A 115343-nucleotide genomic window follows, 5' to 3' on the forward strand; every position below is an offset into this window, starting at 1 on the left:
CCTGATGATAAAGTGATTCTTTATTTTCATGGTGGTGGTTTTGTTTCAGGAACCTGTGAGTTTTATCGGGATCTAGCAGCACGAATTGCAAAGGCGAGTGGCATGAAAGTGCTAATTATTGAGTATCGCCTTGCACCCGAGTATATCTATCCCGCCGCTAATGAAGATTGTATAGGGGCTTACCGGTGGTTGCTTGCGAACGGATATTCTGCCAGTGATATCGTGTTTGGAGGAGACTCTGTTGGAGCCAGCCTTGCGCTGATGACACTGATTAGTTTGAGAGATGAGGGGAGCGAGTTACCAGCAGGTGCTTTTTTAATCTCGCCGCATACAGATCTTGTTCATTTGGATGGTGAATCGTATCATAGTCGTGCGGAGCTTGATCCGACAGGTAGCTTGGAAGGGAATAAACGGATACTTGAATCATATGTAGGTACTCGAACCGAGTGGGCTTCAATATTATCGCCGTTAAGAATGAGTTTGCAGGGATTGCCTGATTTACTTGTTCAAGTAGGCGACCATGAGGTGCTATTAAGCGATTCAACGAGGTTGGCTGAACGGGCGAGAGGAGCGGGTGTTCATGTGGAACTGGAAATATGGGATAATATGTGGAGTGTTTTTCATTTCTTAGCGTACATGCTCCCAGAAGCAGAGCAGGCGATTACGAAGATTGGTAAGTTTGTTAGGGCGAAGCTGGACGAGTGAGTAAGTAGATGAAAGAAATGAACCTTCTTGAGAAATCAAGGAGGTTTTTTGTTGTTGGGGTATGGTAAGTACTCAGCGGCTGATGAGAATTGGATACTGAAATGTGGATCTTAGTTTGATAAGTTTGTGCACGTATATACTGATAATGATTTTACAAATGACAAAGTAATATTATTGTCAGTTCGTTTTTGAATATTATATGCTATGATAAGTACCATCAGAAATAGAGTGAGGGGAAATATCGATGTCGAATGATCTTCCATTATCTAAAGAAAACATTTTGGATGCGGCTGAACAAGTACTCCGGCGTTTTGGCCCGGATAAGACTTCAGTTGTTGATGTAGCGAGGGTACTGAAGGTTAGTCATGGTACGCTATATAGACATTTTTCCAGTAAAGCAGCTTTGCGCGAATCGGTAACCGAAAGATGGTTGCATCAAAATATTTTAGCCCCATTAAAGGACGTTACTGAGCAATTTGATGGGAATGCCAAAGAGCAGCTACATCTGTGGTTAGATACTCTAATTCACAGTAAACGGAGCTATGCTGTAGATGATTCCGAAATGTTTGCTATGTACGCCTCCGTAACTTTAGAAGCCGTAGATATGATTACCCAACACATAGATCAATTAATTGGGCAACTCGCACGCATTCTTGAAAAAGGTATACAAACCGGGGAGTTTAAAGCATTGGAATCAGAGGTTACGGCAAGAGCTATTTTTAATGCAACATCACGATTTCATCATCCTGCTCATGCGAAAGAGTGGCAGTCGGGTTCGATTGATCAGGAGTTTGCCTCTGTTTGGGATTTGATGCTTTCCGGAATTTCGTCATAAATTGTTATAGCATATTTCATAATAGAAAAATGATGGACTAAACCTTTTGATGAAGATCGGAAGGTTTTTTTGCGTCTGGAGAACAATTATATTGAATGACAAAAAATAATAATTGTCACTTGTTATTTGCGAGTGTTAGATTTATAATCAGACCAACAAGAAAGGTAAACGAATAGGAGGAATAAAAGATGGATCAGAATTTGGATGGAAAAGTTGCATTAGTGACTGGAGCTTCAAGAGGTATGGGACGGGAAATTGCGGAGAACTTGGCGTTACATGGTGCGAAGGTTGTTGTTAATTATGCAAGCAGTTCAAGCAAGGCAGAGGAAGTTGTGAACGAAATTAAGCAAAAGGGTGGAGAAGCTATCGCTATCCGAGCGGATATCAGCCAAGTGGCAGAGCTAGAACAATTATTCCAAGCCACATTGGAAGCTTATGGACAAATCGATATTCTCGTTAACAACGCAGGCATTATGATCACAAAGCCGATTGCAAGTATGACGGAAGAAGACTTCGACAAACAGTTCGCTATCAATGTGAAGGGTACCTTTTTTGCTTGCCAGCAAGCGGCAAAACATATGAGTGAGAACGGACGGATCATTAATTTCTCGACATCGGTTACAGGCCAGATGTTCCCAACCTACAGCGTTTATGCGGGAACAAAGGGAGCAGTGGAACAATTCACTCGTCAGCTAGCTAAAGAATTTGGACGAAAGGGAATCACCATTAATGCGGTTTCGCCAGGTCCTGTTAATACGGAGCTTTTCACAGTTGGGAAGTCAGCTGAAGAGATTACGAATGTTGGGAGTATGAATTCTTTTGGACGCTTAGGTGAGCCTGAGGATATCTCGAGTGTAGTACTGTTTCTAGCCAGTAAGGAATCACAGTGGGTTACGGGCCAGACGATTCGTGTGAACGGCGGATTTATTTAAGACAAAAGTCTATAGCATCTTTTTTTATAGCCAGTCTGAAGCAACACTCCTTAGAATAAAAGAATATACAAAAAGAGGAGTGAAACCATGACGCAGATCATATGTTCACCGACTAAATATATTCAGGGGTATGGCGAGATTCGTAAGCTGGGAGATTATTGTTTGCAGCTAGGATCGAACAGAGCTTTTGCGATTGTAGATCCTTATATTTTTTCCATGTACAAGGAGGATATCTTACACAGCTTTGAAGTGAACGATATTCCCCTTATGATGCGCGAATTCAAGGGTGAGTGCAGCCGTAATCAGGTGGTTGAGATAGTGCTAGAACTTGGCCTGAAGGATGCTGAAGTTATCTTAGGAATCGGTGGCGGTAAGACCCTAGATACGGCAAAAGCAGTAAGCCACATGGCGGATCTCCCGGTAGTTATTGTACCCACAGTGGCCTCGACGGATGCACCTTGCAGCGCAATATCAGTGTTGTATACGGACGAAGGTGACTTCGACTGTTATCTTCCATTAAAAAGAAATCCTGATATGGTGATCGCAGATATAGATATCATCGCTAAAGCCCCTGCAAGATTGCTGGCGGCTGGAATGGGTGATGCTTTGTCCACCTATTACGAAGCAAGAGCTTGCCGTGAATCTGGAGCGGTTACTCATGCAGGCGGGACTAGCACAATCGCAGCATTCTCTTTAGCACGTGCTTGTCTGGACACACTTCTTGCTGAAGGTGAATCCGCACTCCTGGATGTTAAACAGGGGAGCACCTCTTCTGCAGTGGAACATATTGTTGAAGCTAATATTTACTTGAGCGGCGTTGGGTTTGAGAGCGGTGGGCTTGCTGCAGCCCATGCTATTCATAACGGACTGACCCTGCATGAGGAATGCAGGAATGTGTTATATGGTGAGAAGGTTGCCTTTGCTACGATCGTGCAGTTGGTCTTGGAGAAGGCTTCAGAAGATGAGATCGCTCAGGTCATTGCTTTCTGCAAAAAAGTCAGCCTTCCCGTTACACTTAAGGAGCTTGGGATCACCAGTAGCGATATGGATAAATTAATGGTGGTTGCAGAAGCTAGCTGCTCCCAGGATAGCCCAATGAAGAATATGCCATTTGAAGTTCAATCTGTGGATGTGCTGGAAGCAATCCTTGCCACAGACAAGCGCGGGTATTAGCAACAGCTCTATTGTAAATTATTGCGAACCCTCCCCGTACATATTTAACCTTCTTGAACCAAACAATGAGAACAATTGTTTAAGACGAAGGAGGAGTTCCTCTTGATGAAGGACAGTCGAAAGGTTAAACGTTACTTACTGAATTGGTTTGCTGTTGCTGCAGTATTGATTACCACAATTGTTCCGGCTACGCCGGCTGTCTCTGCTGCCACGTCTAAAGACAACGCTACAAATACGCAGCTTGAAGAGAGTGCACCCAAACGTGATAAGGTCGCTATCATTATTGACGATTTCGGCAATGGCATGAAGGGGACAGACGAAATGTTCTCGTTACCGATAAAGCTTACTGTAGCCGTCATGCCTTTTTTACCTACATCCGTAAAGGATGCCACCCGCGCCCATGAACGCGGAGATGATGTTCTGGTTCATTTGCCGATGGAGCCGCGCCAAGGTAATCCTAAATGGCTTGGACCAGGAGCCATATTGGCCAAAATGTCCGATGAGGAAGTACGACAAAAGGTTGAGGCAGCACTCGATAATGTTCCTTATGCGATCGGGATAAATAACCATATGGGTTCGAAAATTACCGGAGATGAGCGGATTATGGCAGTAATCTTATCTGTATGCAAAGAACGAGGATTATTTTTTGTAGACAGCAAGACCAACTACCGTTCCGTTGCTGGCAATATGGCTTATCGTATGGGGTTGCCACGCGTAGAGAACCATATCTTTTTAGATGACACACATACAGCAAGTCATGTTCTGAAACAAATGGGTCTCGTCAAAGACATGGCGAAGGATCAACGATTTTGTGTAACGATTGGTCATGTTGGTGTATTTGGGAAAGAGACCGCCGCAGGAATCCGCAGCGGTATTGAACAGATGAAAGACAATGTTGAGTTTATAGGGATTTCTGATCTGGTTAAAAACGAGATGAAATGGAGCTCCCAACTTAAACTTCCATAAGATAAGCTACAATACCATCAGCGATGGCTTCAGCGATTTGTTGCTGCCCTTTAGGGGTGCATAACTTTGCGCGGTCAGTCGGACTGCTTACAAAACCCGCCTCAACGATAACAGTTGTGGCGGTTATTTTGTTGAGTAAATAAAAGGGCTTGCCTGGTCTTGGATGAGCCTCGACATCGTAAAGATTGTTTAGCTGATGCTGAATGGACTTAGCAAGCATGAAGCTACGGCCCTCTTGACGGTACAATACAAGTGGACCATGTTTGGAAGGGGAAGGCGCCCAGTTAATATGGATGCTTACCACTACAGTAGCAGGTAATGTCTCAGCGAGCTCTTTACGCTGTGCAAGATCCCGAAGATGTCGAGATTTACTACGCAGCCAGCGGTTCTCATCACTTGGGGCATAATCTCCATTGCGATTTAAAGCAACGTCAAAGCCATCGCTACCCAGAAGTAGAAATAATCGACGTGAGATATCTAAGGTGATATCTTTTTCAAGAATATTACCGTAGGAAGTTCCACCGTCGATGCCTCCGTGTCCCGCATCAATTAGGATCATACGATGTCCGTGACCTAATAAATGCTGACGGTCATCCTTCATCACAGGTTTCTCTGGTGTCGCAGAGGCTAAGGAGCTGCCCATAAACAACATTAGTAGTCCTAGGGTAGTTAGAGTGATTCGAAAGCCACATAGAGCAGCTGCTGTTCTGGAAAAGGATTGTTTTCTCCAGTTGTTCAAGTGAAACGCCTCCTTGCAAGTGAATAACGTCTTCTGGATTCTTTGTTAGATTGTGCTTTAATAGGTAAACCTATTCGACAAATCAGAAGTCTGTAGTTTAGATCCAAGTGGAGTGGTGCACACTAAGACCATGGAACGGATGCTGATAATCTGAATTCACTTACATTTTAGGAGGTGTTAAAATGGCTTCCGGTGGCGATGAGCTTGTAAAGTATATAACGGAGAAGGTAGTCGTATATATCGAGGATCCGCGTGCCATTCATGCTCGTAGAGCGGCTACGAAGCAGCCGTGGTCACAGAAATGGTTTGGCATGCTCCCGCTTGGGTGGTCTATCTGGCGAAGCAAGTGGAGTCATGATAAAAAAGACTAAAGGTTAAATAGCAAATAACCTTCCAGTGCCATTATTCATGGGTGCAGTGGAAGGTTATTTGCATTTGTTTAAATATAAGAATTTATATGCTTACGTTATAAATTATCCTTCTATTTCTCGCATAAACACTTACCGTCCTCATAAGGACGCCGAAGGCGTTTATGCTTGTGTTAACGATTATATCCGAGTGCTTTGGTCGTTCTGTCTGGCAGCTTATGCAGTGTTCCATTATTTTGTAGTGCAGTGAGTGGTAAGTATCGTTTTCCTTCAGGGCCTGAGGCCGCGTATACGGTAGTTTTATTGTTCTCAGCTTGACCTTGAGAAGACTGCCAGCTCTGATAGCCTGTAATCATAAACGGTGCCCCGACAAGGTCGTTTCGCCCAGCAGCTTGATAAGCGATGCTTTCCTTAGGTCTGATCAGAAGTGCGATATTGTCGCCGCTCACTGTAGTTAGTTTAGGAGCAGTCAGCCATAGGATATCTTCGTAAGGATCATCTGACCCTCCACTATTGAAGGCCGATAACGGTGATACGTCAGGATTAAGATTAGTAATTACATCTGTTGCTGGAGGCTGCTCTTTAAGGACTTCTTCCGCCTTGCTCAGTGTCCAAGGTAAAATTTGCGGTACGGAAGCATTGATGTAAACCGTCTTTTCGTCAATGGTTATTTTCCAGACCGGTAGAAGTGGTGCATATAAAGCAGTAAGGTTTATTGTTCCTGAAAAAGATGATGTAATGAGACCTTTCTGCACCAAAAACTGGCGCAGATCATTTAAACTGTATGGGAGTCCGTAAGTGCCGGCTCCATATTCACTTAGCATATATCCGCCTGTATCGGTGGCGGAAATGATCATGTATCCGATCCGCTCTTCGCCTTTCATTACATTTACAAGCCAGCCATGTGTACCTGGACCAAGGGGATAATATTCTATCCTTGCATCCTTCCAGGCTGTAAATGGAGCTTCTGCAGCGAGCTTGTTCAGTGTAGCCTTAGCGAATTCTTGGACCGTACTGGGTGAAGGTAAGGTACTCATCTTCAATACAGGAATTGCATCCTGCGTGACTGACTGGATCACACTTACTCTGGCCAGCGCCAGCGCTGAAGGAGAACCAGAACTGGATACAAACAGTCCAAAGCTTAGAAGCAGGAGGAGGCATCCTTGACCCGCAAGTTTCAGCCTCCGCCGCAAACTTATTTTCATGGCGTCGATCACCTTTCTTTGTTAAGAAATGTCAGGAAAGTTAAGCTTTACTCTATTGTAGTGGACAGGCTATAAAAAGGCTGTTGCTTGCTGTCGCGCTTGAAGGCGGAAGTTCTCTTGTTTTTTTGCCTGCTTTTAGCGAGTAGGGTCGCATTCTATAGGCTTCGCAGATGAAACAGTCCGTAGGTTATCGCAGAAACTGCAATTTGCGGCTCATATTGCCAAATGGTCTCCTGTCGACGACGGTTATACTGCTCTTGAGTGCCTAAACGTTTTTCTTCATCAGGCTCTTTCAGCAGCTCTCCGTAATAAATATCAATGATAGCCAGCTCGATTCTAAGACGCTCACGGGCCTGTTCTGCCCAAGTGTAATCGAGTTCGGCAAGATGAGAGGTAAGATGAGCCTCTAATAAATCTGTAGCGGCAGTCACTGTTAATTCATAAGGCTGAATATGGACGTTTTCTGGTAAACGGGGGATCATCTCCCGCGAGGCTATCTTAGTGTTAAAGTCATCAATGATGGTCCCTTTTGTCAGCGATATTCCAAGATAATGCAGTTCTTCCCGTTTCAAATCGCAGCTCATCTCCACTTTATAGCAGACGCCGAGCCACGGTTCATAAGCTGCAGAGAAGAGTGTATTCCGCTGCCTGCTACCGGGATCTTCAAATAAGTAAAGGCATTTCCCTTCATCTTGCGCCGCACTCCAAATTTGCTGCAGGCGCTTGCTACCATAGATGATATCTTCACGTCTTATCATACCGGGCCCAATTCGGGGCAATGCAGGTACAATACCGAAGTAGCGGGCTAGGATGCTATCTTCTGGATTTGAGGAGGGGACATGAACCACATTAGATTCAGGTGATGTTGGATTCAATAGATCTGCGCTAGCCTCAGCATCTGTTGTGGCGCCCATCGCTGGGTTTCCGGTAATTGGCGGATTCAATGCTCCGATGCTGCGATTTACCGTTGGCGGAACTTCTATAGCTGCCTGGCTATCGTATTTTTCCGGATCAAATACAAAAGTGAAGGAGAGTGTCTCCGGATCAACACCAGTACGCTCCACGAATCCCCAATAATAAGGTCGATCTGTAAGCATTCTGTCAGCTCTTGGCGATAGCTTTACAGTTACGTGAATGGGCGATACTTCAATAATGGAGCATTCTGTCGCCTCCAGATAATCCATAACATGTTTGCGTACTTCCTGTGAGTTGAGGGTCATGTCGAAGTCTCACTTTCCTTTTTAATACCCTGAGTCAACTCACTTAGGGATTCACCGATATGATCAAGCTCATTTCGCAACTCTTCATCGGAGCGGGATTCGAGCATGATTTTGTATAAACTTTTCTCCAGCGATTCTTTCTTCTCAAAGCGCTCCAGAATCACATCCAGCCCGCCAATGACCATTTCGAACATATTGATCTTCTCGTGTAGCAGATGCAGAATATGTTCTTCAATCGTGCCCTGCGTGGACAAATTATAGATAACCACGTCATTTTCCTGACCTAACCGGTGCACCCGCCCAATCCGTTGTTCTACTCTCATGGGATTCCAAGGCAGATCGAAGTTGATCATGTGGTGACAGAACTGCAGGTTAATGCCCTCACCACCCGCCTCAGTAGCGATCATGACTTGAGCACGACCGCGGAAGAGGTCCATCATCCAGTCCTTTTTACCACGATTCATCCCGCCGGAATAAGAAACACACATTAGCCCATGTTCGCGGAAATACTGAAGCAAATATTCTTGAGTCGCGCGATACTCCGTAAAAACGATGACCTTTTCATTCATTTCTTGAATGAGAGATAGTGTTGTTTCGGCTTTGGTATTGGTCTTGACCGTACGAAGTGTCTGCAATAGCTCCATCATCCGATCGCGTTTCGGCGAATCAGCAGGCAGCTTCTTGATCAGATTAACTAAAGTGATGAAGACGGCATCCCTACTGCTGCACACCTCACGCTGAAGCGTTACCAAGGAAAGCATGCTGCTAAGATTGCCGCCTGATTCCTGATACTGATCTTTAACAAAAGAAGTGACAGCGTCATATAATACTCTCTCTTCCTGTGAAAGAACTAGCGGAATATTACGGACTTTTCGTTTCGTAAAGTTAACTGGACCTTCGCCACGCCGATTGCGGATCATCACCTTCGATAGCTCGTCCCTTAGCTGACCTTCATTCTTAGGTTGGCGTTTATCAACGACGAAATTCGAAGCAAAATCACCCTGATTTCCTAGTTGCCCCGGTTTCAGTAAAGTGATCAAATTAAATAGTTCGCCCAGATCATTCTGAACGGGAGTAGCGGTTAGGAGCAGGCAATATTTTTTGCGTAATTGCTGTACAAATAGATAATTGGTCGATTTCTTGTTCTTTAGCTTATGCGCTTCATCAATAATCAACATGTCATATTCATTTTCCAGCAGCATCTCTTTATGAGGATCGCGCTTCGCGGTATCCATAGATGCGACGACAATCGCATTCCCCCAGGAATATGCTTTTTTCTGTGCAACAGCAGAGATGCCAAACTTGGCATTCAGCTCGCGGACCCACTGCAATACGAGGGAAGCGGGTACCAGAATAAGCACTTTAGAGACTAGACCGCGGACAAGATATTCCTTGAGTACAAGTCCTGCTTCAATCGTCTTTCCTAGTCCAACCTCATCTGCAAGAATCGCGCGGCCCGACATCTCAAACAAAACCTTATGCGCGGTATCGAGCTGATGAGGAAGCGGGGATAATCCGGATAAATGCTTCATGCATTGCAGCTCATCGAAGCTGGTTACTAGACCCGTTTGTTCACCTTGCACAGCAAGCTTGGACAGACGGTAGTCTCCCCATGGACCACCTTTATCTAGTTTGAGTTCTAGATCCTGCAGCCAATTCCGGTCAAAAGAAAGAGGAACAGGCAGTATAGGCGCTGACTTTCCACCTTTGTGAGGTAGAGAATTACGGAATAATTGCGTCATGGTACAGCCTCCTCAGGTGCTATTTCATATCATCATTCGTAGGAGTAGTATGCTCTTAAACAAGAGAATTCATAACCTTCTATTTTTCTTGATAGCCTTTAAAAAAGAGAGTAAAAGCGAGAAAACGCGGCAAGGTTTGCGATATTTCGGCTGCTTAACTCTATTTTCGAAAAAGACCTTCGATACAATATGTGGTATAGTTTAAAAGCTGACGCACACAATATATTGTGACAAAAGCATGAAAATGTTATTTTTTTAAAGTGCGTAGCTGCTATTTGTTATTGACAAGATGAACTTCCTACATACACCCGTAAGACGGAAGATAAGTGTAAGGAAGTTTTTGTTGTGGGTCACAAAATGTACGCCCACACCTGAACTGGAACTAATATTTACTACATTGCGGGAGGTTTTTCTATTGGGTAAAGTGGAACGTAAGCAACGCCTTGAAGGGCTAAGTGAAAAAATATTTTTGGATCGTTATGCTTGGAAGGATGCCGACAGCAATAATGCTAAAGTGGGCGATGTTGTACTCGTTCTAACAAAAGATGATCCGAAGTTTCCCACGAAGGAAGTCGGAGAGATCGTAGAACGTAACGGCAGAATCGTAACCGTGAAGACGCGCAGCGGCGAACTTGTGAAATCAGATGTTGAAAAGCTGACGCTTAATATTGAAAAAACACCAGAGGAAATGTGGGATCGTCTGTCTACAGCTATGGCTTCTGTGGAGAAGACGCCTGAGCTTCAAGAAGAATGGGCGGGTAAATTCCGTTCGATTCTGGATGATTGGAAGCTCGTACCGGGTGGTCGAATTGCTGCTGGTGCAGGCGCTAGTGAAGAACTAACCCTGTTCAACTGTTATGTAATTCCTTCTCCAAAAGATAGCCGTGGCGGCATTATGCAGACGTTGGCTGAAATGACAGAAATTATGGCTCGTGGTGGCGGTGTAGGGATTAACCTATCCTCTCTACGTCCACGCCGGGCAATTGTGAGAGGTGTTAATGGTTCTTCCAGTGGTTCTGTATCTTGGGGCGGTCTGTTTAGCTATACCACTGGATTAATTGAACAAGGCGGTAGCCGACGTGGTGCACTTATGCTCATGATTAATGACTGGCATCCAGATGTGGAGGACTTCATTACCGTAAAGCAAACGATGGGTCAAGTTACGAATGCGAACCTTTCGGTATGTGTGAGCAATAGCTTTATGAAGGCTGTAAAAGAAAATCTGGATTGGGATCTCGTATTTCCGGATACTACAGATCCAGAGTACAACGATGTGTGGGATGGCGATCTAGACAAGTGGAAGGCTGCAGGCAAAAACGTTATTCATTATCGCACCGTTAAAGCGCGTGATGTGTGGCGCACCATTATTGAATCCGCTTGGAAATCCGCTGAGCCAGGCGTTGTGTTCATGGAATACTACAATCAGATGTCCAACAGCTGGTATTTTAATCCGATCATTTGTACGAACCCATGTGGGGAGCAAGGACTGCCAGGCTGGGGAGTCTGCAATTTGTCCGCTGTGAACCTGTCCAAATTCTACGATGAGAAGAATCATGATGTAGACTGGGAAGATCTCGCGACTACGACGCGTTATTCCGTACGTTTCTTGGACAATGTCATTGATAAGACGCCTTATCATTTCCCGGAAAATGAAGCGAATCAGAAAAACGAACGCCGTGTGGGTCTCGGAACGATGGGTCTTGCTGAGCTGATGATCAAATTGAACATCCGTTACGGTAGCCCGGAATCTTTGGCGTTTCTGGACAAGCTTTACGGCTTTATGGCTCGTGAAGCATACCTTGCTTCTGCAGAGATTGCTGGGGAGAAGGGATCTTTCCTAGCTTTTGACACAGAGAAATATTTAATGAGCGGTTTTATGAAAAATATGCTCGAAACGTATCCAGAGGTTGGTGAAGCGATTCGTAAACATGGCATGCGTAACGTTACAGTGATAACACAAGCACCTACAGGTAGCACAGGTACAATGGTAGGCACCTCGACAGGTATTGAGCCTTATTTCGCCTTTAAATATTTCCGTCAAAGTCGCCTTGGCTACGATGAGCAGTTCGTTCCAATCGCCCAAGAATGGCTTGAAGCTCATCCAGGTGAAGAGCTGCCAGATTATTTCGTGACTTCGATGGATTTATCAGCTAAGGATCATATTCGTGCGCAAGCAGCGATTCAACGCTGGGTAGATAGCTCGATTTCCAAGACAGCCAACTGCCCGTCTGACTTCACAGTAGAAGAGACGGCTGAGCTATATGAAATGGCTTTCGATTTGGGCTGTAAAGGCGTTACGATCTACCGTGATGGTAGCCGTGATGTACAAGTTCTGCAAACCTCGAAGAAGGAAGATGCAGCAGAAGAGGTAGCTCCAGCAGTTGAAGTTGCAACGACTCCTGAAGCAAATGTTGTAACGGCAAGCCCAGCACCTCAAGCTCCTACTAAAGAGCTGGATAAACAATACAAAAAACGTCCGCAGGTTCTGCGCGGCGCAACCTATAAAATCAACACACCTTTTGGCATGGCATATATTACGATCAATGATCTTGATGGCACACCGGCAGAAATCTTCCTGAATGTAGGTAAAGCAGGTTCTGATGTCTTTGCGATGGCAGAAGCACTCGGTCGTGTCTGCTCCTTGTTCCTCCGTTATGGAGATCATGGTGAGAAGGTAGAATTATTGATCAAACATCTGAAAGGTATCGGCGGATCAGGTGCAATCGGCTTCGGTGCGAATCGAGTAGAATCCATTGCAGATGCTGTAGCTAAGGCATTGGAGACTCATGTACTGAATAACGCTCATGATGATCATTTGCCTGCACCAATTGCAGCAACTTTGGAGCTAGAAGATTTCAATGAAGCTTTAAATGCGGAGTTGAAAGCGAGTGTTGCTGCGGCAACGTCTACCGATGATAGTCATGGTGCGCATAACCACGCTACGGCTTCCCGTGACCTTTGCCCCTCCTGCGGCGGCGCTTCGCTGATTAATATTGAGGGTTGTAAGACTTGCGGGAACTGTGGGTATAGTCGTTGCGGGTAAACGGTAGAGCCAATAAATGTTTTATGGGAAAACTAGAAATGTGACTATGCATAGCTACTAAAAGCAAGCGATCATCGAGAGGAAGTGTTAACCTTTTATCTCAATGGATCGCTTGTTTTTTTTCAAAATTATAGATAATCATTGAGAGGTTTTTAACTATATGAGTTTGATAATTAGTGTAATTCAAAAGGGAAGTATAATTGTAGATACTAATTTTTTGGAGGAGCAGGTACCCGCGCCACATAATAATTTGTTTGGTTTCGAATCATGCAGAAAAACTCTCTGGGGAAATGATTTAATTAGTGAACTCGGATGTGAGTTAATATATTCTTTAAAGAATACGAATATTTTTGCATTTGATGAAGGAATAGAAAAACTGGAAAGTGAATTCCTTATTTTGCTTGATAATTTAGATACTATAGAACTACATACAGACTATGATAAAGAATTTATTGAATTTAGGGTAAGAAATGCTTTGGAAATGATAAAGGTAAATAAGCTTTTAAACACAAAAACACGCGTACTTGTCTAACACAGGTACGCGTGTTTTTGATATTCCACTATGGTAGGTATTATTTTTACATATCTAAATTTTTGAATGCGTAAGGCGATAAATCCCTTAAACTCAGCTCTAAGATTTCTTTTTTCTCATTGGTTAAATAGACAGGCATGTCGGGCAAACAGAATTCCGATAATACTTGTCTGCAGATACTGCATGGCGGCAGAAAATCCATTGTGTCACCTGCTACAGCTATAGCCTGAAAATCACCTTTAGTATAGCCCTTTGTAATAGCTGTGAAGATTGCTGTTCTCTCTGCACAGTTAGTAGCACCAAAAGATACATTTTCTACATTTACTCCATTAATAACATTTCCATCTTTAAGTAATAAGGCTGCTCCAACTGGAAATTTAGAATAAGGGGCATAAGCAGCTTTCTTTGTGTTACGTGCGCTTTCCATTAATTCTTCTTTATTCATAATACTCACCCTTTTTAAATAAGAATGAACCTTTCGGTCCCCTTATCGCCAACTTTAAGGTTGGCAGGACTTCTAATATTATAGTCAGACCAAATGGTTGTCAACATTAAAATCTAGAAGTTCCGCTTCCATGATGTACTACTCGATAAGTACCAATAGGGAATCATAGCTTTAAAATATAACTAGATATAGTAAATATAAGTTATACATATTAAGCCTGCCATGGTAGCCTTAACTTAAAAGAGACGTGTAGAGGAGTTTTTTATTTTGGGAGCGGCAGAGAGTACATTTAAACAAAAAATATTGAGCAAGAAACCTGGTATTTTAACATATGGGATGACACCACCGAAGGCAAGCCATTCACCAGAAAAGATATCAGAAATTGCACAGAAACAGGTTGAAAGACTTAAAAACGTTGATTTAGATGCTTTAATTCTTTACGACGTCCAGGAGGAAGCAGAAAGAGTTGATCATGAAAGACCTTACCCATATTTACCAACGATTGATCCGGCTGTCTATGGTGATAAATATTTAAGACAAGTGGAGGTCCCGAAAATAATTTATCGGTGCGTCGGTAATGATACAAGAGCTTCGTTCGCGGATTGGATTAAGACTGACGAAAGTGAAGACAGATTTTCCGTGTATGTGGGCGCTTCGTCAAGTAAGCAAGAGGTGAAATTGAATTTACCAGATGCTTATAAGCTAAGCAAACAGTTAAATAGTAATTTGAATTTTGGAGGAGTTGTCATTCCTGAAAGACATATAAAAAAGAATGATGAGCATACACGGATTGTCGAAAAGATTAACAATGGGTGCAGCTTTTTTATCACTCAGGCAACTTATAATGTAGAGGCATCAAAGAATTTATTGTCTGATTTATATTATTACAATACAAATAAGGGTTTTGAAATGGTTCCTATTTTATTTAATCTTGCACCATGTGGCACAGCGAAAACACTACAATTTATGAAATGGTTGGGGATCAGTATCCCGGGATGGTTAGAAAACGAGTTGAAATACTCGAACGATATTTTGGATAAATCCATTCAGCTATCTCAAAAAATATTTGAAGAACTATTTGAGTTCGGGATGGAGAAGGGAATTCCAATTGGATGCAGCATTGAAAGTGTTTCAACAACTAAGTTGGAAATTGAAGCATCCATTCAGCTTGCTAAAGATGTAAAGGCATTTCTAGATAAAAAGCTGTTGAGTCTAGAGAGTAGATGATTAATTGTTTTAAGGAGATTAGAAATATTAACGTTATCGCATTGAATTTTCTAACAGTGAATTCTCGTTTAAAATGAAAAACCACAAAACTAACTATTCATTGAGCCGGTAATCCTTTCTGTTAAGGGTTACCGGTTTTTTATAAGTTAATAGGGACATGATCATCATCTCAATAGCTTGTCTAGTGTCTTTCTTGCATATTATTCTAGCTAAATCCTTCATCGAGGATGGTTATGTCATTGGATAATATGGATCTTCGGGCGTTACCGCATGCTGTCGGTGGTGAGAGATTCTGTACAAGCTACTAGATTTCGGCTACGATTCTTATATAACAGATTGACTGAATGGATGGTAGAAATATGTATTGTAAACTGTCAGAAGCATCACCAATCACCATCGGACTGCTAGCACATGTTGATGCAGGCAAAACCACCTTCGCAGAGCAGCTCCTATACCATGCTTCCGGAATTAAGACTCGGGGGAGAGTCGATCATCAGGATGCCTTTTTGGATAGTCATGAGATGGAGCGGGCACGGGGGATAACGATTTTTGCTGACCAGGCGGTGATGAAATATAACGAACAATCGTATCAGCTCATTGACACACCGGGGCATGTCGATTTTTCAGCTGAGATGGAGCGCGCTTTACAGGTCATGGATTATGCGGTAGTCATCTTAAGTGCTGTGGAGGGCATTGAAGGGCATACTGAGACGGTCTGGCAATTGCTACAGGAATATGGCATACCCACTTTTATATTTATTAACAAAATAGATCGTACCGGTGCTGACGTCCAGCGTGTGCTAAAAGCGTTAAGACAGCAATTTTCGCCGGATATGTTGTATTTGGCAAAAGGTCTAGATCAGAGCATGCTGCCTGAAGAGGTCATTACCGCCGTTGCTGAGCGAGATGAAGCCTTGATGGAGGCATATTTCGAAGACAACATTGATCCTGGGCAGGTATTGGCTACGCTGAAACAAATGGTTAAAGAACGGGTGGTTTTTCCCGTTATGAGTGGAGCAGCTCTATTGGATCAGGGGATTGCGGAATGGATGCAGACGATGCAACTACTAATGGAATCGACTTATGAAGTAAACGCAGTATTCGAGGCACGAGTATATAAGGTGCGTCATGAGCTGCAAGGCACACGACTGACTTTTATGAAGATATTAGCTGGAAAATTACGGGTACGGGAGGATCTCTGCTATAGAACTTCAGAACATGAGGAGTTAAGCCAGAAAATCACTTCTATTCGTATCTATCATGGGGGGAAATATACTTCATGCGATGAAGCTTCCGCGGGACAGCTTGTTGCCGTTACGGGCCTAACTGATGCAGCCATTGGACTGGGTATAGGTAATCATTCAGATCGAGTAGAATCCCGTCTTGTGTCAGCGTTGAAATCCAAAGTTGTATTCAATTTGGGGATATCATCCAGAGAAGTGCTACGCTATTTCATGATCCTGCAAGCCGAAGACCCTACGCTGCAAGTGACATGGGAGGACAAGCTGGAGGAGATTCATGTTCATGTGATGGGAATGATCCAGCTAGAGGTACTTCAGCAGGTGGTGTTAGACCGTTTCCAGCTCAAGGTATCATTCTCCAAGCCAGAGATATTATACAAAGAGACGATCGCAGACATTGTGATTGGTTGTGGGCATTTCGAACCTCTTAAGCATTATGCAGAGGTGCATCTCCGGCTTGCGCCTGCGAAACGTGGTGAGGGAATTACATATCGCAGTACATGCCATGTGGAGCAGCTCAGCACAGGGTATCAGCATCTCGTCGGTCAGCATTTACTTGAAAAGGACCATCGTGGAGTTCTTACCGGCTCTCCCGTCACCGATCTGTATATAACGCTTTTAACCGGGGCAGCGCATCAGAAGCACACTCATGGCGGTGACTTTCGGGAGGCGACACTGCGGGCACTGCGGCAGGGATTGGAGCAAGCGAACAAGATTCTACTGGAACCCTATTATCAATTCAAAATCAAAGTCGATGCAGAGCTGATCGGACGCGTAATGTCTGATATACAGCTGGCCCATGGTGAATTTGACCCGCCAGAAATGCTAGGTGAATCGATGTTTATTCAGGGACGTGCGCCTGTCGCGACGTTCATGCATTATGCAGTAGAGCTTGCTTCATTCACGAAGGGCAAGGGAGCAATCTCGATGAAGTTAGGCGGTTATCAGCCATGTCATAACCCGGAACAGGTCATCGCAAGGATTGGATACGACCGCAGCGCTGATCCTGAGTACACCTCCAGCTCTATGTTCTGTGCAAAGGGAGCGGGATATAGCGTTCCTTGGGATGAAGCGCCTTCGTATATGCATTTGGAGATTCAGGAATAGGAGTGAGAAAGCATTCTAGGAATTATCCTTCACCCCAATATTTCTTTGTCCCCATTCAACAACGGATTCAATTAAAGGCACTAATTCTTTTCCAGATGAAGTCAGAGAATACTCAACTCTTGGTGGCACTTCGTTATACTGCTCCCGATGAATGATTCCATATTCTATAAGATCCCTCAGTGAGTTGGTTAAGGTAGTCCCTGTTATTCCATGCAGTCTTCTTTTTAACTCGTTATAGCGTATGTTGTCGTTCTCACTTAGAATGGCTAGGATCGGGAGGTTCCACTTTCCGCTGATTACATGGAATGCAAAGGTTGCAGGACATAATTGATCAAGTCTAAATTCGTATTTCATACATAACTCCTGTCCAATAGTATTATTAAAGATACTTAGTATTAAAAATAAACGTACTTGTTTGAATTTGTATTGGTATTATAATACTCCCATACAAAGAACTTCTACAAGAGGGCACTTTCTTTGATTCTCCAGCGAAAGGTGATTTATATATGAATAATTCAAATATGATGTGTGACGTTAAAACCGGTGTCTGTGGGCCAGGGGATGAAGAGCAAATGGAAATGATCGACTTTAATCTACAGTCCCCCAAAATCACACTTTACTATGCAACAGATCCGATCTGTTCCCACTGTTGGGCGCTTGAGCCGGTACTCAATCGTTTTATTCTGCAGTATGGTCAATATTTTAACGTGAAGACGATTTTGGGTGGTTTGCTTTCTAGCTGGCATGGTTTTGCAGATGTCTCCAATGGCATTCAACAGCCTTCAGATGTTGCGGAGCATTGGAGAGAAGTCGGTTTACATTCACGTATGCCTATCGATGGTTCTTTGTGGAAAAACAATCCGATTCTTTCTTCGTACCCGCCATCTAGAGTATACAAGGTTATACAAAATATATATCCGGGTAAAGAAAATGAGTTTTTGCGTCAGGCAAGAGAAGCTGTATTCGCCTTCAATCAGAATATTGGAGAGGAGAAAACATTAGTTGATATAGTCAACAACATTGGGCTAAATGGCGAAGAAATAGTGGCGGATGCTGCTCTTGGATCGGCACAAGATTTGTTAGAGCAGGATTTTGAGTTAGCAGGCAGACTTGGTGTACGTGGATTTCCAACCATTATCATGGTGAATGAAGAAAATAAAGGTGTTAAAATTGTGGGGGCACGATCATTAGAAGCCTATGTCGACGGACTTCAACAAGTTTACAATGGAGATGTAAAAGCTGAAAATGTTCCACCTCTCTCTGAACTTATCAAGGAAGGAAACATTTTGTTCTCCAAGGAAATTGAAGTGTTGTATGATATTGAATCTAGTGATATGGAGTCATTTATAGCCACGGAAATGATAGAGGGGTCATACAGTATTAAGCGTGTTTTAGGTGAATCATACGTTGTATCTTAATTATAATAAAAGAAGCCAATAACCCAAGATATCTTTGGACTTATTGGCTTCTTTGGCATTCGCTTTGATAAACCAAATAGAGGAGAAAATAATGGGAAATGATAAATTAAATATCGGAATGATCTTGGGAAGCACCCGTCAACAAGCTAATATGAACGGGAAGGTGTACGAGATTTCTTTCGGTAATTCTGAGGCGTCAATCCAGTCTCATTACGAAAAACTGATGAAAAATAGCTCGCACTTTGAAATCCGCAGTTCAACGCAATTTCACTAATCGATCGATTAGTTCCTACCAGCATCTCGGAGCTCTTTTGAATACGATATCGCACTAGGTAAGTATTAGGCGTTTGGCCAATGTATGTGCCAAACAACTCGCAACATCTGCTCCTGCAAACAGACCCAGCGGTAGCGATGTCATTCAGGGTTACTCTAAGGTCAAAATGATGATGAATATATCCCGTCATTTTCCAAACGGCAATCCATGACTGGTCATCATTTATCTGCCCAGGAACCCTCTGTATATGATCTCCGACGTCTGCACAAAGTGATGTAGCCAGTGAAAGAAGGCGTAGTGGGTTGCAAGGAATGCTGTTCATTTCTTCATAAATCCGATGTAAGGAATGCAGGATTTCCTTTCCCCACGTGCTTTGCGAAGTAATCATAATATAGTCTTCAGTATTAGAACCGAATTTCTCATCCCAATATACTTTGCCTACATGTGTGTTTATTCCGAGTAGTGAAGGATGAACAGCAACGACGATGAATGTACAATCCAATTTATTGGTGGAGAAACCATAATGCATACGCTTGCTATTAACGAATATTCCGTTACCTCGTTCAATCAGTACAATTTCTCCGTTTACAAAATACTCCATCTCCCCATCTAGCACTAAAATAAATTCCAAGTCCGGATGCCAATGGCATGCTGCTGCATATTTATCGAAATGATTAAGTGCTCCTTTTCGTACGTATAGCGGAAAATCAGGAAGATTATAATTTAGTTCTTCCGATAAATCAGAGAATACTTCCAGCTCTGCACTCACAATCACATCTCCCTCAAACAATATACGATTTTAATAGAATTATATTTGATTTCGGTGGATAGGACTACTAAGAAATTATACAATTTTGATATTGCTCGACAATAATACAAAATCCAAAAGATATTATAAGGAGCCAGGAATATGACGATGAGAGAACGAATTGCCTCCGGTAAACTATTTACTGATTACTGTGAGGGACTGCCTGAAGACAGACTACAGGCAAAAAGAAGAATGCATGCCTTTAATATAACAGCGCCAGATAATCTAGAAAAACGTACACAACTCATGCAAGAGATATTTGGTAAAGAAACGAAGGTGTGGATCGAGCCGCCCTTTTACTTTTGCTATGGTACGAACATTGAGATTGGAGATGGAACGTACATCAATTTTAATTGTAATTTTGTTGACGACACTAAAATTATTATCGGAAAAAATGTTATGTTTGGTCCATCTGTAACGATTGCTACAGTAGGACATCCAATCCATCCAGATTACAGAGGATATATGTATGCTGATCCGGTGAAAATTGAGAACAATTGTTGGATCGGGGCGAATGTTACAATTTGTCCAGGAGTCACAATTGGAGAAAATACCGTTATTGGTGCCGGCAGTGTTGTAACAAAAGATATCCCGGCTAACTCTATTGCTGTTGGTAATCCATGCAGGGTGATGCGCACCATTAATGAACACGACCAAAAATACTATTACAAAGACAAAGAGATCACTAAGGAAGATCTGGATGAAGAAGCACGCTTGAGATGAGAGATAAGCATTTCAATCGTCAATTGCTTAATTTGGTCATTCCGATTGCTTTACAAAACCTCATTTCATCGTTAGCCGTGACAATAGATATATTCATGTTAGGTTTTATTAACCAGTCTACAATGTCTGCTGTATCGTTGGCTGGGCAAATTACATTTGTTTTAACACTGTTTTACATGGGATTGGCAGCAGGTGTAGGGATTTTGACTGCACAGTATTGGGGAAAGAAAGATTTAATGACAATTGAACGAGTCTTTAGTATTGGATGTACGATGTCTATTATTATATCCGCTATCTTTTTTGGGATATCGCTGTTGATGCCGGATCAATTAATGCGATTTTTCACAAATGACGTCGAGTTAATTCAATATGGATCGAGTTTCTTGCGAGTGATCTCGTTCTCCTATCTGATAAGCGGAATATCTCAAATGTACTTTAGTGTCATTAGAAGCATGGAAAATGCCCGTGTGAGTGCCTGGATCAGTTCTATGTGTCTTATATTGAACATTCTCTTGAATGTAATAAGTATTTTCATACTTTATCCGGGTAATTCAGAAAAGGCTATAGTGGCAGTTGCTTTCTCTACAGTTTTGGCACGTATCGTTGAATTTGGTTGCTGTATCATCCACTCGATCAAATCAAATATAAAGTTTAGGTTACCTTTACGTGACATGGTTCAGCGTAATTTGATTAAGGATTTTTTGAGGTATACACTACCCGTCCAAGGAAATTATATTGTTTGGGGATGCGCATTAACTGTGACATCTGCAATTATTGGACATATCAATGCAGATATGGTCGCTGCAAATTCAGTTGCCTCGGTCGTTAAGAATCTGGTCATTGTATTATGTGGAGGTATTGCAAGTGGTGGCTCCGTACTTGTTGGTAAATATCTAGGCAATGGCGAAATTGAAATGGCTAAAAGAGCTGGGAAAATATTAAATGTATATGCTATTTTGTTTGGCATTGTTGCAGGTATTACTTTGCTATTACTGAAGCCTATAGTGTTTCTACTTGTTAATTTGGATGATCAAGCACAAATATATTTGAGTGGAATGCTTCTTGTCTGTGCTTATTGTTGTATTCCGAAATCGATAAACTCCACGACGATTGGAGGAATATTTGTTGCTGGAGGAGATTCTAGATTTGGCTTTTGGTGTGACACGATTGTAATGTGGGGCATCATATTACCATTAGGATACATGAGTGCGTTTGTGTGGCATCTCTCCCCTCTAACGATATTTATTATCATCAATTTAGACGAGGTTATTAAAGCCCCGATTGCCTTAATGCGTTATTTTAAATTTAAATGGCTTAACGATATTACGAGGAATTATGTTCAAAACTAATACATGTAGGGACGGAAAGGAGATTTTTATGAAAATTGAACATATTGCTATGTATGTACAAGATTTAGAAAGCTGCAGACAATTTTATAGTCAATTCTTTAATGCGAAGTCAAATCGACAATACCATAATCCCAAAACGGGATTAAGAACCTATTTTCTCACGTTTGAGGGCGGCGCGAGATTGGAGATTATGAGCAGACCGGATATGGTAGAAGGAGTTCATGATCTCTTGCGGACGGGCTTAACTCATTTAGCTTTCAGCTTAGGCAGTAAGGAACAAGTCGATCTGCTGACCAAGCAATTGGCAGAAGCGGGATTTAGAACGTTAAGTGGACCACGGACCACAGGTGACGGATATTATGAAAGCAGTATTTTAGGGCCAGAAAATATTCAAATTGAACTTACTGTCTAAAAACTAAAAGAGGTGAACAATTTGACAGAAGAAGAACGAATATTCAAAGGGATATTATACAATCCAGGTAACATAGAGCTAAAGCGTAAAAAGCTTCTCGCCCACAATTTGAGTAGTCAATATAGCCGAACATTTGAGGATCAGACAGAGGAGCGGGAAGCGATATTGTCACAGTTACTTGATAGCATAGGGGAGCATTGTTTTATCCAGGGTCCCATTTTTTTTCATTATGGTGTTCATACAAAAATTGGTGATCATTTTTTTGGAAACTATAACCTTACAGTCCAGGATGATGCACAGGTTACGATAGGTGATCATGTGAGTATTGGACCTAATGTAACCATCGTTACGCCTATTCACCCATTCGTTGCCTCCGAGCGTAGACAAATGCTTGATCAAAATGGTGAGGCTGCGTCTTTATGCTATGCTAAGCCTGTTAGCATTGGTAACGATGTTTGGCTCTCAGCAAATGTAACTGTATGTGGAGGTGTTACGATTGGTGATCGATGCGTAATAGGTGCAGGTAGTGTCGTGACTCAGGACATTCCAGAAAATTCTTTTGCTGCAGGTGTACCGTGTAAGGTGATCCGTAAAATAACCAATCAGGATAGCATGCGCCATAAACCGGAAATACTTTCAGATTGCGATATAATCGAGTAGAAATGTAGCATCCCAAACCATAGACCAGATTTTATTATGCGAAAATCATGAATACTCCGAAAGTCCCCTTTTTCTCAAGTTAAGTGAAAAATATGATGGTCCTTTATTTGTAACAGGCCCTGTGACAGGTTATAATTTAATTGGTATGACTAAGTAATCGTTATTTAACGACCAATAAAGGGGATTTCAAATGTACAGAACAGTTCAAGATTTTCTAGGAGAATGGGCAAGCGCTTCTGCAGGGACAATTCGCGTTCTTGAATCACTTACCGATGACAAATTAGATCAGGTAATTGTTGAAGGTCACAACTCATTGGGATGGTTAGGTTGGCACTTGGCAACCTGTCCGATGTTTTTTGGTGGTCAGGTAGGGTTAACACTTACTCCAGTAGGCAATCCGAAGGAAGTTCCGGCTCATGCGGCTGTGATTGTTGAAGCGTATAAGAATATTGCGGCTAATATTGCTTCTGAGGTTGAGAAATTAACGGACGAGCAAATGGTTGAGAGTGTACAGACCTTTGCTGGATTAATGCCTCGTGGTGCAATGCTTAGATCGCTTATAGATCACCAGACACATCATCGTGGTCAAATGACTGTTCTCTTACGTCAAGCAGGTCTTCGTGTACCTGGCGTAATTGGTCCTACTCGAGAAGAACAAGCTCAAATGAAATAGTTACTGGTGCTTGTCCCTAGTGATAGCTTGCCGAAAAGGGATGGTACTACGAAAAAATCTCGTTTCCTAGACATTTGTCTTGGAAACGAGATTTTTTGTTGTCGGACCGGAGTGTCACTATTATTGCTAAAGAATGCTGTTGCTTTTTGGAGGGGCCGGCGATCACTATCAGCCTGCTTCAATTTGTTGCATATATTCTCTGGGTGAAATCCCCGTCACTTTCTTGAAGACCTTACTGAAATAGAAGGCACTTTCATAACCGAGTTTTTGGGAAATTTCGTAAATACGACCTTCACCGCGCATCATCATTTCCTTGGCCACAGTGATTTTAGTCTCCGTGATATATTCTACATAATTGACCTTAGCGACTTTGGAGAACAGATGGCTTAAATAGTTTGGACTAAAATTGAAGACATCTGCTACTTGATTCAGTGAAAGCTTAGTGCCGAGATTTCTTTTGATATATTCCTGGACATTTTTGACGATTTGTTCTTTATAGCTTTGTCTTCGAGTAGAGAGAATTTCCGAGCAGCCATCACGGAACTGAATCAACCAGCCGGCGATCTCTTCAATCGTATGCATCTGATAGATGGCCCGGTAGCCTTCTGGCTCATTTTCGAAGATATGCTCTACAATGTTTTCTCCATCCGCAAGAAGCGAAGTGGCCATATACAGAATATTGCAGGCAGCATCGGTGGCGGGCACCAGTAAGTCAGGTCGGTCTTCGAAGATTTCAATCATCTTGGAGATGATGGTGTATAAAGCAAGGGTATCTAGTTCTTCAAAAGCACGGCGGATTTCCGAACGAGATTCAGAGAAATCAAACAACAGATGCTCCTGCTCTAGAGGTTCATTCTCATCGAAGAAAACAAAAGACCGTTCTTGCACGGCAACTGGCAATGCCTTTCGAGCTGCTAGGTAGCTCTCCCGCATTAAATAAGGGTCCTCGACGGCAAACCCTATGGCACCAATAATCGTTACATTGAAATAGTTATGTAATACGGATGCCATGTCGGTAAGTTGCTTCTCAATGTCAGACATCCAGTGACGGGGATTGACTTCGGGGACAGGTAGAGCAACGGCGAAATTACGTAAGTCAAGACTGGTGACATAGCAGGGTTGTATAGAAGTAAGCGTGTCCTTTGCCATTTGTACAGTGCTTGAGCATAAGGCAACCAGCTTATCTCCACGGGGAGGGACAGTGTCTGGGCCTAGAATGCGGCAAGTACAGACCAGGTAGGCGGGCTCGGAAAACTCTAACGCCAAATCCTCTTTCTGCAGGAGATACTGGTTCTTATTCTCGAACAGGTTATTGAACAGACGAATGAAGAATTTATCACGCTGCGCCTGAAGGTTGCCGCGGTGAACAAGCTTTGGGTAGCTTTCCATCGTCTGGTAACTCTCTAGAAAGGAAATGGCCTTTCGGATGGATTCGGCCAGTGCTTCCGGAGTAAGTTCCAGCTTTACTAGATAATCCGTGGCCTGCACCTCTATAGCTGCGCGTGCGTATTGAAATTCTTCATAACTAGTCAACATAATGAAGAGCGGAAGTCGACCATATTTTTGACGTATTGAAGCGGCAACCTCTAAACCGCTCTTAATTGGCATTTTGATATCGCTGATTACGATGTCCGGGCGGAGAGTGTCAATCATCTCTTCTTCTTGAGCACCGTTGTGCGCGATACCGACAATCTCTATATTATATTGCTCCCATTTCAGCATAGACTGCAAGCCGATACAGACAAGAGCTTCGTCGTCGGCAATTAATAATTTAATCAATTTGACCACATCCTTGCTAGATTTTCCATTCTACTCTTTTTGTATAAATGGTAGAAGGATTTTCATTAGAGTATACTGGCCCATTTCACTCTCAATCGAAAGACCGTAATTCTCCCCAAAGGCTAGCCGTAAACGCTCATTTACACTATGGAGTCCAACGTTCTCAAAAACTCCCTTAGTTCCATCCTCCGATTCACACAGAATGGTGGAGATTTGTTCTTCCATCATGCCTACACCGTTGTCTTCAATCGTGACCAGAATATCGGCAAATCCGCTTTTTTTCACCGTGATGAGAATATCTCCTCTACCTTTGGGCTCGATGCCATGGAAGATAGCATTCTCAACCAGAGGTTGTAACGTGAAACGGGGAATCAGGCCGGAGAGCAGTTCCTCATCTTCAATTTCCTTCACCATCGAGACTGTACTGCCATACCGGTATTTCTGAATCAGAAAATAGTCATCGAGCAGGCTTAACTCATCTTTCAGTGGCATTAGTCTCCGGTTGTCTTTGGCGATGCTCCGCAGCAGTCTGGAGAGTGAAGTAGTCATTTCTGCAATACCGGTAGCATTCTGAATCGTAGCCATCCATTTGATCGAATTCAGTGTGTTGTACAAGAAGTGGGGATTGATCTGACTTTGCAGCATCCTGTACTCTAGCTCCTGTTTCTGCTTCTCGTCAGCGAGCCGGCTATCCATGAGCGCAACAATGTCCTGTGATAGGCGGTTGATACCTCGACCAACATCACCTAGTTCACTGTTCCATTCGATATTGCGGTCCAGCAAGAAGTTGCCCTGGGCAATCTTATCAATTCGCTTCTTTAATTTCTCTACCGGGAGACTGATGTTACGGGTTAAGTACAAAGTAATAATGCCGCTTAAGACGATGACAAGTAAACAAACGCCAAGCATTACCAGAATCCATATATTTGCTTTGGGAGCGAATTGATCATTGGATAAGGTCTGCGACAGAATCACTCCACTCCGCACGGGATAAGAGACCACAATTTGGCTTTCTTCATCCTCCAGCTTGATCATGGACAGCTCGGTTTGTGGACCGACAGGCTTATCATCGGTATAGGCCACAGGTTCATACGGCGTAGTCATTGCAGTCACTTTATCGCCAATGAGCTGATAATGATGATTGCCGAGCGTCAACAGCATTCGGGAATTCTTAGGCAGGGAATACCCCTTCAACTTGTCGGTAATTAAGGAAGTATTGGCGAGTAAGTAGACCGTTCCAATCCGGGCAGCCCCATCTCCGTAAATAGGTAGAACAAAAGGAATTCCGTTCGTGGTGGAGAGCGGGTCCTTAATTACTTGTTCCCACTGCTCCACAGCATCTTTATTTAGTCCGGGAATTTGACCGATATTGTGCACAGTAAGTGGAATTGAAGTGCTGACGGAATTATCCACCTGCAGGAACTTTCCGTTGTTACCCGTAACAATCAAGCGGCGGACATAGCTATTGGAGCGATTGATCCGAAAGTCCTCCTGCATGGAGTTAAATACATTAACAGCATCCTTGGCGCTTGCCTTTGGAGATACAAAATAATCAGTGAGTAATGTATTGGTGGACGAGTTGGTGCTATTGGTCATCGCTAATGAGGAGAGATTAATCAAATCTTGTTCAATAATATGGGAAACTAGCTGCAGGTTGAACTCAGTCGCCTGGATGGTTGTTTTACGCTGATAATAGGTAATCAATTCATAGCTGAAAAAGGATAGCAGAGCGGCGATCAGTAGCGCAAAGATGGTCATGATCAGAATAATGCGGCTCTTAATGGTTGATTTTCTTACCGTATTGAACACTCCTCTACAAAATGCAGAAAAAATATAAAGCGGTTTCAAAAATATCTTTCAATTAATGCATGTTCAAAGCTAATCTTCTATTTATAATATGCTTAACTAGTTTACCGATATCCATATTAACACCATAGCATATTCCTGTGATTCCATACAGTGGACGGCAGAGGAGCTGAGAAAATTACATGTTTTAAATAGGATTTTACAGGTTTGAAGCGAGGAGGAAGAGAAGAACAAAGAAAAGTGAATGAACTGAGTTTGAAAATACATGCCATTCTAGATGGGAAAGTCTTAAACTTTGAAATAGATCGGATGAGCCGATCAGTGTAAACAATCAGAAGGAAAAGGGGATTTTTATATGAAATTAAAAAGATTCTATGGCATGACTTTTGCCACAATACTCTCCCTAAGTGCGCTAGCCGGATGTTCCGGTAATAACAACAACGAAGGCAGTGCTGCAACAGCTGCTCCAGAAACGGGAAATACTGCAAACGCTTCCGCTGAACCGAAACAGGACCCTGTGACCTTGAAATGGGCATTGTGGGATTGGGAAGCCACAGCATACTATCAGCCGTTGATCGATGCCTATAAAGCTGAGCATCCGAATGTAACGATCGAATATGTCGATCTTGGTTCCACTGACTATATGACAATGTTAAGTACACAGTTGTCCGGTGGTGCAGATCTGGATGTTCTCACGATTAAGGATATTCCTGGATACTCAAACCTCGTGAAACAAAATCACTTGGAGCCGCTCAAGGGATTCATGGGAGACAAAAACATTGATCCATCCGTCTATGGCGGTACTGTAGAACAGATTGAAGTGAACGATGAAGTGTATGCGCTTCCTTTCCGGAGTGATTTCTGGGTTGTCTACTATAATAAGGACTTGTTCGATAAAGCGGGAGTGGAGTATCCAAGTAATGATATGACATTCGACCAATATGATGAACTTGCTAGAAAAATGACCTCCGGCAGCGGTTCTGAAAAAGTATACGGAGCCCATTATCATACTTGGCGGAGCGCGGTTCAATTGTTCGGTATTCTTGACGGTAAGAACAACGTTGTCGGTGGAAACTACGATTTCCTGAAGCCAACCTATGAACGGATCTTGAAAGAACAGGAAGATGGTATCGTTATGGATTACGCCACACTAAAGACTTCAAGCACGCATTATTCCGGTGTGTTCTACAACAATTCCGTTGCGATGATGAACATGGGCAGCTGGTTTATAGCGACTCAAATTGAAAAGGTGAAGAGCGGCGAGTCTAAATCAACCAACTGGGGAATTGTGAAATACCCTCACCCGGATGGTGTGGAAGCCGGTACAACACTGGGTACAATTACTTCCCTGGCTGTAAATCAGAAATCCAAAAATAAAGAAGCGGCACTTGATTTCATGAACTTTGTGACTGGTGAAGAAGGTGCTAAGGTCATTGCTTCCACCGGAACCATTCCAGCGATTAAGAACGATGAAGTTATCAGTTCCATTACTTCCATTGACGGTTTCCCTACGGATGATAACAGCAAAGCGGCACTGACTACGGTTCAGACGTATTTGGAAATGCCAATGCATGAAAAGAGTGCGGACATTGAAGTAATCCTGAACGAAGCCCACGATAACATTATGACCAAAAACGCTTCGATCGACGAAGGCTTGAAGGATATGAATACGCGCGTACAGCAGCTCTTGAACAATTAACCTGAAGAGAGTTGGTGAATTCTAAGGGCGGGTGAAAGCCCGCCTTTTATAGAAAGGTTTGGAGGAGAAAGAATGCAGAACGAAACCATATTGGATACAAAAAAAATCCCTAAACGTCATTTGTCAAAAGGTGTCCGGGAAAACCTGGTAGCGTACAGCTTCATTGCGCCGAACTTTATCGGATTTGCCGTGTTTACACTAGTACCCATGTTTTTTGCCTTTATCCTAGCTTTTGTGAAATGGGATGGGGCCAATCCAATGAAATATATCGGATTGGACAATTTCACCCGGCTTATTAAAGATACAACATTTCATAAAGCATTATGGAATACCATTGTTTACACTATTGGCGTAGTACCGTTCACCATGATTGTTGCGCTGGCGCTGGCGATTTTGCTTAATCAGAAGATCATGGCCCGCAATTTCATGAGAACCGTATTCTTTTTCCCATATGTGGCATCCTTGGTAGCCGTTGCTGCCGTATGGAACTTTATCTTCAGCCCTACGATGGGGCCGATCAACAATATTTTGCATACCCTTACCGGTATCCCACTAGAGGATCTTCCCCGATGGGCGGCGGATAAACACTGGGCGATGTTCACAGTAATACTGTTCACTGTGTGGAAAAACATGGGTTATTACATGGTCATTTACTTGGCAGGTCTACAGGGGATCAACCCTGAGTTGTATGAGGCTGCTGAACTTGATGGTGCTAACGCCTGGAGAAGATTCCGCAATGTGACGATCCCTCAACTGGCGCCTACATCCTTCTTTGTGCTGATGATTCTAGTCATCAATTCGTTCAAAGTCTACGATATTTTTATCAACCTATTTGCCGGCGCTGATAACCAGTTGAACGATTCTACAAGGGTTATGGTTTATCAAATCTACAATACGGCGTTCCGTTCGCTTGATTACGGATATGCCAGTGCCATGGCCATTGTATTGTTTCTGCTGGTACTTGGCATCACCATCGTCCAGTTCCGCGGCGAGAAGAAATACGGACAATAGGAGGATTCAAAAGATATGGTGGGTACAAATAAAGGAATTAGAATCGGCACGATGGTGCTAGTGTATATTTTGTTGTTTGCTACGGTGCTCTGTATGCTTGTTCCGTATATATGGATGTTGTCATCTTCGCTCAAGCTGAACAAGGATGTGTTCTCGTTCCCGATGCAATGGATTCCGGCGAATCCGCGCTGGGGAAATTTCGTGGATATCTGGACCCGTATTCCACTGGACCGCTTCATTTATAACACGGCGAAATTATCAATTATCGTAACGATTTTGCAGCTATTGACTTCAAGTTTTGCTGCGTACGCATTCTCCAAACTGCAATTCAGAGGGAAAAATGTTTTATTCCTTGGATATATTGCTACGATCGCGATTCCTTGGCAGGCATATATGGTGCCGCAATTTATCTTGATGCGTTACATGGGACTTAACAATACCCATCTGGCAATCATTCTATTGCAGGCATTCTCGGCTTTCGGAGTATTTCTGATGCGCCAGTTCTATCAGGGTGTCCCAGATGAATTATGCGAGGCGGCCCGAATCGATGGCTTGAGCGAATATGGGATTTGGGCGAGAATTATGCTGCCACTATCCAAGCCGGCTTTGTCCACCTTGACGATTTTTACCTTTGTTGCCACTTGGAATGACTTCTTGGGGCCGATGATTTATTTGACGGATACGAAACTCAAGACTATACAGATTGGACTACGAATGTTCATTTCGCAATATTCCGCCGAGTACGGTCTGATAATGGCTGCAAGTGTGGTTTCCATTATTCCGGTTGTGATTGTTTTCTTGGCACTTCAGAAGTACTTCGTTCAAGGCGTCGCAGCATCTGGTATTAAAGGCTAGACAGGTTTGAACCTGGCAGTTGCAGTTTTCGCATGCTGCCAGTTTTTTTAGCTTATCAATGAAATGAATGCGCTTTCTTTGTTTGCTGGGCGATAAAGTCAAATCAAGCATGAAACATGTCGAGAGACCATTTATAGCAAAAGGAGGATTAAAGAATGAGCAGAAAACACTCCGTTAGAAAAAAGCTATTCTCAATGATGATGACCACTGCGCTTGTAGTTGGAATGTTTCCGGCACTCCATATGCCGTCTGTATCTGCGGCTACGGTGGATACTATCTTCGCAGCCGCCTATATGGGGGCGAAGACATCTGCTGACACTACTTTGCCTGCTAGCATTGACATTGGAGGCCAGTCTGCAACTGTGAAATGGAATATAGGTGAAGATACCTTTGCCGTTCCTTATGACACAGTGACAGTCACGGGTACAGCGAATGGTGGGCCGGTTGTTGCCAATGTAGAAGTTATTCCACCTTCAAGGAATCCATTGGTTTACTTTGTGGATAGCGGCAGGGGGGGCGATTCCGTAGGTAATGGTCCTACTTCTTCGCCACTGTACGAAGCAGTCAAAACGCTGTCCGGTAGCACGTTGCTCAACCCGTCACCAGATCAGAAATATGTCACCGGAACGACTGCCTGGGGATTTGATGATTCCATAAACAAGGTGAAGAACTCCAAAGACGGAGGACTTACTGATCCTGCAACTGATCCATCCATATGGACAGTAGGACTTCGTGCCGACCCTACTAGCAATCATATTGTATATAAATTAATGGCTCCAGAAGCTGGAACCTATACACTCAGTAGTGGTTTCCATGATTGGTATGGCAGCCGCACTCGAGTAATACAGCCTCAGATCGAATATAAGGATACAAATGGTGCAACAAAGACGATCTCGTTTGCACAATTCAATACTAATGTGACTCCGCTTATTTCCGGCGAATTCACTATTCCCGGTGATATCGACGCTAGTAGCCCTATGACATTGACCTATGCCTATGTTTCCGGTGAGAAGCCAATCTTGAGCTGGTTCGCCGTTGCCAAGGGCGGGATTCAAAAAGAGATCGAAGATGCTCGGCAGAACGCAGCTTCTATGGTCAAGGTTCTACTCGACGGCAACGATATTAAAGCGGACAATGTCAACGGCCTAACGTTCAAGGGATTTGGCGTACTAAGTGCCAACAGCACCAGTGCCCTGTTGATGGATTATAAGGCTGAGCATCCGGAAGCTTACGCAGAAATGTTGCGGATTCTGTTCGGTGGAGAGCATCCCATTATGACGCATGTGAAAATCGAGATGGGCAATGACCGTAACAACTCTACCGGCCCGGACCCGGCTACTATGCGTACGGCCGATGAAGAAGCCAATGTCACTAGGCATCCCGGATTCCAGCTTGCGGCTGACGCCAAGGCTACGAATCCGGATCTCAAGGTCAGCATCCTGCGATGGAGTGCTCCGGCCTGGGCAAGCAACAACGATAAAATCTATACCTGGTATAAAGATACAATTCTTGATGCTTACCGTGAGTATGGCTATATGGTCGACTACGTCAATCCTCATATCAACGAGCATACGCCTGATTTGACCTGGACCAAGCAGTACGCTGAGCGTGTTAAAACAGATAACGAAGGTTTTACAAGCCCAGAAGAGCAAGCGCTCTATAACCAGATCAAAGTTGTGATCTCTGATGAAGTAGGGATTGGTTCATTTGGCGGCAGTATGGTAAGCGACGCTTCTCTAAGGGATGCGGCTCCGATCGCCGGATATCACTATAACACTGACGACGACAGCGCAGGGAATTTCAAAAAGCTCGCGGAACAATATGATATTGAAGTATGGAACAGTGAGGCACAGTCCACCTTCAGTAACTCCGCCTTCCGTCCCAACAATAATGTGAAGGACCCTACAGTGGAAGGAACCGGCATCGGCGGTGTTGGCAGTCCACTGGAGATGAGCAATACGATTATTAAAGGATTCGTCAATTCCCGCCGGACGCACTTTATTTATCAGCCGGCAATCGGCTCCTTCTACGAAGGTGGACAATATTCGTTTAAGGAACTACTTAGCGCACGTGATCCGTGGTCGGGATGGATTCATTATGATGCAGGTCTTGTTGCTCTGCAGCATTACAGCTGGTTCGCCAATGTGGGCTGGGAGAACGAGGATAATACGGCAGGGATTTGGAGAGCAGTTCCTAAGGCTAGCTCCACGGGAGCAACAGGCACTAACCCTGTTAGCGGTCGCAACGGTTCTCCTAGCTATATGACGCTTGCTTCACCTGACAGAAGCGATTTTTCAACCGTTATCGTGAACGATAGTGAATATGCCAAAACCTATAAGCTTCAGACGGTAAATATGAACTTTGTGGGTAATCCCTCATTGGAAGTATGGGAGACTCGTGCGGCAGACGCGGGCGAAGCTTTCAACAGCAATTATATGAAATATCTCGGGGATGTCGCTGTTGATGGCAGTGGGGTTTATACCATTCATGTCAAACCATATTCGACATTGACTGTGACCACTCTGAAGAACAAGGACAATGAGGCGTATCAAACACCGTTACCTGTAGAAGGCGACCGCATCGTGCTTGATACCGACGCCACAGGGAGGATTCAAAATACAGCGGACAATATCCTGTACGCCGATGATTTTGACTACTCCAATCAATCCGTTGTGAAGATCGGGGCAGGTGGGCAGAATGCTGGCACCCAAAGCTATATTGAATCCCGCGGCGGTTCCAAAAGTGTGATACCACGGTATACGCACGACCGCAACGGTGCATTTGAGGCGTATCTTCCGGACGGGTCTGACAACTATGTTCTGCGCCAACAGCTGGATACGGAAATTATGGGGCTGGGTGGTACTTGGAACGGTGGAGATCCCGTAACGGCTATCGGTGATAACCGGTGGACGAATTACAAGGCCAGTGTAGATGTTTCGTTCGAGACGAACAGTACGCAGGGCGGAGCTAACTATGCTGCGATTGGCGCACGGTATCAAGGAGGCGGCAGCTCTCACACTATAAACGGCACACCTTATGTACTGAAGTTCTGGTTTGACGGAGGTTGGCAGCTGCTGGTCAATAATAGCGCAGTAGCGAGTGGCAATGTAGTGAGCGGTTCCGGTGGAGTAAAGCTGGATGGATTTAACACCGCACATGATGCCTGGCATAACATTGCCATTCAGGTTGCAGGTGATAAAGTGACTGCCTATTTGGACGATGTGAAACTGGCTTCTTATACTGATCCGAACCCTAAATTGTCTGGTCGGGTAGATTTAGCCAGTGGATATTATCATGTTCGTTTCGATAATCTGAAGGTCGAGACGATTGACGGCTATACGCCATACTATTCCGAATTACTGGATAATCTTGAAATGTATGATCTGGCTGCTACACCAAACCCTAAATTAAAATACGGCGGTTTGTGGAGTCATCAAAACGGGGCTGGTATGTATATTTATCAACGTTCCCTATCTACCAGTCAAGGTGCAGCTGCTACGATGGAATATTCTTTTGAAGGCACCGGGTTAGATATTCTGGGACCGAATAATGGATCGGCTAAGTTAGAAGTGACTGTTGATGATGAAATTGTCACACTGTCAGCCGATACGATGGCCTCTAAAGAACTCTACCAAACGTACACGCTTCGCGGACTTAAATATGGACAACATAACGTTCAGATAAAGGTATTAAGCGGTACTTTGGTAGTGGACGCGGTAGCGGTTGTTTCCGGTGAAGTAAAGGGTGCTGTGGATACAACTGCTCTTCAATCAGCGGTAATAGCAGCGAAAGAAGTTACCAAACTGGATGAATATTCGGATAGAGACTGGCAGCTTTTTGCAGCTGCACAGAACACCGCCCAAGAAGCACTAGACAATGCTGCTGATTTCAGACTGGATCAGGAAGGAGCTGTGCAACTCGCGGTACGTCTGATCTCTGCCCAGAACCAATTGACAACAGGGGATATACGGGAGCTTGCTTCTCCTCAGGATATTGCCACTTATGTCGGGAAATTGCCGAATCTTCCAGATAAGTTGGAGGCTATCCGAGAAGATGGATCCAAATTGCAGGTGTCTGTGAAGTGGAATTTAGACGCGGTCAGCTTCAATACACCCTATGAAAGAGTAGCTGTAACCGGCACTTATGGCAATCTAAAAACCACTGCTAATGTGGAAGTAGTGCCAGAAGGTCTCGTGTACTTTTTGGATGTCGGTGTTTCGGCGGATGTCGTCACACCACCCTATACGGTGATCAAGAATTTCGTGGGCGACAGCCTTCTGAATAGCACCGCGGATCAACTATCAACAGGCGCTGTGTGGGGTCATATCAATACAGGGGCAAATTATAATCTCAAAGGGCTTGGCGGTGCCGTGGTTATCACGGATAAAACTCAGACAGGTGTCTACAGCTCGAATACAAAGAATACACCTCTGATCTACACCCTCCCTCTGAGCGCAGGAAAGTACACGATTACATCGTTCCATCGGGACTGGTGGAATATGAGCAACCGCACGATGGATATCACGCTTAGCTACACTAATGCTGAAGGGAAGACAGTGAACGAAACGGTCAAGACCGGTGTACTCGCAGGTCCTAATGGCGTCACGATCACTCATAACTTTACGCTGCCGGTGAGCGGCGTCGTGAAATATTCGATAAACAATACGAATAGTCAGGCATCTGTGATCAGTTACTTAGCAGTGGCGAAGGACAGGGTCAGCATTGTCAATGAGCAGGCTGTAAACGAGGCTAAAAGTATTATAGAAGGTGCTGCATATAGCGTGCAGAAGGAAACAGCTAACAGCGAAGATGGAGTCCGGACCTGGCTGCTCCAAACGATGAACGGTTTAATCGGGTTCAGTGATACGGGGGTTACGATGGGTGATATCACCCTATCTTCGTTCCAGGAAGCTACTGATGACACAGCCGGCAGCTTCAGCTTCACAGTATTACTGAACAAGGGCGAGGCGAAGGCAGAAGCTGCGGCCAGCGGAACGATTAAGCTATCGGAGCCAGATATGAAGCAGCCGGAGATTACCTTGATAGGTGAAGCCATAGTCAATCTGCAGATCGGTTCTGAATATACGGATGCAGGAGCCACTGCGTATGACGACCAAGACGGTGATATCACAGACCGCATCAATACAACGGTCAGCAGTGAAGTGTATGGTCTGACGGAGTTAGATACAGCGCAAGCGGATATCTACACCTTCCATTACAATGTCAGCGATGCCGCAGGCAACAAGGCTGCGGAAGTCACCCGAAAAGTAATCGTATCGGAAGATCCAGATGTACTGAAGCCGGTCATTACACTGCTTGGTGAACCATCTGTTCAACTGGACAATGGCGCAAGCTATACAGATGCCGGAGCCACCGCAATGGATAACCGCGATGGCGATATTACAGAACGTATTGTGGCGACGATTACGAAGGATGGAAATCATACGGAGACGCTAGATACCTCATCAGCAGGCACTTACATTTATCATTATAATGTGAGTGATTCCGCGGGCAATACGGCTGTTGAAGTTATAAGAATAGTTACAGTGGGAGAAGCGCAGCAACCGCCGACTTCAACACCAACGGTAGAACCAACACCGACAGTTGAACCCACAGCAAATCCTACACCAACACCTGTACCTGAAGTAACCTCAGGGCCGGTATCGACCACAGCACCGACAGTATCGCCAACACCAACACTGCTGCCGCAGACCATGCGGATTCTTAACAGTGACGATTTCACGGCTCCGGTTGGAGGGGGAATAACAGTTCAGCTCACAGATGCTACTGATTCCGTACTGCTTCCTGTGGGAGTGTCAAATATTATCGGAGTGAACACGCTGCGTCTCGTATGGAATACATTTGCTATCCAACTGACCCCAGAAGCGCTAAAGAGTATCCAGGAGAAAGCTGCAGGAGGTCAAGTGGATGGAGCACGAATCAAACTGTCGGCCGTGAAGGCATCCAGAGTTGCCGTGGAACAGCTTATGAATAACCCAGCTGTCAACGGCTCGGTTCAGTTATCTGCTGCAAGTGATGTAATTAACTTCAGTTTGGAAGTTATTAGTACGAATGGCACTGCCGTACCGGTAACCCGTTTTGATAAGCCACTCACGCTTACCTTCATATTAGATTCAGATTCCAATCCTAATTTGCTGGGCATCTACAATATAGCCGGGAACGGAGCTCTTGAATTTATGGGCGGAACGCTAGCTGATGGAAAATGGAGTACGGAAATACAGCGTTTCAGCCAGTTTGCAGTCCTGGAATATGACAAGACATTCTTGGATGTCAGTACGGATAGCTGGGCGAGGGATGTTATTAAGACAATGGCGGCTAAACATATTATCCAAGGTATTTCCGATACTGAGTTTAATCCGCAAGGGAAAGTGACAAGAGCACAATTCGCGACCATGATTGCAAGAGCGCTAGGCTTAGAGGCGGGAAGTCATTCAACGTTTATTGATGTGGACTCCAAAGCTTGGTATGCAGAGTACGTTGCAGCCGTAAGCAAAGCGGGCATAGTGCTCGGACGTAGTTCGGATTCATTCGCACCGGACCGCAGCATTACCCGCGAGGAAATGGCCGTAATGATCGTTAGGGCTTATGAATATATACAAGGCAGCAAGGTAAATGAAGTTTCAGCAGGCTCGTTCAGTGATTATTCCCTGATTCATGTCTGGGCACAGAAATCAGCAAGTTTCGCTGAGCAGGCAGGGCTGATAAAAGGACGCGGCAATATGCAATTCGCACCGCAAGAGATGATGACCCGTGCCGAAAGTGCGCAAGTCATCGCCAATCTGCTGGGATATTTGTAAGCCGCACTTCCATGAACCTGGCAGCTGCATTTAGCGGGTGCCAGGTTTTTTTATAAGTTCAAAGAAGGGTTTATACAATTGCGAGGCGTCGATAAGTGGCAATGTCAGCTTTTTTTGCCGTATTTTCCAGGTGGAATGCCCGTGATGTTCTTGAAAGTACGTATGAAATTGGCATAGTCATTGAAGCCGGATAGATAACAGGTTTCGGATACGGAGTTTCCGGAGGATAGGAGCTGTTTGGATAAAGCGATTTTTTTAAGCAGGACGTACCGGTAGATCGTTCCTCCTGTCTGCTGCTTGAACAGGTGACTAAGATAATATTTATCGATGTTTAATTCACCAGCGATCTGCTCTAGCGACAGATTCAGATGCAGATGGTTATCGATATAGCGCATGGCCGATTGAATATGCGATGAAATAATACTGGGTATGGTGGAACTAGTACGGCTATATAGCTCATTAATGAGGACCAGAATCTGGATCAGATAAGTTAAAGCCAGAACCTCACTGCCGTATTGAGGATTCTCCAAAATTGCAATCAGGCGATAAGCAAGGGTCATGTACTCTGCAAGCAGTGTTTCATCCATTTGAGCGAGATTCTGCTCTCCGGGCTGACGGTTCTGGAAACAGGCGAGCAGATTTGTGGTTGCGGTGCAGAAGGGATATACAAGTGGAGCTTTGAAATGAATTGTTAATCGTTCGTAAGGCTCCGGAGATAGATTAATAATTTTATGAATCTCGTGATTGTTGAATAAGAGCACATTGCCACGTTGAAGCGGATAGCTGTACTGATCCACAAATCCGTTCACCGTGCCGCCTAAAAATAGGAAGATTTCAAAGTGATCATGAATATGAAAATCTTTGGTGGGTGAGATCGGTGAATTGCCGATGCCCGCCAGTATGTCGCCTTCGAACGGCTGATAATACTGGGCATGTTTCATCCGGATAACCCCTTTCAGATTAATAGCAACAAACGCAATAAATAATCATTAATCGCAAAGACATTGCAATAATACAACACTAAACTATAGAAGAAGATTACGCAATAAACCAAGTATATAGCTGGTCTGAATATGAGTAGGACGGATCTGCATCTGCTGAATAGACGCAATTGAAAGGGTGGATGGTGTATGAATAGTACGAAACACCGCAAATATTGGCTGGATACGATGCTACAGATCGGGAACCCAGTACTTGACGCCTTGTCGCAAAGAAAATTAAAGGAACGGCTGCCCACCGAGTTTCATAGTGACAGGAGCAAGTTTGCGCATTTGGAGGCATTCGCCAGGTTGGCCTGTGGAATGGCCCCATGGCTAGAGCTTGAAGGGCTGGAGGGTGAAGAAGAAGAGCTCAGGGCTCGTTATGTCATATTGATGCTGGAATGCATCGATGCTGCTGTTGATCCATCATCACCTGACTATATGGATTTTAAGTCCGAAGGCCAACCGTTGGTCGATGCGGCATTTCTCGCTCATGCGTTGGTGCGTGCACCGAAGCAGCTTGCCGGTCGGCTGAATGAGCGGGTCAAAGGTAATTTAATAACAGCCTTGAAGCGTACGCGCCGGACTGCACCCAGCGGGAGCAATTGGCTGCTGTTTAGCGCAATGGTTGAAGCAGCTTTGTATATACTCGGCGATTCAGAATATGACCGGATGCGTGTTGGTTATGCGATCCACATGTTCATGGATTGGTATAAAGGCGATGGTATCTACGGGGATGGCAAGGACTTTCACTGGGATCATTACAATAGCTTTGTCATTCAGCCGATGCTTGTGGATGTGGTTACACTTTTTGAACGGGACTCGGAGCAATACTCCGCATTGAGGCCATTGATTCTGGAGCGGGCACAAAGATACGCAACTGTTCTGGAACGGATGATTGCGCCGGACGGAACGTATCCGTTTATCGGGCGCTCTATCGTTTACCGTTTTGGTGCGTTTCAGCTGCTATCACAAGCGGCGCTACAGCATTTTCTGGAGGATGCGCTATCACCCGCACAGGTACGCTGCGCCTTGACCGCTGTAATCACACGGACTATGGGATTTCCAGGGACGCTGGATGAGGACGGGTGGCTACGTCCGGGGGTGTATGGTTACCAGCCCGAGCTTGCGGAGAGCTATATCAATACGGGAAGTCTCTATTTATGCGCTTCAGTATTTCTTCCTCTGGGGTTACTTCCTTCAGATCCTTTCTGGGCAGGGACAGAACTGAAATGGACAGCACAAAGAATCGCAGCCGGAGAGGATGTTATGAGAGATCATGCCTTGAGTAGATAGGGGGATCTGATCTAATCGGTCAAAGGGAGGGGAAAAGCATGAACAGACAGGAGCTTTTCGGAATTGTCCAAGAAATGAAGCCAGCAGATCTGAGCTTGTATTATCCTGATGGAGAGTCGGATGCTTTTTGGAAACAAGCCTTATTATCCGAGACATTAAAGGAAGATATCAGCGAAATCCGCGAGGAGGCTCAAAGATTAGACAGCCAGCCTATATCAGAGCTGACGGATACGCTATTTTCAATTTTTGCGCGCACAGGTTCGAGGTTGGAATATGAACGGGTCTATTTCGAACGGAGAAGAAGGCTGAATACATATGTATTTATGACCTTGCTTGATCCGGATAATGTCAGACTTCTGGAGAACCTGGAAAATATCCTATGGTCTATATGCGAAGAGTACACATGGTGCCTGCCAGCCCATCTTCCTGCAGATCATAATACAGAGAATATTGATCAGTTTATTGATCTGTTCTCCTCGGAGACCGCTTTTACCCTTGCCGAAATTTCTCTATTACTGGGAGAACGACTTCCGCTGCTTCTTCGATCCCGAATCAGACATGAAGTAGAAAAGAGAATATTTCGACCTTTTATTGAATGTGGTCCTTATGAATGGGAGACTGCACGTCATAACTGGGCAGCAGTGTGCGCAGGGTCGATCGGGGCAGCCGCCTTATTGATGTTGGATGATCCTGCTGCGCTGACGAATATCCTGCTGAAGACAGAGCGCAGCATGAGCTACTATCTGGAAGGCTTCGGGGATGATGGGGCCTGCCTGGAAGGTCTGAGTTACTGGAACTACGGATTTGGCTATTTCACGTATTACAGCGATCTTCTCCGGGTTAGAAGTGAGGGAAGAGTAGACTGGTTTGCAACGGACAAAGTGCGAAGTATCGCTCAGTTCCAACAGAAAGTTTTCATCGGTGGCAATTTTGTCGCCAATTTCTCTGACTCAGAGCCTCGAATTCACATACATATGGGCTTGTCCCATTATTTAGCTGATACCTATCCAGAAGTAGAATGTCCTCCGCCTGTGCTTCGCACTCCTTACGCTAAGGATCACTGCAGCCGCTGGGCTCCGGCTTTTCGAAATCTCATCTGGAGAAGGACCGGCGATGAGAAACAGGATCAGGATTGGGGAGCCGCCAGTTATTATCTTCCTGATGCGGGATGGCTTGTCTCGCGTTATCAGTCCGGAGGAAGTTCGTTCGGCTTTGCGGCTAAGGGAGGGCATAACGCTGAACCTCATAATCATAATGATCTGGGACAGTTCATTCTGTCAGGTGGAGGCGAAATCTATGCAGCTGATCTCGGCTGTGGAGAGTATACGGCTGAATATTTTAGGGCTGGCCGTTATCAATATGATTGTAACGGCTCGCAGGGACATTCGGTTCCGATCATCGGCGGCCAGTATCAACTGGCTGGCAGGAAGCATAGTGCTACAGTTCTGTACGCGTCGGCTGCGGTTGAAAAAGATGAACTGAAGCTGGAGCTGTCTCAGGCATACGAAGTGGAAGAGCTTCAATCCCTGATCCGCTCTATGGTTTGGTATAAGGGGCAGCATCCTCGCTTGGAGTTAATGGACGAGTACCAGTATAACGGTAAGTCAGTGAGCTGGACAGAGCGGTTCGTTACCTGGCGTCGTCCGAAAATGCTGCGTTCTGGTGTTGTGCTGCTGCCCGGAACTGGAGTAGGCGGAGTGGAACTGACTTATGATGTTCAGATCGTTGAGCCAGAGATTACTGCACGTGAGTACCGGGATCATTTTGGCAGGGATACGGTCTGGCATACGCTAGACTTTCATGCTCTTCAGCCCGGTTCTGAAGGGAAATTAGTATTCACCTTTCAATTTATATAAATCATGAAAGAAATAGTGAACCATTCTAAGAAGGCGGTGTTTGAAATGAATATAACGGAAAACCCAACTTGGCTGGATGAAGCTTGGAACAAGGCACTTGAAAAGACAAGATGTAACAGTGGAAAGATCGGTGCAGAATTTCCACACGCGAGTCAAGATGGTAAATACTTGCTTGAAGCGCCGAACTGGTGGACAGCAGGGTTCTGGCCGGGAATGCTCTGGCAGTTTTATTCTGAAAGTGGGGACGAAAGCCTTAAAATGATCGCAGAGCGCTGCGAAGAGAGACTCGACGAGGTACTGGACGGCTACGTTAAGCTGGATCACGATTTAGGCTTCATGTGGATTCTTACCAGTGTGGCAAATTATAAGTTAACGGGTAGCGAAGCGTCGCGAATTCGGGCATTAAAGGCGGCCAACTATCTGGCAGCCCGCTTCAATCTGAAAGGGCATTATATTCGGGCTTGGAATCCATGGAGTGAAGGGGAGGACAACAGCGGAGTTGCTATTATCGACTGCTGCATGAACACCAGCCTGTTGTTTTGGGCTTCCGAGACAACGGGTGATCCCCGCTATCGTCATATCGCAGAGGCGCATATGGATACTGTGCTGGAGCATTTTATCCGACCGGACGGCTCCGTGTACCACATCGTCAAATTCAACCCGGATACGGGTGAAGTTGTGGAGAAGCTTGGTGGGCAAGGCTTTGCGCCCGAATCGGCTTGGTCACGCGGCATGGCTTGGGCTATTTACGGCCTAGCGCTTGCCTATCATCATACGGGAAAGCAAAGCTACTTGGATGCAGCCAAGCAGGTAGCGCATTTCTTCTTGACCCGACTGCCGGATGATCACGTTCCACATTGGGATTTCCGCGCTCCCGGTGAAGTCGGCGAGATACGTGATAGCTCCGCTGGTTCCTGCGCAGCGAGTGGATTGCTGCTGCTAGCCGACCAGGTGGATGATTCGGAGTCCCATGTGTACCGGAACGGGGCTATAAGAATAGTGGAATCTCTCTACAAGAATTATGGCAGTTGGGACAATGCGGACGAGGAAGGGTTGCTGCTTCATGGTACAAGTAACTACCCTGAGGACCGGAATATAGATGTTCCGCTTATCTACGGTGATTTTTTCTATGTCGAAGCACTGGCTCGGATTAAAGCCGTAGGACCGTTCTTTTGGGAGTAGGGGTGATTATGATGAACAATGAGAAATCATTTTCTCGGATTGGCGGTAATCCGCTGAAGACCCGTGAGGATCTGGTGATCGCTCTTGAGCAGCTTACGGATCCACTTCGGCCGTTCTACAGCAAAGGTGGCTCACGACTTAAAATTGGCAAAACAGGGGCGAGCTATTCGGCAGCAACTGCTGAAATGGAAGGTTTCTCGCGGGTGTTGTGGGGTCTGGTACCCCTGCTCATTGGTGGTGGAGACAGCGAACTCTGGGACATCGTGCTGGATGGCATTCGGCATGGCACCGATCCTTCTCATGAAGAATATTGGGGAGAGGTGAAGGACTACGATCAGCGTTTGGTCGAAATGGCGGTCTTCGGCTTCGCATTGGCAGCCATTCCGGAACAGATTTGGTTGCCGCTTGCTCCGAATGAGCAGGATCAATTATACCGTTGGCTGAATCAAATAAACGCCCATCCTTGCTATGATTGCAATTGGCTGTTCTTTAACGTTCTAGTCAATATCGGATTCCGCAAAATCGGTCGTCCCTACGACGCAGGACAACTGGAGAGCAATTTAAAGCGCATGGATGATTTCTATTTGGGAGAGGGCTGGTACAGCGACGGGATTAATGGTCACAGCGATTATTACGTACCTTTTGCTATTCATTACTATGCACTGCTGTACGCAAAGCTGATGGAACAGGAAGACTCCGAACGTTCCCGTGTGTTCAAAGAACGGGCTCGATTGTTTGCTGCTGAATTCATCGGCTGGTTCGCACCCGACGGTTCCGCACTTCCTTATGGACGTAGCTTGACTTACCGCTTTGCCCAATCGGCATTTTGGAGCGCCGTTGCCTATGCAGATGTTGAAGGATTTTCTGCTGGTGTGGTAAAAGGTCTGGTGCTGCGAAATCTGCGTTGGTGGTTCAGTCAGCCGATTGTTGACGCCGATGGCGTACTGACCATCGGATATACTTACCCGAATCTGGTCATGGCGGAGAATTACAATGCCCCCGGATCTCCGTATTGGGCGTTAAAGACTTTCTTGCCGCTGGCTCTAGGGGCGGATCATCCGTTCTGGAAGGAAGAGGAACTGCCGCTACCGTCCATTCCGGCTGTCATGGTTCAGAAGCCTGCACATCTTGTCATCGTCCGCGAGCACGCTTCCGGTCATGTAGCGGCCTTCAATAGCGGACATTTATACACGAATGAACATACCCACACCTCGGCCAAATACGAAAAATTCGTGTATTCAACAGGCTTCGGCTTCAGCGTGCCCCGCTCTGAATGGGGGCTCTCCCAAGGAGCGTTCGACGCTATGCTTGCGATGAGCGAGGTCGGAGACAACTTATACCGGGTACGACGCCAGAATATAGAGTCTGAGATGATAGACAACGTCCTTCGTTCCGTCTGGAAACCGTGGGCCAATGTCGAGGTTCAGACTTGGGTTGTCGCCGGACTTCCTTGGCATATTCGGATTCATCGAGTCGAAACTGGACGGTCGCTGGATACCGCAGAGGGTGGATTCGCACTTGGTCAAGAGAATGAAATGATATCGAAGATCGATGTGGCTGGTGCGATGGCCTCCACTGCTTGGGGAACCAGCGCAATCAAGGATTTGCTAGGTTGTCGGAAGGGTGAGTTGGTCTGGCCGAACGCCAATACGAACCTGCTTCACCCTCGAACGGTGCTGCCGATGCTGACGAGCACCCTTGAGCCGGGAATTCATTGGCTCGCTTCGGCCGTCTATGGTTGTCCCTCAGAGGGGGCTTTGGATATTCAGGCTGATCAAGCTGATGAGGTCCTCAAGCATTCACCTGAGCAAGATTTGAAAGTTAAGTTCAGCGAGGGAACGTTAACCATTGTCACTCATTTTGGGAGAGAAATCGTTCTTAATATATAATGAGTTGGTTGAATATTTCTCACACTAATTGAAAAGTCACAACAATAGCCCTGATGCAGAACTACTGCACTAGGGCTATTGTTTTTATGTGGATTTTTATGATTTTATCTTTTAATTATTGAGTTTTTTATCAAATGTTTTCTTAGATGGACAATTATGCTATAGTACTCTATCTAGTCATTTACAGAAGTATTGATTTATCAGACGATGAATAAACTGACTTTTGGCAAAACTAGAAATACCGACATCTATAGAAAGATAAGAAAGGCAGGAACTCCTTATGGACAACGGCAGTCTGGTCACGTGGATACTTTCATTTGTTATGATTATAAACATATTGCTCTCTGCTGGTTTTTTATTTTTTGAGAGGAGAGATATTGGTTATACGTGGGCGTGGCTTATGGTTTTTTATTTCATTCCCATTTTGGGCTTTATTATTTATCTCTTTCTTGGTCGTAATTTAGCAAAAAAGAATTTCTTTGGCCTTTCAGCTGAAGAAAGTAAATATCTACAATCAACTGTAGATCATCAATTGGCTACATTAAAGGATCAACGCGAGAATCAGAACGCTTTGTTAACGAAATATGCTGATTTAATTCATATGAACCTTGTTTCATCGAATGCGCTAATGACAACAGATAACGAGATAGCTATTTTTAACGATGGTAAACAAAAGTTTGACTCTTTATTTAATGATATTAGAAATGCCAAAAAAGAGGTCAACATTCAATATTACATCATCCAGCCTGACGATTTAGGGACAAAATTAAGAGATGAATTAACTAAAAAAGCCAAAGAAGGAGTAAAAGTGAGGGTTCTCTATGACGAAATCGGCTCCAAGAGACTTTCTCTTAAGTTCTTTAAAGAACTACTTTCTGCTGGTGGAGAAGTAGAGGTATTCTTTCCATCACTGCTTAGACCGATAAATTTTCGAATGAATAATCGAAATCATAGAAAACTATGTATCATCGATGGGGAAATTGCTTATATTGGTGGATTTAATGTGGGAAATGAATACTTAGGGATAGATAAAAAGTTTGGATATTGGCGGGATACACATTTTAGAATGAAGGGTGGTTCCGTTAATCAAATTCAAGGCAGGTTTCTTCTGGATTGGAAACATGCCCGGAAACACGAGCAGGTAAGCTTCGATCAATTTTCCTTTACTACTGGAAGTCATGCCGGATCAAGTCCCGCTCAAATTGTGTCTAGTGGTCCTAACTCGCTAGTTGAGCATCTGAAAAATATGTATATTAAGCTGATCTTGAACGCCAAACGGAGTGTATATATTCAGACGCCATACTTCATTCCAGATAGCAGTTTTATGGATGCGTGTAAAATTGCACTCCTATCCGGTGTGGATGTACGTATTATGATTCCAAATAAGCCTGATCACCCTTTTGTATACTGGGCAACTTGGGCGTATGCAGGTGAATTATTGAATTATGGAGCGAAAATTCTGTTATATGAAAATGGTTTCTTGCATGCCAAGACGATTGTGGTAGATGAAGAAGTAGCGTCCGTAGGGACAATGAATATTGATTCCCGGAGCTTTAGACTCAATTTCGAAGTTAATGCAATTGTTTATGATGAGCAAGTTGCTAAACAGCTTCAAGAATTGTTTCATGAAGATAGCCAGTTAAGTACAGAGCTTACCCCTGAGCGTTATAAAGAAAGGTCCCTTATAATCAAATTTAAAGAGGGGATTTCTCGTCTTTTTTCGTCTATCCTCTGAATACACAGACCCTATACTCCGTACAAAAGGCGAGCTGTGGACTTGTAAATTCACAGTTCGCCGCGGCACATGGATTCTACTATGCTTCACACGACACCCTGTTTTGATTTCATGCACTTAAGATTGTATGTGCGACCGTATACTTTTGCATATCTGACAATTCGGTCAATCATACGGGTGTCTTTCAGCTTAGTAAACGGGCACGGATCAGGAGCTGTATTCACTTCCAAGATCCATGGCTTGTGACGTTGATCTAAGGCAATATCTACACCGATTTCCTGAAGGCCGGGATAGACAGTGCTAAGCTGTCTGGCGGATTTCACTCCAATTTGCTTCAGGTATCGGATCAATATTGTACAATTCTTTGCGCTTGTGTAGGCTTTCAATAATTCCTCAACCGGATAAATCGTTCCTCCTTGACTCCCGTTTGTAACTACTTTGCGAGGATGCGCCACGCGTCCTGCAACCCCTGTTGCTTCCCACCCACCTTTAGAATTTCGCTGCACCATCACCCGGATATCGAATGGGCGGCCATCGTACACCAACAGCCTGATCCCCTTTTGAACTAAATAGGACTTCCCTTGGGCTTCTCGTAAGAGGGCCCGATATGCCGTGTCGTAATTAGAGAATTTGTGTACGTGGGTACCGGACTGATAGCTGTATTGTGCACGAGTAAGTTCAACCCGTATCACGCCCTGTCCTAAAGATCCGCAGCAAGGCTTAATGTACACCATCTTATATTTTTGTAGCATTTCATAGAGAGTGTTCTTATCCATTTTTTTTGTGAGCGGGACATGTTTATTTAACTCTTGATTTCTAACCAGCACCCTTGTCTTCGTCAGCTTATTGGATATACGACTTATCTGCTTCATCATTTTGTCCCTCCGTCTCAAAAGATCCATAGGCTATATTACGGAAATGCCTCAGCTTTTGATTGGGCAACCACCGAATCGTAGAACACACTGAAAGAACTCTACATATGATTATGGTAGGTATTTATCTATGGGCTGCAGCTTGCGGTCAACAGGAGGCGGCCATCATGCTGCTCGACAAAGACAAATTGCAGGATAAGTTACTTAAAGTAATTGAGGCATTTCCCTGGTATAAGGGGCTGATCGGCGGCGAAAGAGCGAATTATAGCTTAGACACGCTTCCACTTATGACGTCGACAACGCTAGATACCTATTATTATAATCAACCTTTTGATCCTTCTTTGACCGTATATTTGACTTCGGGTACAAGCACTGGCCGTCGAAAAGCTATACTTTACTCTAAGGAAGACGATAAGCACTATATAGATATTAAAACGAGGCTGTACGGTGATCTTATTGCGGGAAGCGGATGTGTTAGCGCTTTGGCGGATATGGGTACTGGGCATGCGGCGAACACTGCACTGTCCATTTTTGAGCGGTTAGGATTGGAACATCATTCAATTCCCTTCGAATTGCCGATCGAGCAGCATATTGAACAGCTTCAAACCTTCAAGCCTGACTTACTCTACACAATGCCTTCCATCCTTGATCATATCGTACATGCTACTAGAGATCCGCGGGCTTTTGGAATCCGAAAGATTATTTTGGTTGGGGAAATCGCCTCATTAGGTTGGCAGCGGAATATGGCCCGTCTGTTCGGTCTTGAACCGCGCGACATCATTGATACGTATGGCTCTATTGAAATAGGCACGATTGCTTATTATTCACATGATCTTGGCAGGTATATTTTTGCTGATGGGATTTTTGCGGAAGGGGTCGGGGCGCAGGAGATTGGCGAAGAACTAAGTCCGCTTAGTAATGATGAAAGTGTTCTTGTTCTTACCTCCATGGTTCGCAAAATGCTGCCAGCTATTCGTTTCGTTACCTATGATGTTGTAAGGGACTTTAGGTCTGTGATGATAGATGGTGTGGAGAAGCAGAGCTTTAGTTCCATCGTCAAACGGGTGGGTCGGGAGCTGAAGCACGGGGAGAAAATAAGCCTGTACGATATCGAACAGGTCGTATACCGACATCTTGAAGATGCGATCATTCGGGTCAAAGTGAGGAAGAATGCGCTGACCGTTTATATCAAAAGTAAATCTGCGGATAACACCATTGTCCCGAAGATCAAAGAGGAAATTAGGGAATGCATTCCGGAAATCGGCATGATGATTCGAAACCATCTGCTGGACGATATTGAGGTCATTATAGTAGGCAAAGACGAGCCGATGGACAGCGGAAAGGTTAAGAACAAAAAGCTATATTACCAGAAAGATAAAGATCGCGCAGAGATGGCCTTCACTGACGGTATTTTGTCGACTATCGGAAATACACCCTTAATCAAGCTGAAGAGCTTGTTCTATAAAAGTGAGTTTGACGTCTATGCAAAAATGGAGCTGATGAACCCGGGGGGAAGCGCCAAAGATCGTCCCGCCCTGCGGATGATCCAAGCGGCATGGAAGGAAGGAACAATAGGCCCTGGAACCACCATCATTGAATCGAGCTCTGGTAATATGGCGATAAGCTTGGCCATGATTTGTAAGTATTTGGGGATGCGTTTTATCAGCGTTATTGATCCTAGAACCACGGAAACGAATCTGCAAATTCTGAAGGCGTTGGATGCCAAAATCGACTATGTCGCCAATCCCGATCCCGTAACAGGGGAGTTTCTTCCTGCTAGACTGAAACGTGTGCAGCAGTTATTGGCGGAAATACCGGGCAGCTACTGGCCGAATCAGTATGCAAACGCAAATAATTATTTAGCTCACTACCATACGACAATGAAAGAAATCGTGACTGATCTTGAACGAGTGGATTATTTATTTTGCAGCGTTAGTACATGCGGAACCATACGGGGTCTTGCGGAATACGCAAGAGATCACGGACTTCGGACCAAGATCGTGGCTGTTGATGCAGAGGGAAGCGCGATTTTTGGCGGAAATAAGAGTACGCGGCGCTTCCCGGGACTTGGTGCCGGCATCGTGCCACCTTTCTGCAGAACAGATATAATCGACCATATCGTGCATGTCTCGGATTCGGATATCGTAAAAGGTTGCCGGATGTTGGCACAGAACGAATCCATCCTGGCTGGCGCATCCTCCGGGGGAATCATTGCCGCCGTTAAGCAGATTGAGCCAGAATTGACTCCGGGAGCTGTCTGCGCAGTCATTCTGCATGATAAGGGAGAGCGTTACCTCGATACCGTATATTCTGACTCATGGATTCAGAACCAATTCGGTCAGGAGCTGTTGGCTGAATGTGATGATCTCCCTGAGATGTAAGAAACGATATGTTTCATAAGGAGGTGACGGTATGCTGTACTTAAATGATCGAGATATACGGGCAGTAGGTGTTGATTGGCCTATTCTTGTGGAGTCGGTAGAGACTGCTGTGGGTATCATCGATTCAGGTGATTATGTGCAGCCGATAAAGCCTTACCTAAGGTATAAGAGTCCACAAAACCGGATTATTGCAATGCCCGCTTACGTAGGGGGAGAGGTGAACGCGGCAGGGATAAAGTGGATTTCTAGCTTCCCAGATAATATTGAGGCTGATCTTCCTCGCGCGCATAGCATCATTGTATTGAATGAACCAAGTACAGGCCAGCCTTCAGCCGTCTTGAACTCTCCGCTTCCCAGTATTATTAGGACGGCTTCCATCAGCGGACTGATGATTCGTTACTTTTTGCTGGCGCGTTCAGTGGAGCGGATTCATCTAGGCATTATCGGCTGGGGACCAATTGGGCAGGTTCATTGTCAAATGGTTACGGCTTTGTACGGGGATCGAGTCGAACGTATCCGGATTTTCGATATCAAGGGAGTAGACTTATCAGGAATCTCATCTCTCTATAGAGATAGGATGGAAGTGGCTAAGACGTGGGCGGACGTTTATCAGCATTCGAATATCTTTATTACTTGTACTGTATCCGAACATCGGTATATCGATCTGTATCCTGAAAAAGGTAGTCTTCTGTTGAATGTTTCACTGCGCGATTATAAGCCGGAGGCGTTAGCTTCGTTAAAAGCCATTATCGTCGACGATTGGGATGAAGTGTGCCGTGAGAATACGGATATTGAGCAGCTTCATTTGGAGCAGGGGCTCACTCGTGCTGACACCCAGATGATTACCGATGTTGTCTTACGCCACAGCCTAGATGAATTCGGCGAAGATGAACCGATCTTCTTTTGCCCGATGGGGATGGCCGTCTTTGATATCGCTACAGCGGTGTATTACGTAAACAAGGCGAGGGAAAAAGGGATAGGGACCGAGCTGGAGTAAGGAGAGCAAGAATGAGAGCAATTCTGTCCATATAACAGCAATAACCCGCTTACTAAGCGGGTTATTCAGTATGTTATGCACTATAGGTATCCTTTATAAATTGAATAAAATGTGCAGTGGCTGAGCTGAATAAATTATTTTTTTTCCAAGCCAAAACATGACTTGTAGTTCGTTCAGGTTCAAATGGAACAAAACAAGTACGTTCACTTTCCCGGATAGAATATGAGCCACTCACACAAATGGCATAGCCAAGCTTTCGTTCTACTAGAAGCATGGCGTTTGTCAAAAGATTATGTGAGGCAAAGATACGAAGACTCTCATTCTCGACCCCAAGCCAGCTTGCAATCTCATTTTGCACAATGGTACGTCGAGGTAGGATTAGCGGTAAAGTAAGAATATCCTGAATACCAATAGAAGACTTCTGGGCGAGAAGATCATCTCGTCGCATCAGAATTCCCCACTGTTCCTGATAAGGCAAGCGAATATAGTCATATTTAGCGGCTTCAATGGGCTCTAATAATATACCTATGTCAATATTACCTCGGTCCAGCTTCTCCCGAATATCATCCCCATCCGCACTATACAATTCATATTGTACCCTAGGGTGTCGATTGGAAAATTCCTCTAATAACTCCGGCAACGCCCTGGATACAGTGGACTCCACACATCCGATAGAAACTACTCCACCAAGCAAATCTTTTTGTTCTGCCAAATCTCTTTCTGTTTTATCTAGTAGTGAAACTATCTCTTTTACTCGCTGTTGAAACAGAAGTCCACTGTCTGTTAGAGTAATCTGCCGTTTTCCCCGAATAAACAAGCGGGTATCCAATTCTTCTTCCAGATCCATTAGCTGTCTGCTTAGAGTGGGCTGGGTAATGTGGAGGATTTCTGCTGCTTTTGTTATATTGCCTATCTTAGCCACTGTTAAAAAATATCTGAGAACACGAACATCCATGATTGTTCATTCCTCCTCTGTTGTTACCTCATTTAATAATAACATCTAGAATTCCCAGATTAAACGATACGTATTAAGCATGATACGTAATTCATCATAGGCATTAGATATTTATTGCTTTAGAAACTACCATGGAAGTATGAGTTCTGTGACTTAAAACGACTACAAAATGGAGTTAAACATATGAGCAAACTAGAAACTGCAATCACGAAACCATTATTATTTTCCAATCTACAACTAAAGAAATTATTTCTCCCCTTAATGATAGAGCAATTATTAGAAGCTATGATGGGATTGGTGAATTCTGTCATGGTAGCCTCTGTTGGGGAGTCAGCAGTATCGGGTGTATCTTTAGTAGAAATGGTGATGTTACTGTTGATTAGTATATTTGCAGCGCTCGCTACTGGAGGTACTGTAATTGTGGGTCAATATCTTGGAAGTAAGCGGGAGAATCAGGCTAGAGAAGCAGCGAATCAATTAGTTTGGTTTGTTGGTAGTGTGGGGCTAGTGATTATGGTTTTGATTTATTTACTGAAAGGATTTATTTTACATGGTTTATTTGGAACGATTACAACTGAAGTGTATGGACACGCGAATACTTATTTATTAATTGTTGGGGTTTCAGTTCCTTTTTTAGCGCTTTATAATGCAGGTGCAGCCGTATTCAGAACGATGGGGAACTCCAAACTACCCATGCAAATAATGTTGGTTGTGAACCTTGTGAATATAGCAGGGAATGCCTTGATGGTATATGGACTTGACATGGGAACGGCAGGTATCGCTATTCCAACGTTATTTTCCAGAATGGGGGCTGCAGTTTGTATTCTTGTTCTAGTATCTAATCCAAAGAATCTCTTATCTCTGAAAAAGACCTTGCGGCATAAATTTGATGGCAAGATGATCAAGCAGATGATGAGAATTGGTGTACCTTATGGAATGGAAAATGGAATGTTTTATATTGGACGGTTATTGATATTGAGTTTAGTCTCCACATTTGGAACAGCGGCTATTGCAGCAAATTCAGTTGGCAGTACGATCGCTTCCTTGCAAGCGTTACCTGGAATGGCTATTGGATTAGGAATGTCTGTTGTGATTTCGAGATGTGTGGGTGCTGGCGAGTGTGCTCAGGCTAGGTATTATACAAGGAAGATTATTGGCATGATCTATGTGGCACAGATCGTTAGTTCTGTTGTAAGTCTAGCTTTGTTTCCAAGCCTACTACGTATGTATCATTTTTCAGAGGAAGCGGGGCAATGGGCAACCATGATCGTATGGAGCCATGCGATCGTCATGATGCTGATATGGCCTTTTGGAAATGCACTGCCAAGTGTTTTTCGGGCGGCAGGAGATGCGAAATTTCCTATGGTCGTAAGCATGATTACTATGATTTGTTGTAGAATTGCGTTCGCTTATGCACTAGTATATTGGTTTCATATGGATATGTTTGCAACGTGGATTGCAGTCTATTGTGATTGGTTGATTAAAGCAGCATTGTTTATTTGGCGGTATATTAGTGGGAAATGGACAAAATTCCAAGCGATACAATAAAGACAGCCCTGATGAAGAATACATCGGGGCTGTCTTGCAACTGGTGCAACTGATTAAAGGGTATAACCGAAGCCTAGTATAGTAAAACACTTATCCTGATCTTCGGGCACCATTTTGATTTCTATCTGATGCTCACTGCTAGCTTCGTTTTGATATAGAATTACCGGATTGCAATGTGTCCAGTTGTTCACGTGAGGATCAGCAGTAACTGCAAGGCTGCCGTCTACGAAGATATCTGCCTTGCCGAATTCGCTGCTGCCGGAATCCTTGTATACGAGGATGAGATTTTTACTCGTTATTGTCAGCTTGAAGCTTTCTTCTCCAGACGCTCTTGAATGCATCCAATTATGAGGGAATTCCGGAGTACCGTGAGAGTCAGCATCCATTTCTACCCGCTGCAAATCGGTATCTATCCCCCAAAATCCGCCTACTTCGATCTTACCTGCGTCAATATAGTTTTTTCGATCCAGCAGGAGGGTTCCTGTAAAATCATTCCCGATAACCGGTCGTTGATCCAATAAGATCTCATCTTCATTCATTAGTGATTTATGGGTTTCGGTGAATAAATAAGCGAGACAATCAGCCATTACCCGGTGCCCCTCATTTGACGGATGATAGATATCATAGAAAAATTGCCGTTTAGAGATGATGTTGCCTTCAGCTTTACTCAGGCGGAACTGCTCGGATACGGCATCCTTTACACTAACCATAGGAAGATTATAATGGCGGCCAATGGGGGAGAGCCGATCCTGCAGGTTCCAGTCATTCATAAACACACTGAACAGAAGGATTACGGCTGGCTGATGATCGGCGGAAAGTATTTTTAAGCATAAGCTTTCAAAACAATTGCCTTTCGTTTCATCCCCTTCGTCGTTTACCGCAAATTCCACTACCACGATATCTGGTGTTACGGAACCGTCTCTAAGAATATCTCTTTCATAGCGGATGACGCCAAGCTCGGAGGGTGTTCCGCCGACCCCAGCCTTCACAAAATGGATGTTCTCGCCACCATTTGTGCCGAATAAGTCTTTAAATCTTAAATACGACTGATAGGCATAACATTCCGTGTGTATCGGCTTAGCACCGGCTCCTTGAGTAATGGAACCTCCAATATAAGCGATCGTGACTTCCTCGCCCTTTATAGCCTTATTCATGGCAGCTTTTAATCTTTTATTATTGCCAGCATGCAGCAAGGATTGTGTAATGATCTTTTGGTACTCATTCGATTCAAAAGCAACTGGTGGTTCAAGGATTAGCTCTGGAACAGAATAACCGTCATGCAAATAAAAAATAACACTCGCAATCGCCAGTTCGCCTGCGTGATTAAATTCAAAAGCAAATTTTCCGAGCACATCATCTTCTTCAGAACCCGGATTATCTGCTAACTTCAAAATAACCTCTGAACCATCGGCGGGGCAGGGTACACGTAAATAACTTCCGGTTTCATATTTACTAGTTTTGCCCCAGTGCTGCAATAAAAAAGTGACTGGATCTTCCTGCGCGTTAGTCCTTCTCACGGATACTCCAATACTGTGGACTAATTTGCGAAATCCTGCACTGCTCCCCAGAAGCTCCAGAATTGCTTTATCTGTGACGCCGCCTATAAATCTGGTCTTATCGATCAGATAGCTGCCTTCCAGATAAACTTCTTGTGAAGGTTTTCCTTCAGGTCTTGCTGTTGCTTCAATTGCTGTTTCATACAGCACAAAAAAGCCGTTTCTACGATCAGCCGGGTCCTTTGGAGCTTTCGGACCTTCAATCTGTTCGCCTGCAATGAGTTCGTTATTCTTTTCCATATGGATCATCCTCGCTTTATAAGGTTCTCTTGCTATGGATGCGCTTGCAAAGAAATGATTCTGTTAAAAGGGAATACCTGTTAACAGTAACACCAATTATCTAGATTGTTCAACCAATAAACAAAGTTTCATTTAATAATTACAAAAACTTGCTAGTTTACACATGGAAGTTGAAATCGCTTACTTATATAATGTGCCTAGTCATACGAAAATAGGATGCTTAAGGGGAGAATAATCATGCCTACGCAGGAATTAATCCTTGTGAAGCAGGGCAAAGCTGCTAAGATTTACGTGGATCCCAAAGGGAAGGATTATGCCGGTTTGCGCCGCGTGGCTCAGTCTTTTGCAGCAGATGTTAAACAGGTAACAGAGGTTGAACCTGAAATACATACACAATTGGAGGCATTGGATGGAACCGTTGTAATCGCTGGATCGATCGGAAGTAATGAGCTTATTGATCGTTTAATTGCGAAGGGGACAGTGGATGTGTCCGCCATCCAAGGGAAAAGGGAATGTTATAAAATTCAGGTAGTTGAAGAACCGACAGCAGGAGTGGACAAGGCACTCGTCATTGTGGGAAGCGATAAACGCGGGACGATGTACGGGATTTATTCTATCTCTGAAAAAATTGGCGTTAGTCCGTGGAAATATTGGGCAGATGTTATACCAGAGAAAAAAGCAGATTTGATCTTACCTGATAGCCAGCTACACAGGATTTCCAAAGAACCTTCGGTTAAATACAGAGGGATTTTTTTGAATGACGACTGGCCGTCCTTGGGCTCTTGGGTAACTCAAAGATTTGGTGATTTTAATGAAGATTTCTATGACAAGGTGTTTGAACTAATTCTTCGATTAAAGGGGAATTATTTATGGCCAGCGATGTGGAGTGCCGAATTCAGCCTTAACGGTAAAAGCAATCCAATCGCCAACGCCCAGCATGCACAGGAATACGGCATTATAATGGGAACCTCCCATCATGAACCTTTATTTCGGGCAGGCAGTGAATGGCAGAAGGTATACAACCAATATGGAACAAGTAACTTATGGGATTTTGCCCGAAACAAACAAGCTATTAAGGATTTCTGGGAAGATGGAATCAAACGGAATCAGGACTTTGACAATTTAATCACACTAGGGATGCGGGGAGAAAGTGATTCTGCGCTGGAGGGCTCCGACCAGGAGAATATTGACCTGCTGAAGGATATCATCCTTACGCAAAAAGAATTATTAAAGAAATATAATCTTGAGCACTCGCCCCAAATTCTAGCCGTATACAAGGAAGTGGAGAAGTATTGGTATGGCACTGCTGAGGTTGAAGGCTTGAAGGACTGGGAAGTCCTGAATGATGTTACGATCCTGCTGGCAGATGATAACTTTGGCAATCTCCGCAAAATCCCAACGGAACACGAACGCGATCGAAGTGCAGGGTGGGGGATGTACTATCATTTTGACTATCATGGGGGTCCACATTCCTATGAATGGTTAAACACGATTCCGCTGGAGAAGGTTTGGGAGCAAATGTGTATGGCATTCGACTATGGCATCCGTGATGTATGGATTGTGAACGTCGGGGATTTGAAGCCTATGGAATTGCCTATTTCCTACTTTATGGAATTGGCCTATGATTTTGAAGCTTGGGGTACCGGAGCGATTAAGCGGACTGAGGAATATACCAAACGATGGGTAGAGCAGCAGTTCGGATATGCACTGGAACATGAGACATGCCTGGGCATCGCGCAATTGCTGAGTGAGTATACCCGAATGAACGGCCGCCGCAAGCCGGAGATTATTTATCCGTCAACCTTCAGTCCTATCCATTACAATGAGGCACAGAGAGTGCTGAAGCAGGCGATTAGGATGGAGAATGCCGCTGACCAATACTATGCTCTTATTCCTGAATCATTAAAAGATGCGTACTACCAGCTTGTATATTTCCCTGCTGCTGCATCAGCCAATGTGCTCAAAATGCAAATATATGCTGGACTTAACGAGCTATATGCTGGACGAGGCAGTGTATTGGCCAATACCTACGCTACCCTGACTCATGAAGCCATCGATAGGGATAAACACCTGGAGCAGGTTTATAATAGCGGAAATACAAAAGGAAAATGGCAAGGAATGATGAGTTCCCCTCATGTCGGGTATGTTCACTGGAATGCAGAGGGGTGGAAATATCCAGAGGTGAGCACGTTGATTCCCGCTAAAGGTTCTATATTGATTGTTGATGTTGAAGGTACGGAGCAAGCGTATGTTGCGGGGACGGCAAAGCTTCCGGTATTTACAAATCTGCAAAAAGAAAACTATTGCATTACTATCAGCAACGGTGGAGAAGCGGGCTTTGAATATCAGGCAAGTAGCAGTGCAGCTTGGATCAAGCTTGAGAAAACATCGGGGTGGATCAAGGCTGGGGAGACCTTACAGGTTTCTGTAGATTGGGAAAAAGTTCACGAGATATCGACGGGTGAAATTACGATCTCTGGTGCCGGAGGCACCGTTAAGGTGAATGTAGCTGTGGACTGGACTGACTTTCAGGATGTGCCAGCGATGACCTTTATCGAGACGCATAATACAGTGTCTATTGAAGCGGAGCATACCTCAAGTCGTGTTGCACAATCAGGGGTGGAATGGAAGACCATTGCTAACTATGGGCGTTCTTTATCCTCGGTTAAAATGTTTCCGGATACGGTATCTTTTGAACAGCCGGAGAATGCGCCTTATCTGGAATATCAGGTTTTAGTACAGCAGAATGCAGATTACAGCTTAACCGCGTATATTGCTCCGACAAATAACCTGTCACAGTTCAGTGGATTAAAATATGCGGTAGGCTTCGATGCACAGACGGCAGTGATTACGGATGCTTTACCTACGGATTTTGCGGGCGGCAATCATGATAATGAACCGTGGTGCCGCGCGGTTATGAATAATATCCATACCGTGACCACCATTCATGCTTTAACGAAGGGGATCCATACCCTCCGCTTTTACGGATTGGATGCGGGCCTGGTCCTGCAAAAGCTTGTGTTGTCCGCTGCGGAGCTGCCGTATTCCTATTTGGGCCCAGAGGAGAGCTTCTATACTATGGGGACGCACTAATTCATAGTTAGAGCTAATTGAAGGGCTGAATCCCCGAATGGTTCAGGGTCCTCCGTTATTTCAAGGCAGATGACGGAGGATAACCCTTGATATTTTTGAAAACATTACTGAAGTAGGCGACATCTTGATAACCACAGTGCGCTGCTACTTCGGACACATTGAAGCCACCTGCGGACAGAATCATCTCGGCATTGTTCACCCGTACTTTATTTATGAATTCCTTATAGGTGGAACCGGTGTTTTGCTTGAACAGCTTGCCAAGATATACAGGATTTAAAGCAACCAAATCAGCTAGTTCCTTGATCGCAACTTCCTCCGAATAATGATCCATAATATAGGTCATTACTTTTTGGATTCTCAGATCGATCAGAGGTGTCTCTTGATGGTGGGTTATGCTTAACAGGCGATATACGATCAGTTGAAAAATGGCTCTGGCCTTCATTTTATAAAAAGGCTGTTTGTCCATCCATACATGCGAGAAATCTTTGATGTCCGCTAGGATCTCTTTAGTTCTCCAGTTTTTGGTTACGGTCTCAAAAGGGAGCTGCACATGATTGTCCTCCCCCTGCCAGAAGAAATTAAACGCAAAAGAACGCATGGGTGCCTCCTTAAAGGTCTGCGCTTCCCGAATACTTCCGGAAGGGGCATAGAGCATATCACCAGCTTCAACCGTAAATTTCTCCCCATTAATAAAATAGTTCGATTTCCCTTCCACAATGAAGGTAAGGTCATGGAAATCAATTTTGCTCCTCGTTATCTCCCAATCCGGGAAGGATCTGCGGTCGACGAACAAAAAAACATTCGGAACTAGATTCTCATATTTGCCAATGTCCATTTCAGCCATTGCTCCTTCCATATAACTAGAGCCGTACGAATACCGATTGGTATATTATACCGAAATGAAACCTATTACGAAAAGACTCTTTTAATCATCGGGAATGCCGTACGCCATGCATAATGAAATCCTTGAATTGTCGGTCCGTTGCCCGGTCTTCCTCCGTAACCACACCGCCCCGCTGATGCGTAATAATAACGGCTTTTTGTAAATACATGAAATACAGGTGGGTGGACTTCTGCAGAATGTTCAACCACTTATTTTTTTCCTCCGGAGCCACTGCTATTGTGTCAAGCAGTATAAGTCGCGAATACCAGCCTTCCATAGCCTTCTTAAAGTCAGGCAGTTCTGCAGGATTCTTAGAAAGCGTGCTGTAGTAAACTCCAAAAATGGCATCATAGTAGATCAGTGATTCCTGATGATCTCTTAGCGCCAAATATTTATCCAGAATGTTCTCCAGTGATTGTACCGGCTGTTCAAAATCAAAATCAAACAGCAGCTGTCCAAACATCCGCTCCAGGTTAAGGACATAGATTTGAGCGGCTAATTCTTCTTTGTCCTTATAATGATGATACAAAGTGCGCCGGGAGACCCCGGCTTGTTCTGCAATTTGAGCCATATCCGTGCGCTCAATACCTTGAGCACAGAACAAGCTGAGCGCTGTATCCTTAATGATCTCCCTCGTCATTTGCATCTGCTTTTCACGCAAATTCATTAATTTTCTCTCCTGCCTTGTGCGAGTATTTCGCTAATTCTGTGCTATTTCTGAGCTGGCTTCGACGTCATGAGGAACTTGCTCCCAACTGAATAGGGTTTCTGATGGTTGACTGCATCACCTAGCCATTTCAGAAGCTTCACACCATCTTGTTCAGCCTGAAAGAAGGTCTCTCTGGTTGCAAAAGTGTGCGGGGTTGTACCCGTCTTAGCATTTAGCCCATAGTCGGTCAGATAGTAATAATAATTAGGTAAAGTGGCAGCTAAAGAAGATACAGATTGCCGCATTTCCTGTGACCATTCATTAATAATGCGTTGATCTCTGGGCCCCTTGTAATCGTTGATGTTGTTCTGAAAGTGGATCAGAATCTCGTCAAATACCGAGTAGGATTGCAATATTACCGTATTCGCAGGCAGTAGATGACCGTTCGCTTTAAATGTTGCCCCGATGATATCCGCTTCAGGGGTATACCCAAAATTCTTAACGAAGTCTGCCTGCCATTCCTTATTCACAACATTTGGCCACTTGTCTGATTTCAGGAAGGAACTGTCTGAATATTGGAAGATCTCGGAGTCTTTGTAATGAGAGGCGATCTCCGGAGCCCAGAAGGCGGACCCGAATCCACCAGCACTTTCACCTGCAATTAGCAGTTTGCCGGGCTTTTCCACGTTGGCATATATCCAATCAAGGCTGCTTCGCACATTATTGCTGCCGTTATAACGCATTGTAAAGGTACTGCCGTCCTCTTTTTTATATTCAGCCGTACGGTTACCGATATGGAAATCACCCGTCGAATAGGGAAGGTAGACCACATTCCATCCATGAAAAGGATTGGCAGGGTTATCCGTATCCATCATACCTCTCAGCAATGTCAGCATATAGAAGGGGATGTTCTGGAAATAGTTGCCCGTATCTCCACCTTTAATGAAGTTCATTAGCTTGATTGGGTGCGCGGCGCTTTGGGCATCCCAACTGGCCCCTCCCCCGGAAAAGAAGATGATCCAGTTATTAGTCTCCCCCTTTTTATTCCAGATAAAATACTCTGATCCATCACTTGAAATGACTTTTCCGTCCAGCTTGACTTTATTCCACTCATAAGGCTTCACTTCCGTGATTACGGGGGTGGCGGTGGCCGGTCTCTTGATCACAAAAGCGCTAATCGCAAGAATAGCAATCAAAGCAAGGCTCAATAATCCAATGCATGTGAATATCGTAATTTTCCCCATTCTTCTCATATACATCTCTCCCTTAATTGGAGTATACGCTACGTTAACTCATTGCGCAATGTGTATACTTAAATTCAAAATAAACAATCATAATCGAAAAACGGGGTGTCCTCGCAGCCTTTTATACATGGCTACAGGGACACCCCGATTTTGTATGTTACTTCATTTAATTAGATTCTACACTTCGATTTCAAATGTTCTAATTTCGTAAGGTTCAAGTACAAAGGTAATGACAGGTTCAATGTGAACCTCACCTTCAGGACGTTCCATTAGATTACACTCTTGCCACGAAATAATGTTCAAGTCGCTCGTCATATCAATCTGCTGGCGGCTTCCGGAATAGTCGTGAACACGTACAACTAATTTTTGACCATCTTCAGATTTCTTAAGGGCAGATACCATAACCGTATTCGTAGAAAGACGAATCATAGACTTTGTTTCTACTTCAGCTTGCCCCATGGTGCTCCGCAGTGGATTGTTGATGGACCAGGCTTGACGGACGGTATCACCTTGTAGCCAATCCCCAGTATGAGGCAGGATAGAGTAGGTGAATGAATGTTCGCCTTGATCCGCATCAGGGTCAGGGTGTGTTGCGGATTTGATTAGGGATAGACGCATCACATTATCCTTGATGTCGTAGCCATATTTGCAGTCATTCAGCAAGCTAACGCCATAACCACGATCTGATAAATCTGCCCACTGATGACCCACAGTCTCGAATCTAGCGTAATCCCAGCTAGTGTTCCAGTGTGTTGGACGCTTAACATTACCGAACTGGATATCATAAGTGGCTTCGGTAGCTCGTATCGCAACAGGGAAGGCAACTTTCATTAGCTGTTTTTTCTCATGCCAGTCTACGTTCGTCACGAAGTCGATACGACGATGCCCAGCGTGTAAGATCATTTGCTGTTTAATCGTGGAATCCATATAGCTCCATGTGAATTGCACAATACAACGCAATGAACCATTTTCTATGACTTCAATGCTAGTGCAGTCGATCACTTCGCGCATTTTTTGCTGATAGTAGATGTCAATGTCCCAAGCTTCATGTGCTAATGGTTTATCCTCAAACACTTGGAACACATTACCGTGACTTCCATTAGCTAATACTTGACGCTGTTCGTGTTTATCATAGATGGATGACAATTGACCTTGCTCGTTCCACGCTATTTCAAGGTGAGGCGTTGAAATTCCTGATTCATTCAGCTTGAATGGAGTGCTTAGTGGCTCAGAATTCACATCTGCCACGAAGGAGATGGTGGTGTATCCGAGAGAAGGAATGTCGGACACTTCAATGATCCAACGGTCACCTTCACGCTGAGCTTGTAATGGTTTACCTTCTGTGTTTATCCAATGTCCTGTTTCCATGCCAGGCTCTATAGTAATTTCTACGAGCTCAGTTAATTCCCAAGAAGCATTGTTCCAGATGGTATATTTACCGGCTTCACTTCCGTTCACTAGTGCCTTCGTAGATTGTTCCCATACAGATTGACCAATGGCTTCGGCTTGAGCATATTCAATCGTACTGTCTTCGTACACTTCACGAATTGAAGAACCAGGAATAATATCATGGAATTGGTTACGCAAAATAATTCTCCAACCCTCGTCTAAATCGGACTGACGATAGTTCGACCAATCTTCAGACACCACACTTTGCAGTGCGTTTAGCCATTCCGCCTCGCGGTATAGCAGTTCAAGCTTGCGGTTCATCCGCTTATTGTAGGCTTGGCTAGTGTACGTGCCACGGTGATATTCTAAGTAAAGCTCACCATCCCATACATGGACATAACGATCTGTATTAGCAACGGTTTCTTGCAGATTACGGAAGTAATCTCCTGCTGTTCCTGTTTCAATCTTCGGTAGTCCTGGGAGATCGTTGAGTCTGCGGCGCATCTCTAGCATTTCGCGGTTAACCCCGCCGCCGCCATCACCATATCCGTAAGAAAGTAATAAATTGCGATTCACTTCTTTATCCCGGTACGTATCCCAAATTCCTTTTACAGTCTTAGGAATGATGCGGCCATTATAAGTGTAGAACCAAGAATCTTCTTCAGACCAAGGCTCTGGTGTTGTAATGAAGTGTGTTAATACTTCAGTGCCATCAATACCACGCCATTGGAAGGTATCATGTGGCATGCGGTTGTATTGATTCCAGCTAATTTTGGTGGTCATGAACGTATTAATTCCTGATTTTTTTAGAATTTGTGGCAAGGACCAGCTGTAGCCAAATACGTCCGGCAGCCATAAATAATCACATTCAACACCAAATTCATTACGCAAGAAGCGAGTACCATATAGCAATTGACGGACAAGAGACTCACCTGAGGTCAAGTTACAATCTGCCTCGAGCCACATGCCACCGCCAGCTTCCCAGCGTCCTTCAGCAACACGTTCACGAATCTTCTCATAGATTTCTGGATAATCGTTTTTGATGTATTCATAGAGCTGAGGTTGAGTCTGTAAAAAAGTATAGTCAGGGAACATTTCCATCAGACGGAGTACGGTCGAGAAGGAACGCGCACATTTCTCACGGGTATGCTTCAATTGCCATAACCAAGCTACATCAATATGGGTATGACCAATACAGGTAACAGTAACTGGGGAAGACTTTTCCATTTTATTAATTTCATCACGCAAATAATTACGAGCTTCCTCGATCGAAGCGTAGAAGACCTCTGAACCTGGACGAGACCAGTCAATCAGAAGAAACGAGCGGTCTACTGTACTTAGCAGCTGTGTATATTCTGGTGTTTTTGAATCAAGTACGTTCAGCGTCTCAACTACAGCAAGTGCAGTAAAGTAGAAATCATCCGTTGCATCGTCCAGCCAACAAATTTCTGCCATACGAATGCCATGTGTTTGATCTTTTTTAGGACCGCCACCTTCTAGACCCGACCATAAACGGAAGGTAAGTGGAAGCTGCGTACCTACCGTTTCATCCGGCAAGAACACTTCTGTATGATTGGAATCTACACCTTGATAGGGTTTACCATTGTAAAAGAATAAAGATTCAAAGCCGGAATTGTTTCCGGCACCCGTCTCGCCAAAATCAAATCGACCCAGTACCCTGCGTCCTGCCCAAGAGGCGGGTACGTCTATCTGTGTCGTTAGCCATAAATACAAATCGCGGCCTTTCCAGGTATCGCCAACCTGTAGCTTAGACCATTCTCCATCCACGGGTGGTTCCGCTGCAATTTCACCTTGTTCGTCAATCATAGAATTGAAAAAAGGAATGTGTATTCGATCCCGGTAACGATATTCGGAAATCTCGTTTAGTTGGGAGTTGAGTTTACGTTTGGTTAGAAACATGAGTAATAGCCCTCCATTATCTTGATGGGGGACGAGGATTATAAGACGTATAGGATGATTACAGGTTTGTTTGGGGGGTAGAAACCAACTATAGACGATTTTTAGCGAGATGTAAACTCATGATAAAGAAAAAGGTTGCAAGGAGGAAAGATTTACATCTAAAAATGAATGCGCTCCCATTGCACAAAAAGAAAGGTGGTGTTAAGCTTCTAATCCTAAAGGCTAGATTTTGAAGGAAGGTGAATTTGTTGAATATAAAGAAATTTTATCAAAATCATTTACGAAAAAAGCTGTTTAATAAAATTTTAGCTATATATTCATCCATCATCATTATTACGCTTATTGCCTCTTCCATTACCGTTTATAAATACTATGAACAGACGATCACGCGTCAACATGTTGATGCTAATCGAGAGGTACTGGATTACGTGAGTTTATATATGAATCAGCAGTACGAAGGGATTCAATTGGCCATCCAGCAAATTTATAGTGATGCTTCTGTAAGTGAGGATTTGTCCTACTTTTTGCAACATGATTATGGAGATTATCTTAAATATCGTTTAGATCAGTTTGCTGAAATTGGGAGCTTCGTACCCCATACATTCGATACTTACTTCAAAACGTATTTGAATCAGAAAAGTGGTATTTCTGATGTTATCTTATACAGCACTGAGAAAGAATTTTATTATTTATATAAAAATAATACACGACAGCTCTACAAAAGAGATATAGATATTTCGGAGCAGAAATCACCCATACCCAAGAATGGTTGGGTTTCGCATGAGAAAAAATTATTACTTAAGGAAATAAGGGAAGACAATAACAATTTGTATACAATGACTAGGGAGCTTAAAGATCCGATTTCATTGAAAACGATCGGTATGCTCATTATAGATTTTGATGCTGAACTTATTTCAAAATGGCTTGGTACGAAAGGTACAGAGAATAATGGTCAAGTGTTGGTTCTAACACCAAGCGGTGACGTCATATATGATTCCTTAGGAAGGTATATGGGACAGCAGTATCCGCATATCGCTGGTCTTTATTCAGACAACTGGACTGCACTGGATGGATTATCCAAAGTTAACTTAAATACAACGAATAGCTCAGGTCTTATTGTGGCAGGAATCATTCAGAAGTCGCAGGTCAATAAAGAAATGGTGGTAGTACGAAATTGGATTATCGGGATTACGGCAGCACTAATTGTTGCGGCAATGTCCATTACATACGGAATAATTTTACGTTTCTCTAAAAAAGTGAAGATCATTGTCAAATCTATGAAGCGCTTACAGGAAGGCGACTTAAGCACGCGCATTCATCTTAACCGGGAGGATGAATTGCAGCTCATTGCCAACAATTTTAACTATATGTGTGAAAGACTAGAGCTGTATATTAATAAAGTTTACATTTCAGAAATTACGCAAAAAAATGCAGAACTCGTTGCTCTTCAATCGCAGATTAATCCGCATTTTTTATATAATACGCTTGAAGCTATAAGGATGCGGGCTATTTCGCAAGGTGCGAAGGATGTAGGTCAGATGATTTACATTTTATCTACGTTATTCCGAACAATGATTAAGAAAAGTATGGTTGTTACCATCGCTGATGAGATTGAATATTGCAATCTATATCTTGAGCTGTTTCAGATTAGGCATAAAGATAAGCTTCAAATCGAGTCACGAATAAGTCCAGTGGCTATGAATTGTTCTATCGTTAAACTGCTGATTCAGCCGGTCATTGAAAATTATATTGTTCACGGATTCAGGCCCGAACGCTCTGATAACCTAATCCGCATTGAAGTAACTGAATCAGACGGTAGCATTCAAATTGCTATCAGAGATAACGGAAATGGGATTATTCCCAGCAGGCTAACGGAACTTCAAAAAACACTTCAAGTCAGTATGCGAATGGATGCACCACCTTCCTCGCTTGGACTATGTAATGTGAATGAGCGAATTAAGCTTTATTATGGGATTGAATATGGATTATCGATTGCTAGTGAGATCGGTGTAGGAACAACAGTCATCATGAATATACCAGTGGTAAGGGAGAGTATTAAATAATGCACAACATACTTATTGTGGATGATGAACCTCTTATTCTTGAAGGATTACGTTCAGTGATCGAATGGGAAGATTATGGACTAAGAATCGCAGGGCAAGCGAGTAATGGGGAAGAAGCTTTAGAATTTTTGCATAGCCATAATGAAGCCATTGACATATTAATTACAGATATTACGATGCCAAAGCTTACGGGACTTGAACTCATTCAACAAATTAAGTCTTTTGATTCAAAAATGAGATTTATTATCTTAAGCGGCTATGAACAATTTGAGTATTTAAAAGCTGGAATGAGTCTAGGCATTGAGAATTATATTCTTAAACCCATTAACATAAAAGAATTGGAATCGACCATTGAGCAAATTGTTGAGGTCCTCAATCAAGAGGATGTTGAACAATTTCATGCGAAGGAGGATCAGCAAGTTTTACGTAACAATATTTTAAATCGTTGGGTCACTGGAAATATAGATCGACAGGAGCTATTGCATCGTTCAAAAGTCTTAAATATTTCTCTGGACTGTTCATGTTTTACGGTGGCTGCGATTCGGCTTATTACGGAACATGAGGAGGATGAGGGTCAACTGCACCCTAATCAACTTATGGAAGAATGTTATCGAATCGCTGTGCAGTCCGTAGCAGAGCGCGGAACAGTTATTGTATTTATAGATATGGAAGGTGATCTTGTTCTTATTGTTGCGGAGTCGGCTGAAGATGAGAACAAAGAAGAAATGTATTGCATGCTGCAACAAGTGCAATGTGAGATTATGCATGAATTAGGAAAATCTGTCTGGATTACGATAGGAAGTAAGGAATATACTTTTCAAGAAGTACCACAAAGTTATAAAAAAGCGAAAAGTTTATATGTGGATCATCTGATGCTGCCGGGCTACCCGATTATAGATGTAGACCAACTGTCGAAGATGGTGTTACATGAGGAAAAGCTCGAAATTGATTATGAAGCATTTACTAAACTATTATTATCTGGCGAGCGTGAGGCGGCAAATCAATTTATCGCAGAAACATTCCAAAAGCTGTTCGGATGTGGTGTGATTACACGCATTGATAATTACAACGTGGCGATTGAATTAATGTTGATCGCTAAGAATATGGAGAAGAACTGTAACTTCAGTGCTGTGTTTAATCCTTTGCTACGTATCCATACCATCGAGCAGTTGCTTCATCATGTGCAGGAAAGTGTGAATGAAACGCTGGACCAATTATCGCTAGTGAGTGAGGAACTCAGTCCGAATATGAGATATATGGTGGATCAAGTGAGCAAACATTATAGAGAAGAACTATCTCTGAAGACGCTTAGTCAGCGAATGAATATGCATCCTACTTACTTGGGACAGCTATTTCAGAAGGAGATGGGGCGAAGCTTCTCTGATTATGTGAATCAATTCCGAATTGAAAAAGCAAGACAACTGCTGCTTCAAACTACGTTATTAACCAATGAAATTGCAGCTGAAGTAGGGTATCTAGATCCAGCGTATTTTTATCGCCAGTTCAAAAAATCAGTAGGCATATCTCCAACAGAACTTCGAAATATGTATAAAAAAGAAAAGGCGTAGGATTTAGGAAATGTTCCCGGGTATCACGTTCAAGTGGAGGGTTCACGAACGTTGGTCACGGGAATATTTCCTTTTTTTTGTTCAAATCTTAAGGATTTTCAAGCCTCACGGAGGTCGTTTTTTCTTGCGATCTTTAATTTTTACATATCATTCTGGAGTTTTTCAACTTTATGAAACCGCTTTTATAGCGCAGAATTAAAGATAGTTAAAGGGGCAAGGAAATAAGATCGAAAGGGTATTACGGGGATTGTTTGGGGATAGAGAAGGGGGATGTGGAATAGTGTCTGCATTTTTCAAAAGCTTAAATAAGGATAAAGTACTGTGGTTTATGGTATTACCAGGGACAATATGGTTCCTAATCTTTTGTTACTTACCGATGTTCGGAACCATTATTGCATTTAAGGATTTCAAGATTCATCGGGACGGATTCTTTGCAAGCGTTTTAAATAGTAAGTGGGTTGGCCTTGAAAATTTCAACTTTTTGTTCTCGACAGAGGACGCCTATATTATTACAAGAAATACGATACTGTATAACGTGGCGTTGATCTCTCTCGGTTTAGTTCTTGCGGTGGGCATTGCAATCACCTTGAACGAACTAGTGAACAAACGGATGGCCAAAGTTTATCAAACGGCGATGTTTATGCCTTATTTTCTTTCTTGGGTTATTATTAGTTTCTTTACATTCAGCTTCCTAAGTGTAGATAAAGGGATCTTGAATCAAGTGATTGTTTACTTCGGAGGCGATCCTGTTTCCTGGTATGGTGATACTCGTTTTTGGCCATATATCCTAATTTTCATGGGAATTTGGAAATCAATTGGTTATTCAAGTGTTGTTTACTTAGCGGCTATAGCGGGTATCGACAAGTCCTACTATGAAGCGGCAATGATTGATGGGGCCAGCAAATGGCAGCAAATTAAGTTTATTACACTTCCTTTGCTTAAGCCTTTAATGGTAACGCTAACTATTCTAGCGATAGGTGGTATTTTTAGATCTGACTTCGGTCTATTCTATCAAATACCTCGGGATTCCGGTGTTCTATACTCCGTAACGAATGTTATCGATACTTATATCTATCGAAGCATGAGTACGACAGGAAACCTAGGGATGAGTACAGCAGCGGGTCTATATCAATCGATCGTTGGATTTATCATGGTAATTGTAACGAATTCTATTGTGAAAAAGATCAGCAAAGAAAACGCGATATTCTAGAAAGGAGTCAATTGACGTTATGGAAGTATTCAAACGTAAGCCGAAAGAAGTCGACAACAACGCCATTACTCCTTTTTGGAATGTGGTACTCAATATTGTGATTGGAGTTTTCGCCTTTACCTGTGTGTTTCCGTTCTTGTTTGTCATAGCCATTTCTTTTACAGATGAGAAAGTACTCGCTTTAAATGGATTTAGCTTAATTCCAGAAAAATTTAGTATGGCGGCGTATCAGTTTGTTTTTAACACAGGTGATCAGTTATTTCGTTCCTTTGGAGTTACCTTACTTGTTACTGTACTAGGTACGCTCATTAGCTTATTTCTAATTACAACTTACGCCTATGTTCTTTCTCGAAGATCATTTCGCTATCGTAATTTTTTCAGCTTCTTCGCCTTCTTCACGATGTTATTCTCAGGCGGAATGGTTCCAAACTATATTGTGGCCACACAGTTTTTACATTTGTACAACACGATATGGGCTTTGATATTGCCAATAGCGATGAATGCCTTTTTCATCCTAGTGATGCGGACCTTCTTCCAGACTTCAGTGCCTGATGCACTCATTGAGGCAGCCAAAATCGACGGTTCAGGGGAGTTTCGGACATTCCTGCAAATTGTACTTCCGATCTCATTACCGGGGATTGCAACGATTGGATTGTTCTGTACGCTGGGCTATTGGAATGATTGGTTTAATGCGCTGCTGTATATAGATGATGCGAGTCTTGTACCGCTCCAAGCGATGCTGATGCGAATTCAGAATAATATGGAGTTTGTTATCCAGAACAGCATGCAGATGGGATCAAGCTTTGAGATTGCTGCGACCTTGCCGACAGAAACCGTTCGTATGGCGATGGTTGTACTGGCGACCTTGCCTATAGCACTAGCGTATCCCTTCTTCCAAAAGTATTTTGTAAAAGGCTTAACTGTGGGCTCTTTAAAAGAGTAACACTACTAAGATGTATTTATTCGAATCGCTAGAACAGGAGTCGATATAAATAAAGAGTTAATTAAACTAAAGGGGGAAAATAGAAATGAAAGTGAAAAAAAGTTTAACGCTCGCTCTTGCTGGAACAATGCTTTTCTCTGGCCTTCTTGCTGGATGTGGTTCGAATAATAATACAAATGCTGCTAAAGAAACAAACAATTCAGCAGCAGCAGGGAATTCAGCAGGGAGTACATCGGAATTAAAGCCATATGAGCTGAAGATGTATTTAATTGGTGGACCTCAAAAGGATTTGGATCTTGTATTAAAAGAAGTTAATAAATATACCCAAGAAAAAATTAATGCGACGTTGAACATTACGATGTTCGATTGGGGTGATTACGATAAGAAGATGCAAGTCATTACCGCTTCTGGTGAGCCTTATGACATTGCCTTTACCTCTTCTTGGACAAATGATTTCCGCCGTAACGCAGCTAACGGTACCTTCTTGGGTCTGAACGATCTGCTAGATAAGTATGGAAAGGAAACGAAAGAGGTTTTGGACCCACGTTTCTTAGAAGGAACTAAGATTAAAGGTGAGATCTATGGTGTTCCTGTAAATAAGGAGCTTGGACAGCAATGGGTATGGCGCTTCAATAAGAAATATGTTGATAAATACAACATGGACATTTCCAATATTCGTACATTAGATGATCTAGAGCCACTTCTTAAAACGATTAAAGAGAATGAGCCTGCGGATATTACACCGCTAGCTGTTCCTAAAGGCTTTAAACCATTCATGCCATTTGACTATGTACTAGGTGATGAGTTACCTATCGGGGTCTATATGGATTCCACAGATGGCAAGGTTGTTAATATTCTGGAGACACCTGAACTTGCAACATCGTTAGATACGATGCGCAGACTTTACACAGCAGGTTACTTACGCCCAGACGTTGCAACACTTGAAGGTATTGATAACATTAAGACCGGTAAATGGTTTGCCGATCGCGAAATTACACAGCCTTATGCAGAAAAAGGTTGGTCTCGTTCAGCAGGTTATGAAATTGTAACTTCGCCTATGCATGAGCCTTATGTGTATACACAGTCCGCCGCAGGTTCGATGCACGCTATTTCCGTAACCTCAGGTGATCCTGAACGGGCTATGATGTTCTTGAATCTTTTGAATACAGATAAGTACTTACGCAATTTGCTCAACTATGGTATTGAAGGCACTCATTACAAGAAAATCTCCGACAATGTCATTGAAGATCTGCCAGCTATGCAAGATAGCTATGCAATGCCAGGCTTCACGCTTGGAAATATGTTACTGACTTATCTGCATGCTGATGACCCTGCTGATAAATGGGATGCTTTCAAGAAGTTTAATGATTCGTCAAAAGAAGCTCCTACCTTCGGTTTTGCATTTGATCCTACACCTGTAAAAACAGAAGTAGCGGCCATCAACAACGTAACTAAAGAATTTATGCCAGCTCTATACACAGGTTCTGTTGATCCTAAAACATATCTGCCAAAAGCAACCAAGAAATTTAAAGAAGCTGGACTGGAAAAAGTCATTGCTGAAGTTCAAAAGCAACTTGATGAGTGGAACCAGACAAAGAAATAAGCTTTGAACGTAACACGCCTACGATTAATCTAAAGGTAACACAAATAGGATTAGTGGAGACGGGCAGCTATGCTGCCCGTCTCTCTATCTATACTCATTTTTATCAAGAGGAGTGGGAATATGGAACAATTCAGACTGCCAACCATCTCAATGCCGAAGCTTCCGCTTCCACAATCGATTCAAGAAGTATTGAACGAAGCAGAGGAGAAATTAGCGCATCGGCCTAAACTATTGCAGCTCTTCAAGAACTGCTTCCCGAATACACTTGAGACAACGACTAAGCTCATGGATGATGGAACAACATTCATCATTACTGGTGATATCCCTGCTTCCTGGTTGCGAGATTCTGTGGAGCAGGTTATACACTATGTGCCATTTGCGAAGAATGATCCGGATCTTCAACGTATCATTAGCGGTCTAATTAAACGACATATTCAGTATATACATATTGATCCGTATGCCAATGCGTTTAACGAAACAGCGAATGACTGGCATTGGAGCACTAGCGATATTACGGAAATGTCCCCTTGGGTGTGGGAACGTAAATTCGAGATCGATTCTCTCTGTTTTTCTATGCGTCTGGCTTATGCCTATTGGAAAGAAACGGGGAAGACTGATATATTCGACGCCGGATTTAAGGCAGCAATGGTCAAAATATACAACTTATTTAAAACTGAGCAGCGCCATGCTGAATTATCTCCTTACAGCTTTATGCGTAATAATGGAATACCTGAAGATACGTTACGCAACAACGGTCTTGGTATGCCTGTAAATTACACGGGGATGGTCTGGTCCGGGTTCCGATCAAGCGATGATGCTTGCGACTTCCATTACAATATCCCGGGGAATATGTTCGCCGTTGTTGCATTACGTCATATGCAGGAATTCGCAGAATGGGTATTCCGTGATCTTGAATTTCTAAAAGAGCTTAAAGCATTAGAAGCGGACATTGATCATGGAATCAAGCTGTATGGTATTTATCGTCATCCGAGGTTCGGACCAATCTACGCCTATGAGACCGACGGCTACGGCAACTACTGCTTGATGGATGATGCGGGAACACCGGGGCTCATGTCGATTCCTTATCTCGGCTATGTTACAGCAGATGATGAGATTTATCAGAATACACGGCGATTTGCGCTGAGCAAGGAGAATCCTTTTTACTTCGAAGGAACAGCAGCGAAAGGGATTGGCAGTCCACATACTCCGAAAGATTATATCTGGCATATGGCATTGTCTATGCAAGGTTTGACGGCTTCCACGAAGGAAGAGAAGCTGGACATGCTTGCGATGCTAGAGGCAACGGATGCGGGGACTGGTTTTATGCATGAAGGATTTCATGTCGATGACCCGAATATATTCACTAGAAAATGGTTTGCATGGTCCAATAGTCTGTTCTCCCAACTAGTCTACAAAACTATGAAGGAAGGACTACTATGAGCAGACCTGTAATCATATTCTATGATTCTGATTTCCCAATTTCCAATTCGATTCCTAGTGACGCGATTAAATCCATGCGTGAGTTCGGTATGATCGTGAATGCGAATCAGCTTGCAGCAACGCTTAAGGAAACCGAAGGTGGATGTTTCATTAATCTGCATGCACCCTATTTTCCAAAAGCGGCATGGATAGACATTCTTGGATATTTGCAAAGAGGTGGTGGACTGATCAGCATTGGAGGTGCCCCCTTCAAACAACCCGTTCGGTGGAAAAATGAACAATGGCATGTGGAAGCGGAGCAGACCTCTTATCATCAAGAGCTGTCTATTCATGAGGTACTGCGTGTTGATTGTTCTCGCAACCAGTCCTTGCTTGCATCAGATGTCATTCCTCTGCTTAAGGGGCAAGAAGCTCTTTTTATAGCGAGTGAAGAGACATGGAACCTTGTGCCACATACGACGAAGACGAGTGATTTACCCCATCAAATGGGGTCAGCAGGTCCGATGAGCACACGGATTTACCCGCTTTTGAAGGGAATTACGCATGAGGGGCGGGAAACTGCTGCTCCAGTAGTTCTTTGGGAGAATACGATTGGTTTATTTGCAGGCTCACGCTGGCTGTTCGTAAATACGGCTGCAACGGCTTCTTTATGGAAGGAAAAAGGGCTGTCCGCGATGTCTGAGTGGGTTCGTTTCTGTAGTAAGGGTGTAACGGAAATGTGGGTTAAGCCAAATTACGCGTCATATGAGTCAGGAGAACGGGCTTCTCTGACACTTCAGATTCAGCAGCTTGAGCGGGTACAACCTTCTTTGCGAAATGAAGACAATTGGAAGTTAACAATGAATGTTGAGCATGAATCCGATCCCTCCTTGCGTTGGTCCGATTGTTTGGAGATGAAGGCTAATGCTGAGCTTAACATCGTTCGGGTGCCTATTCCTCTGGAAATTAGGAGTGGTCTGTTCCAAGTGATCTGCGAAGCGGAAGCCAGTGATGGTGAGGTCCGTATTCTACGTCAAGGGTTCTGGGGGCATGCCCCTGAACTTCTGGCAGCAGGTGAACCGGTAACGAGTGGAAGAGATTATTTCATAAAAGATGGGCGTCCGCTACCTGTTGTGGGGATGACTTATATGACGAGTGATGTGGCACGGAAATTTCTATTTCTACCGAACGTTGGGGTATGGGATCGCGATATGGGTCAAATGCGGAAGGCAGGGATTAACTGGATCCGAACAGGAATCTGGACTGCTTATCGTAACGTGATGCAAGACGATGGTCATGTTTCAGAAGAGGTACTGCGAGCGATTGATGCCTTTATCATGACGGCCAAGAAGCATGATCTTCAGGTGACTTTCACGTTCTTCTCCTTCACACCGGAAACGTGGGGTGGGGTGAATCCTTATTTGGACCCACAAAGTGTTGAGGCTCAGAAGCGGTTCATTCGTTCTATTGTATCTCGTCATAAAGCGTCTTCGAATGTAGATTGGGATCTTATTAATGAACCATCGATGTTTGATCCGGCACGGATTTTCTCGGATGGTCCGAGTTCATGTCATGATCGCTTCGAGCAACAAGCTTTCATAGAATGGCTTCGACATAGACATGGGGAAATCGAAGTACTACAGGAACGTTGGAATATGACACCCGCACAGCTTCCTGACTTTGAATCGGCAGGGCTGCCAGAAGCGAAAGAGATGAACTTCGATGTACAGGATATGCACAGTGCTAAAAGAGGGACGCGTTGGCTTGATTATTGCTTGTTCTCCATGGATATGCATAACCGCTGGGTGAAGCAGTTATCTGACGCCATTAAGGAGCAATGTCCAGATCAGATGGTTACGGTCGGTCAGGATGAAGGGCTAGGGGCACAGCGACCTTCGCCGTTCTTCTACGAGGAGGCGGTGGATTACACCACTGTACATTCCTGGTGGTTTAATGATTATCTGGTGTGGGACGGCATCTTTGCCAAGACACCTAATAAGCCAAACCTAATTCAAGAGACTGGCGTCATGTATGTAGAAACTCCTGATGGACGAGCCAAACGTTCGGAGCTAGAGCTGCGAAATCTTCTCGAACGCAAATATGCCTATGCGTTTGGAACTGCTGGTGCGGGGGCCATACACTGGATTTGGAATACGAACTTCTATATGGATAATGCGAATGAGTCCCATATCGGAGCATTGAGAGCAGATGGAACCGAAAAGCCAGAGGCGGATGTCTCTTATGACTTCGGGAAGTTTATAGAAGGCATTCGTGACGTATTTGGAGATCGGAAACTGGAAGAGATCGCTGTGGTGTTTCCGTATTCGAATGATTTCTCTAACCGGAAGCTGGCTTTCGCTGCTACAACAGAGCTTACCCGTATTCTTTCATATGATATAAAGATGCCTTTCAGAGGGGCTTCTGAATACCACCTAGATGATTTGGAGAACCATCCTGTGAAGCTTATTATACTGCCAAGCGCGCATAACTTCGATGATGCAGCGATGGAAAGGTTGTTACACATCGTCGAAGAGACAGGTGCGGTATTGCTTGCTACAGGCCCGCTCGACATTGATGCTTACTGGCGTTCTTCAGAGCGTTTAAGTGATATTCTTGGCAAGCGTGAATTGCGTAATGTGCGCCGTGAAGAAGTGCTTAGCCTTCAAGGCCAAGAACTCCCCGTCTCCTTCGGTCACCGACGGATTGCTGAGGTATCGAAGGAAATGATGATTCACGAATCCGGCGGAAGCGGAAGCTCTACTATAGACTCAGTCATAAACATCCCGCTTGGCAAGGGTCGACTCCTATGGAGTCCACTGCCGGTTGAATTGAGCGACCGAAGTGATACTACGTCTGCACTGTATCGCTACGCGCTCCATGCTGCTCATGTGGAGTGTGACTTGGAGTGGATTAGCGGAGGGGACTTAGTAGGTATCTACGGACGGAAATTGAGCTTTGCTACAGGAGCTCTCTTCACCTTCGTATCGGAATTTGCTCAGGATGCGAAAATCGAGGTGAAGGATTCAGCCACTGGCCGAACCTACGCGTTCTTGTTGGAACAGGAACGTTCAGTCCTGTTTGCTACGGACTATAAAGGTGATCTTCTTGGCGTGTATCGCCAGCAGGAAGTTGAAATCCATATAACTTATCCACATCTACTACATTAAGGATCTTAGTAGAGAGTACGTATTGCATATAAGGAGGTCTTCACATTGGATAGCTCAAATAAATCTATTAAACCTCAGACTGCCCATATTATTTCTCATACTCACTGGGACCGGGAATGGTATCTTCCATATGAGAAGCATCATGTACGCCTGATTAAACTGGTCGATGAATTGCTGGATCGATTGGATGAGGATGGTGAATTTAAGAGTTTTTATCTTGACGGACAGACAATCATTCTGGAAGATTATCTTCAAGTTCGCCCCGAGAATCAAGATCGTCTACAAAAACATATTACGGAAGGTCGTCTTCTGATTGGACCTTGGTATATTCTGCAAGATGCTTTCCTTACCAGCGGAGAGGCAAATGTACGTAATATGCAGATTGGTCATCAGGATTCGAAGCGTTACGGTGAACCTTCTAAGATCGGTTATTTTCCGGACACCTTTGGTCTAGTGGGTCAGACTCCACAATTAATGAAGCAATCAGGCATCAATAATGCCTTTTTTGGAAGAGGTGTAAAGCCGACTGGATTCAACAATACAGTATCGGACGGTGGATATGAATCTTCGTTCTCCGAGCTGATATGGGAAGGTCCGGATGGATCGAAAGTGCTTGGAATTCTATTTGCGAATTGGTATTCGAACGGAAACGAAGTGCCAGTGAATGAAGCGGAGGCAAAAGAGTTTTGGGAGAAGAAGTTAGCAGATGCTCGGAAATTTGCCTCTACAGGCGAGTTGTTATTCATGAACGGCTGCGATCATCAACCGGCTCAACTGGATTTGCCGGAGGCTATTGAAACTGCGAAGCGGTTATATCCAGATATGGAATTTATCCATTCCAACTTCCCTGATTACCTTAAAGCTGTAGAAGATGTAATGGATCACAACAACTTGTCGACCGTAAAGGGCGAACTGCGGAGCCAGCACACTGACGGATGGGGGACGTTAGTGAATACTGCATCTGCTCGTGTCTATTTGAAACAGATGAATCAGGAAGGGCAAGTCTTGCTTGAAAAGGTGGCTGAGCCACTCGCTTCATTCGCACATGTATTGGGCAAAGATTACCCTCATCATCTGTTCACCTATGCCTGGAAGACGTTAATGCAGAACCATCCTCACGACAGCATTTGTGGCTGCAGCGTGGATGAGGTACATCGCGAAATGGTAACCCGGTTTGATAAAAGCCGTCATGTAGCAGAGACCATTGTTGATGATAGTAAGCGCATGATCGCTGAAGCTGTGAATACGTCCGGTTTTGCAGCATATGGTGAAGAAGTGCTTCCGTTAGTAGTCATGAATATGACAGGGTGGAGACGCACGGGTACAGTGAGCATAGAAATTGATGCGGCACGTCTATATTTGAGAGAGGGTTTCTCTCTAGAAGAAACGGCCAGCCGTATGAAAGATATTGACTTAAACGGTCGTGAATTAGTAGACGATCAAGGGAATACCATTACATGCCAGATGGAGGATTTGGGTCTTCAGTTTGGTTATGATTTGCCTGACGATAAATTCCGCCAGCCCTATATGTGCCGCCGAGTAAGACTTACCTTTGAAGCTGTGCAAGTTCCGGCGCTGGGTCTTCGTGCATATGCGTGGGTTCGTCGTGCTAACGCAGGGTTGCCTATAGCTCCTGAATCTTTGCTTCAAGGGGATCGGGTGTTGGAGAATGAGGCCATCAAAGTAGTGATCCATGATAATGGTTCATTTACGCTAAGTGACAAAGCCAGTGGCATGACCTACCGGGATCTTGGTGTGTATGAGAACACAGGTGATATCGGGAATGAATACATGTATAAACAGCCAGAGGGTGAACAAGCTTTAACGACCAAGGGACTACAGGCGAATATTTGCGTTTTGGAAAATACACCTTATCGAGCGTCTGTGGAAATTAAGCATGACTGGGAGATTCCAGCCTCAGCAGATAATAAGCTGGACGAGGAACAGCGTGCCCTTGTGTACTACCCCGAGCGGAAAGCGCAGCGCAGTAGTGACACAGTCATTCTTAAACTTCGTACCGTAATTAGCTTGGAGCGGGGCGGGAAAGGGTTGCATATCGAAACGACGATAGACAATAAAGCCAAAGATCACCGGATTCGTGTGTTATTTCCGACAGATTTGAACGCCGTCACACATCATGTGGATTCGATGTTTGAGGTTGCGGAGCGGAATATTGAGCCAGCTACAGAATGGATGAATCCGAGTAACACGCAGCATCAGCAGGCCTTTGTTGATATCAGTAATGAAACAGCCGGTCTAACCGTCGCTAACTTTGGATTAAATGAATATGAAGTGCTAAGAGATGGTCGTAACACCATTGCGATTACATTACTCCGCAGTGTGGGCGAATTGGGAGACTGGGGTTTGTTCCCAACTCCAGAAGCGCAATGTCTCGGAGAGCATGTTGTAGGTATGGAGCTAATCCCACACACAGGAGATGGTATAACCTCAGGTGCTTTTGCTGAAGCTTATCAATTCCAGATTCCTTGGGTCGCATGTCAGACTGATGTACATGAAGGAGCGATTGCTCCGGTGTATACTCCATTCGAATGGGAGAGTCAGGAGCTCGCATTTTCCTCTCTAAAAATGAACGAGCAGACTGGAGACCTGCTGCTTCGCTGGTACAACATGAGTCAGCAAAGTACCGACCTGACCATCCGTTCAACGATACCGCAGGAGTATTTCTATAAGACGTCGATCCTGGAAGAGGAGAGCAACCCACTCTCTAGCGAAGAGAAAGGTAGTTCGGCCTTACAGATCGGTCCATGCGAAATTGTAACGATTGGTATTCGGAGATAGAATTAACTTATTTTTTTCTTATAATTTAACAAAAGGACGATAACCAAAAGTCATTCGACTCTTTGGTTATCGTCCTTTTAAGTTTATAACTATGAGCTTTAAGAAGAAGACTTACTACGCGTTGGGGAACTGAGATGATCAATCTGCTCGTCTAGAACGGTGCTGGCTTTGCCTAAAAATTGTGAAATGAGGGCAAGTTCTTCATCCGTATAGGAAGCAGCCAATTTAACCATAGCGGTATGAAGTGGCATGTACGTGTCAATGACATCTTCTTTATTTTCATACAACGGGACAATAATTACTTTACGGCGATCATTAGGGTCATTTTGTCTGCGAACGTATCCGTTTTTTTCGAGACGATCTATTAATGCAGTAACGCTACCTGTGGCAAGTCCAGTTAGTTTGGACAGCTCTCCAGCGGTAATGGGGCCTTTTTCACGCAGGATATCCACAGACAAAAAATCATTATTGTATAACCCAAGAGAGGCGGCTACGTTTTGCTGGTATACCACCGTTCGGGTTCCCAGACCACGCATGAGTAAGGTGAATTGTTCTTGCTCTGGTGTAGGTTGTGCTTGTTCATGGCTTGACAAAGGATAACGCCCCTTTTAAAATCTTTATATCTCGTCAATCGAGATATTTGATTATGAAGTTATTTTAAAATGTGTTATTTTACAAATACATTCTATCGAATTAAGCATACTTTTGCAAAAAAAGTAGTATGACAGCATTCGTAAATGGTTATGGATAAGAGATATATCTAGGTGTGATTGCTTTAATTGAGAGGGGAATCATGGTGAAAGAAGCTATTGTTATTAAAGGTGCACGAGAGAACAATCTGAAGAATGTCTCGCTCACGATTCCTAAGTATAAGCTTGTTGTTCTGACGGGACCTTCGGGATCAGGAAAATCGACGTTAGCTATGGATACACTTCAGCGGGAATGCCAAAGACAGTATTTAGATTCCATGGGCATGACTTCAGATACGATCAGTAAACCAAAGGTCGAGTCCATTGCTGGACTGTCTCCATCCATTAGCGTTGGACAGCATGTTACGAATCGTAATCCACGCTCGACAGTAGGGACTGTAACTGACATTTATACCTTTGTCAGGTTTATTTTTTCTAGATTAGGGGAGCGGATTTGCCCTTCTTGCAAGGGTAGCATACCACCTTCTTTTGAAGCGAGGGGGCTACTAATAGAAGAAGACGAGGAAATGGAAGGTCAGTCGATGGGCTGTCCGCATTGCGGAGCTGATCTTGAGAAACTTGGCATGTCACATTTTTCCTTCAATAAGCCGGAAGGGGCATGTGAAGCTTGTGGTGGACTTGGGTCTGTGGCGACTATAAATGAAGCAGCGGTATTTAATCCAGAGCTTAGTATGAAAGAGGGGGGAGTAGCTTCTCTGAATGGCGTTCATCGGGATATACAGATGCGGATATTAGTAGCGGCGGGAAAACATTTCGGATTTGTGTTTGACCCGGATCAACCGTTGAAGGATTACGGTGAGATTCAGCGTGATTTGCTCTACTACGGTGTGGAGAGTGAAGCTTTTAAACGCCATTTCCCTAATATTAAGCCAATCCAAGGGACGAAGTTTGAAGGTGTTATACCCGGTTTGTGGCGGCGGTATAAGGAGAAGGAAGGGGAGGCTGGTGCGCAGGAGAAAGATGGCGGATTTTTTCATGAGCAGCAATGCCCGGAATGCCTAGGAGCTCGCCTGAAAAAAGAAGTTCGTCTAGTTCGAGTAGCTGACGCATCGATCATAGATGTATCCGACTGGTCGCTTAGTGAGGTATATGAGTGGACGAAAGGACTGGAGGCGGCACTGCCTGCCGAAGGTCTACATCTACTTGAACCGATCCTTCATGATATGCCTACTAGACTAAAGCGGATTATCGATGTTGGCCTAGGTTATCTTTCCATGAACCGGCAGACAGTCTCTTTATCTGGCGGGGAAGCACAGCGCCTGCGTCTAGCATCACTGCTGGGTTCAGGGTTGACCGGTGTGTTATACATTCTGGATGAACCGACGACGGGACTACATCCTCGGGATACAGTTGGCCTTATTCGTGTGCTTCAGGAGCTGCGTGATCTTGGGAATACTGTGCTCGTTATTGAACATGATATTGAGATGATGCGTGCTGCGGATCATATTATTGATATGGGTCCAGGTGCTGGACTGCATGGTGGAATCGTTGTTGGTGAAGGTAGTTTAGAAGATTTGATGGCAAGCGAGCTTTCGGTTACAGGAGCTTATCTCAGAGAAGAGCGTCTCGAAGTTCCCACACGTATTCGCCGAAAAGGGAACGGAAAGCAGATCACTATCCGGCAGGCACAGTACCGGAATATTGATATTCAAGAAGTCTCCATTCCACTTGGTTGTCTTGTATCTGTAACAGGGGTTTCGGGTTCGGGTAAGTCCACGCTTATATTTGATATCCTTGCGCAAGGAAGCTCTAATGGTCATGAACAAACAGGCTGTAAGGAGATTACGGGTTTAGGTGAAGTCGGGAGTATTGTGATCTTTGACCAATCACCCATGGGTAGGATGCAGCGTTCTAATGTAGCGACCTATACCGATGTATTTACACATCTGCGTCAGTTATTTGCGGCTTTGCCAGAGGCGAAGAAAAGAAAACTGACCTCCAAGCATTTCTCCTTTAACACACCGGGGGGACGGTGCGAAACCTGTCAGGGACTTGGTGTATTGTCCGTAGACATGAACTTTCTGCCTGATCTAGAAGTAAAGTGTCACGCCTGCAAAGGAAGACGGTTTACGGATGAGGTCTTACAGGTGAAGTATGATGGCTTCTCAATCTCAGATCTGTTGGACATGTCTATACAGGAAAGCTTGCCAATTCTTAAGTCGGAGGCCAAAATGGCCGGTATTATTGAGACGTTATGTGAGGTGGGTCTTGGATACCTTAAATGGGGACAATCTGTCAAAACCTTATCAGGCGGCGAGGGACAACGGATCAGGCTGGCCAAAGCGCTGAGCAAGCCATCTAAAAATCATACGCTCTATTTGCTCGATGAACCAACGACAGGTCTACATCCGTCAGACATCAAGCAACTTCATACCTTATTGAGCAAATTGGTAGATACGGGAAATACGGTTGTTGTTGTGGAGCACAGCTTAGAACTGATTCGGGAGTCTGACTGGGTGATCGACATTGGCCCTGAAGGGGGCACAGTTGGAGGTAAGCTTGTAGCTGAAGGCACACCGGAGCAGGTCGCTGAAGTACAGGAATCTTATACAGGGATGTTTTTGAAACGGATTCTGGCTGAGGGGCTTTAATCCATTTTAAATCAGATATCCATTTGGAAAAAAGAGAGTGCCCCGAAGCCATACAATTCATGGCTTCGGGGCACTTCTTTGTGTGTTCCGGCGTATTCACCAAGCCTAGCATTGAGCGGCAGAAGACGAAGTATCTAAACCTCCAAGAAAAATGAATTGAATTTATTGCTGTCGTCATAGTAACATTAGGTTAAGCGCTTAACTTATGTGAAGGGAGGATGCAAAGACTCCGATCCACTTAATATTTATAATGAGGTTAATGCCATGAAAACGACCACGATATATGATGTTGCCAGGGAAGCGGGCGTATCAATTGCTACCGTCTCCAATGCGATTAACGGTAAAGGAAAAGTAAGCAACAAGAAGCGAGATGAAATCCTTGAGGTGATGAAGCGGCTGCAATATCAGCCCAGTGTCATTGCTTCGGCACTAATGGGGAAGAAGACCTATACCATTGGTCTTCTTATTCCAGATGTCTCGAATCCCTTTTTTTCCGAGATAGCTAGAACCGTAGAGGATCTGGCACACTCCGAGGGGTATAGTGTTATTGTGTGCAGCACAGATAACAAAGATGAACGCGTAGAGAAATACATTCGGCTGTTGGAGCAAAAAAATGTTGACGGTATTCTGATCGGAACAGGTGTGGGAAATGCGGATATCTTGGCGCTGCATGTAGAGAAATCCTTCCCCATTGTTATGATTGCGCGGGAGACCGCAGACATAGCTGTCCACCGTGTATTGAACGATGACTTCAAAGGAGGCGCTATTGCCGCTGAACATTTGCTTGAAAAAGGTCATCGCAAGATGGCGGTTTTGTCCGAGGATTTCAATGTAAGCAGCAGCTTTGAGCGGGTCAGGGGTTTCCGCTTTGGATTATTTGAGGCTGGAATTTCACTGGACCCGAAGAATATCTTTGCGTGTGAGTCGAATATCAAAGACGGTAAACGGGTAGCATCCGAGATTCTCCGCGGCGTGGAGCGTCCGACAGCATTATTTTGTTGCAACGACTTGCTTGCCATCGGCGCACTCCAGGCTGCGAAGGAAGAGGGAATATCTGTACCGGAACAGCTCTCTATCATTGGTTTTGACGATACCATTTTGTCAACCGTGACGAATCCAACGTTAACAACTATTGCTCAACCGATGAATCAGATGGTGAAGATGGCATTTGATTTGCTGATCGGCAGTCTGGATCATACAGATGATATCAAGCAAAGAATTGTATTGCAGCCTGAACTGGTGATCCGAGAATCCACAGGCAACTCACCCATTAAATAAAGAGGACGGTTATTGAGAACATGGACGAGAAAAGGTTAATTATCTTTTTTGACAGCGGAGATACCATTGTTGATGAATCGACTGAAATTAGGGATGAAGAAGGAATCGTACGGAGTGCGGATCTGATTCCGGGAGCAGATATCACGATTCAGACCCTGCATGAGAGAGGATACACGCTTGCTCTGGTTGCAGACGGTGATGCGCAATCCTTCAAAAATGTATTTAAGCAGCATGGACTAAGCGATTATTTCAGCGCCATGATTATTTCCGAGAATATCAAAGCAGTCAAGCCAAGCCCGCGCATGTTCAAGGCAGCTATTGGGGCGCTTGATTTGTCTGAAGCGGATTTCTCCCGTACCGTTATGATTGGCAACAATCTTAGCCGTGACATGAAAGGGGCCAATGCGCTAGGCATCACCAGCATTTTTCAGAGCTGGACGCCCCGTTATTCCCATGAGCCGGCAGATGAGTCTGAGCGTCCGACGTATACAGTTAGTGAGCCACTGCAATTGCTAGAGTTGATTGAGAGGCTGAACGCTGAGCTCAAGTAAGCTGGAAGTCGTTCATTATGCTATTTTTCCATATTTAAATATAAAAAGAGAAACCCAAGGTCATGAGAATGACTGGGTTTCTCATCTTTATTAATCAATCTGCAAGAGTTACAAAGCATTCTTATGATCTAGCAGTTTAATAATTTAGAAGCCGTCCATGATCATGCCATTGACCGTACATTTTATTTTCTTTAGTGTTTTTTATAAATTTATCTAATTTACGCTTAAATAATTCTGGTTGATGTGTATTGCTTTGTATCGTGTCGATCCTGACTCTTTTATAAAGAGCGGGAAAGGTTAAGAAGTTCTCAAATACCTGCTGCTCCTCTTTTAACCTTTGTTCTATAACCCTATCGACTTTAAAAGAAGCGAGATTCATATCGGGAAGTAACTTTCTTCCTTCGTCACTCATTAACCCCAGTTTTTCGAGGCGGCGGACACGTTCTTTATTTAATTCTGTCCAAGAGCTTCGTTTGCTTCTGGGAGACAGTCGCTGCGCCAGCTCCGTTTCAGAAACTTTCTTTTTCACTCCATCGATCCATCCAAAGCACAAACATTCCTCAACCACATCCAAATATAGCAATGTTTCTGGGGTTGGCGTCATACTTACGAGTACCCAACAAGATTTTTCAGTCTTACAATTTTCCTGAAGCCAAGCTCTTAAATGTTCTCTCGATTTCACTTTAATTAGATTTTCAATCTGCATAAATTAAATAGCTTCCGCAGGCATCTGATACCAAAAAAGGGAATAGTCGTTCATGGTAGAAGCGTGTCCTAACTGACGTAACATAGTAGATATATTACCTCTATGATAAGTCCCGTGATTGGCGGTATGCAGCACAATTTCTGATAGACGTGTTTGCCGGATTCCAGCGAATGGGTTATCAAGTAGAATAGTCTGCTCCAAATCGGTTTGGTTTTGTATCCATTCTTTGTATTGTTCAGATAGCTGGGCAAAAAGATTAGCGTATTCATCAACCGAATCTAGAATGCTCATATTTAGCGGGATACTTTTTTGAAAAGCCTCAGGCATACCAGTGCCTGTTAAAACCAGATACCACATCGTATCCACCGCATAGATATGGCTAAGGGCATGAGCGATGGTGGGAAAAGAGCTATTCACTTCTTGATTTAGCACAGAGGGAGAGAGTTCCTTGATTCTTCCCAAGATCGTTTGGTTCGCCCAAATGTGGTAATTAAACATTTCTACTGGATGATTGGTCATTGTATGATCTCCTTTTGAGTTGTGATAGATTATTTTGTAGCTGTTGTTAATATAAAAGAAGAAGTATGACAGCAGACTGTCATACTTCTTCATAAAGATTTAGGGTATTTTGCAACTGCTTTTTTAAGATACCTCGCAGTGCAAGAGGCTCGAGGACTTCAGCGCCGCTGCCGAAACTTAGCAGAATTGACCATAGCCAGCGGGCTTCCAATGGTTTATACACAGGAATTCGCATCGTCATGCTCTCATCGGTATGAAATTCCTTATCTACCTGGTGAAATTGATCCAGCGCTTCTGCCAAAGCCTCAGGTCCCACCCGGATCACGACTTCCTCAACCTGATCGACCCTGTTTGAACAAACGGCCTCTATGGGTACCTCATGTTGGGAATGAAAGGTATTCTGTGTCAGAAGCAAATTCATCATCCGGGATAGCCGGAACTCTCGATAATCCTGTCGTTCCTGGCAATAACCATAGATGTACCAGTTGCTATATTTAAAATGAAGCTTTACTGGTTCCATATTACGGGCTGTGCGTTCGTTTTTTACATTGATGTAATCAAAACGGACGATATTTCGTTCCGTAATAGCCGTACGTAAAAGAGAAAGTGCATCGGGATCCATACGACGTGTTTCAAAATCCACCGCTAGACTAGAAGTCTGTTGTTCTGTTCCAATCGTTTGCAGCCGTTCAATGGTTCCTTGCGCTTGTTCGTCTTCAAACACGGAAGAGAGACTGTTCAGCACGGTAATCAAAGAAGTGACATCATAAGAACGGAGCAGGCTTTTATCCATTTTATATCCGTCCATGATGCCATATCCGCCTTTAGTTCCCTGATACGATACGACCGGGATGCCTGCGGCACAAATGACATCGATATCCCTATAGATAGTTCTCTGGGAAACCTGAAACTCTTCAGCCAGCTTGGAGGCAGATAAAACTTCGTGGTTCAACAGCTTGTAGATCATAGAAATCAAACGTTCCAATTTCATTTGTGTATTCCCACCCATTAGTCCATTTCGTGTTACTGCATGATTATAGCATAGATTTTTCAAGCTAATTTGGCGCTTACAGAGAAATAGATTGACAAAATATGGTTGGCGGGTTAACTTGTGAATATAAAATAAAATTATTCATAAAACCATAAAAGCGAGTTGAGATGTATGCCTAAGAAATTCACAGAACAAGAAAGAGAATGGATTAAACATAAATTGTTGACAGAAGGTCGCCGCTGTTTTGAAGTACATGGCATTAAAAAAACTAGTGTTGAAGAATTAACAAAAGCTGCCGGGATTGCGCAAGGTTCGTTTTACATGTTCTTTGGATCGAAAGAGGAATTGTTCTATCACATATTGCTTGAAGAGGAACAACGAATTCGTAGTACAATGTTCGATTCATTTAGCGTAGGCGTGCCTGTAAATAAGGAAGAAATCAGATTATTTTTACTGAAATCTTTCCGCATTATGGAAGAGAGTCCGATCGTCCGCCAGATGTTCGTAAGAAGCGAAATGGAGCAGCTATTAAGAAAGTTACCTAATGAGTTGTTGGAACAAAATTTTACAGAGGATAAAGACTTTTTTATTCCTTTCATTCAATCATGGCAAGCCGAAGGTATCATGGTTGGGATTGACCCGGAATTAATCGTAAGCATGATTCGCTCTGTAGTCCTTCTGTCTTTGCATAAGGAAGAGATCGGTGATGAACGCTATCAGGCAACTATAGAGCTTTTGATAGGGGTTCTGGCTGAGGGGATGACTTCTTTGAAAGATAATATGACTGGGGGAGTATGAAATGATCGAAGTGAAGGAGCTTCATTTTACCTACCCAAAAATAAAAGAGCCAACCCTTAGTGGACTTAACTTTTCCATACCTCAAGGAGAAGTGTTTGGTTTTCTCGGTCCTTCGGGAGCGGGTAAAAGCACAACACAAAAAATACTAATTGGAGTCTTAAAAAATTATCTCGGCAGCGTTAACGTAATGGGCAAGGAAATAAGAAATACCGGACCGGAGTATTTTGAGCGAATAGGGGTAGCTTTTGAGTTTCCAAATTTCTATTCGAAGTTTACTGCGCTGGAAAATTTGCAGCTATTTCGCTCTCTGTATTCAGGGAGAACAGCGGAACCGAGGTTTCTCCTGGAGCAAGTAAATCTCACTGAAGCTGCAAATTTGAAGGTCTCCCAGTTATCGAAGGGGATGAAGATGCGGCTGAATTTCTGTAGAGCACTCTTAAATAACCCGCAAATTCTATTTCTGGATGAACCCACTTCCGGGCTCGACCCCGTTAATGCGAAACGAATGAAGGATTTAATCCTGGAAAAAAAGGCAAATGGGACAACTGTAATTATTACAACACATAATATGCAAGCCGCTGAGGAGCTCTGCGACAGGGTCGCTTTTATTGTAGACGGTCAGATTAAGTTGATTGATTCTCCTCGGGAGCTTAAGCTTCTAAATGGAAAAAAACGAGTGCGGCTGGAATACCGCCATCATAATGAAGTTAGAAATGAGGAATTCTCACTTGATGATATAGGGGAGAATGAATATTTCTTAAAGCTTGTTCGTGAACATCCAATAGAAACCATTCATTCGCAGGAGGCGTCTTTGGAGCAAATATTTATTGACGTAACTGGGAGGCAGTTAACATGAGATTCAGATCTGCGTTTGCCTTTGACATCCGGTTTCAATGGAGGCATGGGTTTTATTGGATCTACGTCATTATCTGTGCGTTTTATTTGGTATTGCTGCATCTTATTCCTGATCATTATCGAGAACAAACGATGTTGTTATTGACCTTTAGTGATCCGAGTGCTTTAGGGCTTATTCTCGCAGGGGGGATTGTGCTGCTGGAAAGAGACCAGGGCATCCATGATCCTTTATTTGTTACTCCGATTCGTGTTAGAGAATATTTGCTTTCAAAAGCAGGCTCATTGTCTGTACTATCCCTGTTAGCCGCTTGGGTTATTCATGTAGTAGCAAGCGGGATTCCGCAATCCCCGTTTGGCTTTTCTACTGGAATCATTCTAACGTCAAGCTTTATGACGTTATTGTCGATTGGAGTTGTGGCTCGTTGTCAGACAATTAATGGTTTCATTCTACTATCACAAGTATTCGCATTGCCTTTTATACTTCCATTGCTTGGTTATTTTAAGGTGTGGAACTCCAAACTTTTTTTATGGCTTCCTACGGAAGGAACACTTCGCTTGTTGAGTTCGGGAACCTCGGCTATGTCATTTGGCAATTACATCTACTCCATATCGATATTACTGCTATGGAATGTTGTGATATACGTATGGGCAAAAATGTCCTTCGAAAATCATGTAATGATGCGCATAGGTAAGGGAGGAGCAAGAAAATGAAGAAGTATCGTATGCTTTTTATAAGCGATATCCGGCATACTGGTTTGGACCCAGTGCTTATGGTCGGCATCTTTGCTCCTTTAGCACTTCTAGTCGTCTCAAGATTTGGATTTCCAATGATAGCCGATTGGCTTACGAACGGTTATACTTTCGATTTATATAAATATAGGAGCTTTGCTGCGATTTTCTTAGTCATGACCTTTCCCATGCTAACCGGTATGATGACAGGTCTTTTAATGCTTGATGAAAGAGATGAGAATGTCATCTCTTATTACGCGGTTACACCATTAATGCGCAGAGGGTACATGGTGTATCGTCTAGTTCTTCCATCTCTTCTCTGTACATTTCTTTCATCGCTATTTTTTATAGTCTCCGGCTTATCTAGCTTCCAATTAGAGCATATATACATCCTTATACTATTAGCATTTGAAGCCCCTTGTTTTGCATTATTCCTAGCTTCTTTCGCTGCAAATAAGGTAGAAGGATTAGCTTTATCAAAGATCGGTGGTCTGTTTATAGCAGGACCAATCGTAGCTTATTTTGTTCCATCACCATGGCAATTTATCGGGGCGTGGATTCCTACCTATTGGCCTGCCAAGTTATTTTTTGTTATAGAAGCTTCTAGTGGTTTTATTGTGCTTGCATACTTTATGGTGGGACTTCTATTTCATTTGAGTCTTCTGAGCATCATGGTCAGGATTTTTATTAAAAGAGCTGATTGATTAGCCTCCTCCAAGCAGCTTAGGCAACAGCGTTAGAAGCTTTTCACGTGTTAAAGCATCTCCATAGTTCCATTTGCTTCCGTCAAGCAGATAAGCTTGCCCCTTACGTACAGCGGGTATATTCTTCCATAGTGAGCTGTCTAGTAGTTTCTCCATAGCAACTCGCGAGTCTTGACGTTCCGGAATAAGCATAAAGATATGATCTCCGGCGTAGAAAGGCAGCCTTGCTGGATCGACCTCTGCAAATCCTAACTCTCCATCGAGAATCGCTTTGATCTCATCTGTGGGCTGTAAACCGTTAGGGGCATAGATAGCAGTAGACAAACCGGACATTCCCATAGCATATAGATGATTTCCATGGTCATAAATCAATGCAGAAGCTGTTTCTCCAGGTCGAAGAGTATTCATATAAAGCTGCTGCCACATGGCAGCATTTTTTGCTGCGAATGAATCCAGCCATGCTTCTGCTTCGTGCTGCTTACCCAACCAGCTTCCAAGTGTCCGCATACGGTGTTCAAGTGGAGCAAATGAATCAAAGGTAAGTGTCGGGGCGATGTCGACGACTGCTCGATAGGCCTTATCATCTGAATTAGCTATAATAATTAGGTCAGGATGTAATGAAGCGGTAAGCTTCGGATCCAGAGGAAAGCCAACGTTAGAGAGCTTCTTAAGTCGATGTTTATAGACTCTGTTCCATGCAAAGACCTCATCTCCTCCGATAGGCTTTATACCTAATGCGAGCAGATCGCCAAGCGTCTCACCATGGTAGACAATGCGCTTTGGACGCTCCGGAATATCCACCACATGGCCAGTCCAGTCTTCCACAGTAAGCTTCCGACCTTGCTGATGCGCATATTGTCCGGGTGTAATTCCAGTCTTTTGACGAAACCGGCGACTAAAATAATATTCATCGGAGAAGCCAACCAGACGAGCAATCTCACGCAGCGGTTCAGAGGATTCCAGAAGGAAACGCTTCGAATGGTTAATGCGCAGTTCGGTCAGGTAATCGAGCGGTCTTTTTCCGGTAAGCTTTTGAAAGATCGGAGTATATTGCCACAATGTTATCCCTGCGAGCTCAGCCAGTTGCTTCACGGTGATACTCTCCGTATAGTGATCTTGCATATATTGGATGGTCTTTTCCACGGAATCCGCGGGACTTGGCACCTGCTCGGAAGGATAATTATGCTCAAAGAGTAAGAGCAGCAATTCTTGGAATTTTAATTGCTGCTTAAAAAAATGCACATCATCGGCATTTTTTTTGCTCATAAGCAGATCTTCCGCAAGGCGGATTACCCTAGTGAACGGGTGGACAATTAGTTCCTGCCTACCCGGAAGGAGTTCCTCTGAATAATATTCGGGAAACTCGGCATTATTAATTGCTGTAAAAGTGATGAGATAATAATAAAGAGTCGTCTCTTGATTGTCCGTGCTATAGGAAGTTCCAGGAGATAGGAGATAACATGTATCTGTAGTCAGTGTTATGGTTTGATCGCTAAGGATCAGCTGTCCACTACCGCCAGTGAATATTAGAAGTCTATAAAAGTGAGCTGAAAGAGCCTTAGCGCAAGAGCCTGCCGGTTGAATATGTAGTTCCGCATCAGTCAGCTGAAACAGCAACGAGCGGAGCGGTGCAGCGACGGGTAATGTTTGCAGCAAGAGGAAGCCTCCGTTCATTTGGTGAGAATCATTATCAATTAATTCATTGTATATAAAATAAAGAAGCATATCAACAGCTGTTGACATGCTTCTTGCAGTTTTCTATCAGCTAAGTGCCAAACGCTTCATGAAGGTGAAAATTATTTCATATTCAAAAGCTGTGGGAGTTCACCGAGCAGCCAATCTCTTGTTGTCGCATCACTTGAAGTCTTCATAATATCTTGTGTATAGACATATCCGTTCTTGACGGCAGGGAGACCTTTCCAGATCGGACTCTTTAATAGAGTAGCTGTGGATTGCTTGGCTTCATCGGCCACAGGAGTTAGAATGAAAATCCGATCTCCGGCATATTCTTTAAGCACTTCCATGGATACTTCCTGAAATCCCATACCTTCATCAAGTACCTTCTGAATTGCTGGGGTTGGCTTGAAACCATTCTCTCCATAAAGGACTTGCGAAAGTCCGGTCGTCGCCATAACAAATAGTCTGTCACCAGGATAATAAGTAAAGACCGAAGCTGTTTCTCCTTCTTTTATGCCCGCTGCCTTTAATTGTTCCCACATGGCATCTTCACTCGTTTTATACTTTGCCAGCCATGCCTCTGCTTCGGTCGTTTTCCCAAGAATTCCACCGATATCAAGCATCCGTTCATTTAGCGGGGCAAAGGTGTCAAATATTATCGTGGGTGCGATTTTGGACAGCTGCTCGAAATCAGCTTCATCAGTTCCTGCATAGATAATCAAATCAGGCTGAAGTTCCAGCGTCTTTTCCAGATTGATAGGGAACCCTACATCTTCGACACCTTGTAGCTGATCTTCGAAAACCTGACCCTCACCCATGGAAAGTGGATATCCTACCGCTTGCACACCAAGTGCGAGTAGATCTCCATAGGTTTCTCCTGAATAAATCACGCGCTTCGGGTTAACAGGTATTTCTACGGTATGGCCTATGTAATCCGTGTAGGAGCGAGTAGTTGCCGCAGTTTCATTAGTGCCCTTGTCGGATGTTTCTGGAGAAGGTACAGTGGTAGCAGAAGTATTATTTCCGGCTGCGTTCGACGCATTGTTCTTGGCTGGTTGTTCTCCTGAGTTTCCGCAGGCGAGTAGTATTGTGGTCATCAGAAAGAGTACACATAATACGGCGAACGGTTGTCTTACCTTATTCATATAATATTGCCTCCCTAAAATATGTAGCGATCACCAATAATGATAATCATTCTCGACGAAAACTATCATAAATTAAAGTCTCCTTTTACTCAATGGACAAAACACATTAAGGCTATTTGATTTGTACAAGCCTATTGTTATTGGAGTTGATAGCCAGAAAAAAAGATTGATAAGGCTAAGAAGTCATTGAGGAGCACGCAAAACTCTGTCGGTGAGATTGAAATAAATAGAAGAAGGCCGTCTTGTTTGGTAGAAACCAACCAGAGACGGCCTTTTTAATAGATGAAATTAGAGAAGAGAAAGGGTGAAACGGAATGCATATGGGCGATTAGCCGGCAGAGTGAACTCTTCGTGGGTTGGTGCACCCCAGCTATCGTCACCCCCAACTCCCATTTGCTTGTAGTTGACTCTCAGTACGCTTTTGTTCGAGACTGGTAATTTATATACGTGATCATGTGCTTCCAATTCCTCGGGTTTCCAAGGCAGAGCATTAATCTCCATAGGGATTGCACTATCAAAATAAAGTCCTGATCCGTCGTTGCCATCTGTAATCGAAGCAAATCTGACATCCGTCTTATTGCCGCACTCCTGCGGTCTAAGATAAGGGCTGAACTGGTCACTGACTTTGCCCGTATAGCGGCCAAGAGGTGCTCCAGTCTGTCTGTCCCAATAATTCTCATGGGGTCCACGGCCGTACCATGAAAGGGTATCGAGTCTTCCAGCAAGCACGAACATCATTCCGAACTCAGGAATTTCTGGCAGAGCGCTACTACCCGGATTCAGTTCTTGCAGGATCTCTAAAGATCCGTCAGGGCGAATCTCATACTGAATCAGAAGGGTGGAGTACGGATTCGTTGGCAGAAGGTAAGTGGTGGAAACGAAACAGAGATTTCCTTCAGTTCTATATTTCATGCTCAACAGATTCCGCTCATTAGAAGCCTGCTTCCACACTGCACAGCGCTTTGGCAATCCATTGCCAAGATCATTATCCGTGACCGCTCTCCAGAAGTTAGGTCTTACGGGTTCAAGCAGATGTTCTTTACCGGCAGCATAGTATGAGTTTAGCTCACCAGTTGTTGTATTAAAGTTTAGAGTGAAATTCCCACCCTGTACGGTCAATGCACCTTCATGTTCCTGCACATGTAACTTTCCATTCGTTGTCTTTGGAGCCTTTGTCACGATACGCGGGGATAAAATAAACTGTTCCCAAGCGATTTCGTGATCAGCATCAGCCCAAGAAGTTTCTGAACGCTGAATAAAGGAGAGATTCAGAATAGCTTCATGATCACCTCTATGTGAAATCAGTTCATAAGGGATAGTGCATTCAACGATTTCTCCTGGTGCAGCAGAGATTTGCAGCAAACCTTCTTGCGCAGTTACTCCGTCTAAAGAAACTTCCCATTTAAATTCGTATTGTTCAATATCGGTAAATAAAAAATTATTACGAATCTGAAAGAGACCTTCACGGATATTTAAAGCAGTTACTTTAATATTTTGATAGCATTTTTTGACCTCAAATAGCTTTGGAGTAACCGAGCGATCGGCAAAAAGTAATCCGTTTCCGCTAAAATTTCCATCATGTGGCGACTCACCAAAATCACCACCATATGCTAAATATGGGACACCTTCGGATGTTTTTGTTCGAATAGCCTGATCCACCCAATCCCAAATAAATGCACCTTGAAATACATCGAACTTGTCAAACATATCGGTGTATAGGTGTAATCCACCGCAAGAATTCCCCATAGCATGGCTGTATTCGCAGATGATGTAAGGCTTCTGAGGATGACTTAGCGCATATTTTTCAACATCGTGCGGTTTAGCATACATAGTCGACTCTATATCACTAGCTGCTTCTGACTCTCTGCAATGGAAGATTCCTTCATAATGAACAGGTCGTGTCGGGTCAGCTTCTCTGAGATAGTCATGCATGGCGATAAAATTATCACCACCGTAGGACTCATTCCCCAGTGACCAGATGATAACCGAAGGATGGTTCTTGTCTCTTTGCATCATGGAGTTGCAACGGTCAATCACATTGGCCCGCCATTCCGGTTTGCTAGCAGGTACATTTCCCTCATGTATACCTTGTTGCCCATACTGCCAAGTACCGTGCGTTTCCAGATTGGTTTCATCGATTACGTAAAGTCCGTATTCATCACAAAGCTCATACCAAACAGATTGATTCGGGTAGTGAGAGGTCCGAACCGCATTAATATTATGTGTTTTCATCAGTTTGATATCTCGGATCATGTCGTCTTTGGATAGCGCACGTCCTGTGTCACAAGAGAACTCGTGCCGGTTAACGCCTTTAAGCACAATTCTTTTGCCGTTGATCTTCATAAGTCCGTCTTTGATCTCAAAGGTACGGAATCCGACCTTACAGCTGACCGTTTCAGTAGTGTTTCCTTTATCGTCAATCATGGAGAGAACCAATGTATACAGATACGGTGTCTCAGCACTCCACTTATAAGGGTCTTCTACATGTTCAGAAAGCTTGAAATGCTGAACACCCTCTTGATCAAAGGAAGTAAACGTAGATACTGGAGCCTCCCATACAGGCTGATCCTCTTTATTGTATAGCTGCATTTGGAGTGTATAAGGGTTTAGTTTCTCGTTAAAATAATTCTCTACTTTGATGTCTACGTTTAAATCCGCATGTACGAAAGCTTCATCTAGCTCGGTTTTAACGAAAAAATCAGCAACATGAACAGAAGGGGCCGTGTACAGATAGACCTCCCGAAAAATACCGCTAAGCCTCCAAAAATCTTGATCCTCCAGCCAACTGGCATCACACCAACGATAGACCTCGACAGCTAGTTTATTATCACCAGCAATTAAATAAGGGGTAATATCGAACTCGGAAGGTGTAAAGGTGTCTTCACAGTAACCGACCCGTTCTCCGTTTACCCATACATAGAAAGCGGATTCAACCCCCTGAAAGCTAAGGTATACAGGTTGACCGTTCCAAGATTCAGGTACAGTAAAGGTTCGAATGTACGAGCCTACGGGATTATATTTTGTCGGAGCAAAGGGTGGCTTGAGATCAGGTTCAGATTCCGCCCAAGGATATCGGACATTCGTATATTGCGGGTAATCATACCCATGGAATTGCCAGTGAGAAGGTACAGGAATCGTAGCCCAATTGCTGCAATCGAAATCAGCTTTATAAAAATCCACGACCCGTAGATCAGGTGTTTCGGAAAAAGAGAACTTCCAAATACCATTAAGCGTTTTGTAGTATGGTGAGGTTTCTTTATCTCCCACCAGGGCTTGCGTTAGATTGCTATAAGGGATCATGGAAGCATGTGCATCCAAGCGATTTAGTTCGAAGATTTCTGGATTATTATTCCATTCTGGATAACCATTTGCAGGAGGCTGGTAAACAAATTTTGCTCGCATGAGTAAATCTCCTTTATAATAGTGATGTTATTATATTCATATTATAAATTGGAGTAATGGTAAGAGATATAAAAGATTTTTCATCCAATATAACAAAATATGAAACGAGTGATCAGATGGAGAGTAAAATAATTTTTTGCCAAACGGAAGATACGAATATGCTGCCGCTGTATGCTACAACCATTGGATTTTGGGAGCATCAGGCAGAAACCTTACGTCCTACCGGATTTCCGGATTACCAAATACATCAGATTCACGAAGGCAAAGGCGAACTTGTCATTCAGGAGAAACGATATATTGTGGGTTCAGGGGATGTATTCTTTTTGTTCCCGAATATTACGCATTCGTATGCGCCAATCAGCAGTAAGTGGAAGCTGTCATGGATTTCATTTAATGGTAGAGAGGCCGGTCAAATGCTGCTGTACGCAGGAATCCGCGAATCAGGCCCTGCAAGGTTGAAGGAGGATAAGTGGCTAAATCCTTTAAAAGAAATGCTCAACTTGTCAGATAGTAATGAACTGGAAACGAATCTGGAACGATCCAAACAACTATACGCGCTGCTACTGGATTTAAAAAGCAACCTAGTTTCTCCTCTAAACGAGGCTCTTGAATTGGAGCGAATTAAACCGGTGTTGCGACATATAGAAAGGAATCTTCATAGGACCCTCCCATTAAAGGAACTTGCGGAGGTTATTGCAGTGTCGCCACAGTATTTATGCAGGCTTTTTCAAAAAACAATTCATGATCGACCTGTAACCTATATCAACAAGCAACGTATTAACTTGAGTAAACAGCTAATGTTCAATGAACGAGATAAAAAAATGTATGAAATTGCTCAGTTAGTGGGCTTCGAAAATGCCAGCTACTTTTGTCTAGTGTTTAAGCGGTTGACTGGAATGAGTCCAGAGCAATTTAAACAGCTGCATGGTTTGGACTAGAGTAATAGAATGCCTCTAAGCCCTATGATAAACGCTAACTTGTTAGCGTCTAGCACTCCATGATATAGTTTAATTGAGTTCATATATTGTATTTTTCACGAATTCGCTCATTTTTTTGCAATATGTGTATGTCCAATCTAATTCAATACATAGAACCAAATTTACGATCAGATATCTAGCAAAGCATCAGGAAGGAGTCATCAATTTGAATGAGAAGTTAAAAGAGGCATACGAACGTTTGGACTTGCCTGTAGACATTACCCGGGAGGAACTGAATAAAAAGTTTGATTTGCACTTGAAACGCCGTAAATCAAATTCCTCAGAAACTGAGGCTGCAGCCTATGAAGAAGAATTTCTGGCTTACAAAACGATCTTAGACGGCTTAGATCAGCAGGAAATTCAGGAGGCAGAGGACAAGCGGCTAGAGAAATGGGGAGCATTTTCCGGCATAGCGCGTAAATCGGAGAATTTTTTTAGGCTATACAAAGTCCATACATTTGTATCTATCGTTGTGCTGTTAGTGCTAATCTTTGGAGGTAACGCTCTTTATAATCAATATCAAGCCAAAAAATATGAAGCTTCACTCCCGCCAGTGGATGTAACTATCATGTTCCTAGGAAATTATGAATCTCAAGATCCATCAGGTAAGGATGAAGAGCTTAAACAAGAGATCGTCAATCGTTATCCAGCTTGGAAGCGGGTAAAGACGGAAGTCGTATACCTTCCCTCAACAGGTGGAGAAGGTGGAGGCGCGTTAGACATGACTTATATCCAGCGCGCGATGGCGATGCTGGCGGCGGATCGTCCGAATATTCTTATTTTGGATGATGCTACTTTTGATTGGATCGGACAACAGCAGGGACTTAAGAATCTAGAGCCGTTTGTTAAATCAGCGGGACTTCCTCTAGATGATATTCGTTTGAAACGTATAAAAAATACGGAGAACGGTGAAGAATGGATCACAGGCGTAGATATCACAGATACGAAATTTGCTACAGACCTTCCAATTCATTCACGGAAGATGATCATTGGGGTGTTTGGAGAAGATGAAGATAAGAACAAATCAACTGATTTTGTTGAGTTCTTAGTAGGGCAAATGACTGCTAAATAAATGAGTAGGTATAAATGGACCTGTGTTATAAAGGCCGATGTTGTATGGATTCTCATACGATATCGGCTTTTTTGTTGTACATTCAAAGCATCTGAATTGACGAATGTGAAGTGAACTCACTATAATTATTTATATAGATATGAACTAAGTAATATAAATATAAACTAAACTGAATTTTACAAGGGAGTGATGAAAGAATGAAGACAGAAGGAACTCTGACAATACATACACAGAAGCGTGGTGCAGCATTAGGTGATTTATTTGGAATCTTCTTTGAGGATTTAAATCATGCGGCAGATGGTGGACTTTATGCTGAGCTAGTTCAGAATCGATCCTTTGAATTTGATCCGATCGATCGGGCCGATTATCATGCGTTAATGGCTTGGGAGCCTGTAGAACGTGGAGATGGGAAAACTGTAATCACCGTGGAAGATAGCGAGCCCTTGAATGATCGTAATCCACATTATGTAGCCATTGATGTTGTGGCTGAAGGTGACGGCGTTGGGTTAATGAATCTGGGATTCAATAGTGGTATTCCGGTAAAAGAGGGCGAGAATTATAAGTTCTCGGTATATGCTCGTCGGGAGACAAGCTTTGACGTACCCCTTATCATATCCATTGAAAGTACAAATGGTATCATTCATGGTGAAGCGGAAATCGCTGTGAATCACTCCGAATGGACTCGATACGAAGCAGTTATTAAGTCTAAGGCTACAGATACTAGTTCACGTCTTGTAATCGTTACCAAAGGCAGCGGGAGGGTATATCTGGACATGGTTTCTCTGTTTCCGGAGAAGACCTTTATGAACAGACCTGGGGGCATGCGTGAAGATATTTCACTGTTACTCGCCGACTTAAAGCCTAAATTCATGCGGTTTCCGGGAGGTTGTCTGGTACATGACGGTTCCTTAAATCCAGATGACAGAGATTCTATGTACAGATGGAAGAATACAATAGGGGATGTGGCACAAAGGCCGGCAAGGCGGAATAACTGGTCTTACAATCAGACGCTTGGGTTAGGATACTTTGAATATTTTCAGTTCTGTGAGGATATTGGAGCTAAGCCGATTCCCGTTCTTCCGGGCGGCTACGATCCGCATCATAAACGTATGGTGCCGCTGGGTGAATTAATGCCCTGGGTTGAGGATGCACTGGATTTGATCGACTTTGCCAATGGGGACATTTCATCGAAGTGGGGAAGGATACGTGCGAACCTTGGTCACCCGGAACCTTTTGGGCTAGAGTATATCGGCATCGGCAATGAAGAGGTAGGTGCACCCTTTTTCGAGAGATATCCATACTTTCATCAAGCCATTAAAGAGAAATATCCGGATATTAAGGTCATTAATTCGAGCGGTCCATTCTCCGCTGGTAAGGAATATGAGCGGGGCTGGACATCTGCAAAAGAGAATAAGTCTGATCTTGTAGACGAGCATTATTACTGTACACCTGAATGGTTCCTGGCGAATCATCATCGTTATGATGACTTTAAGGCGGATGAACCGAAAGTATTCTTAGGTGAATATGCTTCATGGGGCAATACCTATTATAACGCATTAGTGGAAGCAGCTTTTATGACGGGACTTCAGAACAACGCTCATGCAGTTGGTTTGGCATGTTATGCTCCTATGCTCTGCAATGTGGATTATATCAACTGGAAGCCGGATCTAATCTGGTTTAATAATTATGAAGTGTACGGAACTGCGAACTACTATGTTCAAAAGCTATTCATGAACCATCAGGGAGATCAGCTACTGGAGATAAAAGCGAACGGCTTCACAGTACCTGAGGAACGCAAAGTTGAAGCGATCACAGGAGCGATTAGCTTGGGTGTGGATGCATCCGCTGCTCGATATTCAGAAATCACACTGGTCAACAATGTTACGGGAGAAGTGAAGACGTATTCTGAGTTGTCAGAAGAAGTATCAAACCTGCTTGATCCTGCTCAGAACGGAACGGCCAAACGAACACTAGAGCTTGGAGAGACGGAGTGGGAGAGCTATACCTTGAATTTTAAGGCTACTAGAACCGCAGGGAATAAAGGGTTTGTGTTCTATTTTGGTAAAGCAGATGATCAGAGTCATTTGTATTGGGAACTAGGTGGCTGGCAGAATCAGGATTCCATTGTGGCATCAATTATTAACGGGAGAAACTCTGTGCTTACACATTCTATGTTTAGAGTTGAAACAGACGTAGAATACAATCTGATGCTAGAAGTATCAGGCAGACATATTCGTACTTATATTAACGGAGAGCTGATCAATGAGACGGAGGACAAACTTCCGGTCATCGAACCGCTTTATTACACAGCAAGTGTGGAGGATTCCACAGGGGATATCATTCTTAAGACAGTGAATGTACAAGAGAACAGCGTTTCTGCTGAGATTATATTAGAAGAGATGGCAAAAAAGGACTTGTCCATCGACGTATATGAACTATCAGATTACCAGCTTGAGGATGAAAATAACTTCGAGAATAAAGAGTTTGTCTCCCCTAAGCAAACCAATTTTACGACGATGGGCAGCAGTTTTTCTTATGAGTTCCCTAAACAATCCGTAACGATTTTTAGAATAAAATAAAAACTAAAAACGCCCCTCTGAATCCTTAGTGTTAAAAAGGTTCAAAGGGGCGTTTATGTCCGGTTGTATAGCTGTTCACCCATAGACGATCACATTCTAGGATATTCTCGGTCATGATAGGTGCAATATCATTAATAGCTGGCCGACGCAGACCATCTTTACACGGTTCACATGTTTTAGTAATGTAATGAGACAGCAGCCACGACCAGTGTTCTTCTAGTGGGTATACATCTTCGAACTTTAATTTTCTTCTTGCTCTTTTTCTTAGCTTGAATATAATCACAGGTAGTAGCTACACTGCATCCATACTTATCTCGCTTATGTTAAATTAATGATTAATATTATTGTTAACTAAGGAACTGATTTGTGAATACATAAAAATACTAATTCAAAGGCATAGGAGACAATAAAATGCACTTAACTACAGATTCAGAATCGCTTCGAGTCTATGAAGCACTTGCAAGTGAAGTCAGGTTAAGGATTATCGAACTACTAGACCGAAAAGAGATGCATATTAAAGAACTGGCTGCCGAGCTCTATATAAGTAGTGCGATGGTTAGCACCCATGTTGCCAAGCTACAAAAAGCAGGCCTGATTAACTCTAAAATGAGACGTGTGGATGGAGGGACATATAAGTATTGCTCACTGTCTACGAACTGCCTGCAGATTAAATTATCAGGATCTCGGGGAATCTGCTAATCAGATATTGTGAATGATACGAAATAGAGAATTAATAAAAATAAAAAAAACATATTGTAATGAAAACGTTTTTATGATAATTTAAATTTATAAAAACGTTTTTATTTGTAAAGGAAGATTGAATCGTTATGGAAAAGGTAACTATCAAAGACGTTGCTAGAGAGGCTGGAGTGTCCATTTCTACAGTTTCCAACGCACTAAATGACGTTGATGTATTAAATCCGGAGACCAAATCACATGTGCTTAAGGTTGCGAAGCAATTAAATTATGTTCCAAACCTAAATGGCAAGCTCCTAAGGAACGGAAAAACTAAAATGCTAGGTTTTTTCACGACAAGTGTAGCGGGCCCGTACTTCTATAAGCTGGTGGAGTCCATGTCTCGTGAATGTGATCGGTTAGGTTATGGATTAAATGTATTTGTTACAAAGGATAAACAAGTAATTATGAGCAATATTCTAGGTCGACGTGTGGATGGTGTCATTATCTATGAAGAGCTGAGAATAGATGAAGAAGAAATTGCCGCAATGGTAAAAGACAAGATCAAGGCTGTGTTTCTGGATCGACCACTTAAGAATGAAACGATGGGAAGCGTAATCTTTAATTCGTTTGAATCTGCTTACGAAGCAACTAAATATTTAATCAGTCTGGGACACAAGAAAATTGCTTACATATCTGGTGTAGATGAGATGTATGACAGTGTTCAGCGGAAAGAAGGATACTTGGCCGCCTTGCGTCAATATCAGCTTCCGACGAACGAAGAGTATATTATCCAAGGATATTTTGAGGAAGAGAGTACCTATAACGCTATAAAGTCTCTAGTTCATTTAAGTCCTGAAAAAATGCCTGATGCTTTTTTAGCGGGGAATGATTTGAGTGCCATTGGATGTATTCAAGCTTTGAAATCGAATGGATATGAAGTCCCGTTGGATATAAGCGTTATGGGGTTTGACGATATTGATATCGCGCAGTATTTCTCACCGCCATTAACGACGGTAAGAAATCAAATTGCCAGACAAGGTATTCTATCCATAAATCACCTGGTTCGCATGATTCAGAAGAAGGAACAGGGCGAAATGATGAAATTGCCAGGTGAGCTAATTGTACGTGGTTCTACTCAAGTGAAGATTGATCGGTACTAACGCTTTCAAGAAGGGCAACAAGATAGTATCCGATCATTTTTTAAATATAAGAAAGTATATCGTCCTGATAAGGACACTGAAGGCGTTTATGCTTGATAATTTTATTGCTTTTAGGAGGTTTTTTTTAAAAAGAAATAAAAACGTTTTTATTGTTATGGGGATCATGATTTGGAGGGGAGAAGAAAAACGTGGATAAATTAGCCGTAGTGCCAGTGAACGGGAAGAATCCAATGAACAGTAAGAAACCTATGGGACAGAGGGTCAAAGAATTTGTGATTGATTATAAGAGGCAATGGGAGATTCAGTCCATGGTCATCCCGGGAATCATTTTTATGATTATCTTTTGTTTCATTCCTATTTACGGATTAACGATTGCTTTTAAGAGCTACACCGTAATAGACACGCTCGATTCTGCACCATGGGTGGGGCTTGATAATTTCAGAATTATTTTATCAGACAAATATTTTTGGGATGCTGTAGTCAATACCTTGGGGATCAGCTTTCTGAAATTAGCTATAGGTTTTGTTATTCCAATTATTCTATCCGTCATGATTTATGAATTAAGCGGTGGACGCTTTAAGAAAATAGTACAGACAATCTCTTATTTACCACACTTTTTGTCCTGGATCGTTCTGGGCGGGATGTTGATTGCTTGGTTCTCTTCCTCCGGTATGTTTAACGAAATCCTGCTCAATTTGGGGATCATTTCGAAACCGGTAAATATCTTGCTTGATGCGAACAAGTATTGGTGGATTGCAACGTTATCGGATATTTGGAAAGAGGCAGGTTGGGGAACAATTTTATACTTAGCCATCATGTCCAAAATTGATCCTACTTATTATGAAGCTGCCAAAATAGATGGGGCAAGTCGTATGAGACAAATTTGGAATATTACCCTACCTAATATGAAGCCAATTATCAGTTTAAATCTGATTCTGACTGTAAGCGGTTTATTAGGATCGAATCTGGATCAAACATTGGTCTTGATGAATTCTCAGAACCGTGCCAAAGCAGAGGTAATCAATTCTTATGTGTATCGTATGGGTATGACGCAAGGTGACTTCTCTTATGCTACTGCTGTTGGTTTAGGTGTCTCCATTGTTTCTGTGATCCTACTGATTAGTGCCAACAAAGTGTCCAGCAAATTAAATGATAATCAATCAGTTCTGTAGAAGGAGGCATTTTTGTGAATCGTACGGTAGCTAAAGAAGATCTCGACAGTCGAATCTTTAACACTATAAATATTATTTTACTCTGTATCTGTACTGTAATTATCGTTGTTCCTTTATGGAATGTGGTCATATCCTCCTTAAGCTCAGGTAAGGCGCTCGCGGAAGGTGGATTTATATTCTGGTCTACTGATTTCTCCTTAGAGAATTACCGCGCAGTATTTAATGACGAGACGATAGGATTAGCCTTTCTAGTCTCCATTGCCAAAACGTTCATCGGTGTCATTACCCACGTATTCTTTTGCGCGATGATCGGTTATGGCTTGAGTAAAAAATACATACGTGGCCGCAAGCTATACGTTGCCATGGGTGTAATCACCATGTTCTTCTCAGGTGGTATGATTCCAACGTATTTATTGATTAAATCACTCGGTCTATTGAACAGCTTTTGGGTTTATATTATCCCGGCTTTGTTCAGTTATTATGACGTAGTTATTCTAATGAACTTCTTTAGAAACGTACCGGATTCACTTGAAGAGTCAGCCAAAATCGATGGTGCAGGTGACTGGCGTATATTCCTGAAGATTTTTATCCCTCTTTCCATGCCGGCTATGGCTACGATCGCGTTATTTAACGGGGTTGGGCAGTGGAATGACTTTATGACCACCAAATTATACATTACCGATCAAGCACTCTATCCGCTGCAGATGAAGCTCTATGAAATTATCGTTCAGTCGCAAACGCAATCCATGCAAAATGTCGGCGGATCTGCGATTATCGAAACTACTACTAAAGGGGTTCAACTAGCAACAATTGTCATTACAACTTTGCCGATTGTTGTGATGTATCCAATATTACAGAGGTACTTTATTTCAGGAATGATGATGGGGGCGGTGAAAGAATAGAAAGATTGGAGGGGTTTTATAGCAAACACTTATGTACGAAATGATCCATCGGAAGTGTAGCTTGTACTATCAGATCTACACTTCCGTTACTACCAAAACTTTTTTAGGGGGAAACAAGGGATGAACAAAGCATTTGGGAAAAAAGGACTCAAACTTTGTACTGCGCTTATGGCTGTTGTATTGGTATTTACGGGTTGTGGATCGAAGGGTAGTTCTGATAACTCCAGCAAAGAATTAAGATCCATTGAAGGGCGATATACAATTGACCCAGAAACACCAGCTTGGAAGCTTGATAAAAAAGAAGAAACTACGGATCTCACTTGGTATGTAAATGCGGATTGGTGGAACACAGACTTTGGTAAGGACCTCGTTACTAAAAAGATTAAAGAGGACCTGAACATCAATATTAAATTCATTACTGGGGACGACACGAAGTTAAATACTATTTTTGCCGGTGGCGAAATGCCGGATATGCTGACTATCTTTGATTCGAACTCACCAGTGGTACAAAAAGCCGCAACTTGGGCATTGCCTTTGAATGATCTGGCGGATAAATATGATCCTTATTTCAATAAAGTAGCAGCAAAAGATACGATGAACTGGTTCCAATTAGCAGACGGTAAGACTTATGGCTATCCTAACTATTCTAATACGCAAAACGATTTTGACAGCGGTAACATTCCTGCTAAAACGGCATTTGTAATCCGCAAGGATGTTTACGAAGCGATAGGAAAACCAAGCATTGGAACTCCTGAAGAATTCAAGAGTGTTATGCAGCAAATCAAAAAGCAATTCCCGGCAATGATTCCTTTTGGTTTTAACTCTATTGGCACAGGCACTGGTTCTTTGGGAGATGTTCTTCAGGATTTCATCGGCGTACCGATGGAAACCGAAAATGGTGAATTCTACAACCGTAACCTAGATGAGGATTATCTGACTTGGTTGAAAACATTAAATGAAGTCTACAGAAATGGTGACATCAGCGATGACAGCTTTGCAGATGACGGGACGGCTTTTGAAGAAAAATTGAAATCCGGTAAATATGCAACGCTGATGCTCGATGGAACACCTCAACAAAGTGGTAACCTGCAAATCTTCATGACAGAAAATCCAGACAAAGAATATATCGCTATTGATGGACCGCAAAGCACAGTTGGACATGAGCCAACGTTGAATCAGTCAGGAATTACAGGCTGGATGATTACCTATGTCACTAAAAAGGCTAAAGACCCTGCCAAAGCGATTCAGATCTACACTTATCTATTGAGTGAAGAAGGACAAAAGCTTATGAACTATGGTATTGAAGGGGAAACCTATAAGGTTAACGAAGCGGGTAAAATTGAATTTTTACCTGAAATCAAAGATCTTCAATTGAATAATGCCGATAAATTTAAAAAGGATTACCGGATGGGCGAATTTATGTTCTTTGGACATGACCGCGATAAAGCTCTAAGTAATGACGCATTCGCAGATTCTATTAAACAAATGCAAGAGTGGGGTAAAGGAAAGCTGAAACCACACTTTATTCTTGAAAATATCAACCCGGCTCAAGGAACGCCTGAAGCTCGTAGCCTATCTGCAATCGATACAAATTGGAACACTACGCTTGTGAGTATGATTCGTGCTAAGGATGAAGCAACATTTGATAGCACCTTGGCTGCTTACAAATCATTCTTGAAGGATAACAACTGGGATAAGATCGCAGAAATTCGCACTGAAAAAATGAAGAGCAACAAAGAAAAATTAGGTCTTAAATAAGTAAAAGGCTGGATGGGGCCCCTTTACCGGGGCCTTATCATACAGAAACATAGCAAAATATATAGAAAAGTGGAGGGAAACAACATGACAAAACTTAAAATTTATCAATCTACAGGGGAAAATGAATTGTTCGTAGAGCAAACGCTAGAACAATTGACTCCAATGGCTTCAGATGAGCCGGTCACTACTGTAAACCTCGATGAGAATCAAACCTTTCAGGAAATGGATGGCTTTGGGGCATCCTTTACGGATTCATCCGCCTACTTGATTAACCAAGTCCTGAATAATGAACAGAAAAAAGAAGTCATGAGCAAGCTTTTTGATTCCCAAGATGGAATTGGCTTGTCCGTATTAAGAAATCCAATGGGAGCATCGGATTATGCTAGAGATATTTATAGCTATGACGATATGCCTGCTCAGGAAACGGATACAGAATTAACTCATTTCTCCATCGCACATGATGAAGCTGATATTATCCCTTTGTTACAACAAGCATTGGAGCTTAATCCTGAGATCAAGCTGATGGCTTCACCTTGGAGTGCACCAGGCTGGATGAAGACTAGCGGATCTATGATTGCTGGTGAGCTTAAACATGAACATTACCAGGCTTATGCCGATTATTTTGTACGATACATTCAAGCCTTTGAAAAGCACGGTCTGCCAACTTATGCAGTAACACCGCAGAACGAGCCTCTGTTTGAACCAAAGCACTATCCAAGTATGTTAATGCTGCCTGAAGCGCAAAGAGATTTCATTAAAAACTATCTCAAGCCTAGCTTCGTGAAGCACAACATCAACACAAAAATTCTTTGCTACGATCACAACTGGGACCGTCCAGATTATCCACTAACGGTGCTGGATTATGCGAAAGATGAAGTGGACGGTGTAGCTTGGCACTGGTATGGCGGGAATGCGTCAGCACAATCAGAGGTTCTAAAAGCTTTCGCGGATAAAGAAGTGCATTTTACAGAAGGTTCTGGTGGGGAATGGATTCCTCCGTTTGAACAAGCCTTCTCGAATGTCATGAGAACAGGGATTGATATTCTCAGAAACCATAGTAAATCCTTTGTCTTGTGGAATATGGCCTTAGATGAGAAGAACGGTCCAACTGTACCGGGCTTTGGCAAAAGTACTTGTCGCGGTGTGGTGACGGTCAACCAAGAGACTAAAGAACTTACGTATACGTTGGACTACTATGCACTGGCACATTTCAGCAAATTCATACGTCCTAAGGCTGTGCGTATTGACGTTTCCACTAATCAAGAAGTGATTCGTTCCGTAGCTTTTAAGAATACAGATCACTCCATTGCGGTTGTTCTGTTCAACGATAGTGAAAAGGACGAGAATGTAGCTGTGAAATTGCAGGGCAAGGATGGTTTATCGTTCCGTTTGGCCTCTAAAAGTGCCTTATCTATTTTAATAAAATAATGTGTGTATGAAGTGCTCGAATTTTGATTCGAGTACTTTTTTTTGCCGAAAAACGCATAAAAAATCAGTGTTCGTGAATCTTAAACGCATACCTATAGCGAGGAGATATGAGCATTGAATAGAAAGCTTTTACTGACACTGCTAGTTCTGTGTTTAATGATTACTGGTGGTTCTAGTATTTTTGCTGTTACAAGTGTTTTACCCTTAAAGAATGAAACACCCAAATGGGCGGTGGAGCTTCATAAAAGTAAACTGCCTTCGCCACAGCCGGAAAAATATAAGAGCTACGAGCTATTAGTCACTAACTTAAGTGAAGATACCATAGATGTAACGTTTGAGTTGTACCGACCAATGCAGGATCCTAATCAGGAGCAAATCATCTTAGTAGATCCATTTAGCTATGCTATGCAGCCGAATGAGACGGTTAGCTTTAGCCATTTTTTTATAATGAATGGGGCAAAAGAACTGGAAGTCGTTCTCTCGTGGAATGATCAGAATAGACGTAAGCATAAACAAAGTATTAAATTTACTGGTTTTGAATAGTTGATCGGAGAAATACTAAATATTACAGGGCAATTTCCAATGGGATGTGCCCTCGTTGGTTTGCTCCATCCCTTGTTATACTCTATAATGTGCTTTATATAATTGCAGTTGAAAGGGGAGATGGGGCATGAGTACAGCTAATCGCGGAGTGAACATCGGACCTCCCCGTTTTAAAATAGCGGTACATTCCATCGTTTGGCTGGCTAAAAGCGGAAGCATTTTATCTAGTGCAATGATTGCAAGCCAAGTCAATTCACACGCGACCTTTATGCGTAGAGTGATGCAGTCTTTGGCAACTGCGGGAATCGTGGAGTCCAAAGGTGGAAGAGAAGGCGGGTACGTTCTTCTGAAATCTGCCGATGAGATTACACTGGGAGAGATTTATGAAGCAGTTAGTACAACGACGGAGGAGTTAGAAGTGGATATGGCCTGTGGAGCAAGTGCTTTGCTCGATGTAGAGCTTGAAAAAATTCTCCAGGAGACAGAACAACGGACCATTCAATATTTACGCCAATATACGATTACTAATGTGATGGAGCGGGTAGAGTTTTTTTCTTAATATTTTAATTTTCAATAAAAAAGGTACTGGTAAAATATTTATTAAGCTACTATAATAAAGTGAGTTGCAGTCGGCACTGCAATTTTATTTTGTAGGTATTGTGCTTGAGGTGAGCACATATAATAGCAAGGGGGAATAAACAAAGCGGAGTAGCGTAAGTAACATCTATTGTTTAGCAGTGGGTTCATGTACTTTAATATGTGCTTATTATAGTTGCAAATTATTTTAGGGAGTGATGATCATGAATATTGTATCCATCGTATTACAAAGCTTGTTGATACTTGCTTTCGTTATGGCAGGGTCGGGAAAAGTAGCGGGTTCAAAAATGCACGTGGATAACTTTAAAAAATGGCGTTTACCACAATGGTTTCGAGTAGTAACGGGTCTAGTTGAGATTGTGGCAGCGGCAGTATTGGTTGTTGGCTACTGGGAGCCTAGCTGGGCAGCAGCAGGCGCACTTATACTTGGCGTTACAGCTATCGGCGGAATTCTGGTTCATATACGCGAAAAAGATTCGTTCAAAGAGACGTTTCCGATTATCCTGCTTGGCGTGTTAGCAATTATTGTATTTTTCATCCGTCTTTCCGATCTGGCTGATTTTCCAGGGTTTAAGTAATTATACTCACCCAATAAAAAAATGGCAGTTCAGTGCTGAAATACAGCATCTGGACTGCCATTTTTGTTTCAGGATCTGTAGCTTAGGGTTCTAACGTTCTAAACGATAGCCACCATGAAATACAGGACCCACATATTCATTGAACGCAAAGCCATTGCGAATGGCAGCGGAGACAAAATCTTTAGCTTTTGCTACAGCTTCATGAACGGACAGACCGTTAGCTAAACCGCCTGTAATGGCAGCGGCAAAGGTACATCCAGCCCCATGATTGTGAGCAGGCTCGATTTTGGCTGTTTGAAATACGGTGTACTCAGCACCGTCGAAGAAGACATCAATCGCTTGATCGCCCCCGAGTGCTTTGCCGCCTTTAACCACGACATTACTTGCTCCGAGCTTATGAATCAGACGAGCAGCTTCTTTCATATCCTCTAGGGTAGAAAGTTTGCCAAGACCTGAAAGAACGCCAGCTTCAAACAGATTTGGTGTAACCACAGTGGCAAGTGGCAGCAGTAAATCACGAATAGCCTCCGCGCTGTCTGGGTTCAAGACTTCATCTTCACCCTTGCAGACCATGACCGGATCAATCACTACATTGGTCTGTAGATTTTCTTTGATCGCTTGCTCAGCAACACGCACAATTTCAACACTTCCCAGCATACCTGTCTTCATGGCATTTACTGGACCACCTGCGAAAATAGTTTTTAGCTGCTCAGCAACAATGGAGGCGTCAATTGGATAAACATTATGGTGCCAGCCGTTGTCCGGGTCCATTGTAACGATAGTTGTCAAGGCACTAAAGCCGTAGGTACCATACTCTTCAAATGTTTTTAGATCCGCTTGGATGCCTGCGCCACCACTGGAGTCGCTGCCTGCAATAGTTAGAGTTTTAATAATTTGAGTCATGGTAACGTCCCCTTTATATATGTCTGAATTTATAAACAACGCATTGCATTGATTATAACAAAAAATAGCACCTAAGTCTTTCTAAAAAGCAAGTGTAGGATTCCATTTCACTAACCCTGCATATCAATATAGAAAGAAATTTTAAACAAAACGCTTAGGAGGGCGAGTATGGTCACGATTAGTTTATGTATGATTGTACGAAATGAAGAAAAAAGCCTGCATAAATGTTTGTCTAGCGTTGCAAATCTTGTAGATGAAGTGGTTATCGTGGATACAGGCTCGACGGATAAGACTAAAGAGATCGCAATGTCCTACGGAGCTGTGATTTACGATTTTGAATGGATCGATAACTTTAGTGCCGCACGTAATTTTGCCTTCAGTAAAGCTACTCAGGAGTATATTTTGTGGCTGGATGCGGATGACTATATAAAGGAAGCGGATCAGATTCTGTTTAAAAAGCTAAAGGAGATTCTGCCAGGGCATTTTCACAGCGTGAACATGCAGTATAATTTGGCTTTTGACGAGGCGGGGAATGTCACAGCTAGCTTGCGTCGGAATCGGCTAGTTCGCCGGAGCTGCAATTTTCAATGGATTGGCCCAGTACATGAATATCTAGAGGTAAGTGGCCCTTCCTTTAGTAGCGATGTCTGTATTACCCATGAGAAGGATAAGGAATATACAGACCGTAATTTGCGGATTTACCAAAAAAGAGTGGCCGAGGGTGAAGCATTCTCTCCAAGGGATCAGTATTATTATGCGAATGAATTAAGGGATCATGCTATAAATGAAGAGGCTTGCAAATACTACGAGCTGTTTTTGGCGGGTGGACAGGGCTGGATAGAAGATAATTTTCAAGCTTGCTTAAGGCTTGCCGAATGCCGGGAACGGCTGGGGGATAAAGACGGTGCATATGAAGCATTATGCAGAACGTTACAGTACGATAAACCACGTTCAGAGTTCTGCTGCCGACTTGGGGCCCTTCTATTGGAAAAGGGTCAATTGCACCCAGCAACATACTGGTATGAGCTTGCGATACAGCTGCCACGGGATAACGATTCGATGGGGATGAAAAATGGGATTTTTTATACCTGGCTGCCGCATCTCCAATTGGCACTCTGTTATGATCGCCTTGGCCAACACGAGTTAGCGAATCATCATAATGAAACGGCGTTGAACTTTTATCCGTCCCATCCTAGCATGTTATATAACCGCACTTATTTTAAAAATCTGCTTGGCGACAAATATGTAGCGATTCAAGCTTAACAAAAATGCCCCCAGTAGTCATGATTTTGACTCTGGGGGTTTTCGTCGTTAAGACACCCTCTTTTTAATATGCTGGATTGTATTGTTGTTCTTTTTTGTAATCGTTGGGAGGGAGTCCAACCTCTTGTTTGAACAGCTTAGAGAAATAGGAGTAGTTGTTATAGCCAACCTTGTTTGCGACAGTATAAACAGACATATTTGTGGTTTCCAATAGATGCTTTGCAGCCGCGATTCTAACTTGGATGACGTAGCTGCCTAATGAAACACCAGTTTCTCGTTTGAATATTCTTGCCAGATAATCAGGATTGAGGTAGACAATTTCGGCCAAATCATTTCGTGTCAGATCATCACCGTAATGCGAATGAATGTATTGTTTGATTTCCTCCGCGACGGATTTGGTCTGTGCGGCAAACTCACGGTATTTCATCGCTGTAGTCACTAGATATTTAAGATATTCTTCCATATCCTCGATCGAGTTCAGAGAGTGCAAGGATAATTTATCGTTAGTTTTGCCGGAGTATAGTTTGTGTGACCGTATCCCTTTGAGGTTGAGAAATGAATAGACTAGCTGAACAATATCTAAGCGGAACAAGCTAAGGACAGAGGTCTCCAGAGTTCTATTGTTAAGCATAACCCTTAGAGATTTCGTAACTTCCTCAAGAAAAGTAGTAAACTGATTCTGGTTCAGCAGCTCTTCCAAATAGACAAGATCCGGTGGCGTATAGCCAGTTTTATTTTGATAGAGATAGGCTTCCACTAAAAAAGTCTGATTTCTGCATCTCGTAATTTCCTCATCCATGCGAAGCGATTGTTTCAGAACATTCCCCACATGATTCAGTTTATCGTATAAACCAATATTGCAGCAGACGTCGCATTTTAAATAAGGAATCGCCTTTTGAATAAAGGAAGAGCATAATTCTTCAAGCAAGGACGTGTCGGGTGTCTGATTCCATTTTAATATGGCGATCCAATTATAATCTTTATATTCCAGAATACTCTCGATGGTAAAGCAAGGACTCTGTAACAATTCATATAATACGTTCAGCAGAGCAAAATCAAAAAGATCCTTCTCTTCTTTTCCCATACTGCCGTTGTAAGGAAATAGGTTAAAGATTAAAGGCTGCAGAGTGTCACTCATTTGATAGGAGAGGTTCTGTTCCTCAATGGCAAGGGTGATGTCCGCTAATTTAATCGGAAATGATGTGCTTCCACTAACCAACTTACGCCAAAAATGCTCGAGAATCTTCGCTTGGTTTTTTTGCCAAAAGTAACCGCCTTGAATGGCTTTTTCATTTCTTTGCTGCTCTTTAGCCTGTGTGACAGCCTTATGGATAATCAGCATCAGCTTATCAAATTCGATGGGCTTCAGAAAATATTCAAAGCTTTGCAATTCAATCGCTTTCTGGGCATAGTTGAAATCCGCATAATTAGTAAGAAGTATAGTCTGAATACTATAATTCCCTTCGCGAATCCATGCCAGTAATTCCAATCCGCTGCCCTGAGGCATTTCAATATCCGAAATTAGAATTTGAATAGAATGCTTTTCTATTATTTCACGTGCCTGAGCGACATTATTTGCTGTATAGACAGTATCAATGTGTAACGATTCCCAATCTATTCTCTTTTGCAATGCAGCAATAACATAAAAGTCATCATCAACAAGCAGTACATTCATAGTTAGCTCTCCATTCATTTAGATTTTTTTAGGAAGCTCCGGAAGAGATAAGATTACACTAGCGCCGCCGCTCTCCAAATTGGAAAAGGTGATAGTTGCTCTTTTTAAATAGAGATATTCCAGCCGTTTAAGCGTATTCATAATACCGATCTGCATACCGTTGCTTTGATCCAAGGGCTCACCAAGATTAAGCTTCTCTAACACTTGCGGTGGAAAACCGGGACCGGTGTCGGTGAGCTGGATAACGAGCATGTCTTCCTCTTCAATCCGTAATCGCTGGACTGTAAGCCTGATCTCTACTTCATGTTCTCGTGAAATCGCATATTTAATAGAATTTTCAATGAAGGTTTGCAGCACTAATGGCGGGATTTCCACACAGCTTGCCTGATCCTCTTGCTCAATATTGTAAATAAATGCATCCTGATATCGTTGCTTTTGAATCTCTAGATAGGTTCGGACATGTTCAATTTCATCCTCCAGCCGGACAAAATTCTCACCATTTTGAAAAATATAACGGAAATATTTCGACGTAGATAACGTCATATTCTCAATTTCTTTATACATTTCAATTTGGGCCATGCTATAGATGCTAGTCAGGCAATTTAAGAAAAAGTGGGGCTTGATCTGTAGCTTCATATAATCCAGTTGTATCCGCTGCTTCTCCAGTTCCTGCTCGTACATAGCGATTTTGAAGGTTTTGATTTGATCAACTAAATCTTTAAACTGTGTGTTTGCTTGTTCCAGCTCTATAATCTCACTGCTTTTGAAATCTGCGGGTTGCCCAGCCTCATTAATGAAAGCAAGGTTCTCAGAGAAGCTTTGAATCGGGCCTAGTACTCTTTTCTTGAAAAACAGCAGGACGATGCATAAAGTGGAAGTGACAATGAAGAAGAGTAACATTATAAGCAGCTGAGCAATGATGATTTTTTCGAATATGCCATATTTAATGACCATTTTAGTGCTAAAGGTGGTGTCTGAGAAGGCGCTGTTGATTGTTGTACGCGATTGCAAAAGATTTGAGAAGCCTCCCTCTTCCGTTATCAGCTTTCCGCTGTTCGATATGGGACTCGATAAAGGCTGTTCATTCTCATCTACGAGAGAAACATAACCATTGGCACCCAAATTAATTTGGCGTAGAGGACGGATCAGATTATCGGCGGAGATCAGTCCAATTAAATAACGATTGTAATAGGGAACGATATTAATCACGTAGTAGTGGTTGTTAACAAGGATTGGCGTCCATTTGGAATAAAACTTCTCATACATCTCCTTATCATCAATATAAGAAATAATCTTCGTTTTGAGCTGCCTGTAATCCGTATAGGTCACACTGATCGGTGCACAATTTAAAAAGTAGTTCTCATTTTTCAAATAGTAGAAAAAGTTGTACTCATGTCCGTAGTTTTTTTGCAGCTCGGTAAAGCGTTTATGCAGATTATCATTTGCCTTCAAGAACTCGATACTGTTGACCCCGTAAGTATTCATCGCAAGCAAGCTCTCATCGTTCCCAAGCGTCCAGCCCATATAGTGATTAATGTAAGCGAAATCATGATTGATACGATTAATGTAGAGTGCCGCAGTATCCTGTAAATTTCGAGTGGACTGTTGCTTAACGATAGAAATGGAAGTAATGCTGATCGCTAAATCCAGAATGAGGACTGTGAACGAGACTGCCATCATGACTTTTATATAATGACGAATGGGGTAGGTTTTGTGCTTCGCTGTTTTTTTGTTCATAAAATCATTATAAGACCTCTGCAGGAAAAATACAGGAGAACTCACTAGCGATTTACCGCAAAGTCCGGAAAGCACATACAGAAGTCGGGATACTGTTATTAAGTCCCTTCAAGCGAAGGCTTTTGATTTTGTGTTTTTTGTAAGCGGATTCAAAGGTCTGGATAACCGTCTTAAAGGGTCCGGAATACGAAAAAATAAGACGTTATGATTAAGCTATTCAGATAATCTTTGATTAATTGAAATGGGGGATTAAGAGGATGAGTCAACACAGTAAGAAAAAGACGGCAAAGAAATGGACTGTGGGTCTGCTGGCGGCGGCTATGGTATTTGGTATTGCTGGCTGCGGTGGAAAAGACGGGAATAATGCTGCAACTAGTGAGACGAGCAGTTACAACAAAGAAGGTCTGCCAATTGTTAATGAGCCTGTAACACTCAAGGTGCTGACCGTACGTTGGGGAAGCAT

Annotated in this window: 85 protein-coding genes and 1 pseudogene (2 of these 86 cut by a window edge); 58 read left to right on the plus strand and 28 right to left on the minus strand. The window is 43.4% G+C overall.

Translation table 11 applies throughout. The features are described from left to right. The 5 genes from H70737_RS10280 to H70737_RS10300 all read left to right on the plus strand — a co-directional run. Positions 1-705, plus strand: the 3' portion of a protein-coding gene (locus H70737_RS10280) for an alpha/beta hydrolase (RefSeq protein ID WP_052404240.1). Its footprint begins 207 nt before the window's first position; 705 of the gene's 912 nt are visible here — the last part of the coding sequence; its start codon lies beyond the left edge, outside the window; its stop codon occupies positions 703-705. A 244-nt stretch (positions 706-949) separates the two neighbouring features. Then, positions 950-1540, plus strand: a complete 591-nt coding sequence (locus H70737_RS10285; RefSeq protein ID WP_042186933.1) for a TetR/AcrR family transcriptional regulator — start codon at positions 950-952, stop codon at positions 1538-1540. Positions 1541-1728: 188 nt separating this feature from the next. Next, a complete protein-coding gene (locus H70737_RS10290) occupies positions 1729-2472 on the plus strand; it encodes an SDR family oxidoreductase (protein ID WP_042186935.1) in 744 nt (247 codons plus the stop codon). A gap of 87 nt (positions 2473-2559) precedes the next feature. Then, positions 2560-3645: a glycerol dehydrogenase gene (locus H70737_RS10295; RefSeq protein WP_042186937.1), complete on the plus strand. Its 1086-nt coding sequence runs from the start codon at positions 2560-2562 to the stop codon at positions 3643-3645. Between the two features lie 105 nt (positions 3646-3750). After that, positions 3751-4611, plus strand: coding sequence for a divergent polysaccharide deacetylase family protein (locus H70737_RS10300; protein WP_042186939.1), 861 nt, complete (start codon positions 3751-3753; stop codon positions 4609-4611). Here the strand turns inward: H70737_RS10300 and H70737_RS10305 are convergent. Beyond that, positions 4598-5350 carry an N-acetylmuramoyl-L-alanine amidase gene (locus H70737_RS10305; RefSeq protein WP_231573420.1) on the minus strand — a complete coding sequence of 251 codons (753 nt, stop codon included), beginning with the start codon at positions 5348-5350 and terminating at the stop codon, positions 4598-4600. The genes H70737_RS10300 and H70737_RS10305 overlap by 14 nt on opposite strands. A 182-nt stretch (positions 5351-5532) precedes the next feature. Here H70737_RS10305 and H70737_RS10310 point away from each other — a divergent pair, with 182 nt between their 5' ends. Then, positions 5533-5721, plus strand: coding sequence for a YqzE family protein (locus H70737_RS10310; RefSeq protein WP_042186941.1), 189 nt, complete (start codon positions 5533-5535; stop codon positions 5719-5721). Between the two features lie 170 nt (positions 5722-5891). Here H70737_RS10310 and H70737_RS10315 read toward each other — a convergent pair whose 3' ends face one another. The 3 genes from H70737_RS10315 to H70737_RS10325 form a co-directional block, all read right to left on the minus strand. After that, on the minus strand, positions 5892-6923 hold the full coding sequence (locus H70737_RS10315) for a hypothetical protein (protein WP_042186943.1): 1032 nt from the start codon (positions 6921-6923) through the stop codon (positions 5892-5894). A 155-nt stretch (positions 6924-7078) separates the two neighbouring features. Further along, complete coding sequence (locus tag H70737_RS10320) at positions 7079-8143, minus strand: YqhG family protein (protein WP_042186945.1); 1065 nt, start codon at positions 8141-8143, stop codon at positions 7079-7081. Then, positions 8140-9885: a DEAD/DEAH box helicase gene (locus tag H70737_RS10325; protein ID WP_042186947.1), complete on the minus strand. Its 1746-nt coding sequence runs from the start codon at positions 9883-9885 to the stop codon at positions 8140-8142. Before H70737_RS10325 ends, H70737_RS10320 begins: the two co-directional genes overlap by 4 nt. 415 nt (positions 9886-10300) lie before the next feature. Here H70737_RS10325 and H70737_RS10330 point away from each other — a divergent pair, with 415 nt between their 5' ends. Beyond that, positions 10301-12928, plus strand: coding sequence for an adenosylcobalamin-dependent ribonucleoside-diphosphate reductase (locus tag H70737_RS10330; protein WP_081951085.1), 2628 nt, complete (start codon positions 10301-10303; stop codon positions 12926-12928). Between the two features lie 160 nt (positions 12929-13088). Beyond that, positions 13089-13460 (plus strand): hypothetical protein, encoded by a 372-nt coding sequence (locus tag H70737_RS10335; protein ID WP_042186949.1) that lies wholly within the window; start codon positions 13089-13091, stop codon positions 13458-13460. Positions 13461-13506: 46 nt separating this feature from the next. Here the strand turns inward: H70737_RS10335 and H70737_RS10340 are convergent, their stop codons facing one another. Further along, complete coding sequence (locus H70737_RS10340; protein WP_042186951.1) at positions 13507-13905, minus strand: cytidine deaminase; 399 nt, start codon at positions 13903-13905, stop codon at positions 13507-13509. A gap of 267 nt (positions 13906-14172) precedes the next feature. Between H70737_RS10340 and H70737_RS10345 the strand changes: the two genes are divergently transcribed. Further along, a complete protein-coding gene (locus H70737_RS10345) occupies positions 14173-15132 on the plus strand; it encodes a methylenetetrahydrofolate reductase (protein ID WP_231573421.1) in 960 nt (319 codons plus the stop codon). Positions 15133-15491: 359 nt separating this feature from the next. Then, positions 15492-17480: an elongation factor G gene (locus H70737_RS10350; RefSeq protein ID WP_042186953.1), complete on the plus strand. Its 1989-nt coding sequence runs from the start codon at positions 15492-15494 to the stop codon at positions 17478-17480. 15 nt (positions 17481-17495) lie between these two features. On the opposite strand, the gene H70737_RS10355 is transcribed toward H70737_RS10350, so the two are convergent. Next, a complete protein-coding gene (locus H70737_RS10355) occupies positions 17496-17834 on the minus strand; it encodes a winged helix-turn-helix transcriptional regulator (RefSeq protein ID WP_042126439.1) in 339 nt (112 codons plus the stop codon). A gap of 152 nt (positions 17835-17986) precedes the next feature. Here H70737_RS10355 and H70737_RS10360 point away from each other — a divergent pair, with 152 nt between their 5' ends. Then, complete coding sequence (locus H70737_RS10360) at positions 17987-18898, plus strand: DsbA family oxidoreductase (protein WP_042186956.1); 912 nt, start codon at positions 17987-17989, stop codon at positions 18896-18898. Between the two features lie 146 nt (positions 18899-19044). Here H70737_RS10360 and H70737_RS10365 read toward each other — a convergent pair whose 3' ends face one another. Then, positions 19045-19941, minus strand: coding sequence for an AraC family transcriptional regulator (locus tag H70737_RS10365; protein ID WP_081951086.1), 897 nt, complete (start codon positions 19939-19941; stop codon positions 19045-19047). Between the two features lie 141 nt (positions 19942-20082). Here H70737_RS10365 and H70737_RS10370 point away from each other — a divergent pair, with 141 nt between their 5' ends. The 5 genes from H70737_RS10370 (at position 20083) to H70737_RS10390 (ending at position 23797) form a co-directional block, all read left to right on the plus strand. Beyond that, positions 20083-20703, plus strand: a complete 621-nt coding sequence (locus H70737_RS10370; protein ID WP_042186958.1) for a DapH/DapD/GlmU-related protein — start codon at positions 20083-20085, stop codon at positions 20701-20703. Continuing rightward, positions 20700-22052 carry an MATE family efflux transporter gene (locus H70737_RS10375; protein WP_042186961.1) on the plus strand — a complete coding sequence of 451 codons (1353 nt, stop codon included), beginning with the start codon at positions 20700-20702 and terminating at the stop codon, positions 22050-22052. Before H70737_RS10370 ends, H70737_RS10375 begins: the two co-directional genes overlap by 4 nt. 28 nt (positions 22053-22080) lie before the next feature. After that, positions 22081-22464, plus strand: coding sequence for a VOC family protein (locus tag H70737_RS10380; protein ID WP_042186963.1), 384 nt, complete (start codon positions 22081-22083; stop codon positions 22462-22464). Between the two features lie 12 nt (positions 22465-22476). Continuing rightward, entirely contained in the window at positions 22477-23124 is a 648-nt protein-coding gene (locus tag H70737_RS10385) for a sugar O-acetyltransferase (protein WP_231573422.1), read from the plus strand. A 190-nt stretch (positions 23125-23314) separates the two neighbouring features. Next, the gene (locus H70737_RS10390) at positions 23315-23797 is read left to right on the plus strand and encodes a DinB family protein (protein WP_042186968.1); all 483 of its coding nucleotides are present in this window, start codon (positions 23315-23317) and stop codon (positions 23795-23797) included. A 168-nt stretch (positions 23798-23965) separates the two neighbouring features. Here H70737_RS10390 and H70737_RS10395 read toward each other — a convergent pair whose 3' ends face one another. Together H70737_RS10395 and H70737_RS10400 are read right to left on the minus strand one after the other, a co-directional pair. Continuing rightward, positions 23966-25576 carry a response regulator gene (locus H70737_RS10395; RefSeq protein ID WP_042186970.1) on the minus strand — a complete coding sequence of 537 codons (1611 nt, stop codon included), beginning with the start codon at positions 25574-25576 and terminating at the stop codon, positions 23966-23968. Positions 25577-25606: 30 nt separating this feature from the next. After that, the gene (locus H70737_RS10400; protein ID WP_231573423.1) at positions 25607-27385 is read right to left on the minus strand and encodes a sensor histidine kinase; all 1779 of its coding nucleotides are present in this window, start codon (positions 27383-27385) and stop codon (positions 25607-25609) included. Between the two features lie 352 nt (positions 27386-27737). Here H70737_RS10400 and H70737_RS10405 point away from each other — a divergent pair, with 352 nt between their 5' ends. From H70737_RS10405 to H70737_RS30220, 4 genes are all read left to right on the plus strand, one after another. Beyond that, entirely contained in the window at positions 27738-29081 is a 1344-nt protein-coding gene (locus tag H70737_RS10405) for an ABC transporter substrate-binding protein (RefSeq protein ID WP_042186974.1), read from the plus strand. A gap of 72 nt (positions 29082-29153) precedes the next feature. Next, complete coding sequence (locus tag H70737_RS10410) at positions 29154-30092, plus strand: carbohydrate ABC transporter permease (RefSeq protein WP_042186976.1); 939 nt, start codon at positions 29154-29156, stop codon at positions 30090-30092. A gap of 15 nt (positions 30093-30107) precedes the next feature. After that, positions 30108-30947, plus strand: coding sequence for a carbohydrate ABC transporter permease (locus H70737_RS10415; protein WP_081392974.1), 840 nt, complete (start codon positions 30108-30110; stop codon positions 30945-30947). A 155-nt stretch (positions 30948-31102) separates the two neighbouring features. Beyond that, positions 31103-37765: an S-layer homology domain-containing protein gene (locus H70737_RS30220; protein ID WP_081951087.1), complete on the plus strand. Its 6663-nt coding sequence runs from the start codon at positions 31103-31105 to the stop codon at positions 37763-37765. Positions 37766-37869: 104 nt separating this feature from the next. Here H70737_RS30220 and H70737_RS10425 read toward each other — a convergent pair whose 3' ends face one another. Then, a complete protein-coding gene (locus tag H70737_RS10425) occupies positions 37870-38706 on the minus strand; it encodes a helix-turn-helix domain-containing protein (RefSeq protein WP_052404241.1) in 837 nt (278 codons plus the stop codon). A gap of 189 nt (positions 38707-38895) precedes the next feature. Here H70737_RS10425 and H70737_RS10430 point away from each other — a divergent pair, with 189 nt between their 5' ends. From H70737_RS10430 to cls, 5 genes are all read left to right on the plus strand, one after another. Continuing rightward, on the plus strand, positions 38896-40041 hold the full coding sequence (locus tag H70737_RS10430) for a DUF2264 domain-containing protein (RefSeq protein WP_042186978.1): 1146 nt from the start codon (positions 38896-38898) through the stop codon (positions 40039-40041). Between the two features lie 38 nt (positions 40042-40079). Then, positions 40080-41897: a heparinase II/III family protein gene (locus H70737_RS10435; RefSeq protein WP_042186980.1), complete on the plus strand. Its 1818-nt coding sequence runs from the start codon at positions 40080-40082 to the stop codon at positions 41895-41897. Between the two features lie 45 nt (positions 41898-41942). Further along, positions 41943-43079: a glycoside hydrolase family 88 protein gene (locus H70737_RS10440; RefSeq protein WP_042186982.1), complete on the plus strand. Its 1137-nt coding sequence runs from the start codon at positions 41943-41945 to the stop codon at positions 43077-43079. Positions 43080-43087: 8 nt separating this feature from the next. Next, positions 43088-44968, plus strand: coding sequence for a DUF2264 domain-containing protein (locus tag H70737_RS10445; RefSeq protein ID WP_042186984.1), 1881 nt, complete (start codon positions 43088-43090; stop codon positions 44966-44968). A 280-nt stretch (positions 44969-45248) separates the two neighbouring features. Continuing rightward, on the plus strand, positions 45249-46703 hold the full coding sequence (gene cls / locus H70737_RS10450; protein WP_042186986.1) for a cardiolipin synthase: 1455 nt from the start codon (positions 45249-45251) through the stop codon (positions 46701-46703). 86 nt (positions 46704-46789) lie between these two features. On the opposite strand, the gene H70737_RS10455 is transcribed toward cls, so the two are convergent. Beyond that, the gene (locus H70737_RS10455; protein ID WP_052404242.1) at positions 46790-47578 is read right to left on the minus strand and encodes a YheC/YheD family protein; all 789 of its coding nucleotides are present in this window, start codon (positions 47576-47578) and stop codon (positions 46790-46792) included. A gap of 104 nt (positions 47579-47682) precedes the next feature. Between H70737_RS10455 and sbnA the strand changes: the two genes are divergently transcribed. Together sbnA and H70737_RS10470 are read left to right on the plus strand one after the other, a co-directional pair. Continuing rightward, on the plus strand, positions 47683-49956 hold the full coding sequence (sbnA, locus tag H70737_RS31575) for a 2,3-diaminopropionate biosynthesis protein SbnA (protein ID WP_331281429.1): 2274 nt from the start codon (positions 47683-47685) through the stop codon (positions 49954-49956). Positions 49957-49987: 31 nt separating this feature from the next. Continuing rightward, complete coding sequence (locus tag H70737_RS10470) at positions 49988-50953, plus strand: ornithine cyclodeaminase (protein ID WP_042186988.1); 966 nt, start codon at positions 49988-49990, stop codon at positions 50951-50953. Between the two features lie 73 nt (positions 50954-51026). On the opposite strand, the gene H70737_RS10475 is transcribed toward H70737_RS10470, so the two are convergent. Next, positions 51027-51908: a LysR family transcriptional regulator gene (locus tag H70737_RS10475; protein WP_042186990.1), complete on the minus strand. Its 882-nt coding sequence runs from the start codon at positions 51906-51908 to the stop codon at positions 51027-51029. A gap of 183 nt (positions 51909-52091) precedes the next feature. Between H70737_RS10475 and H70737_RS10480 the strand changes: the two genes are divergently transcribed. Further along, a complete protein-coding gene (locus H70737_RS10480) occupies positions 52092-53456 on the plus strand; it encodes an MATE family efflux transporter (protein ID WP_042186992.1) in 1365 nt (454 codons plus the stop codon). A 53-nt stretch (positions 53457-53509) separates the two neighbouring features. Here H70737_RS10480 and H70737_RS10485 read toward each other — a convergent pair whose 3' ends face one another. Continuing rightward, positions 53510-55252: an SGNH/GDSL hydrolase family protein gene (locus H70737_RS10485; protein WP_042186994.1), complete on the minus strand. Its 1743-nt coding sequence runs from the start codon at positions 55250-55252 to the stop codon at positions 53510-53512. Between the two features lie 237 nt (positions 55253-55489). Between H70737_RS10485 and H70737_RS10490 the strand changes: the two genes are divergently transcribed. Then, positions 55490-58345: a glycosyl hydrolase 115 family protein gene (locus tag H70737_RS10490; RefSeq protein ID WP_042186996.1), complete on the plus strand. Its 2856-nt coding sequence runs from the start codon at positions 55490-55492 to the stop codon at positions 58343-58345. A 55-nt stretch (positions 58346-58400) separates the two neighbouring features. Here the strand turns inward: H70737_RS10490 and H70737_RS10495 are convergent, their stop codons facing one another. The 4 genes from H70737_RS10495 to H70737_RS10510 all read right to left on the minus strand — a co-directional run bounded on the left by H70737_RS10495 (position 58401) and on the right by H70737_RS10510 (position 64430). After that, positions 58401-59180: a helix-turn-helix domain-containing protein gene (locus H70737_RS10495; protein ID WP_042186998.1), complete on the minus strand. Its 780-nt coding sequence runs from the start codon at positions 59178-59180 to the stop codon at positions 58401-58403. A gap of 94 nt (positions 59181-59274) precedes the next feature. Further along, positions 59275-59895, minus strand: coding sequence for a TetR/AcrR family transcriptional regulator (locus tag H70737_RS29755; RefSeq protein WP_052404243.1), 621 nt, complete (start codon positions 59893-59895; stop codon positions 59275-59277). A gap of 44 nt (positions 59896-59939) precedes the next feature. Continuing rightward, on the minus strand, positions 59940-61130 hold the full coding sequence (locus H70737_RS10505) for a pectin acetylesterase-family hydrolase (RefSeq protein WP_197071281.1): 1191 nt from the start codon (positions 61128-61130) through the stop codon (positions 59940-59942). A 168-nt stretch (positions 61131-61298) separates the two neighbouring features. Next, entirely contained in the window at positions 61299-64430 is a 3132-nt protein-coding gene (locus tag H70737_RS10510) for an alpha-mannosidase (protein WP_042187001.1), read from the minus strand. 248 nt (positions 64431-64678) lie between these two features. Between H70737_RS10510 and H70737_RS10515 the strand changes: the two genes are divergently transcribed. The 8 genes from H70737_RS10515 (at position 64679) to H70737_RS10550 (ending at position 79202) form a co-directional block, all read left to right on the plus strand. Beyond that, a complete protein-coding gene (locus H70737_RS10515; protein ID WP_052404244.1) occupies positions 64679-66493 on the plus strand; it encodes a sensor histidine kinase in 1815 nt (604 codons plus the stop codon). Further along, positions 66493-68061, plus strand: a complete 1569-nt coding sequence (locus tag H70737_RS10520) for a response regulator transcription factor (protein ID WP_042187005.1) — start codon at positions 66493-66495, stop codon at positions 68059-68061. Before H70737_RS10515 ends, H70737_RS10520 begins: the two co-directional genes overlap by 1 nt. 328 nt (positions 68062-68389) lie before the next feature. Next, positions 68390-69271 (plus strand): ABC transporter permease, encoded by an 882-nt coding sequence (locus tag H70737_RS10525; RefSeq protein WP_042193664.1) that lies wholly within the window; start codon positions 68390-68392, stop codon positions 69269-69271. Positions 69272-69290: 19 nt separating this feature from the next. Beyond that, a complete protein-coding gene (locus tag H70737_RS10530) occupies positions 69291-70214 on the plus strand; it encodes a carbohydrate ABC transporter permease (protein ID WP_042187007.1) in 924 nt (307 codons plus the stop codon). 85 nt (positions 70215-70299) lie between these two features. Next, positions 70300-71817, plus strand: a complete 1518-nt coding sequence (locus H70737_RS10535; protein ID WP_042187010.1) for an ABC transporter substrate-binding protein — start codon at positions 70300-70302, stop codon at positions 71815-71817. A gap of 120 nt (positions 71818-71937) precedes the next feature. Next, entirely contained in the window at positions 71938-73257 is a 1320-nt protein-coding gene (locus tag H70737_RS10540; RefSeq protein ID WP_042187012.1) for a glycoside hydrolase family 125 protein, read from the plus strand. Next, a complete protein-coding gene (locus H70737_RS10545) occupies positions 73254-76403 on the plus strand; it encodes a beta-galactosidase (protein WP_042187013.1) in 3150 nt (1049 codons plus the stop codon). Before H70737_RS10540 ends, H70737_RS10545 begins: the two co-directional genes overlap by 4 nt. A 45-nt stretch (positions 76404-76448) precedes the next feature. After that, positions 76449-79202 (plus strand): alpha-mannosidase, encoded by a 2754-nt coding sequence (locus H70737_RS10550; protein ID WP_231573425.1) that lies wholly within the window; start codon positions 76449-76451, stop codon positions 79200-79202. 98 nt (positions 79203-79300) lie between these two features. On the opposite strand, the gene H70737_RS10555 is transcribed toward H70737_RS10550, so the two are convergent. Further along, entirely contained in the window at positions 79301-79738 is a 438-nt protein-coding gene (locus H70737_RS10555) for a MarR family transcriptional regulator (protein WP_231573481.1), read from the minus strand. Positions 79739-79998: 260 nt separating this feature from the next. Here H70737_RS10555 and uvrA point away from each other — a divergent pair, with 260 nt between their 5' ends. The 3 genes from uvrA (at position 79999) to H70737_RS10570 (ending at position 84332) form a co-directional block, all read left to right on the plus strand. Further along, positions 79999-82503 (plus strand): excinuclease ABC subunit UvrA, encoded by a 2505-nt coding sequence (gene uvrA, locus H70737_RS10560; protein ID WP_042193668.1) that lies wholly within the window; start codon positions 79999-80001, stop codon positions 82501-82503. Positions 82504-82767: 264 nt separating this feature from the next. Then, positions 82768-83781 (plus strand): LacI family DNA-binding transcriptional regulator, encoded by a 1014-nt coding sequence (locus H70737_RS10565; protein WP_042187018.1) that lies wholly within the window; start codon positions 82768-82770, stop codon positions 83779-83781. Between the two features lie 20 nt (positions 83782-83801). Beyond that, positions 83802-84332 (plus strand): HAD family hydrolase, encoded by a 531-nt coding sequence (locus H70737_RS10570; protein WP_042187020.1) that lies wholly within the window; start codon positions 83802-83804, stop codon positions 84330-84332. A 136-nt stretch (positions 84333-84468) separates the two neighbouring features. On the opposite strand, the gene H70737_RS10575 is transcribed toward H70737_RS10570, so the two are convergent. From H70737_RS10575 to H70737_RS10585, 3 genes are all read right to left on the minus strand, one after another. Beyond that, positions 84469-85038 carry a YdeI/OmpD-associated family protein gene (locus H70737_RS10575; protein ID WP_042187021.1) on the minus strand — a complete coding sequence of 190 codons (570 nt, stop codon included), beginning with the start codon at positions 85036-85038 and terminating at the stop codon, positions 84469-84471. 3 nt (positions 85039-85041) lie between these two features. Further along, positions 85042-85557 (minus strand): DinB family protein, encoded by a 516-nt coding sequence (locus H70737_RS10580; protein ID WP_042187023.1) that lies wholly within the window; start codon positions 85555-85557, stop codon positions 85042-85044. A 79-nt stretch (positions 85558-85636) separates the two neighbouring features. Next, the gene (locus tag H70737_RS10585; protein ID WP_042187025.1) at positions 85637-86548 is read right to left on the minus strand and encodes a helix-turn-helix transcriptional regulator; all 912 of its coding nucleotides are present in this window, start codon (positions 86546-86548) and stop codon (positions 85637-85639) included. Between the two features lie 171 nt (positions 86549-86719). Between H70737_RS10585 and H70737_RS10590 the strand changes: the two genes are divergently transcribed. Genes H70737_RS10590 through H70737_RS10605 form a run of 4 tightly spaced genes read left to right on the plus strand, consistent with a single transcriptional unit; the run spans position 86720 to position 89634 of the window. Next, complete coding sequence (locus tag H70737_RS10590) at positions 86720-87346, plus strand: TetR/AcrR family transcriptional regulator (RefSeq protein ID WP_042187027.1); 627 nt, start codon at positions 86720-86722, stop codon at positions 87344-87346. 1 nt (position 87347) lies between these two features. Then, the gene (locus tag H70737_RS10595; RefSeq protein ID WP_042187029.1) at positions 87348-88202 is read left to right on the plus strand and encodes an ABC transporter ATP-binding protein; all 855 of its coding nucleotides are present in this window, start codon (positions 87348-87350) and stop codon (positions 88200-88202) included. Then, positions 88199-88912 (plus strand): fluoroquinolone export ABC transporter permease subunit, encoded by a 714-nt coding sequence (locus H70737_RS10600; RefSeq protein WP_042187031.1) that lies wholly within the window; start codon positions 88199-88201, stop codon positions 88910-88912. The genes H70737_RS10595 and H70737_RS10600 overlap by 4 nt, the downstream gene beginning before the upstream one ends. After that, positions 88909-89634, plus strand: coding sequence for a hypothetical protein (locus H70737_RS10605; protein ID WP_042187033.1), 726 nt, complete (start codon positions 88909-88911; stop codon positions 89632-89634). The genes H70737_RS10600 and H70737_RS10605 overlap by 4 nt, the downstream gene beginning before the upstream one ends. On the opposite strand, the gene H70737_RS10610 is transcribed toward H70737_RS10605, so the two are convergent. The 3 genes from H70737_RS10610 to H70737_RS10620 all read right to left on the minus strand — a co-directional run bounded on the left by H70737_RS10610 (position 89635) and on the right by H70737_RS10620 (position 95858). Next, positions 89635-91290, minus strand: coding sequence for a helix-turn-helix domain-containing protein (locus H70737_RS10610; RefSeq protein ID WP_231573426.1), 1656 nt, complete (start codon positions 91288-91290; stop codon positions 89635-89637). 140 nt (positions 91291-91430) lie between these two features. Next, positions 91431-92456: an ABC transporter substrate-binding protein gene (locus H70737_RS10615; RefSeq protein WP_081951088.1), complete on the minus strand. Its 1026-nt coding sequence runs from the start codon at positions 92454-92456 to the stop codon at positions 91431-91433. Positions 92457-92744: 288 nt separating this feature from the next. Beyond that, positions 92745-95858, minus strand: a complete 3114-nt coding sequence (locus tag H70737_RS10620) for a beta-galactosidase, LacZ type (RefSeq protein ID WP_042187037.1) — start codon at positions 95856-95858, stop codon at positions 92745-92747. Between the two features lie 116 nt (positions 95859-95974). Here H70737_RS10620 and H70737_RS10625 point away from each other — a divergent pair, with 116 nt between their 5' ends. The 3 genes from H70737_RS10625 to H70737_RS10635 all read left to right on the plus strand — a co-directional run bounded on the left by H70737_RS10625 (position 95975) and on the right by H70737_RS10635 (position 100486). Continuing rightward, on the plus strand, positions 95975-96796 hold the full coding sequence (locus H70737_RS10625) for an AraC family transcriptional regulator (RefSeq protein WP_042193672.1): 822 nt from the start codon (positions 95975-95977) through the stop codon (positions 96794-96796). A gap of 205 nt (positions 96797-97001) precedes the next feature. After that, the gene (locus H70737_RS10630; RefSeq protein ID WP_042187039.1) at positions 97002-97907 is read left to right on the plus strand and encodes a hypothetical protein; all 906 of its coding nucleotides are present in this window, start codon (positions 97002-97004) and stop codon (positions 97905-97907) included. A 197-nt stretch (positions 97908-98104) separates the two neighbouring features. Next, complete coding sequence (locus tag H70737_RS10635) at positions 98105-100486, plus strand: alpha-L-arabinofuranosidase C-terminal domain-containing protein (protein WP_042187041.1); 2382 nt, start codon at positions 98105-98107, stop codon at positions 100484-100486. A 106-nt stretch (positions 100487-100592) separates the two neighbouring features. Here the strand turns inward: H70737_RS10635 and H70737_RS31640 are convergent. Beyond that, positions 100593-100687 (minus strand): annotated as a pseudogene (locus H70737_RS31640) (alpha-L-arabinofuranosidase C-terminal domain-containing protein); the annotation flags it as partial. Positions 100688-100897: 210 nt separating this feature from the next. On the opposite strand from H70737_RS31640, the gene H70737_RS10640 reads away from it, so the two are divergent. The 9 genes from H70737_RS10640 to H70737_RS10685 all read left to right on the plus strand — a co-directional run bounded on the left by H70737_RS10640 (position 100898) and on the right by H70737_RS10685 (position 109302). Beyond that, positions 100898-101185, plus strand: coding sequence for an ArsR/SmtB family transcription factor (locus H70737_RS10640; protein ID WP_042187043.1), 288 nt, complete (start codon positions 100898-100900; stop codon positions 101183-101185). Positions 101186-101313: 128 nt separating this feature from the next. Then, positions 101314-102324, plus strand: a complete 1011-nt coding sequence (locus tag H70737_RS10645; protein ID WP_042187045.1) for a LacI family DNA-binding transcriptional regulator — start codon at positions 101314-101316, stop codon at positions 102322-102324. A gap of 230 nt (positions 102325-102554) precedes the next feature. Then, positions 102555-103496: an ABC transporter permease gene (locus tag H70737_RS10655; RefSeq protein ID WP_042193674.1), complete on the plus strand. Its 942-nt coding sequence runs from the start codon at positions 102555-102557 to the stop codon at positions 103494-103496. Positions 103497-103510: 14 nt separating this feature from the next. Continuing rightward, positions 103511-104398, plus strand: a complete 888-nt coding sequence (locus tag H70737_RS10660; protein WP_042187049.1) for a carbohydrate ABC transporter permease — start codon at positions 103511-103513, stop codon at positions 104396-104398. A 120-nt stretch (positions 104399-104518) separates the two neighbouring features. After that, positions 104519-106156, plus strand: a complete 1638-nt coding sequence (locus H70737_RS10665; protein ID WP_042187051.1) for a type 2 periplasmic-binding domain-containing protein — start codon at positions 104519-104521, stop codon at positions 106154-106156. 84 nt (positions 106157-106240) lie between these two features. Next, positions 106241-107584, plus strand: coding sequence for a glycoside hydrolase family 30 protein (locus H70737_RS10670; RefSeq protein WP_042187053.1), 1344 nt, complete (start codon positions 106241-106243; stop codon positions 107582-107584). A 114-nt stretch (positions 107585-107698) separates the two neighbouring features. Continuing rightward, positions 107699-108127: a hypothetical protein gene (locus H70737_RS10675; RefSeq protein ID WP_042187055.1), complete on the plus strand. Its 429-nt coding sequence runs from the start codon at positions 107699-107701 to the stop codon at positions 108125-108127. A gap of 127 nt (positions 108128-108254) precedes the next feature. After that, positions 108255-108686 carry an RrF2 family transcriptional regulator gene (locus tag H70737_RS10680; RefSeq protein WP_042187057.1) on the plus strand — a complete coding sequence of 144 codons (432 nt, stop codon included), beginning with the start codon at positions 108255-108257 and terminating at the stop codon, positions 108684-108686. A 241-nt stretch (positions 108687-108927) separates the two neighbouring features. Continuing rightward, positions 108928-109302, plus strand: a complete 375-nt coding sequence (locus tag H70737_RS10685) for a DoxX family protein (protein WP_042187059.1) — start codon at positions 108928-108930, stop codon at positions 109300-109302. A gap of 90 nt (positions 109303-109392) precedes the next feature. On the opposite strand, the gene thiD is transcribed toward H70737_RS10685, so the two are convergent. Beyond that, a complete protein-coding gene (gene thiD / locus H70737_RS10690; protein ID WP_042187061.1) occupies positions 109393-110205 on the minus strand; it encodes a bifunctional hydroxymethylpyrimidine kinase/phosphomethylpyrimidine kinase in 813 nt (270 codons plus the stop codon). A gap of 168 nt (positions 110206-110373) precedes the next feature. On the opposite strand from thiD, the gene H70737_RS10695 reads away from it, so the two are divergent. After that, positions 110374-111468, plus strand: coding sequence for a glycosyltransferase family 2 protein (locus H70737_RS10695; protein WP_042187063.1), 1095 nt, complete (start codon positions 110374-110376; stop codon positions 111466-111468). 64 nt (positions 111469-111532) lie between these two features. On the opposite strand, the gene H70737_RS10700 is transcribed toward H70737_RS10695, so the two are convergent. After that, complete coding sequence (locus tag H70737_RS10700; protein WP_042187065.1) at positions 111533-113143, minus strand: response regulator transcription factor; 1611 nt, start codon at positions 113141-113143, stop codon at positions 111533-111535. A gap of 18 nt (positions 113144-113161) precedes the next feature. After that, on the minus strand, positions 113162-114880 hold the full coding sequence (locus tag H70737_RS10705; RefSeq protein ID WP_042187067.1) for a sensor histidine kinase: 1719 nt from the start codon (positions 114878-114880) through the stop codon (positions 113162-113164). Between the two features lie 257 nt (positions 114881-115137). On the opposite strand from H70737_RS10705, the gene H70737_RS10710 reads away from it, so the two are divergent. Next, positions 115138-115343 carry the start of an extracellular solute-binding protein gene (locus H70737_RS10710; protein ID WP_042187069.1) on the plus strand. The gene runs 1399 nt beyond the window's last position, so 206 of the gene's 1605 nt are visible here — the first part of the coding sequence; it begins with the start codon at positions 115138-115140; its stop codon lies beyond the right edge, outside the window.

The organism is Paenibacillus sp. FSL H7-0737, from assembly GCF_000758545.1.
GTDB lineage: Bacteria > Bacillota > Bacilli > Paenibacillales > Paenibacillaceae > Paenibacillus_AQ.

What these genes read in the sequence shown, in the direction of transcription:
- H70737_RS10495 (WP_042186998.1), bottom strand. Translation starts at nt 59,180, where the DNA reads ATGGACATTGGCAAATATGAGAATCTAGTTCCGAATGTTTTTTTGTTC.
- H70737_RS10430 (WP_042186978.1), top strand. Translation starts at nt 38,896, where the DNA reads ATGAATAGTACGAAACACCGCAAATATTGGCTGGATACGATGCTACAG.
- H70737_RS10520 (WP_042187005.1), top strand. Translation starts at nt 66,493, where the DNA reads ATGCACAACATACTTATTGTGGATGATGAACCTCTTATTCTTGAAGGA.
- thiD (WP_042187061.1), bottom strand. Translation starts at nt 110,205, where the DNA reads ATGACTCAAATTATTAAAACTCTAACTATTGCAGGCAGCGACTCCAGT.
- H70737_RS10470 (WP_042186988.1), top strand. Translation starts at nt 49,988, where the DNA reads ATGCTGTACTTAAATGATCGAGATATACGGGCAGTAGGTGTTGATTGG.
- H70737_RS10455 (WP_052404242.1), bottom strand. Translation starts at nt 47,578, where the DNA reads ATGATGAAGCAGATAAGTCGTATATCCAATAAGCTGACGAAGACAAGG.
- H70737_RS10360 (WP_042186956.1), top strand. Translation starts at nt 17,987, where the DNA reads ATGAATAATTCAAATATGATGTGTGACGTTAAAACCGGTGTCTGTGGG.
- H70737_RS10510 (WP_042187001.1), bottom strand. Translation starts at nt 64,430, where the DNA reads ATGTTTCTAACCAAACGTAAACTCAACTCCCAACTAAACGAGATTTCC.
- H70737_RS10695 (WP_042187063.1), top strand. Translation starts at nt 110,374, where the DNA reads ATGGTCACGATTAGTTTATGTATGATTGTACGAAATGAAGAAAAAAGC.
- H70737_RS10700 (WP_042187065.1), bottom strand. Translation starts at nt 113,143, where the DNA reads ATGAATGTACTGCTTGTTGATGATGACTTTTATGTTATTGCTGCATTG.
- H70737_RS10680 (WP_042187057.1), top strand. Translation starts at nt 108,255, where the DNA reads ATGAGTACAGCTAATCGCGGAGTGAACATCGGACCTCCCCGTTTTAAA.
- H70737_RS10535 (WP_042187010.1), top strand. Translation starts at nt 70,300, where the DNA reads ATGAAAGTGAAAAAAAGTTTAACGCTCGCTCTTGCTGGAACAATGCTT.
- H70737_RS10440 (WP_042186982.1), top strand. Translation starts at nt 41,943, where the DNA reads ATGAATATAACGGAAAACCCAACTTGGCTGGATGAAGCTTGGAACAAG.
- H70737_RS10685 (WP_042187059.1), top strand. Translation starts at nt 108,928, where the DNA reads ATGAATATTGTATCCATCGTATTACAAAGCTTGTTGATACTTGCTTTC.
- H70737_RS10565 (WP_042187018.1), top strand. Translation starts at nt 82,768, where the DNA reads ATGAAAACGACCACGATATATGATGTTGCCAGGGAAGCGGGCGTATCA.
- H70737_RS10570 (WP_042187020.1), top strand. Translation starts at nt 83,802, where the DNA reads ATGGACGAGAAAAGGTTAATTATCTTTTTTGACAGCGGAGATACCATT.
- H70737_RS10350 (WP_042186953.1), top strand. Translation starts at nt 15,492, where the DNA reads ATGTATTGTAAACTGTCAGAAGCATCACCAATCACCATCGGACTGCTA.
- H70737_RS10435 (WP_042186980.1), top strand. Translation starts at nt 40,080, where the DNA reads ATGAACAGACAGGAGCTTTTCGGAATTGTCCAAGAAATGAAGCCAGCA.
- H70737_RS10655 (WP_042193674.1), top strand. Translation starts at nt 102,555, where the DNA reads ATGAACAGTAAGAAACCTATGGGACAGAGGGTCAAAGAATTTGTGATT.
- H70737_RS10665 (WP_042187051.1), top strand. Translation starts at nt 104,519, where the DNA reads ATGAACAAAGCATTTGGGAAAAAAGGACTCAAACTTTGTACTGCGCTT.
- H70737_RS10635 (WP_042187041.1), top strand. Translation starts at nt 98,105, where the DNA reads ATGAAGACAGAAGGAACTCTGACAATACATACACAGAAGCGTGGTGCA.
- H70737_RS10300 (WP_042186939.1), top strand. Translation starts at nt 3,751, where the DNA reads ATGAAGGACAGTCGAAAGGTTAAACGTTACTTACTGAATTGGTTTGCT.
- H70737_RS10335 (WP_042186949.1), top strand. Translation starts at nt 13,089, where the DNA reads ATGAGTTTGATAATTAGTGTAATTCAAAAGGGAAGTATAATTGTAGAT.
- H70737_RS29755 (WP_052404243.1), bottom strand. Translation starts at nt 59,895, where the DNA reads ATGAATTTGCGTGAAAAGCAGATGCAAATGACGAGGGAGATCATTAAG.
- H70737_RS10375 (WP_042186961.1), top strand. Translation starts at nt 20,700, where the DNA reads ATGAGAGATAAGCATTTCAATCGTCAATTGCTTAATTTGGTCATTCCG.
- H70737_RS10620 (WP_042187037.1), bottom strand. Translation starts at nt 95,858, where the DNA reads ATGCGAGCAAAATTTGTTTACCAGCCTCCTGCAAATGGTTATCCAGAA.
- H70737_RS10705 (WP_042187067.1), bottom strand. Translation starts at nt 114,880, where the DNA reads ATGAACAAAAAAACAGCGAAGCACAAAACCTACCCCATTCGTCATTAT.
- H70737_RS10320 (WP_042186945.1), bottom strand. Translation starts at nt 8,143, where the DNA reads ATGACCCTCAACTCACAGGAAGTACGCAAACATGTTATGGATTATCTG.
- H70737_RS10355 (WP_042126439.1), bottom strand. Translation starts at nt 17,834, where the DNA reads ATGAAATACGAATTTAGACTTGATCAATTATGTCCTGCAACCTTTGCA.
- H70737_RS10540 (WP_042187012.1), top strand. Translation starts at nt 71,938, where the DNA reads ATGGAACAATTCAGACTGCCAACCATCTCAATGCCGAAGCTTCCGCTT.
- H70737_RS10390 (WP_042186968.1), top strand. Translation starts at nt 23,315, where the DNA reads ATGTACAGAACAGTTCAAGATTTTCTAGGAGAATGGGCAAGCGCTTCT.
- sbnA (WP_331281429.1), top strand. Translation starts at nt 47,683, where the DNA reads ATGATTATGGTAGGTATTTATCTATGGGCTGCAGCTTGCGGTCAACAG.
- H70737_RS10585 (WP_042187025.1), bottom strand. Translation starts at nt 86,548, where the DNA reads ATGAAATTGGAACGTTTGATTTCTATGATCTACAAGCTGTTGAACCAC.
- H70737_RS10645 (WP_042187045.1), top strand. Translation starts at nt 101,314, where the DNA reads ATGGAAAAGGTAACTATCAAAGACGTTGCTAGAGAGGCTGGAGTGTCC.
- H70737_RS10410 (WP_042186976.1), top strand. Translation starts at nt 29,154, where the DNA reads ATGCAGAACGAAACCATATTGGATACAAAAAAAATCCCTAAACGTCAT.
- H70737_RS10315 (WP_042186943.1), bottom strand. Translation starts at nt 6,923, where the DNA reads ATGAAAATAAGTTTGCGGCGGAGGCTGAAACTTGCGGGTCAAGGATGC.
- H70737_RS10670 (WP_042187053.1), top strand. Translation starts at nt 106,241, where the DNA reads ATGACAAAACTTAAAATTTATCAATCTACAGGGGAAAATGAATTGTTC.
- H70737_RS10325 (WP_042186947.1), bottom strand. Translation starts at nt 9,885, where the DNA reads ATGACGCAATTATTCCGTAATTCTCTACCTCACAAAGGTGGAAAGTCA.
- H70737_RS10580 (WP_042187023.1), bottom strand. Translation starts at nt 85,557, where the DNA reads ATGACCAATCATCCAGTAGAAATGTTTAATTACCACATTTGGGCGAAC.
- H70737_RS10575 (WP_042187021.1), bottom strand. Translation starts at nt 85,038, where the DNA reads ATGCAGATTGAAAATCTAATTAAAGTGAAATCGAGAGAACATTTAAGA.
- H70737_RS10525 (WP_042193664.1), top strand. Translation starts at nt 68,390, where the DNA reads ATGGTATTACCAGGGACAATATGGTTCCTAATCTTTTGTTACTTACCG.
- cls (WP_042186986.1), top strand. Translation starts at nt 45,249, where the DNA reads ATGGACAACGGCAGTCTGGTCACGTGGATACTTTCATTTGTTATGATT.
- H70737_RS10590 (WP_042187027.1), top strand. Translation starts at nt 86,720, where the DNA reads ATGCCTAAGAAATTCACAGAACAAGAAAGAGAATGGATTAAACATAAA.
- H70737_RS10640 (WP_042187043.1), top strand. Translation starts at nt 100,898, where the DNA reads ATGCACTTAACTACAGATTCAGAATCGCTTCGAGTCTATGAAGCACTT.
- H70737_RS10600 (WP_042187031.1), top strand. Translation starts at nt 88,199, where the DNA reads ATGAGATTCAGATCTGCGTTTGCCTTTGACATCCGGTTTCAATGGAGG.
- H70737_RS10485 (WP_042186994.1), bottom strand. Translation starts at nt 55,252, where the DNA reads ATGGAAAAGAATAACGAACTCATTGCAGGCGAACAGATTGAAGGTCCG.
- H70737_RS10475 (WP_042186990.1), bottom strand. Translation starts at nt 51,908, where the DNA reads ATGGATGTTCGTGTTCTCAGATATTTTTTAACAGTGGCTAAGATAGGC.
- H70737_RS10545 (WP_042187013.1), top strand. Translation starts at nt 73,254, where the DNA reads ATGAGCAGACCTGTAATCATATTCTATGATTCTGATTTCCCAATTTCC.
- H70737_RS10425 (WP_052404241.1), bottom strand. Translation starts at nt 38,706, where the DNA reads ATGAAACATGCCCAGTATTATCAGCCGTTCGAAGGCGACATACTGGCG.
- H70737_RS30220 (WP_081951087.1), top strand. Translation starts at nt 31,103, where the DNA reads ATGAGCAGAAAACACTCCGTTAGAAAAAAGCTATTCTCAATGATGATG.
- H70737_RS10310 (WP_042186941.1), top strand. Translation starts at nt 5,533, where the DNA reads ATGGCTTCCGGTGGCGATGAGCTTGTAAAGTATATAACGGAGAAGGTA.
- H70737_RS10380 (WP_042186963.1), top strand. Translation starts at nt 22,081, where the DNA reads ATGAAAATTGAACATATTGCTATGTATGTACAAGATTTAGAAAGCTGC.
- H70737_RS10530 (WP_042187007.1), top strand. Translation starts at nt 69,291, where the DNA reads ATGGAAGTATTCAAACGTAAGCCGAAAGAAGTCGACAACAACGCCATT.
- H70737_RS10505 (WP_197071281.1), bottom strand. Translation starts at nt 61,130, where the DNA reads ATGAGAAGAATGGGGAAAATTACGATATTCACATGCATTGGATTATTG.
- H70737_RS10490 (WP_042186996.1), top strand. Translation starts at nt 55,490, where the DNA reads ATGCCTACGCAGGAATTAATCCTTGTGAAGCAGGGCAAAGCTGCTAAG.
- H70737_RS10605 (WP_042187033.1), top strand. Translation starts at nt 88,909, where the DNA reads ATGAAGAAGTATCGTATGCTTTTTATAAGCGATATCCGGCATACTGGT.
- H70737_RS10290 (WP_042186935.1), top strand. Translation starts at nt 1,729, where the DNA reads ATGGATCAGAATTTGGATGGAAAAGTTGCATTAGTGACTGGAGCTTCA.
- H70737_RS10625 (WP_042193672.1), top strand. Translation starts at nt 95,975, where the DNA reads ATGGAGAGTAAAATAATTTTTTGCCAAACGGAAGATACGAATATGCTG.
- H70737_RS10295 (WP_042186937.1), top strand. Translation starts at nt 2,560, where the DNA reads ATGACGCAGATCATATGTTCACCGACTAAATATATTCAGGGGTATGGC.
- H70737_RS10480 (WP_042186992.1), top strand. Translation starts at nt 52,092, where the DNA reads ATGAGCAAACTAGAAACTGCAATCACGAAACCATTATTATTTTCCAAT.
- H70737_RS10415 (WP_081392974.1), top strand. Translation starts at nt 30,108, where the DNA reads ATGGTGGGTACAAATAAAGGAATTAGAATCGGCACGATGGTGCTAGTG.
- H70737_RS10370 (WP_042186958.1), top strand. Translation starts at nt 20,083, where the DNA reads ATGACGATGAGAGAACGAATTGCCTCCGGTAAACTATTTACTGATTAC.
- H70737_RS10405 (WP_042186974.1), top strand. Translation starts at nt 27,738, where the DNA reads ATGAAATTAAAAAGATTCTATGGCATGACTTTTGCCACAATACTCTCC.
- H70737_RS10285 (WP_042186933.1), top strand. Translation starts at nt 950, where the DNA reads ATGTCGAATGATCTTCCATTATCTAAAGAAAACATTTTGGATGCGGCT.
- H70737_RS10595 (WP_042187029.1), top strand. Translation starts at nt 87,348, where the DNA reads ATGATCGAAGTGAAGGAGCTTCATTTTACCTACCCAAAAATAAAAGAG.
- H70737_RS10615 (WP_081951088.1), bottom strand. Translation starts at nt 92,456, where the DNA reads ATGAATAAGGTAAGACAACCGTTCGCCGTATTATGTGTACTCTTTCTG.
- H70737_RS10445 (WP_042186984.1), top strand. Translation starts at nt 43,088, where the DNA reads ATGATGAACAATGAGAAATCATTTTCTCGGATTGGCGGTAATCCGCTG.
- H70737_RS10340 (WP_042186951.1), bottom strand. Translation starts at nt 13,905, where the DNA reads ATGAATAAAGAAGAATTAATGGAAAGCGCACGTAACACAAAGAAAGCT.
- H70737_RS10555 (WP_231573481.1), bottom strand. Translation starts at nt 79,738, where the DNA reads ATGCGTGGTCTGGGAACCCGAACGGTGGTATACCAGCAAAACGTAGCC.